Source organism: Terrabacter ginsenosidimutans (assembly GCF_039539425.1).
GTDB lineage: Bacteria > Actinomycetota > Actinomycetes > Actinomycetales > Dermatophilaceae > Terrabacter > Terrabacter ginsenosidimutans.
Map to the genome: position 1 here is coordinate 55,752 of NZ_BAABDC010000003.1, position 111,369 is coordinate 167,120.

At 72.0% G+C, this 111,369-nt stretch carries 111 protein-coding genes and 3 riboswitches (2 of these 114 running past the window's edge); of the genes, 54 read left to right on the forward strand and 57 right to left on the reverse strand.

Annotation, left to right across the window (positions count from 1 at the left end; all coding sequences use genetic code 11):
* Positions 1-26, reverse strand: partial view of a hypothetical protein gene (locus ABD831_RS10535; RefSeq protein ID WP_185744836.1) — the beginning only. It extends 136 nt beyond the left edge of the window; only the first 26 of its 162 coding nucleotides appear in the window; the start codon lies at positions 24-26; its stop codon lies beyond the left edge, outside the window.
* A gap of 91 nt (positions 27-117) precedes the next feature.
* Here ABD831_RS10535 and ABD831_RS10540 point away from each other — a divergent pair, with 91 nt between their 5' ends.
* Together ABD831_RS10540 and ABD831_RS10545 are read left to right on the forward strand one after the other, a co-directional pair.
* Complete coding sequence (locus ABD831_RS10540) at positions 118-1,080, forward strand: GlxA family transcriptional regulator (RefSeq protein WP_344945574.1); 963 nt, start codon at positions 118-120, stop codon at positions 1,078-1,080.
* Between the two features lie 182 nt (positions 1,081-1,262).
* Positions 1,263-2,492, forward strand: coding sequence for a lipase family protein (locus ABD831_RS10545; protein WP_344945577.1), 1,230 nt, complete (start codon positions 1,263-1,265; stop codon positions 2,490-2,492).
* 21 nt (positions 2,493-2,513) lie between these two features.
* Here the strand turns inward: ABD831_RS10545 and ABD831_RS10550 are convergent, their stop codons facing one another.
* From ABD831_RS10550 to ABD831_RS10575, 6 genes are read right to left on the reverse strand one after another with little or no spacing between them, the layout of a single operon-like run.
* Entirely contained in the window at positions 2,514-3,920 is a 1,407-nt protein-coding gene (locus tag ABD831_RS10550) for a tryptophan-rich sensory protein (RefSeq protein WP_344945580.1), read from the reverse strand.
* Between the two features lie 4 nt (positions 3,921-3,924).
* Positions 3,925-4,644 (reverse strand): CPBP family intramembrane glutamic endopeptidase, encoded by a 720-nt coding sequence (locus ABD831_RS10555; RefSeq protein WP_344945585.1) that lies wholly within the window; start codon positions 4,642-4,644, stop codon positions 3,925-3,927.
* A 32-nt stretch (positions 4,645-4,676) separates the two neighbouring features.
* Complete coding sequence (locus ABD831_RS10560) at positions 4,677-6,038, reverse strand: cryptochrome/photolyase family protein (protein WP_344945588.1); 1,362 nt, start codon at positions 6,036-6,038, stop codon at positions 4,677-4,679.
* Positions 6,038-7,348 carry a class I SAM-dependent methyltransferase gene (locus tag ABD831_RS10565; protein ID WP_344945591.1) on the reverse strand — a complete coding sequence of 437 codons (1,311 nt, stop codon included), beginning with the start codon at positions 7,346-7,348 and terminating at the stop codon, positions 6,038-6,040. The genes ABD831_RS10560 and ABD831_RS10565 overlap by 1 nt, the downstream gene beginning before the upstream one ends.
* Complete coding sequence (locus ABD831_RS10570; protein ID WP_344945594.1) at positions 7,345-8,100, reverse strand: DUF1365 domain-containing protein; 756 nt, start codon at positions 8,098-8,100, stop codon at positions 7,345-7,347. Before ABD831_RS10570 ends, ABD831_RS10565 begins: the two co-directional genes overlap by 4 nt.
* The gene (locus ABD831_RS10575) at positions 8,097-9,377 is read right to left on the reverse strand and encodes an NAD(P)/FAD-dependent oxidoreductase (protein ID WP_344945597.1); all 1,281 of its coding nucleotides are present in this window, start codon (positions 9,375-9,377) and stop codon (positions 8,097-8,099) included. The genes ABD831_RS10570 and ABD831_RS10575 overlap by 4 nt, the downstream gene beginning before the upstream one ends.
* Positions 9,378-9,525: 148 nt before the next feature.
* Between ABD831_RS10575 and ABD831_RS10580 the strand changes: the two genes are divergently transcribed.
* Genes ABD831_RS10580 through ABD831_RS10600 form a run of 5 tightly spaced genes read left to right on the forward strand, consistent with a single transcriptional unit; the run spans position 9,526 to position 13,976 of the window.
* The gene (locus tag ABD831_RS10580) at positions 9,526-9,981 is read left to right on the forward strand and encodes an SRPBCC family protein (RefSeq protein WP_142179492.1); all 456 of its coding nucleotides are present in this window, start codon (positions 9,526-9,528) and stop codon (positions 9,979-9,981) included.
* A 3-nt stretch (positions 9,982-9,984) separates the two neighbouring features.
* On the forward strand, positions 9,985-10,920 hold the full coding sequence (locus tag ABD831_RS10585) for a MerR family transcriptional regulator (RefSeq protein WP_344945602.1): 936 nt from the start codon (positions 9,985-9,987) through the stop codon (positions 10,918-10,920).
* Between the two features lie 2 nt (positions 10,921-10,922).
* Entirely contained in the window at positions 10,923-11,660 is a 738-nt protein-coding gene (locus ABD831_RS10590; protein WP_344945605.1) for a cobalt-precorrin-6A reductase, read from the forward strand.
* 29 nt (positions 11,661-11,689) lie between these two features.
* Complete coding sequence (locus ABD831_RS10595; protein WP_344945608.1) at positions 11,690-13,483, forward strand: SulP family inorganic anion transporter; 1,794 nt, start codon at positions 11,690-11,692, stop codon at positions 13,481-13,483.
* 10 nt (positions 13,484-13,493) lie between these two features.
* Entirely contained in the window at positions 13,494-13,976 is a 483-nt protein-coding gene (locus ABD831_RS10600; RefSeq protein ID WP_344945611.1) for an MOSC domain-containing protein, read from the forward strand.
* Here ABD831_RS10600 and cbiB read toward each other — a convergent pair.
* From cbiB to ABD831_RS10655, 11 genes are all read right to left on the reverse strand, one after another.
* Positions 13,936-14,904 (reverse strand): adenosylcobinamide-phosphate synthase CbiB, encoded by a 969-nt coding sequence (gene cbiB, locus ABD831_RS10605; protein ID WP_344945614.1) that lies wholly within the window; start codon positions 14,902-14,904, stop codon positions 13,936-13,938. The two genes, ABD831_RS10600 and cbiB, sit on opposite strands and share 41 nt — an antisense overlap.
* Positions 14,901-15,911 carry a uroporphyrinogen-III C-methyltransferase gene (cobA, locus tag ABD831_RS10610; protein ID WP_344945617.1) on the reverse strand — a complete coding sequence of 337 codons (1,011 nt, stop codon included), beginning with the start codon at positions 15,909-15,911 and terminating at the stop codon, positions 14,901-14,903. The genes cbiB and cobA overlap by 4 nt, the downstream gene beginning before the upstream one ends.
* Positions 15,901-16,956 (reverse strand): Rv2231c family histidinol phosphate aminotransferase CobC, encoded by a 1,056-nt coding sequence (gene cobC / locus ABD831_RS10615; RefSeq protein WP_344945620.1) that lies wholly within the window; start codon positions 16,954-16,956, stop codon positions 15,901-15,903. The genes cobA and cobC overlap by 11 nt, the downstream gene beginning before the upstream one ends.
* Positions 16,953-18,383 carry a cobyrinic acid a,c-diamide synthase CobB gene (locus ABD831_RS10620; RefSeq protein ID WP_344945624.1) on the reverse strand — a complete coding sequence of 477 codons (1,431 nt, stop codon included), beginning with the start codon at positions 18,381-18,383 and terminating at the stop codon, positions 16,953-16,955. The genes cobC and ABD831_RS10620 overlap by 4 nt, the downstream gene beginning before the upstream one ends.
* Positions 18,380-18,991, reverse strand: a complete 612-nt coding sequence (gene cobO / locus ABD831_RS10625; protein ID WP_425582812.1) for a cob(I)yrinic acid a,c-diamide adenosyltransferase — start codon at positions 18,989-18,991, stop codon at positions 18,380-18,382. The genes ABD831_RS10620 and cobO overlap by 4 nt, the downstream gene beginning before the upstream one ends.
* Entirely contained in the window at positions 18,991-21,090 is a 2,100-nt protein-coding gene (locus ABD831_RS10630; RefSeq protein WP_344945627.1) for a putative cobaltochelatase, read from the reverse strand. The genes cobO and ABD831_RS10630 overlap by 1 nt, the downstream gene beginning before the upstream one ends.
* 57 nt (positions 21,091-21,147) lie before the next feature.
* Positions 21,148-21,289: riboswitch (cobalamin riboswitch) on the reverse strand.
* 9 nt (positions 21,290-21,298) lie between these two features.
* A complete protein-coding gene (locus tag ABD831_RS10635; RefSeq protein WP_344945630.1) occupies positions 21,299-22,075 on the reverse strand; it encodes a hypothetical protein in 777 nt (258 codons plus the stop codon).
* Positions 22,072-22,566, reverse strand: a complete 495-nt coding sequence (locus ABD831_RS10640) for a hypothetical protein (RefSeq protein ID WP_344945633.1) — start codon at positions 22,564-22,566, stop codon at positions 22,072-22,074. Before ABD831_RS10640 ends, ABD831_RS10635 begins: the two co-directional genes overlap by 4 nt.
* Positions 22,563-22,943 carry a hypothetical protein gene (locus ABD831_RS10645; RefSeq protein ID WP_344945635.1) on the reverse strand — a complete coding sequence of 127 codons (381 nt, stop codon included), beginning with the start codon at positions 22,941-22,943 and terminating at the stop codon, positions 22,563-22,565. Before ABD831_RS10645 ends, ABD831_RS10640 begins: the two co-directional genes overlap by 4 nt.
* Positions 22,944-23,036: 93 nt before the next feature.
* Positions 23,037-24,077, reverse strand: a complete 1,041-nt coding sequence (locus ABD831_RS10650) for a hypothetical protein (protein WP_344945638.1) — start codon at positions 24,075-24,077, stop codon at positions 23,037-23,039.
* Positions 24,078-24,158: 81 nt separating this feature from the next.
* A complete protein-coding gene (locus tag ABD831_RS10655; RefSeq protein WP_344945641.1) occupies positions 24,159-24,941 on the reverse strand; it encodes a hypothetical protein in 783 nt (260 codons plus the stop codon).
* Positions 24,942-25,110: 169 nt separating this feature from the next.
* Between ABD831_RS10655 and cbiE the strand changes: the two genes are divergently transcribed.
* The 5 genes from cbiE to ABD831_RS10680 all read left to right on the forward strand — a co-directional run bounded on the left by cbiE (position 25,111) and on the right by ABD831_RS10680 (position 28,806).
* On the forward strand, positions 25,111-26,391 hold the full coding sequence (gene cbiE, locus ABD831_RS10660; RefSeq protein WP_344946908.1) for a precorrin-6y C5,15-methyltransferase (decarboxylating) subunit CbiE: 1,281 nt from the start codon (positions 25,111-25,113) through the stop codon (positions 26,389-26,391).
* Positions 26,388-27,161 carry a cobalt-precorrin-4/precorrin-4 C(11)-methyltransferase gene (locus tag ABD831_RS10665; protein ID WP_344945644.1) on the forward strand — a complete coding sequence of 258 codons (774 nt, stop codon included), beginning with the start codon at positions 26,388-26,390 and terminating at the stop codon, positions 27,159-27,161. Before cbiE ends, ABD831_RS10665 begins: the two co-directional genes overlap by 4 nt.
* A 40-nt stretch (positions 27,162-27,201) precedes the next feature.
* A riboswitch (cobalamin riboswitch) is annotated at positions 27,202-27,377 on the forward strand.
* Positions 27,378-27,408: 31 nt separating this feature from the next.
* Positions 27,409-27,618, forward strand: a complete 210-nt coding sequence (locus ABD831_RS10670) for a CbtB domain-containing protein (RefSeq protein WP_344945647.1) — start codon at positions 27,409-27,411, stop codon at positions 27,616-27,618.
* A gap of 22 nt (positions 27,619-27,640) precedes the next feature.
* Complete coding sequence (locus ABD831_RS10675; RefSeq protein ID WP_344945650.1) at positions 27,641-28,411, forward strand: CbtA family protein; 771 nt, start codon at positions 27,641-27,643, stop codon at positions 28,409-28,411.
* Entirely contained in the window at positions 28,408-28,806 is a 399-nt protein-coding gene (locus tag ABD831_RS10680; protein WP_344945653.1) for a hypothetical protein, read from the forward strand. Before ABD831_RS10675 ends, ABD831_RS10680 begins: the two co-directional genes overlap by 4 nt.
* A 23-nt stretch (positions 28,807-28,829) precedes the next feature.
* Here ABD831_RS10680 and ABD831_RS10685 read toward each other — a convergent pair whose 3' ends face one another.
* From ABD831_RS10685 to ABD831_RS10700, 4 genes are all read right to left on the reverse strand, one after another.
* Positions 28,830-29,282, reverse strand: coding sequence for a hypothetical protein (locus ABD831_RS10685; protein WP_344945656.1), 453 nt, complete (start codon positions 29,280-29,282; stop codon positions 28,830-28,832).
* 18 nt (positions 29,283-29,300) lie between these two features.
* Positions 29,301-29,591: a DUF1905 domain-containing protein gene (locus tag ABD831_RS10690; protein ID WP_344945659.1), complete on the reverse strand. Its 291-nt coding sequence runs from the start codon at positions 29,589-29,591 to the stop codon at positions 29,301-29,303.
* Positions 29,592-29,656: 65 nt separating this feature from the next.
* Positions 29,657-30,169, reverse strand: coding sequence for a hypothetical protein (locus tag ABD831_RS10695; protein WP_344945662.1), 513 nt, complete (start codon positions 30,167-30,169; stop codon positions 29,657-29,659).
* Positions 30,170-30,379: 210 nt separating this feature from the next.
* A complete protein-coding gene (locus tag ABD831_RS10700) occupies positions 30,380-30,535 on the reverse strand; it encodes a hypothetical protein (protein ID WP_344945665.1) in 156 nt (51 codons plus the stop codon).
* Here ABD831_RS10700 and ABD831_RS10705 point away from each other — a divergent pair.
* On the forward strand, positions 30,534-30,704 hold the full coding sequence (locus ABD831_RS10705; protein ID WP_344945668.1) for a hypothetical protein: 171 nt from the start codon (positions 30,534-30,536) through the stop codon (positions 30,702-30,704). The two genes, ABD831_RS10700 and ABD831_RS10705, sit on opposite strands and share 2 nt — an antisense overlap.
* A 62-nt stretch (positions 30,705-30,766) precedes the next feature.
* On the opposite strand, the gene ABD831_RS10710 is transcribed toward ABD831_RS10705, so the two are convergent.
* The 4 genes from ABD831_RS10710 to ABD831_RS10725 form a co-directional block, all read right to left on the reverse strand.
* On the reverse strand, positions 30,767-32,296 hold the full coding sequence (locus ABD831_RS10710; RefSeq protein WP_344945671.1) for a precorrin-2 C(20)-methyltransferase: 1,530 nt from the start codon (positions 32,294-32,296) through the stop codon (positions 30,767-30,769).
* Positions 32,293-32,961: a precorrin-8X methylmutase gene (locus tag ABD831_RS10715; RefSeq protein WP_344945674.1), complete on the reverse strand. Its 669-nt coding sequence runs from the start codon at positions 32,959-32,961 to the stop codon at positions 32,293-32,295. The genes ABD831_RS10710 and ABD831_RS10715 overlap by 4 nt, the downstream gene beginning before the upstream one ends.
* Positions 32,952-33,737, reverse strand: a complete 786-nt coding sequence (locus ABD831_RS10720) for a precorrin-3B synthase (protein ID WP_344945677.1) — start codon at positions 33,735-33,737, stop codon at positions 32,952-32,954. The genes ABD831_RS10715 and ABD831_RS10720 overlap by 10 nt, the downstream gene beginning before the upstream one ends.
* 393 nt (positions 33,738-34,130) lie before the next feature.
* A complete protein-coding gene (locus tag ABD831_RS10725; RefSeq protein WP_344945679.1) occupies positions 34,131-34,304 on the reverse strand; it encodes a hypothetical protein in 174 nt (57 codons plus the stop codon).
* A 20-nt stretch (positions 34,305-34,324) separates the two neighbouring features.
* Positions 34,325-34,469: riboswitch (cobalamin riboswitch) on the forward strand.
* A gap of 39 nt (positions 34,470-34,508) precedes the next feature.
* Between ABD831_RS10725 and cobN the strand changes: the two genes are divergently transcribed.
* Together cobN and ABD831_RS10735 are read left to right on the forward strand one after the other, a co-directional pair.
* The gene (gene cobN / locus ABD831_RS10730; RefSeq protein WP_344945682.1) at positions 34,509-38,189 is read left to right on the forward strand and encodes a cobaltochelatase subunit CobN; all 3,681 of its coding nucleotides are present in this window, start codon (positions 34,509-34,511) and stop codon (positions 38,187-38,189) included.
* Positions 38,190-38,285: 96 nt separating this feature from the next.
* Positions 38,286-38,726, forward strand: a complete 441-nt coding sequence (locus ABD831_RS10735; protein ID WP_344945685.1) for a hypothetical protein — start codon at positions 38,286-38,288, stop codon at positions 38,724-38,726.
* 18 nt (positions 38,727-38,744) lie between these two features.
* On the opposite strand, the gene ABD831_RS10740 is transcribed toward ABD831_RS10735, so the two are convergent.
* Together ABD831_RS10740 and ABD831_RS10745 are read right to left on the reverse strand one after the other, a co-directional pair.
* Positions 38,745-39,227: a DUF2510 domain-containing protein gene (locus ABD831_RS10740; RefSeq protein WP_344945688.1), complete on the reverse strand. Its 483-nt coding sequence runs from the start codon at positions 39,225-39,227 to the stop codon at positions 38,745-38,747.
* A 69-nt stretch (positions 39,228-39,296) separates the two neighbouring features.
* A complete protein-coding gene (locus ABD831_RS10745; RefSeq protein ID WP_344945691.1) occupies positions 39,297-39,890 on the reverse strand; it encodes a helix-turn-helix domain-containing protein in 594 nt (197 codons plus the stop codon).
* A gap of 61 nt (positions 39,891-39,951) precedes the next feature.
* Here ABD831_RS10745 and ABD831_RS10750 point away from each other — a divergent pair, with 61 nt between their 5' ends.
* Complete coding sequence (locus tag ABD831_RS10750; RefSeq protein WP_344945694.1) at positions 39,952-40,527, forward strand: dienelactone hydrolase family protein; 576 nt, start codon at positions 39,952-39,954, stop codon at positions 40,525-40,527.
* Between the two features lie 21 nt (positions 40,528-40,548).
* Here ABD831_RS10750 and ABD831_RS10755 read toward each other — a convergent pair whose 3' ends face one another.
* The 3 genes from ABD831_RS10755 to ABD831_RS10765 are packed head-to-tail and all read right to left on the reverse strand — an operon-like array spanning position 40,549 to position 44,092.
* A complete protein-coding gene (locus ABD831_RS10755) occupies positions 40,549-41,160 on the reverse strand; it encodes a hypothetical protein (protein ID WP_344945697.1) in 612 nt (203 codons plus the stop codon).
* A 26-nt stretch (positions 41,161-41,186) separates the two neighbouring features.
* A complete protein-coding gene (cobF, locus tag ABD831_RS10760) occupies positions 41,187-42,563 on the reverse strand; it encodes a precorrin-6A synthase (deacetylating) (protein ID WP_344945700.1) in 1,377 nt (458 codons plus the stop codon).
* Complete coding sequence (locus ABD831_RS10765) at positions 42,560-44,092, reverse strand: cobyric acid synthase (RefSeq protein WP_344945703.1); 1,533 nt, start codon at positions 44,090-44,092, stop codon at positions 42,560-42,562. Before ABD831_RS10765 ends, cobF begins: the two co-directional genes overlap by 4 nt.
* Before the next feature lie 56 nt (positions 44,093-44,148).
* Here ABD831_RS10765 and ABD831_RS10770 point away from each other — a divergent pair, with 56 nt between their 5' ends.
* Positions 44,149-44,655, forward strand: a complete 507-nt coding sequence (locus ABD831_RS10770) for a nitroreductase family deazaflavin-dependent oxidoreductase (protein WP_344945709.1) — start codon at positions 44,149-44,151, stop codon at positions 44,653-44,655.
* A gap of 66 nt (positions 44,656-44,721) precedes the next feature.
* Here ABD831_RS10770 and ABD831_RS10775 read toward each other — a convergent pair whose 3' ends face one another.
* On the reverse strand, positions 44,722-45,435 hold the full coding sequence (locus ABD831_RS10775) for a helix-turn-helix transcriptional regulator (RefSeq protein ID WP_142179461.1): 714 nt from the start codon (positions 45,433-45,435) through the stop codon (positions 44,722-44,724).
* 389 nt (positions 45,436-45,824) lie between these two features.
* On the opposite strand from ABD831_RS10775, the gene ABD831_RS10780 reads away from it, so the two are divergent.
* Genes ABD831_RS10780 through ABD831_RS10795 form a run of 4 tightly spaced genes read left to right on the forward strand, consistent with a single transcriptional unit; the run spans position 45,825 to position 49,443 of the window.
* Positions 45,825-46,259 (forward strand): ATP-binding protein, encoded by a 435-nt coding sequence (locus ABD831_RS10780; protein ID WP_142179460.1) that lies wholly within the window; start codon positions 45,825-45,827, stop codon positions 46,257-46,259.
* Between the two features lie 21 nt (positions 46,260-46,280).
* Complete coding sequence (locus tag ABD831_RS10785) at positions 46,281-47,780, forward strand: LLM class flavin-dependent oxidoreductase (protein ID WP_344945725.1); 1,500 nt, start codon at positions 46,281-46,283, stop codon at positions 47,778-47,780.
* A gap of 29 nt (positions 47,781-47,809) precedes the next feature.
* Positions 47,810-48,697 carry a DUF5926 family protein gene (locus tag ABD831_RS10790; protein WP_344945729.1) on the forward strand — a complete coding sequence of 296 codons (888 nt, stop codon included), beginning with the start codon at positions 47,810-47,812 and terminating at the stop codon, positions 48,695-48,697.
* 14 nt (positions 48,698-48,711) lie between these two features.
* Positions 48,712-49,443, forward strand: coding sequence for a glycosyltransferase family 2 protein (locus ABD831_RS10795; protein ID WP_344945733.1), 732 nt, complete (start codon positions 48,712-48,714; stop codon positions 49,441-49,443).
* 63 nt (positions 49,444-49,506) lie between these two features.
* Here the strand turns inward: ABD831_RS10795 and ABD831_RS10800 are convergent, their stop codons facing one another.
* On the reverse strand, positions 49,507-49,728 hold the full coding sequence (locus tag ABD831_RS10800) for a hypothetical protein (protein ID WP_344945737.1): 222 nt from the start codon (positions 49,726-49,728) through the stop codon (positions 49,507-49,509).
* A 189-nt stretch (positions 49,729-49,917) separates the two neighbouring features.
* Positions 49,918-52,110: a hypothetical protein gene (locus ABD831_RS10805; protein WP_344945740.1), complete on the reverse strand. Its 2,193-nt coding sequence runs from the start codon at positions 52,108-52,110 to the stop codon at positions 49,918-49,920.
* 97 nt (positions 52,111-52,207) lie between these two features.
* Between ABD831_RS10805 and ABD831_RS10810 the strand changes: the two genes are divergently transcribed.
* Together ABD831_RS10810 and pheA are read left to right on the forward strand one after the other, a co-directional pair.
* The gene (locus ABD831_RS10810) at positions 52,208-52,747 is read left to right on the forward strand and encodes a DUF4446 family protein (protein ID WP_344945743.1); all 540 of its coding nucleotides are present in this window, start codon (positions 52,208-52,210) and stop codon (positions 52,745-52,747) included.
* Positions 52,744-53,691, forward strand: coding sequence for a prephenate dehydratase (gene pheA / locus ABD831_RS10815; RefSeq protein WP_344945746.1), 948 nt, complete (start codon positions 52,744-52,746; stop codon positions 53,689-53,691). The genes ABD831_RS10810 and pheA overlap by 4 nt, the downstream gene beginning before the upstream one ends.
* Before the next feature lie 12 nt (positions 53,692-53,703).
* Here the strand turns inward: pheA and ABD831_RS10820 are convergent, their stop codons facing one another.
* Complete coding sequence (locus tag ABD831_RS10820) at positions 53,704-54,510, reverse strand: peptidoglycan-binding domain-containing protein (protein WP_344945749.1); 807 nt, start codon at positions 54,508-54,510, stop codon at positions 53,704-53,706.
* A gap of 451 nt (positions 54,511-54,961) precedes the next feature.
* Here ABD831_RS10820 and ABD831_RS10825 point away from each other — a divergent pair, with 451 nt between their 5' ends.
* The 4 genes from ABD831_RS10825 (at position 54,962) to ABD831_RS10840 (ending at position 60,265) form a co-directional block, all read left to right on the forward strand.
* Positions 54,962-56,539 (forward strand): S8/S53 family peptidase, encoded by a 1,578-nt coding sequence (locus ABD831_RS10825; protein WP_344945752.1) that lies wholly within the window; start codon positions 54,962-54,964, stop codon positions 56,537-56,539.
* Positions 56,536-57,117: a sigma-70 family RNA polymerase sigma factor gene (locus ABD831_RS10830; protein ID WP_142179452.1), complete on the forward strand. Its 582-nt coding sequence runs from the start codon at positions 56,536-56,538 to the stop codon at positions 57,115-57,117. The genes ABD831_RS10825 and ABD831_RS10830 overlap by 4 nt, the downstream gene beginning before the upstream one ends.
* Before the next feature lies 1 nt (position 57,118).
* Complete coding sequence (locus tag ABD831_RS10835) at positions 57,119-57,616, forward strand: hypothetical protein (protein WP_344945757.1); 498 nt, start codon at positions 57,119-57,121, stop codon at positions 57,614-57,616.
* Between the two features lie 246 nt (positions 57,617-57,862).
* A complete protein-coding gene (locus tag ABD831_RS10840) occupies positions 57,863-60,265 on the forward strand; it encodes a CHAT domain-containing protein (RefSeq protein ID WP_344945760.1) in 2,403 nt (800 codons plus the stop codon).
* A 288-nt stretch (positions 60,266-60,553) separates the two neighbouring features.
* Here ABD831_RS10840 and ABD831_RS10845 read toward each other — a convergent pair whose 3' ends face one another.
* Positions 60,554-61,735 (reverse strand): flavin-containing monooxygenase, encoded by a 1,182-nt coding sequence (locus ABD831_RS10845; RefSeq protein ID WP_344945763.1) that lies wholly within the window; start codon positions 61,733-61,735, stop codon positions 60,554-60,556.
* 80 nt (positions 61,736-61,815) lie between these two features.
* Between ABD831_RS10845 and ABD831_RS10850 the strand changes: the two genes are divergently transcribed.
* Positions 61,816-62,682: a methyltransferase domain-containing protein gene (locus tag ABD831_RS10850; protein WP_344945766.1), complete on the forward strand. Its 867-nt coding sequence runs from the start codon at positions 61,816-61,818 to the stop codon at positions 62,680-62,682.
* Between the two features lie 16 nt (positions 62,683-62,698).
* On the opposite strand, the gene ABD831_RS10855 is transcribed toward ABD831_RS10850, so the two are convergent.
* On the reverse strand, positions 62,699-63,364 hold the full coding sequence (locus ABD831_RS10855; RefSeq protein WP_344945769.1) for a DUF2461 domain-containing protein: 666 nt from the start codon (positions 63,362-63,364) through the stop codon (positions 62,699-62,701).
* Between the two features lie 112 nt (positions 63,365-63,476).
* Here ABD831_RS10855 and efeU point away from each other — a divergent pair, with 112 nt between their 5' ends.
* From efeU to efeB, 3 genes are all read left to right on the forward strand, one after another.
* Positions 63,477-64,349, forward strand: coding sequence for an iron uptake transporter permease EfeU (efeU, locus tag ABD831_RS10860; protein WP_344945772.1), 873 nt, complete (start codon positions 63,477-63,479; stop codon positions 64,347-64,349).
* A gap of 64 nt (positions 64,350-64,413) precedes the next feature.
* Positions 64,414-65,583 (forward strand): iron uptake system protein EfeO, encoded by a 1,170-nt coding sequence (gene efeO, locus ABD831_RS10865; protein WP_344945775.1) that lies wholly within the window; start codon positions 64,414-64,416, stop codon positions 65,581-65,583.
* Positions 65,580-66,896 (forward strand): iron uptake transporter deferrochelatase/peroxidase subunit, encoded by a 1,317-nt coding sequence (efeB, locus tag ABD831_RS10870; protein WP_344945779.1) that lies wholly within the window; start codon positions 65,580-65,582, stop codon positions 66,894-66,896. The genes efeO and efeB overlap by 4 nt, the downstream gene beginning before the upstream one ends.
* Before the next feature lie 19 nt (positions 66,897-66,915).
* Here efeB and ABD831_RS10875 read toward each other — a convergent pair whose 3' ends face one another.
* Positions 66,916-68,016, reverse strand: a complete 1,101-nt coding sequence (locus tag ABD831_RS10875; protein WP_344945782.1) for a diacylglycerol/lipid kinase family protein — start codon at positions 68,014-68,016, stop codon at positions 66,916-66,918.
* Positions 68,017-68,087: 71 nt separating this feature from the next.
* Here ABD831_RS10875 and ABD831_RS10880 point away from each other — a divergent pair, with 71 nt between their 5' ends.
* The 6 genes from ABD831_RS10880 (at position 68,088) to ABD831_RS10905 (ending at position 71,826) form a co-directional block, all read left to right on the forward strand.
* Positions 68,088-68,636 carry a DinB family protein gene (locus ABD831_RS10880; RefSeq protein WP_344945785.1) on the forward strand — a complete coding sequence of 183 codons (549 nt, stop codon included), beginning with the start codon at positions 68,088-68,090 and terminating at the stop codon, positions 68,634-68,636.
* Positions 68,633-69,688, forward strand: coding sequence for a Gfo/Idh/MocA family protein (locus ABD831_RS10885; RefSeq protein ID WP_344945788.1), 1,056 nt, complete (start codon positions 68,633-68,635; stop codon positions 69,686-69,688). Before ABD831_RS10880 ends, ABD831_RS10885 begins: the two co-directional genes overlap by 4 nt.
* A gap of 85 nt (positions 69,689-69,773) precedes the next feature.
* Positions 69,774-70,271 carry a hypothetical protein gene (locus tag ABD831_RS10890; protein WP_344945791.1) on the forward strand — a complete coding sequence of 166 codons (498 nt, stop codon included), beginning with the start codon at positions 69,774-69,776 and terminating at the stop codon, positions 70,269-70,271.
* An 85-nt stretch (positions 70,272-70,356) separates the two neighbouring features.
* Positions 70,357-70,773, forward strand: a complete 417-nt coding sequence (locus ABD831_RS10895) for a DUF2500 domain-containing protein (RefSeq protein ID WP_344945794.1) — start codon at positions 70,357-70,359, stop codon at positions 70,771-70,773.
* A 130-nt stretch (positions 70,774-70,903) separates the two neighbouring features.
* The gene (locus ABD831_RS10900; RefSeq protein WP_344945797.1) at positions 70,904-71,446 is read left to right on the forward strand and encodes a hypothetical protein; all 543 of its coding nucleotides are present in this window, start codon (positions 70,904-70,906) and stop codon (positions 71,444-71,446) included.
* Positions 71,443-71,826, forward strand: coding sequence for a hypothetical protein (locus ABD831_RS10905; protein ID WP_344945800.1), 384 nt, complete (start codon positions 71,443-71,445; stop codon positions 71,824-71,826). The genes ABD831_RS10900 and ABD831_RS10905 overlap by 4 nt, the downstream gene beginning before the upstream one ends.
* A gap of 86 nt (positions 71,827-71,912) precedes the next feature.
* Here ABD831_RS10905 and ABD831_RS10910 read toward each other — a convergent pair whose 3' ends face one another.
* Both ABD831_RS10910 and zwf read right to left on the reverse strand, forming a co-directional pair.
* Positions 71,913-75,119 (reverse strand): S8 family serine peptidase, encoded by a 3,207-nt coding sequence (locus ABD831_RS10910; RefSeq protein WP_344945803.1) that lies wholly within the window; start codon positions 75,117-75,119, stop codon positions 71,913-71,915.
* A 131-nt stretch (positions 75,120-75,250) separates the two neighbouring features.
* Positions 75,251-76,684 (reverse strand): glucose-6-phosphate dehydrogenase, encoded by a 1,434-nt coding sequence (gene zwf / locus ABD831_RS10915; protein WP_344945807.1) that lies wholly within the window; start codon positions 76,682-76,684, stop codon positions 75,251-75,253.
* A gap of 91 nt (positions 76,685-76,775) precedes the next feature.
* On the opposite strand from zwf, the gene ABD831_RS10920 reads away from it, so the two are divergent.
* Entirely contained in the window at positions 76,776-77,039 is a 264-nt protein-coding gene (locus ABD831_RS10920; RefSeq protein ID WP_142179436.1) for a GlsB/YeaQ/YmgE family stress response membrane protein, read from the forward strand.
* Here the strand turns inward: ABD831_RS10920 and ABD831_RS10925 are convergent.
* From ABD831_RS10925 to ABD831_RS10940, 4 genes are all read right to left on the reverse strand, one after another.
* Positions 77,029-77,631 carry a hypothetical protein gene (locus ABD831_RS10925; protein ID WP_344945811.1) on the reverse strand — a complete coding sequence of 201 codons (603 nt, stop codon included), beginning with the start codon at positions 77,629-77,631 and terminating at the stop codon, positions 77,029-77,031. The two genes, ABD831_RS10920 and ABD831_RS10925, sit on opposite strands and share 11 nt — an antisense overlap.
* 35 nt (positions 77,632-77,666) lie before the next feature.
* Positions 77,667-79,325 carry an ABC-F family ATP-binding cassette domain-containing protein gene (locus ABD831_RS10930; RefSeq protein ID WP_344945814.1) on the reverse strand — a complete coding sequence of 553 codons (1,659 nt, stop codon included), beginning with the start codon at positions 79,323-79,325 and terminating at the stop codon, positions 77,667-77,669.
* 166 nt (positions 79,326-79,491) lie between these two features.
* Positions 79,492-80,202, reverse strand: coding sequence for a response regulator (locus ABD831_RS10935; protein WP_344945817.1), 711 nt, complete (start codon positions 80,200-80,202; stop codon positions 79,492-79,494).
* Positions 80,199-81,434 carry a sensor histidine kinase gene (locus ABD831_RS10940; protein WP_344945820.1) on the reverse strand — a complete coding sequence of 412 codons (1,236 nt, stop codon included), beginning with the start codon at positions 81,432-81,434 and terminating at the stop codon, positions 80,199-80,201. Before ABD831_RS10940 ends, ABD831_RS10935 begins: the two co-directional genes overlap by 4 nt.
* Positions 81,435-81,621: 187 nt before the next feature.
* Here ABD831_RS10940 and ABD831_RS10945 point away from each other — a divergent pair, with 187 nt between their 5' ends.
* On the forward strand, positions 81,622-82,521 hold the full coding sequence (locus tag ABD831_RS10945) for an ABC transporter ATP-binding protein (protein ID WP_344945823.1): 900 nt from the start codon (positions 81,622-81,624) through the stop codon (positions 82,519-82,521).
* A complete protein-coding gene (locus ABD831_RS10950) occupies positions 82,518-83,366 on the forward strand; it encodes an ABC transporter permease (protein ID WP_344945826.1) in 849 nt (282 codons plus the stop codon). The genes ABD831_RS10945 and ABD831_RS10950 overlap by 4 nt, the downstream gene beginning before the upstream one ends.
* An 85-nt stretch (positions 83,367-83,451) precedes the next feature.
* Here ABD831_RS10950 and ABD831_RS10955 read toward each other — a convergent pair whose 3' ends face one another.
* On the reverse strand, positions 83,452-85,038 hold the full coding sequence (locus tag ABD831_RS10955) for a catalase (protein WP_344945829.1): 1,587 nt from the start codon (positions 85,036-85,038) through the stop codon (positions 83,452-83,454).
* Between the two features lie 66 nt (positions 85,039-85,104).
* Here ABD831_RS10955 and ABD831_RS10960 point away from each other — a divergent pair, with 66 nt between their 5' ends.
* Positions 85,105-85,644: a hypothetical protein gene (locus tag ABD831_RS10960; protein ID WP_344945832.1), complete on the forward strand. Its 540-nt coding sequence runs from the start codon at positions 85,105-85,107 to the stop codon at positions 85,642-85,644.
* A 56-nt stretch (positions 85,645-85,700) separates the two neighbouring features.
* Complete coding sequence (gene serS / locus ABD831_RS10965; RefSeq protein ID WP_344945835.1) at positions 85,701-87,026, forward strand: serine--tRNA ligase; 1,326 nt, start codon at positions 85,701-85,703, stop codon at positions 87,024-87,026.
* 45 nt (positions 87,027-87,071) lie between these two features.
* On the opposite strand, the gene ABD831_RS10970 is transcribed toward serS, so the two are convergent.
* From ABD831_RS10970 to ABD831_RS10995, 6 genes are all read right to left on the reverse strand, one after another.
* Positions 87,072-88,118, reverse strand: coding sequence for a Gfo/Idh/MocA family protein (locus tag ABD831_RS10970; RefSeq protein WP_344945838.1), 1,047 nt, complete (start codon positions 88,116-88,118; stop codon positions 87,072-87,074).
* Positions 88,119-88,168: 50 nt separating this feature from the next.
* Positions 88,169-88,909 (reverse strand): GntR family transcriptional regulator, encoded by a 741-nt coding sequence (locus tag ABD831_RS10975; protein ID WP_344945841.1) that lies wholly within the window; start codon positions 88,907-88,909, stop codon positions 88,169-88,171.
* A gap of 63 nt (positions 88,910-88,972) precedes the next feature.
* Positions 88,973-89,386, reverse strand: a complete 414-nt coding sequence (locus ABD831_RS10980) for a universal stress protein (protein WP_344945844.1) — start codon at positions 89,384-89,386, stop codon at positions 88,973-88,975.
* 13 nt (positions 89,387-89,399) lie between these two features.
* On the reverse strand, positions 89,400-90,215 hold the full coding sequence (locus ABD831_RS10985; RefSeq protein ID WP_344945847.1) for an ATP-binding cassette domain-containing protein: 816 nt from the start codon (positions 90,213-90,215) through the stop codon (positions 89,400-89,402).
* A gap of 1 nt (position 90,216) precedes the next feature.
* The gene (locus ABD831_RS10990; RefSeq protein ID WP_142179426.1) at positions 90,217-91,287 is read right to left on the reverse strand and encodes an ABC transporter permease subunit; all 1,071 of its coding nucleotides are present in this window, start codon (positions 91,285-91,287) and stop codon (positions 90,217-90,219) included.
* Between the two features lie 75 nt (positions 91,288-91,362).
* A complete protein-coding gene (locus ABD831_RS10995) occupies positions 91,363-92,364 on the reverse strand; it encodes a substrate-binding domain-containing protein (protein ID WP_344945851.1) in 1,002 nt (333 codons plus the stop codon).
* Positions 92,365-92,927: 563 nt separating this feature from the next.
* Between ABD831_RS10995 and ABD831_RS11000 the strand changes: the two genes are divergently transcribed.
* The 9 genes from ABD831_RS11000 (at position 92,928) to ABD831_RS11040 (ending at position 103,274) form a co-directional block, all read left to right on the forward strand.
* Positions 92,928-93,932 carry a Gfo/Idh/MocA family protein gene (locus ABD831_RS11000; protein ID WP_344945854.1) on the forward strand — a complete coding sequence of 335 codons (1,005 nt, stop codon included), beginning with the start codon at positions 92,928-92,930 and terminating at the stop codon, positions 93,930-93,932.
* A gap of 14 nt (positions 93,933-93,946) precedes the next feature.
* Positions 93,947-94,972: a 5-dehydro-2-deoxygluconokinase gene (iolC, locus tag ABD831_RS11005; RefSeq protein ID WP_344945857.1), complete on the forward strand. Its 1,026-nt coding sequence runs from the start codon at positions 93,947-93,949 to the stop codon at positions 94,970-94,972.
* The gene (locus tag ABD831_RS11010; RefSeq protein WP_344945860.1) at positions 94,969-95,931 is read left to right on the forward strand and encodes a Cgl0159 family (beta/alpha)8-fold protein; all 963 of its coding nucleotides are present in this window, start codon (positions 94,969-94,971) and stop codon (positions 95,929-95,931) included. The genes iolC and ABD831_RS11010 overlap by 4 nt, the downstream gene beginning before the upstream one ends.
* Positions 95,928-96,848, forward strand: coding sequence for a 5-deoxy-glucuronate isomerase (gene iolB, locus ABD831_RS11015; RefSeq protein WP_344945863.1), 921 nt, complete (start codon positions 95,928-95,930; stop codon positions 96,846-96,848). The genes ABD831_RS11010 and iolB overlap by 4 nt, the downstream gene beginning before the upstream one ends.
* Positions 96,845-98,824 (forward strand): 3D-(3,5/4)-trihydroxycyclohexane-1,2-dione acylhydrolase (decyclizing), encoded by a 1,980-nt coding sequence (gene iolD / locus ABD831_RS11020; protein WP_344945866.1) that lies wholly within the window; start codon positions 96,845-96,847, stop codon positions 98,822-98,824. Before iolB ends, iolD begins: the two co-directional genes overlap by 4 nt.
* Positions 98,821-99,702 carry a sugar phosphate isomerase/epimerase family protein gene (locus ABD831_RS11025; RefSeq protein WP_344945869.1) on the forward strand — a complete coding sequence of 294 codons (882 nt, stop codon included), beginning with the start codon at positions 98,821-98,823 and terminating at the stop codon, positions 99,700-99,702. Before iolD ends, ABD831_RS11025 begins: the two co-directional genes overlap by 4 nt.
* A 69-nt stretch (positions 99,703-99,771) precedes the next feature.
* The gene (locus ABD831_RS11030; RefSeq protein ID WP_344945872.1) at positions 99,772-101,271 is read left to right on the forward strand and encodes a CoA-acylating methylmalonate-semialdehyde dehydrogenase; all 1,500 of its coding nucleotides are present in this window, start codon (positions 99,772-99,774) and stop codon (positions 101,269-101,271) included.
* A gap of 37 nt (positions 101,272-101,308) precedes the next feature.
* A complete protein-coding gene (locus ABD831_RS11035; RefSeq protein ID WP_344945875.1) occupies positions 101,309-102,241 on the forward strand; it encodes a TIM barrel protein in 933 nt (310 codons plus the stop codon).
* A gap of 28 nt (positions 102,242-102,269) precedes the next feature.
* Complete coding sequence (locus ABD831_RS11040) at positions 102,270-103,274, forward strand: Gfo/Idh/MocA family protein (protein WP_344945878.1); 1,005 nt, start codon at positions 102,270-102,272, stop codon at positions 103,272-103,274.
* 79 nt (positions 103,275-103,353) lie between these two features.
* On the opposite strand, the gene ABD831_RS11045 is transcribed toward ABD831_RS11040, so the two are convergent.
* The 4 genes from ABD831_RS11045 to ABD831_RS11060 form a co-directional block, all read right to left on the reverse strand.
* A complete protein-coding gene (locus ABD831_RS11045; protein ID WP_344945881.1) occupies positions 103,354-104,163 on the reverse strand; it encodes an Ltp family lipoprotein in 810 nt (269 codons plus the stop codon).
* Positions 104,164-104,292: 129 nt separating this feature from the next.
* Positions 104,293-105,180 carry an ABC transporter permease gene (locus ABD831_RS11050; RefSeq protein WP_344945884.1) on the reverse strand — a complete coding sequence of 296 codons (888 nt, stop codon included), beginning with the start codon at positions 105,178-105,180 and terminating at the stop codon, positions 104,293-104,295.
* Positions 105,167-106,138, reverse strand: a complete 972-nt coding sequence (locus tag ABD831_RS11055; protein ID WP_344945887.1) for an ABC transporter ATP-binding protein — start codon at positions 106,136-106,138, stop codon at positions 105,167-105,169. The genes ABD831_RS11050 and ABD831_RS11055 overlap by 14 nt, the downstream gene beginning before the upstream one ends.
* A complete protein-coding gene (locus ABD831_RS11060; protein ID WP_344945890.1) occupies positions 106,135-107,337 on the reverse strand; it encodes a LolA family protein in 1,203 nt (400 codons plus the stop codon). Before ABD831_RS11060 ends, ABD831_RS11055 begins: the two co-directional genes overlap by 4 nt.
* A 95-nt stretch (positions 107,338-107,432) precedes the next feature.
* Between ABD831_RS11060 and ABD831_RS11065 the strand changes: the two genes are divergently transcribed.
* From ABD831_RS11065 to ABD831_RS11075, 3 genes are all read left to right on the forward strand, one after another.
* A complete protein-coding gene (locus tag ABD831_RS11065) occupies positions 107,433-108,083 on the forward strand; it encodes a response regulator transcription factor (protein ID WP_344945893.1) in 651 nt (216 codons plus the stop codon).
* The gene (locus ABD831_RS11070) at positions 108,080-109,495 is read left to right on the forward strand and encodes a sensor histidine kinase (RefSeq protein WP_344945896.1); all 1,416 of its coding nucleotides are present in this window, start codon (positions 108,080-108,082) and stop codon (positions 109,493-109,495) included. Before ABD831_RS11065 ends, ABD831_RS11070 begins: the two co-directional genes overlap by 4 nt.
* A 71-nt stretch (positions 109,496-109,566) precedes the next feature.
* Positions 109,567-110,079: a DinB family protein gene (locus ABD831_RS11075; protein WP_344945899.1), complete on the forward strand. Its 513-nt coding sequence runs from the start codon at positions 109,567-109,569 to the stop codon at positions 110,077-110,079.
* A 44-nt stretch (positions 110,080-110,123) separates the two neighbouring features.
* Here the strand turns inward: ABD831_RS11075 and ABD831_RS11080 are convergent, their stop codons facing one another.
* Both ABD831_RS11080 and ABD831_RS11085 read right to left on the reverse strand, forming a co-directional pair.
* On the reverse strand, positions 110,124-110,996 hold the full coding sequence (locus tag ABD831_RS11080) for an alpha/beta fold hydrolase (protein ID WP_344945902.1): 873 nt from the start codon (positions 110,994-110,996) through the stop codon (positions 110,124-110,126).
* Positions 110,997-111,097: 101 nt separating this feature from the next.
* On the reverse strand, positions 111,098-111,369 hold the 3' portion of the coding sequence (locus tag ABD831_RS11085) for a MarR family winged helix-turn-helix transcriptional regulator (protein WP_344945905.1). 163 nt of this gene lie beyond the right edge of the window; the window shows 272 of its 435 coding nt (coding positions 164-435); its start codon lies beyond the right edge, outside the window; its stop codon occupies positions 111,098-111,100.

Here is a 111,369-nt window from a genome sequence, read left to right on the forward strand (position 1 = left end):
ATGGCGATGAAGAAGATGATGTCCATGGCAGAAAGTCTGCGCTCATCACTATCCCGCCACGAGTGGCAGAACAGTCGATGGTCGACAAGATCCTGCCACGCGTGCCATGCTGGCCTGATGCTGCGCACGATCGCCGTCATCGCCCAGGAACCGGTCGCCATGTTCGAGCTGGGTGTCCTGTGTGAGGTCTTCGGCATCGACCGCACCGACGACGGCGTCCCCGCCTTCGACTTCCGGGTCTGCTCGGCCCGCCCGGGCGAGGTGCTGCGCACGACGAGCGGCATGAGCATCGTCGCCCCGTTCCCCCTCGAGGCCGCACGGGGCGCCGACCTCGTCGCCATTCCCGGCGGCGCCGTCGACGGTCCCTATGACCCCGTCGTCCTCGACATCCTGCGCGACAACGCTGCGAACGGCGGTCGCGTCCTCTCCGTGTGCTCCGGCGCCTTCCAGCTCGCCGCCGCCGGCCTGCTCGACGGCCGCGAGTGCACGACCCACTGGCGGTATGCCGCCCGCCTGGCCGAGGAGCACCCACGCGCCTGCGTGGACCTCGACGTCCTCTACGTCGAGGACGGTCCCGTCCTGACGAGCGCCGGCACCGCGGCCGGCATCGATGCCTGCCTGCACCTCGTGCGCACCGAGCTCGGCTCGGAGGTCGCGACCCGCATCGCGCGCCGCATGGTGGTCCCGCCCCACCGCTCCGGCGGTCAGCGCCAGTTCGTCGAGACCCCGGTGCCGTCCGAGCCGTGCGAGGGGCTCCAGGACGTCATGGAGTGGGTCGCCGAGCGGCTCGACGAGGACCACTCGATCCCGTCGCTGGCGAAGCGAGCTGCCATGTCCGAGCGCACCTTCGCCCGCCGCTTCACCGCTGAGGTCGGAACGACTCCGCACAAGTGGCTGACGAGCCAGCGGGTGCTCCGGGCCCGCCACCTGCTCGAGTCGACGGACTTCGACGTCGAGCGCATCGCGCGCGAGAGCGGCTTCGCCACGGCGGCCGTCCTGCGCCACCACTTCCAGCGCGAGATCGGCATCCCGCCCGTCGCCTACCGTCGCGCCTTCACGAGGCAGCCTGCCCTGGCCTAGCGCCGGCCCGCGGTCGCGAGGCGGATATCGGGCTGTATCGGCTCAACGCTAGACAGTCGAAGACGAGCCGAGCGATGGAGGCGGGCCTCGCATCTCGCCGCGACAGGTGTGGTTACCCGCAGTAGGTTACTGGCCAGTGGACGCCACCGACGCCGTCCGCCTGCCCCGAGGAGCGCGCTGCCATGCCTCGTTCGTCCCTTCGACTGCCGCGGACCCGTCGCCTCGTCAGGGTCGTCGTCGTGGTCCTGGCCGCCGCCGTCATGACTCCGGTCACGACGGCCAGGGCAGCCGGCTTCTACGACCCGCCCGCCACGGTGAGCGCCACGCCCGGGACGGTGCTCAAGGCCGAGTCGATGGCCTTCTACCTCGACCCGCTCCGCACCCTCCGTTCGACTGCACGCGCCACCCGCGTCATGTATGCGACGCAGGACCGTGCCGGGTCGCCGATCGCGGTCACCGGGACGGTGCTCGTTCCGCCCGTGCCGTGGATCGGCCCGGGGCAGCGACCCGTCATCGGTTACGCCGCCGGCACCCAGGGCATGGGTGACCAGTGCGCCCCGAGCCGCCAGCTCGCCGCCGGGTCGGAGTACGAAGGTGCTTTCATCTCCGGCCTGCTGACCCGCGGCTACGCCGTCGCGATGACCGACTACCAGGGCCTCGGCACTCCCGGCACCCACACCTACATGGTGCGCGAGGCGCAGGCCCATGCCGTCCTCGACATGGTCCGCGCGGCCCAGCGCCTCCCCGGCACGGGGCTGCCCGCCGCCGGCCCCGTGATGCTCGCCGGCTACAGCCAGGGCGGGGGCGCGAGCGCCGCCGCGGTCGAGCTCGCGCCCACCTACGCGCCGGAGCTGGAGCTCGAAGGTGCCGTCGCCGGCGCCGTGCCTGCCGAGCTCGGTGCCGTCGCAGCGCACCTCGACGGCAGCCTCTACTCCGCCTTCGCTCTCTACGCCGTCGCCGGTCAGTCGGCCGCGTACGGTCTCGACCTCGACGGCTTCCTCAACGCCCGCGGCACGTCGGTCATCGCCGCGGTCAAGGCGGAGTGCGTGGGCGAGTCCATCGCCCTGCACGCCTTCACGCGATCGAGCGACCTCACCAAGGACGGTCGCACCCTGACCGAGCTCGCGGCCTCCGAGCCGTTCCGCTCGATCATCGCCGACCAGCGCATCGGCCGGCTCGAGCCGAAGGTCCCCGTCCTCGTCACCCACTCGGTCCTCGACGACGTGATCCCGTATGCCGTGGGGCGCGGTCTCGCGCGCGACTGGTGCGCCCGCGGGGCCGACGTCGCCTTCTCGTCCACCATCACCCCGACCCATGTCGGGGGAGCGGTGCCGTCGTTCGCCAAGGAGTACGCGTTCCTCGAGGCGCGCGTCGCCGGCCTCCCGCAGGTGTCCGACTGCTGGTGGCTCTGAGCCGCCCCGAGGCGGTCGCGCTCAGCGGTTGCGGCGCGCGATCGCGGTCGAGAGCGCGGTCGCGAAACCGCACCACACGGCATACGGCGACAGGGCGATCCCAGCGCCCTTGCTCACCGTGCCGGCCCGGCGCGCGAGGTCGGCCGAGCTCGCCGTGAGCGCCGCGGCCCCCGCGGCCGCCACCCACGGCTTGCGCACGCGCCAGAAGAGCACGCTCCACGCCGTGTTGAGGGCCAGGTTGGTCCCGAAGGCCTTGAGGTAGGCGTTGCGTCCCGCGGTGTCACCGGCCTTGTCGTAGGCGTTGAGCGCCGTCGCGGACGTGGCTGCGATGTCGGCGTAGAGCGCGGTCCACACCACGGGGAAGGCGAGCGTCGGGGGCTGCCAGTCGGGCAGGTCGAGCGAGCGGTACCACCGTGAGTCGGGCTGGGTGGCCAGCGAACCCGCGATCGCACTGGCGAGCGTCGCGGCGCTCGTCAGCGCGAGGTTGCGCATCGCCGTGTCGGGCTTGGCGGTGCGCATCGCCGACTGCACCGCCGTGTCGAAGTCGATGAAGCCGCCGGGGACGTCGACGAGGTCCTGGATGTCGTTCTCCTTGGCGACGACCTCGTGGACGAGGCTGCCGACGAGCGGCTTCGCCAGACCGGCCGAGATGGGGGTGACGAGCCCGACCCAGTGGCTCGCGAGGCGCGGAGTCAGCACCGGCACGGTCACGACGACCGGACGGCGACGACCCGTCGCGTCGGAGAAGCGGGCGATCATCTCGCGGTAGGTCAGCACCTCGGGACCGCCGATGTCGAAGGTGCGGTTGACCTCGGGCGGCAGGCTGCCGGCGCCGACGAGCAGCGTCACGACGTCGTCGACGGCGATCGGCTGGATCTTGTTGTCGAGCCACTTCGGGGCGACCATCGCCGGCAGGCGCGTCGTGAGGTAGCGCAGCATGTCGAACGACGCCGACCCGTCGCCGAGCACGACGGCGGCCTGGAGCACCGCGGTCGGCACGCCGGAGTCGAGCAGGATGCGACCCACCTCGACGCGCGAGGCCAGGTGGGGCGAGAGCACCTCGTCGTCCGGGTGCAGGCCGCCGAGGTAGACGATGCGCGAGACGCCGGCCTCCTTGGCCGCCTCCGAGAAGTGCGTCGCCGCCTCACGGTCGCGCTCGGCGAAGTCGGGCTTGTCGTCCATCGAGTGCACGAGGTACCACGCGGCGTCGACGCCCTCGAGGACGCGGCGCATGTCGTCGGCCGAGCCCACGTCACCCTCGGCGACCTCGACGCGGTCGGCCCACGGCCTGCCCTCCATCGAGCGGCGGTGACGGGTCAGCACCCGCACCGTCCAGCCCTCGTCGAGCAGCCGCGGCACCACCTGACCCCCGATGTAGCCGGAGGCTCCGGTCACGAGGGCCGTGCGGGCAGGGGTGTTGGAGGTCATCGGATCACCTGGTCAGTTCGAGGGCGGGCGGGAGGAGCAGGAGCATCCCGGTCGACCACACGACGTGCGTGATGATCGGCCCGAGGAAGCCACCGGTGACGCGCCGCTGCAGCGCGGTCACGAGACCGATCAGGGTGGCCGCGAGGACGAGCAGCGGGATGCCGCTGCCGACAGTGGTCAGGGCGTAGAGCAGCGTCGTCAGGGTCACCTGGTGGCGGGGGAGGGCCGCATAGAGGGCGCCGCGGAAGTAGAGCTCCTCGACGACCCCGTTGACGAACGTGATGGCCAGCACCGCAGCGAAGGCGCCGAAGCGCGCGTGGTCGAGCAGCTGGTCCACCGGCTCGCGCAGCACGGGGATGCGGGCCACGACGAGCGCGCCGACGAGGAAGACGAGCAGGAGCAGCGCGCCGAGCACGAGGGACTGCACGATGGGTCGGGCCGGCTCACCGCGACGCGTGTGGCCCCAGCCCGCGTGGAGCGGCCCGGACAGCAGGGCCCCGACGAGCCACACCGCCGCGAGGGTGAGGGTCGCGACGTAGAAGAGCGGGTCGCCCGGCGTGATCCGCAGTGCCCAGGCCAGCACCGCGCTGCCGACGACGAAGGTGATCGCGACGACGACCTGGCGGCGGCGGAAGACGTCGTCGGGGTCGTGGTGGTCGCGGTCGACCTTCTCGATGAGCGCCGCGTTGACGAAGGCGCGCAGCTCGGACACGGGGCCCCGCATGTCTCGTCTCCTCGGCTCGGCTGGGCTGGTGGCTAGCGTCGGGCGCGCTCGTAGCGGGCCAGGGTCTCCTTGCGCTCGTCGTCGTGGTCGACGACGGGGTGCGGATACAACTCGTCGTACCCGTTGTCGTGCTTCCACGGCTCGTGCGCCGCGCTGCCCGGCAGGTGCCGCAGCTCGGGCACCCACCGGCGGACGTAGTCGCCGTCGGGGTCGAACTTCCTGCCCTGCGTCACCGGGTTGAAGACGCGGAAGTAGGGGGAGGCGTCCGTGCCGGTGCCGGCGACCCACTGCCAGCCGTGGTTGTTGGAGGCGATGTCGCCGTCGATGAGGTGGTCGAGGAAGTGCTGCGCGCCGACGGGCCACCACACGTGGAGGTCCTTGGTGAGGAAGCTCGCGGTGATCATCCGGACGCGGTTGTGCATCCAGCCCTCCTCGAGGAGCTGGCGCATGCCGGCGTCGACGATCGGGTAGCCGGTGCGCCCCTCGCGCCACGCGTCGACGAGCCGGTCGGTCTCGGAGCCGGAGTCGTAGGGAAGCTTCGCGAGCTCGCCCCGCAGGTCGTGCCAGGCCGAGTCGGGCTGGTGCCAGAGGACATCGGCGTAGAACTCGCGCCAGATCAGCTCGGTGACGTAGGTGTTCGCCGCCTGCGACCGCCCGGCCGAGTGGGCGGCGATGTCGGCGAGGATGGTGCGCGGGTGGATCTCGCCGTACTTCAGCGGCGCCGACAGTCGGCTCGTCGTGTCGAGGTCGGGTCGGTCGCGCTCCTCGTCGTATGCCGTCAGCCCGTCGTGCAGGAACGCCTCCCACCGCTTGAGCGCGGCCGCCTCCCCGGCCTCGAGGCCCGCGGGTGCCTCGGGGATCGGGTCGCTGTGAACGTCGTCGCGCAGCCACGGGATCCGTTTGGGACGCGCGGCGGGTGCGGGTCGGCCGTGCTGGTGCCACGCCTTGGAGAAGGGCGTGAAGACCTTGTAGGGCGAGCCGGACTGGTTGACGATGCGGCCCGGCCCCACGGCATACGGCGTCCCGGTGGCGACGAGCTCGCGGCCGTCGTCGGCCAGTGCCTTCTCGACCGCCTCGTCGCGGCGCCGGCCGTAGGGCGTCGTCTCGCGCGAGACGTGCACCTGCTGGGCGCCGACCTGCCCGGCGAGCCGCGGGATGACGTCGACGGGGTCACCGCGGCGGACCACCAGGGCGCCGCGAGTGGCCTTCGACAGCGCGGCGACCGAGGCGAGCAGCCGTCGGGTGCGCGGGGTGTCCTTGTCGAGCAGCCTCGGGTCCAGGACGAAGACCGGCAGTACGTGCGCGGCGGCGTCGACGGCCGCGAGCAGCGCGGGGTGGTCGTTCAGGCGCAGGTCGCGCCGGAACCACAGGATCGACGTCGAGGGCGCTGCCATCACGAGGCCGCGGCCGCGGCGCCCTCCCGCTCGAAGCGCACCTGCGCCACGTCGAGGTAGCCCGTGGCGAAGCCCGCCTCGCAGTAGGCGAGGTAGAACTCCCACTTGCGGCGGAACGTCTCGTCGAAGCCGAGTGCGTTGACCTCGGGCCAGCGGGCGAGGAACGTCTCGCGCCAGCGCCGCAGGGTCTCGGCGTAGTCGGCGCCGAAGGCCTCGACGGCCGTCATCCGCAGCGTCGTCGCGGTATCGGTCGTCTCGCTCATCGCCTGCAGGCTCGGGATGAGCCCGCCGGGGAAGATGTGCTTCTGGATCCAGCCGTAGGAGTGCTTCGTGGCCATCAGTCGCTCGTGCGACATGAGGATCGCCTGGACTGCGGCGACGCCGCCGGGGGCGAGGCGCTCGTCGATGGTGCGGAAGTAGGTCTCCCAGTACTCCTCGCCGACGGCCTCGATCATCTCGACGCTGACGACGGCGTCGTAGACGCCCTCGACCTCGCGGTAGTCCTGGATGCGGATGTCGACCGTGTCCGCGAAGCCGGCGTCGGCGACCCGCTCGCGCGCCAGTGCCGCCTGCTCCTTGGAGAGGGTGACGCTCGTGACCGTCGCGCCGCGGCGGGCGGCCTCGAGGGCGAGGGTGCCCCACCCGGTGCCGATCTCGAGGACGCGCGAGTCCTGGCCGACCTTGGCCATGTCGAGGATGGCGTGCACCTTGCGCAGCTGGGCCTGCTCGAACGACTGGGTACGCAGCGGCTGGTCCTCGTCGAAGATCGCCGAGCTGTAGCTCATCGTCTCGTCGAGGAAGGTCGCGAAGAGGTCGTTGGACAGGTCGTAGTGCGCCTCGATGTTGCGGCGCGAGCCGAGCAGCGAGTTGTTCTGGATGCTCGGGATGCGGCGGTCGACGAAGCCGCGCAGCCGCAGCCAGCCTGCCGGCACCGCCGTCGTCATGCGCTCCGCGAACGGCATGAGCAGCTCGGCGAGGTCCGTGCCTTCGGCAGCCTTCCAGTCCCCGGCCATGTAGGCCTCGCCGATCCCGATCTTCGGGTGGTGCGCGAGGCGCTCGAAGAGCGCGGTCGGGCGCACGATCTCCAGCCCCGGGCGGTCGGTGTGCCGCGAGCCACCACCGAGCAGCGAGCCGTCCGGCATGACGACGTCGACCGGCACGCGCTTGGCCACCTGGGCCAGGATGCTGCGGGCCAGGCGGCCGCGGACGCACAGCACCCGCAGGCTGGGACGGCGCAGGCAGATCGGCTGCGCCATCGAGAGGCTGGGTGACACGGGCGACTGGACGGACTGGGTGGACTGGGCGGTCATCGGACGGCCTCCTTGGGGTGGTGGGGGCGGGGCATGACGGGCAGGCGACGCAGCCACAGTCGAATGCCGTGTACCCGGATGAGGGCCGTCACCCTCTGGGTCATGAGGCCGTGACGGCGGACGAGTCGGAGCAGGGAGCGGGTCGTGGCAGGCATGGGCGTGCCGCGGGTGACGGCGGTCATGATGCGCTCGCCGCCGCGGTCGAGGCCCACGGTGACGGCGACGGCGTCGGGCTGCAGGACGAGGCGGACGGCATACTCCCCGCTCGTGTCGTTGAAGGGGGAGACGTAGAACGCCTTGGCGACGGTCGCCGTGCCGTCCTCCTCGACGTCGAGCAGGTAGGCGTGCCGCTCGCCGTAGGTGTTGTGCACCTCGAAGACGGCAGCGACCAGGGATCCGTCGGGCCGCAGGCACCAGAAGACGCTGAGCGGGTCGAAGGTGTGGCCGAGGACGCGTGCGTTGGCGAGCATGAGCACCCGGTCGTCGGGGGCCAGGGCCACGCCCCGCGCCGCGAGGAACCGCTCGACGTCACCGCGGATGCCGCCACCGAGCGCGCCGCCGTCGAGGTGGTCGCGTGCGTCGAAACGCGCGAGCAACCTTGCCGGCCAAGGGAGTCGGGGGAGGTCGCCGAGGTCGACGAGCCACTGGTAGTGGCCGTAGGTGAAGGAGTGGTGCAAGGGAGTGCGGCGCGAGTGGGCCACGGTGCCGTCGACGAGAGCCGGCACCTGCGGGGGTGTGAGCACTGCCGTCACCAGCGCACCCCGAACGACTCGGCGGCTTCCACGCCGGAGCGGCACCCGTCCTCGTGGAAGCCCCAGCCGAGGTGGGCCCCGGCGAAGGCCAGGCGGTCGCCGCCGGCGTCGCGCAGTCGTCCCGCCGCCTCGACCGCCTCGCGCGTGAAGATCGGGTGGTCGTAGGTCATGCGGGCCGTCACGAGCGACTCGTCCACGTGGCCGGCGGGGTTGAGCGTCACGACGTGGTCGTCGCCGTCGGTGATGCCGTGCAGGCGGTTCATCCAGTAGCTGACGGTGACGTCGGGGGCCGGGGCGTCGCACGCCTGCATGCGGTAGTTCCACGACGCCTTGGCCTGCTGCGGCTTCGGCAGGACCGAGGAGTCGCGGTGCAGCCAGGTCTCGTTGCGGGAGTAGCGGATCGCCGAGAGGTCACGCTTCTCGTCCGGCGTCGCGTCGGCGACCAGGGCCAGCGCCGAGTCGGCGTGCGTGGCGACGACGGCGCGGTCGAAGGTCGTCATCCGGTCGTCGCGCACGAGCACGTCGACGCCGTCGTCGTGCCTCGTCACCGCAGTCACCGCGCTCTCCTTGCGCACGTCGGGCAGGCGCTCGACGAGCCGGTCGACGTAGGTGGCCGACCCGCCGGTGACGGTGCGCCAGGTCGGCGAACCCGTCACGGTCAGCATGCCGTGGTGGTCGAGGAACCGGAAGAGGTGGCGAGCGGGGTACGACTCCGCGTCGAGGTCGCCGCACGACCACACGCAGGACACGAGCGGGATGGCGAAGTGGCGCACGAAGTAGTCCGAGAAGCCCTGCGACGCAAGGAACTCGCCCCACGTCGGGTCCTGGGACTCGTCGGCGAGCAGGGCGTGCGCGGCCTTGTGGAAGCGCGGCACGTCGCTCAGCATCCGGATGAAGCGGGGGTCGGCGAGGCGGCGCTTCTGGGCGAACATGCCCTTCGGACCGCGCCCCCCGGCATACGACAGGCCACAGCCCCTGCACGTGATGCTCATGCTCATCTCGGTGGGCTGGGTCGGCACGTCGAGCTCGCGGAAGAGGCGGAGCAGGTGCGGGTACGTCTTCTCGTTGTGGACGATGAACCCGCTGTCGATGCGCAGGTTGCCGTCGCGTCCGGCGACGTCGTGGGTGTGTGCGTGGCCGCCGAGCCGGGTGTCGCTCTCGAAGAGGGTGACGTCGTGGGTGGCGCTCAGCACGTGGGCTGCGGTCAGTCCCGACACGCCGGCGCCGATGACGGCGGCGGTGGGTCGGGTGCTGTCGGTTCGGTTCGGTCGAGTCACCGAGGCCTCCTGGCTGATGTGGTCCCGTGTGGTTCGGCGCGGTGCCCCGACCGGATTGCTGGAGGAGGGTGCGGCGTGGTGCGCGTTGTCCATCCTTCGTCCACACCGTAGAGTGGCTGTTCAAGGTCTGTCAAAGGTTGGAGAAGGCATGGACATCGAGCGCAGCGTCACCGTGGCACAGCCCGTCGACCGCGTCTTCGCCTACCTCAGCGACTTCACGAACACGACCGAGTGGGACCCCGGTACGGTGCGCACCGAACGGGTCGCCGGCGACGGTGGCCTGGGGACGCGGTACCACAACGTGTCGAAGTTCCTCGGTCGCGAGACCGAGCTCGACTACCTCGTCGTCGAGCATGCGCCCGGCGAGAGGTTCGCCCTCCGCGGCGAGAACTCCACCGTCGTCGCGCGGGACACGATGACCTTCGTGCGCACCATGACGGGCACCGGGGAGGGCGCGAGCGAGGGCACGACCGTCACCTACCGCGCCGACTTCGAGTTCAAGGGCGTGGCCAAGCTCGTCGCCCCGCTCCTCGCACCGGCCTTCAAGAAGCTCGGCGACGAGGCCGAGCAGGGCATGCGCGACGCCTTGAGCAGGTTGGGGTAGCAGATGTACACGATCAAGCGAGCCGCGGAGCTCACCGGCATCAGCGTGGCCACCCTCCGCGCCTGGGAGCGTCGCTACGGCGTCGTCAGCCCGCAGCGCTCCGACGGCGGCTACCGCCTCTACGGCCCCGAGGACGTGCGCGCCCTCGCGATCATGAACTCCCTCGTCAACGAGGGCTGGTCCGCCCGCGAGGCCGCCGCCGAGACGACGCGTCGGCTCTCGAGCCGCGACCCCGCCGGTCGCGAGACCTCCTTCGGTCGCGGTGACCGCGAGGGCCGCGGTGCGCGCGTCGCCCCGCTGCGTCCCGGGGGCCGCTACCAGTCCGAGGACGCGGAGGCGTTCATCCGCGCGGCCGAGCGGCTCGACTCCGCGTCGGCGACGGCGGTCCTCGACGCCCGTTTCGCCCTCGGCACGTTCGAGCACGTCGTCGACGACTGGCTCATGCCGACGCTCGCCCTGGTCGGCGAGGCATGGGCGCACGGCCGGCTCACCGTGGCCGGCGAGCACCTCGTGTCGTATGCCGTGCAGCGGCGTCTCGCGGCCGCCTACGAGACCGCCTCGAGCCGGGTCGACGGCCCGACCCTGCTCATCGGTCTGCCGCCCGGGTCCCGTCACGAGCTCGGGCTGCTCGCCTTCGCCGTGGCCGCCCGGCGAGCCGGCTTCGCGACCGTCTATGTCGGCGCGGACCTGCCCGCCGAGGACTGGGTGCGCGCCATCGAGGCGCGACACGCAGCCGGCATGGTCATGGCCGTGCCCCGCAACATCGACATCGGCGCCGCCCAGGAGATCGTCGACACCGTGACCCGCACCCACCCCGAGGTGGTCATCGGGCTCGGCGGCAGCCAGCAGAACGAGATCACCGGCACCTGCGTGCACCTCGGCCACTCGATCACCGTCGCCGTCGGCGAGATGACGCGCCGCCTGCGCATCCCCGCCTGAGCGTGCGGGTCCTCGTCCTCGGAGGCACCGGGGAGGCCCGTGACCTCGCGGCCCGGCTGGTCGAGCGTGGCGACGACGTCGTGTCCAGCCTGGCCGGCCGGGTCAGTGCACCCGCGCTGCCCGTCGGTGAGGTGCGCACGGGCGGCTTCGGTGGCGTCGACGGTCTGGCGACCTACGTCGACGGGTCCTTCGACCACGTCGTCGACGCGACGCACCCGTTCGCCGCGCGCATCACGGAGCACGCGGTACGGGCCTGCGCGCTGGCGGACGTCCCCCTCGTGCGGCTCCAGCGGCCGGGGTGGTCGCGACACCCGCTCGCACTGAGCTTCACGTGGGTCGACGACGTCGCGGCCGCGCGGGTCGCCGCCGAGGGCCTGGGGGTCCGACCCTTCCTGACGACCGGACGCCAGCAGCTCGAGACCTTCGCCGCCTGGGACGACCGTCGCGTCCTGGCCCGCGTCGTCGACCCGCCCGACTGGGCCGTGCCCGCCTCGTGGGAGGTGCTCCGCGCGCGCGGCCCCTACGCCTACGCCGACGAGCATGACCTCCTCGAGAGCCGCGCCGTCGACGTCCTGCTGACCAAGGACTCGGGCGGCTCGCTCACCGAGGCCAAGCTGAGGGCGGCGCACGACCTCGATGTGCCCGTCGTCGTCGTGCGGCGGCCACCGGTCCCCGAGGGCGTGCCGCTCGTCGAGTCGGTGGACGACGTCCTCGGGGCATTGACCGCGAAACGGGCCTGACGGCATACGTCCTCGCGTACGTTCGTCGCGTGACGGCGGTTCCGACGGAACAGCAGCAACGGGCGCGGTGGGAGCGGGTGCTCCCCGGCATCGCCGTGCTGCGCCGCTACGACCGGGTGTGGCTGCGCGGCGACGTGCTCGGCGGCATCACCGTCGCCGCCTACCTCGTGCCCCAGGTGCTGGCCTACGCCGAGGTCGCCGGCCTGCCCGCGGTGACCGGCCTGTGGGCGGTCGGGCCCGGCCTGCTCGTCTACGCCGTGCTGGGGTCGTCCCGTCAGCTGTCCGTGGGCCCCGAGTCGACGACGGCCCTGATGACCGCAGCCGGGGTGGGCGCGCTCGTCACCGCGGCCGGCGGCCTCGCGATGCGCCAGGAGATGGCGGCGCTCATGGCGATCGCGGTCGGGGTGCTCTGCGTCATCGGCTTCGTGACGCGGCTGGGCTTCCTGTCGGACCTGCTCTCCAAACCCGTGCTCGTGGGCTACATGGCGGGCATCGCGGCGCTCATGATCGTCAGCCAGATCGGCAAGGTGACCGGCCTGACGGTCGTGGGCGACTCCTTCCTGCAGGAGCTGAGGTATGCCGTCACGCACCTCGGCGACATCCACCTCCCGACCCTGTTGCTGGCGCTCGCCGTGCTCGCGGTGCTCTTCGCGTTCCAGCGCTTCGCGCCGCAGTGGCCGGGTCCGCTCATCGCGATGCTCGGCGCGACCGTCGTCGTGGCGGTGTTCGGGCTCGTCGACCGCGCGGGGATCAAGCTCGTCGGCCCGGTGCCGCAGGGGCTCCCGTCGGTGCAGCTGCCGAGCGTGACCGACGTCGACATGTGGGCCCTGCTGCCGGCGGCGCTCGGGGTCGCGGTCGTGGCCTACTCCGACAACGTGCTGACCGGGCGCGCCTTCGGGGCGCGGCATCGCGAGAGCATCGACAGCGACCAGGAGTTCCTCGCCCTCGGTGGGGCGAACATCGGAGCCGGCCTGCTCCAGGGCTTCCCGATCAGCTCGAGCGGCAGCCGCACCGTCATCGCCGACGCCATGGGGGCGCGCACCCAGCTGCACTCCCTCGTCTCGCTCGTCCTCGTCGTCGCGACACTGCTGTGGCTCGGGCCCGTCATCGCCGCGTTCCCGACCGCTGCCCTGGGCGCCGTGGTCGTCTTCGCGGCGATCCGGCTCGTCGACGTCGCCGAGATGCGGCGCATCGGGGCCTTTCGGCGCAGCGAGCTCGTGCTGGCGCTCGCGACGACGGCCGCAGTGCTGCTCTTCGGCGTGCTGCCCGGCATCGGCGCGGCCATCGCGCTCTCCGTGCTCGACCTGCTGCGGCGCATCGTCCACCCGCACGACGGCGTGCTCGGCTACGTGCCCGACGTCGCCGGCATGCACGACATCGACGACCACCCGAACGCCGTCCAGGTGCCCGGTCTCGTCGTCTACCGCTACGACTCCCCGCTCTTCTTCGCCAACTCCGACGACTTCGTCAAACGCGCCCTCATGTCCGTCGACGCGGCGTCCCGGCTGGGTGACGTCGAGTGGTTCCTGCTCAACGCCGAGGCCAACACCGAGGTCGACCTGACGGCCGTCGACGCGCTCGAGACGCTGCGCTCCAGGCTGGCGTCGCGGGGGATCCGCTTCGCGATGGCCCGGGTCAAGGAGGACATGCGAACCTCGCTCGAGGCCGGTGGCTTCGTCGACAAGGTCGGCGCGGACCTCATCTTCCCCACGCTGCCGACCGCCGTGGCTGCGTATGCCGCGTGGTACGAGCACGAGCACGGGTCGGGTCCGCCGGGGCTGCGCATCCCACCCGTGCCGCCCCAGCCGGAGACCGACCCCTAACCTTGCCGGCATGGACCCCGACCGTGACCCCGGGCCCGATCCTGGGCAGCCGACACCGACGGTGGTGGCGATCCACGTCGCCAAGGGGCGGCGGCTGCCGACTCGCTCGGTGCCGAGCGTCGAGGCCCAGGCGGGTGCCGGGCTCGTCGGAGACCGCTACCACGGGAGCAGGCACCGGCACGTGACGATCCAGTCCCTGCCCGAGCTCGAGGCTGCCGCGGCCGACCTGGGACGACCGGTCGACCCGGGGCTGACGCGGCGCAACCTCACCATCTCCGGAGGCCCGATCCCGACGAAGCCCGGAGAACGCCTGCGGATCGGCGACGTCGAGCTCGAGGTCGTGCGCATCGCCGCGCCCTGCCGGCTCCTTGACGACAACCTCGGGCCGGGGGCGGCGCGGGCGCTGCACGCGCGGGCCGGGACGGTGTTCCGGCTGCTGAGCTCCGGCACGATCAGCGTCGGCGACGAGGTCGACCTCTCGCCGGGCCACTGATGGCGACGGCGACGCCGACGGCGACGGCGACGGCGACGGCGAGCGAGCCTGCCGACAACAGCCGGGCGAGGCGGGTCGCGGCGTCGATGTCCGGTGCGCCCGCGGAGGGTCCGGTGCCGAGCACGCCACGGTCCTCCGTGCGGCCGTCGTAGGTGTTGGACCCGCCGAGACGCACGCCCAGCACTCCGGCGAAGGCGGCCTCGACGACTCCGCCGTTCGGGCTGGGGTGGGCGGGTGCGTCGCGCCGGACCGCGTCCCACGCCTGCGTTGCACGCTCCCGCGAGCCGCTGCTCGCGAGGGCAAGGGCGACCGTGACCCGCGCCGGGACCCAGTTGACGACGTCATCGAGCTTGGCTGCGGCCCAACCGAACTCGCGATAGCGGTCGTTGCGGTGGCCGACCATGGCGTCGAGCGTGTTGACGGCGCGGTAGGCGACGAGACCCGGCATGCCCAGGAGCCCGCCCCAGAGCAGTGGCGCGACGACGGCGTCCGACGTGTTCTCGGCGAGCGACTCGATGCAGGCGCGGGCGACCTCGTCCGCGTCGAGGGTCGAGGTCTCGCGCCCGACGAGGTTGCGCACCTGGACGCGGGCGGCCTCCAGCTCGCCGCGTCGCAGCTGGCCGTCGATCGTCAGCGCCTCGCGGGTCAGTGAGCGCCCGCCGAGGACGGCCCAGGTGGCTGCTGCGGTCGCGAGCGTGTGGGCCAGCCGGCTGTGTCGGGTCGCCCGCTCGGCCACGACGCCGAGGGCGGCCGTTGAGGTCACCAGGGCGGCGACGTGCGCGGCGCCATTCACGCGCCGGACGGCATACGTCCGCTGCTCGAGAGCCGCTGCGGCAGAGCCGAACCCGGCCACGGGGTGCCAACGCCGGGGGTCGCCGAACGCCTGGTCGAGCGCCCAGCCCAGGGCGAGCCCGAGTGCGCGGCTCATCGCAGGACGTCGAGCGCCGCGACCTCGCCGATGACGACGACCGCCGGTGCGCCGAGCCCCTCGCGGCGCGCCGTGGCGTCGATCTCGCCGAGAGCGGCGCGAGCCGTCCGCATGCTCGGCAGGCCCGCGTCGGCGACGACAGCGGCCGGGGTGGTCGCCGGCAGGCCTTCGGCGACGAGGGTCTCGGCGATCGCGCCGAGCGTGGCGACACCCATGAGGACGACGATCGTCGTGCGGCTGCGCGCGATGGCGCCCCAGTCGAGGGTGCTGCGGGGGTCACCCGGCGGCACGTGGCCGCTGACGACGGTGAAGCCCTGGACGAGGGTGCGGTGGGTGACGGGGATGCCGGCCAGGGCCGGTGCCGCGATGCTCGACGAGAGGCCCGGGATGACGACGACCGGGATGCCGTGGGCCGTGCAGGCCTCGGCCTCCTCGCCGCCGCGGCCGAAGACGAAGTTGTCGCCACCCTTGAGTCGCAGGACGTTCCGCCCGGCGAGGGCGTGCTCGACGAGGATCTCGTTGATGCGTTCCTGGGGAGTGAAGTCGCCACGGGGGATCTTGCCGACGTCGACGACCTGGACGTCGTCGCGGGCGTGCCGCAGTGCGCTGAGCGGGGCCAGGCGGTCGTGGACGATGACGTCGGCCACCCGGATGGCCTCGATGCCTGCGACGGTGAGCAGCCCGGGGTCGCCGAGCCCGCCGCCGAGCAACGTCACCGTGCCGACGTCGGGGGAGCCCGGTGCCACGCGGGGCTGGGGTTGCGGGGCGGGTGACGTCGACGGGTCGCCCCGGAGGACGACGTCGTGGGCCGTCGGGTCTGCCCTCGGGTCGAGGGTGACGAGACCGCGCTCGGCCAGGTCGCGCAGCGAGGTCGGCAGGTCGTCGAGGGACGAGGCGACGGTCACGCGTGCGCCGTCGCGCAGCAGCGCGTGCACGGTCGCGACCGTGTGCGGCGCCACCCGCGCGACGAGGACCGACAGTCCGGAGAAGCTCAGCTCAGGCGACACGGCGCAGTCTCCTCAGGGTGTCGAGAGCCGCAGCGACGGCACGCGAGGTGTCTGGGTCACGGACGGCGAGGCGGATCCACGTCGGCCCGAGCCCCGGGAAGGTCTCGCCCCGGCGCACGGCGAAGCCGAGACGGGCCAGGTCCCCGCGGACCGAGGCCGTGCCCAGGGGACTCGTGTCGACGAGGACGAAGGGGGCGCGCGACGGTGCGATCGACGTGACTCCCACGGCGGCGAGCTCGCGCACGAGGACCTCGCGGTGTGCGGCGACGGTCAGCGCGGCAGCCTCGGCCTCCGCGACGGCACGGTCGGACAGGCACGCGACCGTGGCCGCGACCGCGGGGCTCGACACCGACCACGGCGGCTGCACGGCACGCAGGCTCGCGACGAGCGCCGGGTCCCCGACGACGTAGCCGGCTCGCAGACCAGCGAGGCCCCACGTCTTCGTCAGTGAGCGGATGACGAGCAGGCCCTCGAGGTCGGGCCCGATGAGCGACTCGGGCTCTCCAGGGACGGCGTCCATGAAGGCCTCGTCGACGATGAGCACCCGTCCGGGGCGACGCATCGCCCGCAGGTCCGCGGCCCGGTGCAGCACGCCCGTCGGGTTCGTCGGGTTGCCGACGACGACGAGTTCGGCGTCGGCGTGCTGGCCGGTGCGCGAGAAGGCGCCGGGATCGAGGCGGAAGCCGTCGTCGCGCCGTAGGAGATGACGGCCGACTTCCCTTCCTGCCGCGAGCAGAGCGGCCTCCGGCTCGGTGAACTGCGGGTGCACGACGACCGGGCGCTGACCGGGGACGGCGCGGGCGACGAGCGTGAACGCCTCGGCGCCACCTGCGGTCGGGAGCACGCTCTCCGGGCCCACGCCGTGCCGGGCGGCGACGGCCAGGACCGCCGGAGTCGGGTCGGGATAGCGACCGAGGTCGCGCAGCGAGTCCGCGATGACGTCGGCGAGCCAGGGAGGCGGTGCGGGCAGCCGGACGTTGACAGCCAGGTCGACGAGACCCGGGGCGAGGTCGCGGTCACCGTGGTAGTGCAGGTCGACGCTCACGACGCCCGCCTCCGCGAACCGGACGACAGGGCATACGCGTGCACGGCGTCGGCGAAACGGGCGGCGAGCCGGGGATGACCTGCCCAGTGCGTGTGGAGGTAGGACGCGTGGAGCGTGGCGCGGCCGGTGCCGGCGGGGTCGAGGGCGAAGCCGTCGGGCGTCCCGTCGAGCAGCCACGCCGCAGTGCTCGAGGGCTCGTCGACGCCGACGGTCGTCCGGTGGAACTCGTGGCCCGTCACGCGGGTGCCGGCCACCCCGAGCACCGAGTCGCCGGGCGCGATCGCGACGCGGTAGCCGAGCGTGAGTCGAGGGCCCATCGCGCCGACGGCGGGGATGGCGCCGACCATGTCGTGGCCGTCGACGGACTCGGTGAGGTAGAGCATGCCGGCGCACTCGGCCACCGTGGGCAGGCCGGAGCGCACAGCGTCCCGGATGTGCTGTCGCAGGGTGGCGTTCGCGGACAGCTCCTCGGCGTGCACTTCTGGGAAGCCGCCTCCGAGGTAGAGGCCGGCGGTGCCGGTGGGCAGCGCTCGGGCGTGGAGCGGGTCGAAGACGATGGGCTCGAGACCGGTCGCACGCAGCAGCTCGTCGGTCTCGGCGTAGCGGAAGGTGAAGGCGCGTCCGCCCGCGACGGCCACGACCGGACGCGGTCCGTCGGGAGTCGGTCGGGCAGCCTCAGCGAGAGCGGCCGCCGGGTCCCATGCCGGGACGTCGAGCTCCGGGGCCGAGCGCGCGATCGACAGGACCGCGTCGAGGTCGAGGTGCTCGGCCACGTGCTCGGCGAGGAGCCGTACCGAGCGGGCCGCCTCCTCGCGCTCGGCGGCGGGCACGAGCCCGAGGTGGCGTGACGGCGCCTCGATGCTCGGGTCACGCGGCAGCACGCCGAGCACCGGGACGCCAGTGGCCTCGAGCGCCGACCAGACCTCGCGCGTGTGGCGGCCCGAGGCTGCCTTGTTGAGCACGACGCCGGCCACGTGGACGCCGGGCTCGAAGGTCGCCAGGCCGTGGACGACCGCCGCGGCGGTACGCGTCATGTGGCTGATGTCGAGGGCGAGCACGACCGGCGTCCGCGTCAGGGTCGCGACGTGCGCGGTCGACGCGTAGCCGCCGCCGCCGATGCGTCCGTCGAACAGGCCCATGACACCTTCGATGACGGCGACGTCGGTCGTGCCGTGAGCGGCCGCACCGTGCACGAGCAGCGGCGCCACCCGGTCCTGCCCGCAGAGGAAGGGGTCGAGGTTGCGGCCCGGGCGCCCCGTGGCGAGCGTGTGGTAGCCGGGATCGATGAAGTCGGGTCCCACCTTGAACCCCGAGACGCCCAGCCCGCGGGCGCGGAGGGCGGCCATGAGCCCGGTCGCGACGGTCGTCTTGCCGTGGCCCGACCCGGGGGCGGCGACGACGAGGCGCGGCAGGTGGGTGGTCGTCACCACTCGATCCCCCGTTGCCCCTTCTGGCCCGCGTCGAACGGGTGCTTCACCTTCGTCATCTCCGTCACGAGGTCGGCGAGGTCGAGCAGGCCCTGGGGGCAGCGCCGCCCGGTGATGACGACGTGCTGGTGGCCCGGACGGTCGCGCAGCGTCGCCACGACGTCCTCGACGTCGACCCAGCCCCACGCCATCGGGTAGGTGAACTCGTCGAGGACGTAGACGCCGTGGGTCTCGGCGGCGAGCCGCCGCTTGATCTCGGCCCACCCCTCACGAGCCGTCTCGGCGTGGTCGTCCTCGGTGCCCTCCTTGCGGGTCCACGACCAGCCGGCGCCCATCTTGTGCCACTCCATCGGGCCGCCCCTGCCGGTCTCGCGGTGCAGCTCGCCGAGCGTCTCGACGGCGGTCTGCTCGCCGATGCGCCACTTCGCGCTCTTGACGAACTGGAACACCCCGACCGACCAGCCCTGGTTCCACCCGCGGAGGGCGAGCCCGAAGGCGGCGGTCGACTTCCCCTTGCCGTCGCCGGTGTGGACGATGACGAGCGGCCGGTTGCGTCGTTGGCGCGTCGTGAGCCCGTCCGCCGGAACGGTCGTCGGCCGGCCCTGCATCAGGCGGCCCGTCCCGTCGTGGGGAGGGCGGTGCGGGCGGCTCCGACGATGGCCGCGGCGGCGAGCTCGCCGACGGGCAGGTGCTCGGCGCCGAGGTGCTCGGCGAGCCGGGCGGCCAGGCCCATCCGGAACCGCCCCGACTCGCAGTCGAGCACGACGGACTCGACCCCCTCGTGCCGCAGCCGAGCGGCGACGCGGCCGGCGCGCCGCAGTGCGTCAGTCCCGCTCGTCGCGCGCCCGTCCGTGACGACGACGAGCAGCGCTCGCCGGTTCGGGTCGCGCAGGCGCTCGACCCGCAACGTGTCGTATGCCGTCTCGAGCCCTTCGGCGAGCGGGGTCCGTCCGCCGTGGGGCAGGTCGCGCAGCCGGCGCGCGGCGATCTCGACCGATCCGGTCGGCGGAAGGGTCAGCTCGGCGCCGTTCCCGCGGAAGGTCACGAGGCCGACCTTGTCGCGGCGCTGGTAGGCGTCGAGCAGCAACGACAGCACGGCCGACTTCACGGCCTCCATGCGCTTGCGCGCCGCCATCGAGCCCGACGCGTCGACGCAGAGCAGGACGAGGTTGGACTCGCGGCCCTGCAGGACCGAGCGGCGCAGGTCGCCGGGCATCACCCGGAGCCGGCCGGCGCGGTTGCCGCCTCGTGCTGCGGCTGCGCGGATGGTGGCCGGCAGGTGGACCGGCCCGGTCCGGGCGCTCGTCGAGCCGACACGACGACCGGTGCTCGTCAGGGCTGCCGAACGTCGGCCCGGGTCACCCTGTCCGACTCCCTTGGCGCGCAGCAGTCTTGCCCGGTAGGGCTCGTCGGCGGCACTGACACCCGACGCGGCGACCCCGGCTCCCGGCGCCGCGGGCGCCTCGAGCTCTTCCGACTCGGGCCTCTCGTGCTCGGCGCGCTGCGGCGCAGGCTGTCGTTCCGACTCCTGAACGTCTGCGCGCGCCGTCTCCGACGACGTGCTCCGCTGCGCCTCGCCGTCGTGGTCCCCTGAGGTGTCGGGCTGGGGCTCGGTCTGGGGCTCGCGGTCGGGGTCCGGCTCGGGCTCCGGCTCGTCGTCGCCGAGGAGCTCGTCGAGGAGGTCCTCGTCGAGGCCGGGGGAGTCGAACGGGTTGCGCCGCCGGCGGTGCGGCAGCGCGAGACGCGCCGCAGCACGCACGTCGGCGACGGTCACGGTCGTGCGGCCGGACCAGGCCGCATGCGCCACGGCAGCGCGCGCGGTGACGATGTCGGCGCGCAGGCCGTCCACCTCGAACGCCGCACACACGGTCGCGATCCTCGTCAGCATCTCGTCGGTCAGGGTGACCCCGGCGAGGGCCGACCGCGCGTCTTCGATGCGTCGTCGCAGGGCCTCCTGGTCGGCCTCGAACCGCGCCACGAACTCCGCCGGCTCGGCGTCGAAGGCCAGCCGACGGCGTACGACCTCGGCGCGCAGCGCGGGCTCGCGGGGAGCAGCGACCTCGACGGTGAGGCCGAAGCGGTCGAGCAGCTGCGGGCGCAGCTCGCCCTCCTCGGGGTTCATCGTGCCGACGAGGACGATGCGGGCCGCGTGGGAGACCGAGACACCGTCGCGCTCGACGGTGTTGCGGCCCATCGCCGCCGCGTCGAGCAGCAGGTCGACGAGGTGGTCGTGGAGGAGGTTCACCTCGTCGACGTAGAGGATGCCGCGGTTCGCGGCCGCGAGCAGGCCGGGCTGGTATGCCGTCTCGCCGCGTCCCAGCGCCCGCTCGAGGTCGAGCGACCCGACGACCCGGTCCTCGGTGGCGCCGATCGGCAGCTCGACGAGACGAGCGGCGCGGGAGGCTGTCGGGGTCGCGGCGTCGTGCGGCCCGTCGGGGCAGGCGGCCCGGTCGCCCGGCGCGCAGCCGAACCGGCAGTCGGCGACGACCTGCTGGCGGGGGAGCACGGCGGCGAGGCCGCGCACCATCGTCGACTTCGCGGTGCCCTTCTCGCCGCGCACGAGGACGCCGCCCACGTCGGGTGACACGGCCGTGAGGATGAGTGCCAGCGCCAGGTCGTCGGAGCCCACGACCGCCGAGAACGGGAAGGTCTCGGGTGGCGGGCTGTCCCGGACAGGGGTTTTCGAGTCGTTCGAACCGTCGCGCATCTGACTGCGAGCCTCCTGCGGGTGCCTCGCCCGCGTCGGTGGACCGGACGCGCCCGGCGGGCACGACCAGCGACGGGAGATGCCCTGGCTGCTCCCGACCGGTGGGTCGGGAGTTCACAGTGGCGGGACCGCTCCGGATTCGCACCGGATTCCTCTCCAGTCGCCATCGCGCAGTCTGCCAGACGCCGGACAGCCCGGCACGCGGGTGTCAGCCCTCGGTGTCGATACCGAGGTCGGCGTCCGAGGGCAGGATGCTCGAGAGGAGGTACCACACGTCCGTGGGCGTGGTCGGCGTCAGTGACAGGCGGTCATGGCCGGGGGCACCGGTGGAGCCCTCCAGCGCGAGCATGCCCGCGGTGGTGTCGAGCACCGAGACGCGACGGCTGACGAGGTCGTCGTCGGAGCGCACGGCCCGACCCGGGGGAGCCCATGAGACGTCGGCGGACCAGAAGCACCACGCGCCGGCGCGGACGAGCTCGGCTGCCTCGTCCCAGTGCGGGGCGAGTGCCGAGGCGAGGTCGTGCGCCGCGCGGACGCGACGACCGTCGTCGGGGTCGACGAGACCGTCCAGCAGGTCCGAGGTCACGCTCGCGCTGCCCGGAGCCAGCCGTGGTCGCGGACGCAGCCGGACGAGGCGGGCGATCGTGGTCGGGACGAACTCCGTTGCCACGCCGGCGAAGTCGTAGGTGCCGTCACCGACGTCGGCGAGCACGGCCGAGAGGACCGACATCCACGCCTGGTGCACGAGCAGGCCCTGCCGAGAGGCCACGACCGTCTCGAGCTGCGCCAGGGGTCGGGTCACCGCGGCCAGCCCGGGGGCCAGCACCTCGTGCGGCCGCCCGTCGACGAGCACTCCGGCTGCGGTCAGGTCGGCCAGCATGCCGTCCGAGACGCCGTTGGCGGCCGACCCGAGGTCGACGAGGGACTCGAAGGTGGTCGGGTCGAGGCGGACCCGGCCCACCGTGACGTCGAACTGCACGGTCACGCGGACCGCCTCCCCGCCGCGGTGGGGTCGACGACGAGGCTCGAGAAGACGTGGGCGAGCAGCTCGCCCTGCGCCGCCCACGCCAGCGTGCTCGTCGTCGCGGTGAGGGTCACGCCCGTGCCGCCGACGACGGTGGCCCGCTGCTCCACGGTGACCGAGCGGTTGTCGTCCGTGGCGTACGTGGCGAGACGTCGCAGGCCGGGCTGGCCCCCGACCGTGACGCGCTCGGCGTCCAGGGGGACGTAGTCGGCGAGGTGCGCGGCGAGGTAGGACTCGGTGCCGACCTGCCAGTCGCGCAGCGACAGCGAGACGTCGGTGACGGTCAGCACGAGGTTGGCCCGGAACAGGCCCTCCTGCTCCGGCTCGACGACGACGAGCTCGACACCGTCGTGGGGGTGGTGGACGGTCTCCCACGCGTCCGGCACGAGGAGTGAGACGGCGCCGCCGGCGACGAGCTCGCGCCGCGGGTCACCGGGGACCGGCAGGCTCATCGAGCGCCCTTCCGGTCGGGCCTGCGGCGCCGGTCGCCGATGATGCGGACCTGCAGACGGGGTGCCCGGGCCTCCTGCGACCAGCGCGGTACGTACCACCGCGGCACGGGGAGGAAGAGGCCTCCCCAGAGGCTGACCACGAGGCCGACGAGCAGGAGCGGGACGTAGGCGAGAGCGCCCTTGTTGGCGCCGTCGTCGTAGCCGCGCAGGCCGGCGGTGGCGGCAAGGACGAGGGCCAGGCCGGGGAGCCAGAAGAGGATCGCGGACTCCTGGAAGCGGTCGCCCACCCACCAGCGCGCACCGTGCGTGCGGCCCAGGCGCGACCAGACGACGAACGCGAGCATGACGACGGCGACGACGAGGAGGAGGACGGACACGGCCACGACTCTACCCACGGGGCCCGGCGCCGGCCTGCTGGCAGGAACCGGGCAGGGAACGGGTGCAGGGCCGGCGGCAGGGAGGGGTGCGCATCAGTCGAACAACCCGCCGACGAAGCTGCCGGCGGCCTTGAACCCGTCGCCGATCTTGTCTCCCGCCCACTCGGCGGCATCCCCGACCGGGCCGACCACCTGGTCGCTCACCCAGCCGCCGACGACACCTCCGAGTCCGCCGCCGACGAAGCCGCCGATGGCTCCGCCGATCACGGCGCCGACGGGACCACCGACGGCTGCACCGATGAGGGCCCCGCCCTGGGCGCCGGCCCACGCCCCGGCCCAGGACCCGGCTGCGGTGACGGCACCGGACGTGGCCGAACGGGTGACTCGCTCCGTGGTGCCCATCGTCGGGTCGGCGGAGTCCTTGTTCCACTGGCCGAACGCCGACGCCGCGAACGAGGTCACCGTGCCGGCACGACCGGCCCACTTCGACGCGGTGCCCCACTTGGCGACGGTGGCCGCGCGGTAGGGGTTGGCCTGCCAGTTGCGGGCCTGGTTCATCGACCACGCGGACGCCCAGCGCCCCGTGGGACGTGGCAGGTAGCCGTAGCGGCCGTTGGCCATGTAGCCGCGCGGCTGCCACCGCCCGAAGTGGTTGCGCTGCAGGTAGGAGGCGAGCGCGCTCGTGCCGAACATCGCGTTGGCGGTGAGGAGGCCGGGCCACGCCAGGAACGACGCGGAGTCGTCGGGGGCGAGGTTGGACTGCTGCAGGAGCTTCTCCCAGAAGGAGTCCTCGCCCTTGCCTCCCGGTCCGCCGGTGGGCATCGCCACGGTCAGGAAGGCTGCGGAGGAGACCGACCCCCCGTCACCGCTGACGCCGCGCTGGGCCTGGGCGTTGCGGGAGAGCCGTTCGCCGAGGCGCCCCAGGTCGGTGCCGAACCTGTCGATCTGAGCCTCGATGGCCGGCCACTGGGAGATCAGCGACTGCAGGTTCTCGCCGCCCCAGTTGCCCTTGAGAGAGCCGAGGACGCCACTGACGGCCTGCCGAGAGGTGGCTGCCTCACGGGCGTAACTGGCGAGCAGCTCGGCGGACCGGTCGAGCGCCTCCGGGTCGGCGCCCTTGCGATAGATGGCCATCGCTCCCCCTGTCGTGTGGTCGGCGCTGCAGAGCCTACGTGCGGCTCCGGGCCTCCGCGATGGGGAGCGCTCCCCATCGCCTCACGCGAAGGACGTCACCCCTGGTGCGGTCGGGTCGGCTCCCAGGGCGCGCACGACGGCCTGCCAGATGGTGCCTGTCGTCGTCCCGCTCAGGGCCGGTCCGGTCGGCCCGTCGTCGACACGGAGCACCCCCGCGGGCGTGTCGATCCAGATGACCTGCTCGGTCGCCGTGCTTCCGGTCCGGCTGTCCGCGACGTCGACCGAGCACAGGCGCCACGAGCCGGTCGAGAGGCTCTCGGCGACGGCGGGCCAGGGCTCGGCGGCCACCGTCAGGGCTTCCGCGCACGTCGGGCTGCTCGGGCAGGTCGGGCTCAGGAGCGCGTCCAGGGTGGCGAGGTCGACGTGCCCGCCGCGCCCCTCGAGCCGGGGCCGCGGCTGCAGCATCGTGAGGTGCGCGATCGTGGTCGGCAGGAACGCGACGTCCACCTCGATGAGGTCTGCACCGTCGTCTCCCTGGTCGACGACGAGCGCACTGATGCTGTCGACCCAGCCGTGGTGCAGCCGGGTCGAGGTGGGCGTGCCCACCGCGACCTCGAGCCGCACACCGGGGTTCGCCACCGCGTCGAGGCCGGCGCGCAGACCCCGGTGGGGTCGTCCATCGACGAAAACGCCTGCGCTCGCGAGGGATTCATGTTGGTGGGCGTCGAGTCCGGTGTCATCACCGAGATGGTGGTCGACGAGGGCGAGCACGGCTGGCACGTCGGCGCGCAGCCGACCCGTGGACGCGTCGAAGTGCGGTGCGCGTCGCGGTTGCGCAGTCGTGGTCGAACAGTTCGTGTGCATGCTGCTGGCCCCGTCCCCCCGGGAGATCCGTTGTCGAGGCCACCCCTGTGCCTGGCCCGGTGCCCATCATGAGGCACGGCCGGCGGAAATGGCCCGAAACAGGCACACCGGTTCCGGTCGGCCGGTCGGGCCGAACCGTCGCCCCATTAGGGTCACCGTCGTGGCTTCGATGGGGCATGCGAACGGCAGCGACCGTGGGGAGAGGACGGCCGGGGTCCAGGTCGTCGAGGTGGTCGGGGTGGGCGCCTCCGGTCTGGAGTCCCTCGATTCGACCGGTCTGCGGCTGGTCGAGGAGGCCGAGGTCGTCATCGGGGGTGAGCGCCACCTCGCGATGCTCGAGAGCCGTCCTGACCGCCGGCTCGTACCATGGCCGTCTCCTTTGCTGCCGCAGCTGCACGCGCTGTTCGACGAGGTCGGCAGCGTCCGTGTCGTGGTGCTGGCGAGCGGCGACCCCCTGGTCTCGGGCATCGGCTCGACCCTCGTCCGCGAGCTCGGCGCCGAGGCGGTGCGCATCCACCCCGCCGTCTCCTCCGTTGCGTTGGCGCAGGCCCGAATGGGTTGGGCCACTGAGGAGTCCGAGGTGGTGACCCTGGTGGGTCGTGATGTCGACCGACTGCGCCGTGACCTCGCTCCTCGGGCCCGGCTCGTGGTCCTGACGTCGGGCGAGGACGCCCCGGCCCGTGTCGCGGCCCTGCTCGTCGAGGAGGGGTATGCCGTCAGCCGCCTCACGGTGCTGGGTGACCTCGGCTCTCAGACTGAGTCCCGGGTCGACGGCGTCGCCGCATCGTGGGCCGGAGGTCCGGCGCCCCGGTTGCACCTCGTGTGCGTCGAGTGTCAGGCCCACCCGAGCCGGAGCGCGAGGTCGCTCGTGCCGGGACTGGAGGACACGGCATACGCCAACGACGGGCAGCTCACCAAGCGGGTCGTGCGAGCGGCCGCCCTGGCGCACCTGGCGCCGCAGCCGGGGGACGTCATGTGGGACCTGGGCGCGGGCGCCGGCTCGGTCGGCGTCGAGTTCGCCAGGCACCACCCGCGCAACGAGGTCCATGCCGTCGAGCGCAACCCGGACCGCGCCGAACGGGTGAGGCGAAATGCTCGCGCACTCGGCGTGCCCTCACTCCACGTCGTCGAGTCGTCGTCGCTCGAGGCCCTCGCGTCGCTGCCTCGGCCCGATGCCGTCTTCGTCGGAGGAGGGGCGACGCGGGACCTGCTCGACGCGTGCTGGAGCGCGCTGGCGCCGGGTGGGAGGCTCGTCGTCCACGGCGTCACCGTCGAGACCGAGGCCCTGCTGCACGAGGTGCGCGGCCGTCTCGGCGGGTCGATGAGCCGCATCGCCGTCGAGGACCTCGACCCCATCGGCTCGCTCCACGGCTGGAAGCCGGCGCGGTCGATCGTTCAATGGTCGGTGGAAAAGGCTGTGCAGCAGACAGATTCGGAGATGTCATCGTGACCGTCCACTTCATCGGCGCGGGTCCGGGAGCTGCCGACCTGCTCACGCTCCGCGCGGTGCGGCTCGTCGGCGCATCCCGGGTGTGCCTCTACGCCGGCACCTACATCGGCCCCGAGGTGCTCGCGCACTGCCCCGACGAGGCCGAGCTCGTCGACACCCAAAGCCTCGACCTCGACGCGATCACGGAGCACTGCGTGCGCGCGCACGAGGCCGGGCACGACGTGGCCAGGCTGTGCTCGGGCGACCCCTCGCTCTACTCCGCCATCGCCGAGCAGACCCGCAGGCTCGACCGTGCGGGAGTGCCGTGGGACGTGACGCCCGGCGTGCCCGCGTATGCCGCTGCAGCCGCCCTCATCGGCCGTGAGCTGACGGTGCCCGAGGTCGCCCAGTCCGTCGTGCTGACCCGGGCGCACCGTGACTCGACGCAGATGCCGGAGACGGAGTCCCTCGCCCACTTCGCACGGTCCCGGGCCACGCTCGTGCTGCACCTCGCGATCCGCCGCACCCGCGAGCTCATGGCATCGCTCGTGGACGACTACGGCGACGACTGCCCGGTGGTCGTCGTCGCGAACGCGGAGCAGCCCGACCAGCTCGTCCTGCGCGGCACGCTCGCCGGCATCGCCGACCAGGTCGAGGAGGCGGGCCTGCGTCAGGCTGCGGTCATCCTCGTCGGGCACGCGCTGGCAGCGCGCGACACCGACGACTTCGTCGAGTCCCACCTCTACGGGACGCGCGTCGCACGGCTCACGCGAAACACCCCGGGCGCCTAGGGATCTCGTGGCCCCCCGTGGCGCCGGGCCGTGGCCTGTGTCAGGATGCGAGTGCCGCAGTGCACGGGAAGTCGGTGTGATTCCGACGTGGTCCTCGCCACTGTGACCAGGGAGCAAGTCCCCACCATTCGCCACTGGTGACCGCAGGTCGCTGGGAAGGCTGGGGAGGCGTGACGATCTGGAAGCCAGGAGACCGGCTGCGGCGATGATCTGTCCACGAGGCATGGAAAGAAAGGGTCAATTCGCCATGACCACTGCAGCATCGGCTTCCGCCGTCCCATCCGTCACCACCGACGTCCGCGTCCCCGCCTGGGCCTGGGCGCTGCTCGCGTTCGCGGTCTTCGCGCTCTACTTCGTCTCGCAGGAGAACGGTGCGCTGCTCAGCACGCCTGCTGCGCAGATGCTCCACGAGCTGACGCACGACGCGCGTCACGCTCTCGGCGTGCCCTGCCACTGAGGTGGGGCTGAGCTTCGGCTCCGTGCTGCGGCGCGGGGTCCTTGCCGGCGTGCTCGCCGGCGCCACAGCCGCCGTCGTGATCTGGCTCGTCGTCGAGCCCGTCTTCCGTCGAGCCCTCGTCATCGAGGACATGCGCACGATGCACGGCGGTCAGGCGGCTTCGGGCCGCCTGCTGGCCCACGGCGGTGACGAGCCGCTCGTGTCGCGCACGGCGCAGGTCGTCGGGGGCGCCGTCACCTCGGTCATCGTCGGGGCAGCCGTCGGTGTCATCTTCGCCGTCGTCTTCGCCCGGATGCGAGAGCGGCTGCCCGGGCGCGGTGACTTCGGACGCTCAGTCGTGCTGGCGACGATCGGCTTCGCGGCCGTGAGTCTCCTTCCAGCGCTGAAGATCCCGTCCAACCCGCCCGCCGTGGGCGACCCGGCGACGGTCGGACGCCGCACGATGCTGTATGCCGTCGTCCTCCTCCTCGGGGTGGCCGTGGCCCTCGTCGTGCCGGCGCTCGACCGCAGGCTCGCTCGTCGTGGCACCGTTGCGTCGAGCCGCTGGGCTCTCGACATCGCGGCGGTCGTGGTGCTCGTCGGGCTCGTGCTCGTCCTCGTGCCGGGAACGCCCGACCAGGTGCCGCCCGACGTGCCGGCCGACCTGGTCTGGGACTTCCGGCTCGCGTCCCTGGCCCAGCTCGCGGCGATGTGGCTGACGCTCGGAGTCACGTTCGGGCTGCTCATGGAACGAGCCGGAGCGTCGGGTCCTGCGGGCGAGCGGGCCTCGGCCAGCGCGCCCGTCCCGGCGTGACGGCATACGACGGCGCCTCCCCGGGAGAGACCACCTGCATCGTCCGCGTCTGCCGTGACTGCTGCTGCGGCACCGAGGGCAAGCACCCCGGGGTCGACCACGACGGGCTCCTTGCCCGCCTCGAGGTCGGCACCCGGGGGCACGCGCGCGTGCTGCGGAGCGCGTGCCTGCTCGCCTGTGACGAGTCCAACGTCGTCGTCGTGACACCGTCGGTGGCCGGTCGCCGGGCCGGTGGGCGGCCCGTGTGGCTGCGTGCCGTGCTCGACGACGAGACGGTCGACGCGATCACCGGGTGGGTGGCGCTCGGCGGTCCCGGGGCGGAGCCGGTCCCCGCGGGGCTGGAGGACCGGGTCTTCGCGCCGAGCGGGTTGTCGCTGACGTGGACGGCGGTCTGACGGTCGGTCCGAGGGGTCGACCGTCAGACGAAGGACTCGAGGTCGTCGCGCATCCGGCTCAGCTCGGGCTGCTCGCCGTAGAAGGACTCGAGCGCGGCCAGGGCCCGCAGCACGGCCGCACGACCCTCGTCGTCGATCTGCCCGGTGAGGCGCAGCAGGGTGAAGCCGGCGCCGACGACGGTCGTCGCGGTGTCGACCCCGTCCTCGTCGTCGAGCTCGGCGAGCATGCCGTCGACGTCGGACGGATCGTCGAAGCCGTCGGCGAGCAGGTCGCGAACGGTCGACGTGGGACCGAGCTCGTCCGAGCGTGCGGCCCAGTCGGCGAGGAGGTCCGCGCCCTCGTCGGTGCCGAACGGCGCGAACTCGCCGGCGGGGTCGTCGTAGATCGGGCTCGTGAAGTGGTCGGTGAACGCGTCGTCCGCCGGCGCCTCGATGCCCGTGCGGGTCTCGTCGTCGTGGGTGGTGTCGTCATCCATGGCATCCAGCATGCCGCGTCACGAGTCGGCGCGGACGTCCAGCCCCACCTCGACGGTGTCACCCTCCTGCACGTCCTCGGCGCGGCGGACGGCATCCTTGAGCGGCACGACGTAGCCGCCGTTCTTGGGCCACAGGGAGGTGGTCCACTCGGTCGCGCCGATGCGGGCGGTCACCGGGATCATCCCCCAGCCGTAGCTGACGTGGGCCACGTCGTGCAGCGCCTGTGACTCGTCCTCGGGCACCGTGACGAAGTAGTAGGGCGCAGGACCGCGCCACTCCCAGACCTCACCGCTGAACTCGAGCTCCATGGCATCAGGATGGCAGGGGGCGCTGGCGTGAGGAGCCGGAGAGACCCCTACTTCGGCGTCCGAAGTCAACGACTCGAGCTGGACCGAGTGGTCGTGGCACGGCGTCGACCTGTCGTGACGACAAGCCCCACGCCACACAGCCCAAGACCCAGCGAACCCGTTGCGATGAGGACGTTCACCGGTACTGCGACGTCCTGCGCGACCGCGAAGCGCCCAGCCTCGGCTGCACTGCTGCACGTCACCACGTACGTCGTCCCTGAGATCACCGGGAACCCGAAGGCCGACTCGAGACCGCCCCCTTGGTGGTAGCGCTCGGCCTCGCCCACGGTGACAGCTCCGCCGTTCCCGGTCGTCACCTCGCACGACGGAGAGCTGGACAGCCCGGTGGAGACGAAGACCGTCACGGAGGTGGTCTCAGTGGCGACGATCGGCACGTGCTGCCCGAAGTCCACTGGCTGCAGTTCCGGCATCCGCTGCAACCACACATAGCCCAGGACGGCGGAGGCCAGCGCAATGGCGACGCCGACCACGATCAGAACGCGCTCCCATGCGAGATGAGGCCTCTCGGTGACGCCCACACCTTCGCCCATGCCTCCAGACTCGCGTCCGTCTCGACCCTGCTGCAGAGCCGAAGGTCCCAGTGATCGGAAGGCGCCCCCTGAGCGCCGTTGTCGCGGCATGAGAAGCCTCACGGCCGCGGCGCCCTGAGCGCCGTTCGCCGGAGAATGGAGGTGCAGGGTAGGGAGGTCACAGACCATGGCACACGCAGTGAAGCCCACACCCGGCTCTCAATCGACCCGCCCGAGGTCCCAGACGTGGCCCTCGGCACGCAGCGGTTGGGTCGCCTTGGTCGCGGCGGCCGTCGGTCTGGGGTCATGGATCGTGCTGCCCCTGGTCAGCACGCTGTTCCACGACGTCGTCCCCGTGACCGACACGGTGGTCATGCCCGTCATCGGACTCGTCCTGGTGACGGTCGCGGCCATCGTCAACGTGGTGGCGCTCTGGGCCGGCAGGCAACGCTCCACGATGAACATGGTCGCCACGACCCTCACCGTGACCGCCACGCTGTTCTTCGCGTTCTTCGTGATCGGCGAGGGGCTGGGCGGTGCCTGACCGATGCTGGCCGCCAACGGCTCGACTGCCGGATCGGGGTCGTTCGGGGTGGAGGTCGGACGTCACGGGACGAAGCGCGGTGTCCAGACCAGCCCTGAGTCGGTCAGGCGAGTGCCCGAGGCGCAGACCATGACGAGGCACTTCATGTCGATCGTCGCCGGGTCGAGGTCGGCCAGCGTGGTCACCGTGAGCGACTCCTCGGCTCGGCCCACGTCACGTCCGACGACGACGATGGTCGCGGCGTCCCGGTCCTCGAGGAAGACCTTACGGGCGCGGGCGATCGGCTCGGTGCGCGAGCGTGAGGCCGGGTTGTAGAGCGCGACGACGAGGTCGGCCGCGGCTGCGGCCCGCAGACGCTTCTCGATGACGGCCCAGGGCTTGAGCCGGTCGGAGAGGGACATGACCGCGAAGTCGCCCCCCAGCGGCGCACCCGCGCGTGCCGCCACGGCCTGCGCGGCGGTGATGCCCGGCAGCACGCGGATCGGGACGTCGGCGTAGCCGTGCGTGTCGGCGGCCTCGAAGACGGCGGACGCCATGCCGAAGACACCGGCGTCCCCACCGGAGACGACGGCGACTCGCTCGCCCTTCCGGGCCAGCTCGAGCGCGTCCCGGGCCCGGTCGACCTCGACGGTGTTGCCGGAGGCGTGGCGGGTCAGGCCCTCCCGCTGCGGCACCCGGTTGACGTAGGGGGCGTAGCCGACCACGTGTGACACCTCGGCCAGCGCTGCTGTCGCCTCAGGGGTCAGCCAACGGTCAGGGCCTGGACCGAGGCCGATGACGACGACCTCACCGGACGTCATGTGCGACGGGTCCCGCGGTGCGACAGACGGTTCCGCGGGAGTCGAGGGTCGGGCGCGGCCGGCGGCGTCGGCGCGCAGGTCCTTGCCCGGGACGACGACCATCGACATGTAGGGCACCGTCGAGGCGTCGACGTCGGCGACCGGAAGCACCCGTTCGGCAGCGGAGCTGGCCCGCTCGACGTAGCGTGCCTCGTCGAGACGTCCAGCCTGGCGCAGCGCCTCCCGGACGTTCTCGAAGGTGCGGCCGAGCTTCATGACGATCGCGGCCTCGGTGTCCGCGAGACGCCGGGCCAGCTCGGGCACCGCGAGGGTGCCGGGCAGGATCGTCAGCACGTCCTCGTGGCGGCAGAGACCGGTGGCGACGGCGGCCGCGGACCCGCTGACCGAGGTGACGCCCGGGACCACGGCGGTGTCGTAGCGGGCGGCGAGACGATCGTGGAGGTACATGTACGTGCCGTAGAAGAGCGGGTCGCCCTCGGCCAGCACCACGACGTTGCGGCCCGAGTCCAGATGTGCCGCAATCCGATCCGCGGAATCGTCGTAGAAGTCAGCCATGAGCCCGTGATAGCCGAGCGGGTGGTCGGTGGCGCCGGTCGTGACGGGGTAGACGAGCAGCTCCTCGACGACGCTGGCGCGGAAGTAGGACTCGGCGATGCGCCGCGCGATCGAGTCACCGCGCGGCCCGCTGTGGAAGGCGACGACGTCGGCCTCGCCGATGAGCCGCGCGGCCTTGACGGTGACGAGCTCCGGGTCGCCCGGGCCGACGCCCACGCCGCGCAGCCAGCCGGTCACAGCTCCTCCTCGCGGGCCAGCGCGTTGACGGCCGAGGCTGCCAGGGCCGAGCCCCCGCGCCGCCCGTGGACGACGAGCCACGGGATGTCGAAGGGGTTCTCGGCGAGCGCCACCTTCGACTCGGCCGATCCGATGAAGCCGACGGGGATGCCGACAATGGCGGCTGGTCGGGGTCCGCCGTCGGCGATGGTCTCGAGCAGGTGGAAGAGGGCGGTGGGAGCGTTGCCGATCGCGACGACCGCACCGTCGACCCGGTCACCCCAGAGAGAGACGGCGGCAGCGGATCGCGTGGTGCGCCAGGCCTTTGCGAGCGCGGGCACCCGGTCGTCACGAAGCGTGCACACGACCTCGTTGTCACGCGGCAGCCGGGCCCGGGTGATGCCCGAGGCGATCATGTGGGCGTCCGTGAGGATCGGCGCGCCGGCCTGAAGGGCTGTCCGCGCAGCCGTGACGAGCCGGGCGTGGACGGCGATGTGTGCGGTGAGGTCGACGTCGCCACTCGCATGGACCATGCGGACAGCCACGACCCGGGCGTCCTCCGGCAGGTGGTCGAGGCGGGCCTCGGCGCGGATCGTCGCGAACGACCGGCGGTAGATCTCGGCGCCGTCCGTGACGTAGTCGTAGCGTCGCGTCGGGGCCTGCAGCCCGAGCGTGGTCACGTCCATGACGCCTCCTGCTCCCTGATGGTGGACAAGGCTTCCCCGGTGGACGTCGGGGCCAGCACGTCGACGTATGCCGTCGCCGGGGTCCCGCAACGACGCGCGCACCCGCTGACGTGGACGGGCAGGCGTCCCGCCGGAAGGAGCGGCGCCAGCTGTCGAGCGAGGGCGCGGGTGTCGAGGGCCGACCGGTCACAGCCGGGAAGGCCGGTGCAGGCATGCAGTCGGTTCCACGGTGATCCGGAGTGCGTCACGAGCCCGACAGCCTCGAGCCCGGGCAGTGCAGCGGCGGCGTCCTCGATGACGAGCGACCGCCACGGCGTCACGCGCACGCGGTCCGCGACCTGGGCGAGGGCGTCGACGTGCTCCCGACGCAGGAGTCCGAGCGGGACGGCGACCACGGCGTGCCGGCCGACCGCGCCGAGCGGGGTCCGTGGCGGCGCCGGCACCTCGGGGCGGGCCGTGGGTGCCGGTCCGAGGGGATTTTCGAGCTCGTCGACGTGCCATGCGCTCTCGCCTCGACCTGTCCGGCTGGCGAACTCGCGAGCCAGCGTGAGGAGCATCGGCACGGCCGTGCCGAGTGACACCTCCCAGCCGTGGCCGGAGGAGCCAGCGAGGACGACACCGAGGTCCGGGCCGGTCGCGAGGAAGCCGAGGTCGAAGGCGCCGTTGATGACGTCGCCGCGGCCGTCGTCGATCGCGAAGAGGAAGCGTCCGCCGAGGTGCGACAGCTCGGGGTCGGCGCACACGGCGTCGTCGAAACGGGCTACGAGGGGACGCACATCACACCTCCCGCCGGCGTCGAGGCCGGAGAGAGGGGAGGCTACGACGTTGCGCACCAGCTCGTGGGAGGACGACGGAACGAGGCCGGTCGCGGTGAGCGCGGCGTGGACGTCGGCGGTCAGCGGATCAGGAAGGCCACGCACCTGAAGGGCGGCCCTGGAGGTGAGCTGGACAATCGGATCATCTTGTCCCGCAACGATATCGATCAAGAGTGACAGCGCTTGCACGGGCACCGGGCGGCCCGCCGGACGGAGCCTCACGATGGCGCCGTCGGCCGCCGAGAAGGGTCGCGCGACACCCGGGCAGGCATCGGCGGCCTGATGCGGGCGGCTCGTCGGGGCGGTCACGCGGCACATGCTAGGCCCGAGCGCGACGAGGTCAAGACGGCCGTCTCAGGCCAGGGCGATGTCGCCTTCGACGACGAGAGCGGTCATCCCGGCCACACTCCTGGTCTCGTGGCTCTCGCCCGGCTCCCACACGGCTGCGCGTCCGACCGTGAGCTCGACGGGCACCCCGTCCTCGCCGCTGACGGCTGCGTCACCGGCAACGCAGGCGCACCCGCTCACGCTACCGAGCGGGCGCCGCCGCGACCGCGGTGCGAGCACGGGCTAGGGTGGGCCCAGCGTCGTCGACCAGGAACCCGGTGAGAATCCGGGACGGTCCCGCCACTGTGAGTCGTCACCCGAGAGGGCGGCGGTGAGTCAGGAACTGCCGGCAGCGCTTCATTTCCTTTCGACCGCGGGGCGTGGACACCCCGCCGAGGAGTTCCAGTGACGCGCATCGCGCTGCTCTCGACGTCTGACACCGACCTGCTGTGTGCCCGCGGGAGCGGCGCCGACTACGTGCTCGCCAACCCGTCGCGACCCGGCCACACCTCGATGGCCGAGGCGGTCGAGGCCGCCGACATCGTCGTGGCGCGCATCCTCGGCGGACCCCAGGACCTGTGCGACGGCTTCCGCCGCATCCGGGGCGCGGGGAAGCCGATGGTCGTGCTCGGCGGCGAGCAGACCCCGAACGCCTCGCTCATGGACCTCTCGACCGTCGCGCCCGGCGTCGTCGCCGAGGCCCACCGCTACCTCGCCGAGGGCGGCGCCGCCAACCTCCGCGAGCTGCACGCGTTCCTCGGCGACACCCTCCTCATGACCGGCGAGGGCTTCGAGCCGCCGGCCCCGCTGCCGGCCTGGGGCGTGCTCGACCGCCCCGAGCCCGCGGCCACCCAGATTTCCGACGCCGCGGGCGACACTCCCCGCCCGCGCGTCGGGATCCTCTTCTACCGCGCCCAGTTCGCCGCCGAGAACACCGCCTACGTCCATGCGCTCGCAGACGCCGTCGATGCAGCCGGTGGCATCGGCGTGCCGGTGCACGTGTCGTCGCTGCGGGACGCCCCGGCTGACCTCCTCGAGCACCTCACGGCATACGACGTCCTCGTCACCACCGTCCTCGCGGCGGGCGGCACGAAGCCCGCCACCTCGAGCGCCGGCGAGGACGACGAGTCCTGGGACGTGCAGGCCCTCGCTGCCCTCGACGTGCCGATCATCCAGGGGCTCTGCCTGACCTGGAGCCGCGACCAGTGGGCCGCCAGCGGCGACGGCATGAGTCCGCTCGACGTCGCGACGCAGGTCGCGGTGCCCGAGTTCGACGGCCGGATCATCGGGGGAGTGTTCTCCTTCAAGGAGACCGACGCCGACGGCCTGCCGCACTACGTGCCCGACACCGAGCGCTGCGCCCGCCTCGCCACGCTCGCGGTCAACCACGCCCGCCTGCGCCACACCCCGCCGGCCGAGCGCCGCATCGCCGTCGTCCTGTCGGCGTACCCGTCGAAGCACTCGCGCATCGGCAACGCCGTGGGCCTCGACACCCCGGTCTCGATCGTCCGGCTCCTCCGCGCGTTGCGCGACGCCGGCTACGACCTCGGCGCCCCCGGCGACATCCCGGGCACCGGGCCGCTCGACCCCGTCGACGGCGAGAGCGCCGACACCACCGCCGGCAACGCCCTCATCCACGCCCTCATCGAAGCCGGCGGCCAGGACGAGGACTGGCTCACGCAGGAGCAGCTGACCGGCCAGCCGGTGCGCATCCCCGCCGCCCGCTACCGCGAGCACTTCGACGCGCTGCCCGACGAGCTGCGCACGGCCGTCACGAAGCACTGGGGTGAGGCGCCCGGCGAGGTCTTCGTCGACCGGCACACCGACCCCGACGGCGAGCTCGTCGCAGCGAGCCTGCGCGCCGGCAACGTGGTCGTCCTCGTCCAGCCGCCACGCGGCTTCGGCGAGAACCCCATCGCGATCTACCACGACCCCGACCTTCCCCCGACGCACCACTACCTCGCCGTCTACGACTGGCTCGCAACGGAGTTCGGCGCCCACGCCGTCGTCCACATGGGCAAGCACGGCAACCTCGAGTGGCTGCCCGGCAAGAATCTCGCGCTCTCTGCGGCGTGCGGCCCCGACGCGACGATCGGCTCGATCCCGCTCGTCTACCCGTTCCTCGTCAACGACCCCGGCGAGGGCAGCCAGGCCAAGCGCCGCGCCCACGCGACGATCGTCGACCACCTCGTGCCGCCGATGGCGCGCGCCGAGTCCTACGGCGACATCGCCCGCCTCGAGCAGCTGCTCGACGAGTACGGCAACGTCTCCGTCATGGACCCGGCCAAGGCGCCGGCCCTGCGCGCCGAGATCTGGACGCTCATCCAGTCCGCGCAGCTGCACCACGACCTCGGGCTCGACGAGCGCCCCGACGACGACGTCTTCGACGAGTTCGTCATGCACGTCGACGGCTGGCTCTGCGAGGTCAAGGACGTCCAGATCCGCGACGGCCTCCACGTCCTTGGCGAGGCCCCCACGGGGGAGGGCCTCGTGGGCCTCGTGCTCGCGATCCTGCGGGCCAACCAGGTCTTCGCCGGTGCCGTCGGCGCCGTGCCGGGCCTGCGGACGGCGCTCGGCCTCCGTGAGGGACTCTCCGAGCGCGCATCCGTCGATGCTGTCGAGGAGCAGGCGAGCGCGCTCGTCGCTGCCCTGGCCGAGGCCGGCTGGGACGAGGCCGCCGTGCCCGGCATCGTGCGCGACCGGCTGGGTCCGGGCGCCGCTGTCGACACGCTCGTCGACACCGAGGGCGTATGCCGCTCGCTGGCCTTCGCGTGCCGAGAGGTCGTCCCGCGCCTGCGCGCCACGACGGGCGAGATCGACGCGGTGCTCCATGCCCTCGACGGTGGTTACGTGCCGGCAGGCCCGTCGGGGTCACCCCTGCGAGGTCTGGTCAACGTGCTGCCGACGGGCCGCAACTTCTACTCCGTCGACCCCAAGGCGATCCCGTCACGGCTCGCGTGGGAGACCGGGCAACGGCTCGCCGACGACCTGCTCGCGCGGCACCGTGCCGACACCGGCGAGTGGCCGCGGTCGGTCGGGCTGTCGGTGTGGGGGACGTCGGCGATGCGCACGTCGGGCGACGACATCGCCGAGGTGCTCGCGCTCCTCGGGGTGCGCCCGCGCTGGGACGAGATGTCGCGTCGCGTCGTCGGCCTCGACGTCATCCCGCTCACCGAGCTCGGCCACCCCCGCGTCGACGTCACGGTGCGCATCTCCGGGTTCTTCCGCGACGCCTTCCCCCACGTCATCGCGATGCTCGACGACGCCGTCCGCCTGGTCGCGGACCTCGACGAGGGCCCGGACGACAACTACCTGCGCGCCCACGTCTCCGGCGACCTCGCGGAGCACGGCGACACGAGGCGTGCGACGACCCGGATCTTCGGCAGCAAGCCCGGCTCCTACGGCGCCGGCATCCTCCCGCTCATCGAGTCCGGCACCTGGCGCTCGGACGCCGACCTCGCGGAGGTCTACGCGACGTGGGGCGGCTTCGCGTACGGGCGCGAGCTGGACGGCATACCTGCTCGGGCCGAGATGGAACGCGCGTACGCGCGGATGGACGTCGCCGCGAAGAACATCGACACGCGCGAGCACGACATCGCCGACAGCGACGACTACTTCCAGTACCACGGCGGCATGGTCGCGACGGTCCGCGCGCTCACCGGGCGCGAGCCCAAGGCGTACGTCGGTGACTCGACGACGCCCGACTCGGTGCGTACCCGCAGCCTCACGGAGGAGACCGCGCGCGTCTTCCGCGCGCGTGTCGTCAACCCGCGCTGGATCGCCGCGATGCGCAAGCACGGCTACAAGGGTGCCTTCGAGCTCGCCGCCACCGTCGACTACCTCTTCGGCTTCGACGCGACGGCCGGCGTCGTGACCGACTGGATGTACGAGCAGCTCGCGCAGACGTACGTGCTCGACAAGGAGAACCGCGACTTCCTCCAGCACGCGAACCCGTGGGCGCTGCACGGCATGGTCGAGCGTCTCCACGAGGCCGCCGACCGGGGCCTGTGGGAGCAGCCGGACCCGCAGCTCATGGCGGACCTCCAGCAGGTCTACCTCGACGTCGAGGGAGACCTCGAGGACTGACCCGACTGCACCCGTCATTGCCGGGACGCAGGAGTGTCGGGCGCCCTACCGTGGGGCATGGTCGGTGGGTCGGGAGGTCGGACGCGGCAGGGTCTCGTGGTTGCTGCGGCCGTCGTCATGATGGCCGGTCTGGCCGGCTGTGGTGACGACGCCAGTGGTGGGGACGACTCCTCCGGTGCCGGCGACAAGGGGCGGGAGAAGGGCTGCGAGCTGGCCATGTCGACCCTGGCCAGCGGGCTCCAGGAGTACGCACGGACCCGCGCGGCAGGCGACTTCCTCGAGGCCATCGCCATGCCGGCCTCGGTCCCGTGCCGCAACGCGATTGCCAACATCCAGCAGGGGCGATCGGTGACCTTCGACCTGCTGCGGCCGAACGGCGAGGTCGTCGAGCTTCCCGTCTCACCGCGCGTGGTGCAGTTCCCGTTGCCGGTGCCGACAGCGCCGGTGTCTGGCGACCGGACGAGCCGCTGCTACACCGCCTTCGGTGGGACGTTCCTCTACACCCCCTGCCTCAACGGCGGCATCGACCCGTTCTGACAAGCGCTGTCTCGGGTGCTAGCTGATGATCCCGTGACGGGCGTTCCAGCGTCTCGCACCTTCGGCGGCGTCGACCATGCCCCATACCCAGAAGCCGAAGACGCCGACGATCCCGACGAGGACGATCACGAGGATCCAGCTGACGAAGTAGCCGATGAGGATCCCGATGCCCTTGGCCACGTCGCCGTTGATCATGCTGCCGAGTCCCGGCAGGAAGAAGGACGCCAGCACGGAGAGGGCCGGGCTCTTCGGGGCGACCTGGGCGTAGTAGACCGGTGCGACGACCATGCCGGGAGGGCCCGGAGACCGCGTCGGCGGCGGCCAGGCGACGCGTCCCCCTGGCGCGTTCGCGGTGCTGTGGGGCAGCCCGTGGGCGTCCGTCGCAGCCACCGGCGGGGCCATGGGCGGGCGGGTGTGGGGTGTCCAGGCGCGGCCGTCCCAGTAGCGCTCGCCCTCACCGGCCGGGTACCAGCCGGGGGGAGCCGAAGGTCCCTCGTTCATGCTCGAGCTCCTCGTAACCTCGTGATAGTCCGAGCGTATGTCGGGACGACGACGCGTCTGCGCGTTTTGTCAGGGCTTCTCGTCGTCGGTCTGCGGAGCCTCCGGGAGGACGGGCTGGTCGGTGGGATAGAGGCCGACCGCGAGGCCGTAGACCGTGTCGCCGGAGCGCGGCAGGGCGGTGAACTCGCGCACGAGCCCCTCGACGCGGCGCCAGAACTCCGACGCGCTCTCCCTGGGGATGCGGACGTGACGCAGCGTCGAGTAGAGCGTGTCGTCCTCATGGGCCGGGACCGACTCGGCAGCGGCGACCGAGAGCCCGTTGACGCAGACGGGGACCGTCGGGTCGCCGGGGTGGCGGGCGACGCCGATCGTGATGGTGCGGCCGGTGCGGCCGTAGTAGCGCTCGTCGATGGCACGCACCCGACGGGTCCGCACGACCCGCAGCATGCCGGCGTCCACGAGCACGCCGACGTGGTGCGCGACCGTGCTCTTGGGCCGACCGACGGCCTCGGCGAGCTCGGAGACGGTGGCGGCCCGCTCGAGCACGAGGTCGAGCAGAGAGGAGCGGAGCGGGTCGGCGATGGCCCGCAGCTGGGCAGGCGTCGTCAGCTCCACCGCGTCGGGGAGCTCGTAGTCGGGCGGCTGCTGGCTATTGATCGACATTGTTGGATCAGTCTAGATTGTTGGATCAACAGCAGGGAACCCATCGATCACAGGAGCAAGCATGGCTGACGTCCTCCTCCTTCACCACGCCCAGGGCCAGACCCCGGGCTTCCTCGCGTTCGCCGACGCCCTCCGTGCCGCCGGGCACACCGTGCACACGCCCGACCTCTACGGCGGCGAGAGCTTCGCCACCCTCGACGAGGGGATGGCCAAGGCGCGCTCCATCGGCTTCGGCACCCTGCAGGAGCAGGGCGTCGCCGCGGCCGAGGGGCTGCCCGACGGCACGGTGTATGCCGGATTCTCCCTCGGTGTGATGGCGGCCCAGCGCCTCGCCCAGACCCGTCCGGGGGCAGGCGGCGCCGTGCTGCTCGACTCGGCGATCCCGCTCGGCGAGTTCGCCCCGGACTGGCCGGCCGGCGTCCCCGTGCAGATCCACGGCGGGGAGGCCGACGAGTTCTTCATGGACGAGGGTGACGTCGATGCCGCCCGCGCCATCGTGGCGGCCGCCGAGGACGGCGAGCTCTTCACCTATGCCGGGTGCGGCCACCTCTTCGCCGACGCCAGCACCACGGCCTACGACGCAGACGCCGCAGCCCTCGTCCAGCAGCGGGTGCTCGACTTCCTCGCCCGCTCGTAGGGGCGGGTGCCGGGAGACGACCTACGCGTCGACGCCGGTCTCGTGGGACACGACCTCCGCACCTCGGGTGAGTCTCAGCACCGTCACGGACCACAGGGCGAACGTGACGACAGCGATGGCCGCGAGCAGCCACGCCGCGCGTCCCGTCGGGATGTCGACGTCAGAGTCGAGCGCCCAGAGCCGCGGCATGGTCAGGGTGAAGAAGAGCGCGGCCCAGGCGAGGACGACCCACGACCGACTGCCGAAGGCCGCCTTCTCCAGCCGCGAGATCCGCACGGCCGGTAGGACCCACGAGACGAAGGGGAGGGCCCACATGACCCACATGCCTGAATCCGGCACGAGCTTTGTGAGCCTGCCGCTGCGCGCCAGCAGCCACTGAAGGCGCACGAGCCAGACGCACGCGAGGATCCCACCAGCGACTGCCAGGGCCGACGCCACGCGGTAGGCCCAGTCCGCGGTCGGGCCCCCTAGGGCGCCGATCAGAAGAGCCGGCAGCGACAGGGCGCTGATCGCGAGTGACCAGAGTGCCGGGCGGCGTAGGCGCGGCTGCTCCAGCCGACGCGGGCGGTCGTCGTGCACGACGACCACGGCCGTATCGGCGCCGGGCGTGCCGGCGAGCTCCCTGTCGTCCACGGCGGCACCCTAGTCGCCGCAAGGGCTCAGCCGTCGGCTTCCGGCGAGAACGTCTCGCGCGTCAAGGAGTAGTAGATCTCGTCGGATCGGGTGCCGTCGGGGTTGGGCAGGCGCTGGCGCAGCCGCCCTTCGGCCTCGAAGCCCGCCCGGGCGGCCGCCTTGCCCGAGGCGACGTTCTGCACCTTGTGCCCGAGCTCGAGCCGCTCGAGGCCGGCCTCCTCGAAGGCCCACCGCGAGACGAGCCGCAGGGCGCGCGTGGTGAAGCCGCGTCCGCGGAAGGCGGGCAGCACGCCGTAGCCGACGAGCCCGATGCCGGGCGGCCCCATCCGCATCACGTTGATGACGCCGGCGCCCTCGCCCGTGACCGCATCGACCATGACGAAGCGTGCGGCCCGGCCGCGCCGCCACTCGCGCCGTGCCTGGGAGGCTTGCCTCCGGGCCTCGTCGTCGGTGCAGGCCTGACCGACGAAGTCCCAGCGCAGCGACTCCTCGTTGTTGTGCTCGTCGCGCACGACCTCCCAGTCGCCCGCGGCGAGGGGCCGCACCGTGACGATGCCGTCGGTCAGCGCCTCGGTGTCCGGGAAGCCGCTCGGCGGCGGGGTCTCCGGCGGCACGGCCGGGGGCCGCAGCAGGTAGGTGTCCATGACCCACCCGTGCCGCTCGCGAGCCTGGGCGCGCACGTGACGCACCTCGTCGATGACGTGGGCGAGCGGCCCGTGCACGAGCACCTCGTCGGGGGTGCCCAGGTAGGCGCCCCAGTAGAGCTCGACGTCGGGGAAGGCGTCGGCGAGCTGTCCGCACACCAGGTGTCCGTCGAGCATGACGACGACATCGCCGAGCGACGGGTCGTACTCGTCGACGAGCCGGCGTCCCGTCGTGACGTGGATCGGTGCCCCGATGCGGTTGAGCGGGATGCGGTGGCGCGCGGCGAGCAGCTGCGGCGCGCTGATGCCGGCGATGACGTCGTGGTCGACGGTGAGCCCGCTTGCGGCGTAACGCTCGACGAGCGCGTCGACGATCCGGATCGTCGAGTCGTAGAACGCCGGGTCACCCCACACGAGGAAGCCGACCGTCGTCTCTGCGTCGGCCAGCCCGTCGATGACGGCGGCATACGCGTCGACGCGCGCGGCGTGCCAGTCCCGCACCCCGCGGTCGTATGCCGTGTCGTCGCGTTCGGCGTCCGGCCCGCGTCGCGGGTCGGTGACCTCGACGACGCGGTAGGCGTGCTCGTCGGGGATGAGGGCGTCGCAGACGGCCTGCCGTGCGGCGACGAGGTCGGCTGTGACGTCGCCCTTGTCGGCGACGAGGAACACGTCGACCGTCGAGAGGGCATGGACGGCCTCCCCGGTCACGTGCAGCGGGTCGCCCATGCCGATCCCGATGACGCGGATCCGCTCGATCATCGGGTGCCTCCGAGCCTGGTGAAGGACAGGAGGGCGTCGATGTCCACGTGCGCCTCCAGGGCATCGGCGAGGGTGTCGAGCATCCGCTCGCGCCGCTCGGCGAACCCCGGTGCCCCCTGGTGCGGCCGCCACTCGGACCCTGCCGCGTCCGCGACCTGCGCGAGCCACGCCCGTCGGAAGTCGTTGCTCTCGAAGGCGCCGTGCCACATCGTCCCCCAGGTGGAGCCGACGTTCCAGCCGTCGAGGAAGCCTTGCACCGCAGTCGGATCCGCAACCTCACCGGGCTCGACGGAGTGCGGGCGGGCGATACCGTGGTGGATCTCGTAGGCCGTGTCCACGTGATGGCCCGACCACTCACCGACCGGACGGTCCAGCACCTTCGTCGCACCGAACTCGGTCCGCACCGGCAGGTGGCCGAGGCCCGGCACGACACCGACGAGCCCTTCGACGTCGTCCTCGATCTCGTGGCCGAGCATCTGGTAGCCACCGCACACGCCGAGGACCGGACGGCCGGAGGCCACTCGGCGGGCCACGACCTCAGCGAGGCCACGCTCGCGCATCCATGCGAGATCGCTTGCAGTCGAACGTGATCCGGGAAGGACCAGCAGGTCGGCGGCCTCGGCGACCGCCGGGTCGATCGTCACGAGGACGTCGACGCCCGGCTCGGCTGCGAGGGCGTCGACGTCGGTCGCGTTCGAGATGCGAGGCAGCCGGACCACAGCCACCTTGAGCCGGTCGCGCGCGGTAGCGGACAGTGCCGTCGAGGCACGCCAGTGGCCGACCTCGAGCGTGTCCTCGCTGTCGAGCCACACGTCGAGCAGCCACGGGATGACGCCGTGGAAGGGCACGCCCGTGCGGTTCGTGATCTCCTCGAGCCCCGGCTCGAGCACCGACACGTCGCCGCGGAACTTGTTGATGACGAAGGACTTCAGCAAGGAGCGGTCGTCCTCGCCGAGCAGCGCCCACGTGCCGTAGAGCGAGGCGAGGATGCCACCGCGGTCGATGTCGCCGACCACCACGACCGGCAGCCCGAACTCACGCGCCAGGCCCATGTTGACGTAGTCCCCGGACCGCAGGTTGATCTCGGCGGGGGAGCCGGCGCCCTCGCACACGACGAGCTCGTACGCGTCCTCGAGCTCCCGGTAGGCGGCGAACGCCGCGTCCGAGAGGTGGGCCCGCCCGGCGGCATACTGCCCCGCCTCGAGGGTGCCCGCAGGCTCCCCGCGCACGACGACGAACGACCGGCGGTCGGTGCCGGGCTTGAGCAGCACCGGGTTCATCGCCGTCGCGGGCTCGACGCGGGCGGCGACGGCCTGGAGCCACTGCGCCCGGCCGATCTCACCCCCGTCGAGGCAGACCATCGAGTTGTTCGACATGTTCTGGGCCTTGAAGGGGGCCACCTTCACCCCGCGCCGCGCGAGCGCCCGGCACAGGCCGGCGACGATGACGGACTTGCCCGCGTCGGACGACGTGCCGGCGACGAGGATGCCGGACGGGCCCGGTGGGCGACGGGGCGCAGGCGTGAGCACCCGGCCATCCTGCCCGACGTCGAGTCCACGTGACCGACGGGTTCTACGCTGCAGCCATGCGACTGCGCAGCGTCGACGAGGCGAACCCCGTCCAACGTGCCCTGCGGGGGTTCGTGGCCTCGCGCCCGGGGGCGTGGGTCTCCAAGCGCGTCCTGCACCGGCTCGACCGGCTCGGGCACCGCCTCGCGCCGGGCCGCGCCCTCCCGAGCCAGCGGCTCGCGGCCGTGCCCGTCGGGATGCTCACGACCACCGGGGCCCGCTCCGGGCAGCCGCGCACGGTGCCGCTCATGCTGGCGCCGCTCGAGGAGGGGTGGGGCGTCATCGCCTCGCACTACGGCTCGGAACGCCCGCCCGCCTGGTACTTCAACCTCAGGGCACACCCCGGGGCCACGCTCGAGGTCGACGGGATCGTGCACCGGGTGCGAGCCGTGCAGGTCCAGGGTCCCGACCGGGAGCGCGTGCGCGAGGCGGCGCTGGGCTTCTACCGCGGCTACACGGCATACGAACAGCGTGCCGGAGGGCGCGACCTCGGCTTCTTCGTGCTGCACCCCGAGCGCGACTGAACGCGCTCGGGGTGCAGTGACCGACGGGTCGGTCAGGTCGGCTCTGGCCTGGTCAGGTCACTCCGGTCACTCGGGGTCGCCGTCGGCGAGCAGGCGGTAGAGCTTGCGTCGGGTCTCCGTGAGGATCTCCGCCGCCTCCGCGCGCTGCTGCGAGGTGCCGGTCGTGACGACCTGCCACATGCCGCCCATGACCTGGCCGACGAGGGGCATGAGGTCGTTCGCGCCGCCGGAGGGCCGGGGCGCCTCCTCCTCGGTCGACTCCTCGAAGGGCCGCCACGTGGCAGCCATCTCCTCGGCGTTCTCCTCGACGTAGGCGCGACCCGCGTCGGTGAGGCGCAGCAGGCGCCGGCCCTCGACGTCGCGACCCTCGACGAGGCCCTCGTCCTCGAGCTGCTGGACGGTGGGGTAGACCGAGCCGGGGCTCGGCTTCCAGGCGCCGCCCGTGCGCTCCGAGATCTGCTGGATGAGCTGGTAGCCGTTCATCTCGTCGCCCGCGAGGACGTCGAGGATGGCGGCGCGGACGTCGCCGCGTCGGGCGCGGGGCCCGCGGCGACCGCCGGGCTCGGGGCCGAAGCCGGGTCCGCCGAAGTGGCGGACGAGGTCGGCGACCCACGGCGGCGGGCCGGGACGGCCGCGGCCGCCGGGTCCGGGTCCTCCGGGGCCGCCCCAGGGGCCTCGGCCGGGTCCGAAGCCGGGGCCGCCGCCCTGGCCTCCCCAGCCGCCGCCCCAGCTGCCGTCCCAGCCGGACTCACGTCGGGTGTGGTGGTGGTGTCCGTGCATGGTGTTCTCCTTCTCTGAACGCGACTCACGAACAGTCGCGATAGGTCAACGATATATCGCGACTGTTCGTGATGCAAGGAGTGAGTGAGCGGGTCGGGAAGTGGGTAGGGCGGGGGGAGCGCGGGTTCCGCGTGTCTGCCCGTCCATCGGGTCGTATCCGACGCTCTAGGCGAGCCGCTAGAGAGACGGATAGTGAAGAATCAGCAGGTCAGCGGCTCGGTAAAAAGTCACAGCTCATTGAGGTCCGGCGCAGGTTTGGTTAGCGTTCGTCGATGGGGGAAAGCGATTCGCCCGTGAGAGGACAAGACGTGGCGGGCACACAGGGGAGCGGCTCGACGTCCCACGCCGGTGTGGGAGCCCGACGAGCCGACGCAATCGCAAGGAGATCCATGAGCAACCTCCCGGCTGCACCGCTGGGCGAGAAGCGCACGGTGCGCATCCAGTGGGCGCCCTCGGCCGCACCGCGGATCCGCAAGGAGCTCGTCGAGGACCTCGTCGCCCGCTCGGTGTCGCCCCAGGTGATCGACGAGGCCGAGATCGTCGTCAGCGAGCTCGTCGCCAACGCCATCCGTCATGCCAAGCCCCTCTCCGACGGTGCCATCCGCATCCACTGGAAGGTCAAGAACGACGTCGTCGAGGTCGAGGTGTCGGACGGTGGTGGACCCACCGTCCCGCGGCCGGCCCCGCCGACGACGTGGGCTCCCGGTGGCCGCGGCCTGCGCATCGTCCGGTCGCTCGCGCACGAGTGGGGCGTCATCGAGGAGCCCAACGGTCGCACCGTGTGGGCCTCGCTCGGTGGCCCGTCCCGCCGCCGCTCGCACTGAGCCGGTCGGTCCGAGGCGACGGTGCCCGTCCCCGACCCGGCGCTCGTCGTGCTCGTCGGCGCCTCGGGGTCGGGCAAGTCGACGTGGGCGTCATCGCGCTACCGCGCTGCGGAGGTCGTCTCGTCCGACGCCCTCCGCGAGGTCGTCGGCAGCGGGGAGCACGACCTCGACGCCTCGGCTGACGCCTTCGCGCTGCTCGAGAGCGTCGTGTCCGCCCGCGTCGGCCGCCGCCTGACGACCGTCGTCGACACCCTCGGCACCGACCCGGCTCGGCGTCGCCGCTGGCTCACGGCCGCACGGGACGCAGGGCTCCCGGCCGTCGCCGTCGTCCTCGACACCCCCGCCCGTGTATGCCGTTCGCGCAACGCCGCCCGTGACCGCCCGGTCCCGGCCCGCGTCCTCACCAGCCAGCTCGCGGCCGTCGCCACCACGACGGACCTGCTCGACGCCGAGGGCTGGGACGCCGTCCTCGTCCTCACCCCGGATGACGTCCCGGCCGCCGGCCCCCGCAACACACCGAGCAGTCGTCATCCGGCCCCGGCTGCAGCCGACGCGACCGCGCAGCTTCCCGGTGTGTTGCGGGAGGAGGGCGCCGGGCTGCGCGGCGTCGTGCTGCAGCTGTCGCGCTTCCCCGCCGAGGGGGACCTGCTCACGTGGCTGCGCGACATGGCGGGAGCCGCCGAGGAGGCCGGGCTCGCCGGCATCGCCCTCATGGACCACCTCATCCAGATCCCCCAGGTCGGTCGGGCCTGGGACCCGATCCCCGAGCCGTGGGTGACGCTGGGCGCGCTCGCCGCCTCCACCACTCGTCTCCAGCTCGGGACCCTCGTGACGCCGGTGACCTTCCGCGCCCCCGGCATCACCGCCAAGGCTGCGGCAACGCTCTCCGCCCTGACGGGTGGGAGGGCGTTCGTCGGGGTCGGCGCGGGCTGGTGGGAACGCGAGCACACGGCATACGGCCTCGGGTTTCCCTCTGCCAGAGCGCGACTCGACGCTTTGGAGCACGGCATCGAGACGATGAAGGCGCTCTGGTCGCCGGGGACGAAGCCGTATGCCGGACGGCGGGTCTCACTGCCCGAGACGACGTCGTATCCCCGGCCCGTCGGCGACCTCCCGGTCATCGTCGGCGGCGGAGGCGACCGGACGCTGCGCATCGCGGCGAGGCTCGGCGACGGCTGCAACGTGCCGTCCGACGACGCCGGGCTGGCCAAGGTGGCCCGCTACCTCGCCCTCGTGGCGCAGGCAGGGCGCGACCCGTCGACCGTGCATGCGACGGTGCTCGACCTGCCTCTGGTCGGCCGGGACCGCGACGACGTCTGGTCGCGTGTCGAGCGCCACCGCGGTCGCGCCCCCGCGGCCACCTTCGCGGCCCGGCACCACGCCGGCACCGCGAGCGAGCACGCCGACCGGCTCGCGGCGCTCGCCGGTCTCGGGGTCACGACCGTGTTCGTCGCCCCGGTCGGGCTCGACGGGCCCGACGACGTGCTGGCCCTCGCGCCGCTCGCGGGGGCGTTCGGCTGACCCTCGGCCCGGCCACTAGGGTGGCGCGCATGGGTAAGGCATCACGTCGTCCGCGCAACGAGCGCGCTGACCGTTCCGCACGTCCGCTCCCGGCCCCCTTCGTGGCGCGCCCCTTCGAGGGGCTGCCCAACGAGACCGACTGGGTCGCGATGCGTGAGATCGTCCCGGCCGCGACCGCGACGGTGCGCTTCGCCAAGGGCAAGGCCCCCGAGGGCGCCCCCGACGAGGTGACGATCGCCACCGTGCTCCCGCTCGCCTGGCCGGGCCTGCACCGTGAGAGCGGCGAGGTCGTCGTCGGCATCCAGTCCGGCAACGGCAGCGGCGACACGAGCCGCGACATCGCGCAGGCGATCACGCTCGCGTCCGCCGCCGAGGCCGGTTCGCCCGTCGCGACGCTGCCCGTCTCGATGGCCGACACCCCGCGCCTGCAGGACCTCCTCGACACCGACGCGCCCTTCGAGATGCAGCTGCACGAGGGCTTCGACTTCTGGGTCGCCGACGCCGACCTCGACGCCGACGGCAAGGAGTCGCTCGAGCGCGCCAACGAGTCGGCCATCCCGACCGTCAAGCTCGACGCCGCACCCTCCGCCTTCTGGTGCCGCATCGGCGAGCGCACCTACGTCCGTTGGGTTCTTCCCTTCGCCGAGGACGCCGCCACCAACGCCCTGGCCCGCCTGCACGCCGCCGGCGAGAGCCACCTCGGCGAGGACGGCCGCCTGCTCGGCTGCTTCCGCTCGAGCGGCCTGCTCATCCCCGTGTGGGAGGTCGACCCCAACTCCGAGGCCGCCGACTTCGAGGACGCCGTCGCAGCCATGAAGACGAAGATCGACGCCGCGGCCGCCTCGACCGAGCCGCTCACGGCGGCGGAGCGTGGCGCCAAGGCCGGCCTGACCAACCGCCAGGTCACCCTGCGCTGAGAGGACGGGCGAGGATGACGACCACGTCGATGCCCGTCGCCGTCGTCATCCCGGCCAAGGACGAGGCGGCCCGGATCGCCGAGACGATTCATGGGGTGCGCACCATCCCGGGCGTCCGTGCGGTCGTCGTCGTCGACGACGGCTCGACCGACGGCACCGCCACCATCGCCGCCCGCGAGGGCGCCGAGGTCGTGCGTCACCCGCGCAACCACGGCAAGGCCGACGCCATGATGAGCGGCCTCGGCCGGGTCAGCGGGCTGCGCCGCGTCGGACGCCTCGACGAGGGCACCTCCGTGCTCTTCGTCGACGCCGACCTCGAGGCCTCGGCCCAGGCGGTCGGCGCGCTCGTGGGCCCGGTCGCCCGCGGCGAGGCCGACCTCACCATCGCGACCCTGCCCCAGCAGCAGGGCAGCGCAGGCGGGCACGGCCTCGTCGTCGGACTCGCCCGCCGCGGCATCGAGGAGCTGACCGGGTGGTCGCCGCAGCAACCGCTGTCGGGCATGCGCTGCCTGTCACCCGCGGCGATCCAGGCGGCAACGCCCTTCGCCCGAGGCTGGGGTGTCGAGGTGGGCATGACGGTCGACGTGCTCGACGCCGGGCTGACCATCCTCGAGGTGCCCTGCGACCTGCAGCACCGGGTCACCGGCACCGACTGGCGCTCGCAGGTGCACCGGGCCGCGCAGTACCGCGACGTCGCGCTCGCCCTCGGGGTGCGCCGGCTGCGTCGCCGCCTGGGCCACGACTGAATGGTCGGCGTGGGGAAGTGGGCACTCGATGCTCGAGTGCCCACTTCCTGACGCGGTCTCGGGTCAGGGCCGGGATCGTGCGGCGTCGAGGTCGGCGCGCGTCAGGACCGATCGGGTCTCGAGGGCGAGCTCGTGCAGGCGGTTGGCACCGGGCTCGCTGCGGTCGATGGTGCACACGACCACCTCGACGACGGCGTCCTGCTCACGCAGCACCACGGTCGCGTCCCGGGCCGCGCCACCCGTCGTGACGATGTCCTCGACGAGGGTGATCCGGCGCCCGGCCACATCGGCACCGTCGCCTCGGCGACCCGGCGCAGCAGGGCGGGGTCGGACTCGAAGAGGTACTTGTCGAAGTACTCGGGCACGACGGCGCCGGACCTGACGACGAACTCCCCCTCGAGGCGGCAGACCCGGTCGATGTCCCGGGCCAGCTCGGCGATGACGTCGGGCTGCTGGTCCATGACGGGTCGCTCCTCAGAGGTGGTGGCGGTCCCGGCGGCGGCGGACCGGCGCCTTGCGGGCCTCGATGGACAGGAAGTGCATGACCGCCGACACGACGAGCGGCACCGTGAAGATCGCCGCGACCGGCGGGATGGCCGCACCCGAGTCGTTGGTGAGGAAGCCGATGACGGCCATCACGATGACCGAGAGCAGGCCCCGGCGCATGAGCGGCGCCTCCTCGAGCAGGCGCCGCAGCGGCTCGGTGCCGAAGATGCCGGGACGCAGCACGACCAGGACGAAGACGACCATCAGCGCGACGACGATGGCCAGCAGGACCGGGAGGTGGACCGAGAGCGAGACGTTGGCCCACAGCTTGCGCGACATGACGTCCCACGCGCCCCCGTCGATGACGGTCTGGAGGAACCGGCCCGGGTGGGAGCGCTCGGACTCGGGGCGCCGCCAGTCGAGGTAGCACACGAGTCCGACGACGAGCCCGGCGACGAGCAGGACGATCGAGACGTTGCGCACCGACGTGCGCCACCCCATGACGCCCATGAGCAGGAAGCCGAGGGCCGGCACGAGCGCGATCGGGCCGCCGAAGTCGGCGCCCCACGCCGGCAGCACGTCGACGGCGAGGGCCACGCCACCCACGACGACGACCGCGAAGACGGCGAGCCGGGGGGAGTCCCGCCTGACCAGGGCATGCGCGAGCGCGGCGCACAGCAGCAGGACGGCCGCGGCATACAACGCGAAGGCGACGTTGCCCATGCCGTAGAAGCGACCGCCGACGAGGGGCTGCAGGCCGAAGATCGACGAGATCTGCAGGTGCGACCCGGTGAGCAGGTCGATGCCGATGACGCCCGCCGTGATCGCCGACATCGCCGCCAGCGGGCCCAGCGCGGAGCTGCTCCACGGGCCCTTCAGGCAGGCGAGGGTGAGGACCGAGCTGATGACGAGCACGAGGGCGAGGAGCACCGCGACGAGCACGACCGTGTTGGTCGACCAGCGCCACCACGGCACGAGGTTGGCGAGGAAGGTCGCGGCCGGCATGGCCGCCGAGACCAGCCCGATGAGCCGGACCATGCGCAGCACGCGCGCCCGGGTGAACCGCCGGTTCCAGGGCCGTGAACGGCGCAGGATGACCCACAGCACGAGCATCGTCAGGGCAGTGCCGACGAGCCAGATGATGAGGAACGGCGCGACGACGTCGTGCATCGCGTCGGCCTTGGTGTCGATGTCGGTGAGCACCGTCAGCTTGGCCGCGGCCGTCGACTCGCTGTTGTTGGCCGACGGCACGACGCTGAGCGCGCGGCCGCCGATGGCGGCCTGCGGCTCCACGCCACCGCGCTGGAGGACCGTGGCCGTGATGTCGGAGAGCTGCGCGATCCCGACCATGCGAGTCGAGGCCGACGCGAGCAGGCCCGGCGCGTAGTGGGGTCCGCTCGCCGTGAGGAGCCGCAGGCGCTCCTGCTGGTCGCGGTCGGCCAGCCCGGCGACGACGAGGTCGGCGCCGTTGGGCATGGCGTCCATGACGAGCTCGATACGGCGCTCGATGCCGTTGATCTGCTCGAGGTGCCGCGTCGGGTCGGGGTCCGTCGAGCTGATGCCCCCGACGTCGACGATGCTGACCGGGCACTGCGCCAGGTCGGCGAGGAGGGTCGTGGCCTGGAACGGGGAGTACTTCGCGACCTTGCCGTCGGACGTCGCTGCGGCGAGCCCGGCGCCCGGACCGATCGCCTGGATGCAGGTCTTGGCAGCCGCGAAGCTGTCGCCGAGCAGTCCCAGCTGCGCCCGGAACTCGGCCTCGCGGGACGCGGTCGCGAGGGCGTCGAAGCCGATGACGCGGAAACCGGCCTGGGCGCTTCCCGCGATGGTCGGGAGGGGCGCGCACTGGGGGCGGGCCTCGGACGTGTCCGGGCCGGCTGCCTCGCCGGCCGAGACCGTGGCCCAGCCGTCGGTGGGGCAGGTCGTCAGGCGCAGGCTCTTGACCGACACGGAGGCGGCCGAGCCGTCGCGGAGCAGGCCCCAGAGGATGGGGGTGTCCTCGGCGGAGACGTCGTCCCAGGAGAGGCCGCCGAGCCCGACGACGACGAGCGACTCACCCGGCTTCGGCTGTGTCGTGGGAGGGACGGGGACGGTGGTGCGCTTGACGTAGGCGAGCGTGAGCGCGGCCACCAACACGAGGAGCAGGACGACGAGCGTCTTGACGGGGTGGCGGCGGATCACGGGGGACAGACTACAAACCGAGTCTGTCCCCGGCAGTCGAGGTCACGGGCTGGAATCGAAGCGCCGCCGGGCACCCGCACGGCTACCCTTGCCGATCGTGGACGCCTCGACGCTGACGACCCTGGCCATCGCGGCCGCCGTCGTCGCGCTGCTCGCCCTCGCGCTCGCCGTCACTGCCCAGCTGCGGCTCGCCGGTGTCCGGCGTGACTTCGCCGCCCTCGGCGGCGACGGCCAGACCGACATCGCCCGCGTGGCCGCCACCCAGAACCACCGCATCGACCGGCTCACGGCCGAGCTGACCCGTCTCCGGGAGCACGTCGCGAGCGCGGAGGAGGACGTGCGCCAGAGCCTGCGCAACGTCGCGGTCGTGCGCTACGACGCGTTCGGCGACATGGGCGGGCGCCTGTCCTTCTCCGCCGCGATCGTCGACGACCTCGGTGACGGCATCGTGCTCAGCTCCATCCACGCGCGCGGCGAGTCCCGCACCTACGCCAAGGGCATCGTCGGCGGCCGGTCGAGCATCACCCTGACCCCCGAGGAGCAGCAGGCGCTGGCCTCGGCCACCCGGGACGAGCCGGGTTCGAGCAGCTCGAGCCGTCTCGCCCGCCTCCCCGACCGGACGAAGGACGTGTCGTGACGCCACCCCGCACGCCCGACGAGCTGCACCGCTTCGGCTACCTCGGCCCCCGCGGCACCTTCACCCAGATGGCCCTCGACGCCTGGGACGCCGCCGAGGGTCGTGAGCACGTGCCGTTCGGCTCGGTCGACGCCGCCCTGTCGGCCCTGCGCACCGGTGACATCGACGCCGCCATGGTGCCGATCGAGAACTCCGTCGAGGGGGGCGTCTCCGCGACGCTCGACTCGCTCGCGTCGGGAGACCCGCTCGTCGTCATCGGCGAGGTCCTCGTCCCGATCACCTTCGTGCTGTGCGCCCGACCGGGTACGCCGCTCGACCGCGTCCGCACGGTCGGCACCCACTCGCACGCGTGGGCCCAGGTGCGCGGCTGGATGGGCCGCCACCTGCCGGACGCCGAGTACGTCCCGACGCTGTCGACGGCCGCGAGCGCCGCCGCCCTGGCCCAGCCCGGCGAGGTGATGTTCGACGCGGGCGTGTGCGCGCCCGTGGCCGCGAGCAACGAGGGGCTCGAGGTCCTGGCGGAGGACATCGGCGACAACGCGTCGGCCGTCACCCGGTTCGTCCTCGTCGCGCGCCCGGGGACGCTGCCCGAGCCGACCGGCGCCGACAAGACGTCCGTCGTGCTCTTCCAGCGCGACGACCACGCAGGTGGCCTGCTCGAGCTGCTCGAGCAGTTCGCGGTCCGCGGCGTCAACATGACGAGGCTCGAGTCACGACCGACCGGGGCGGCCATGGGGGCCTACTGCTTCTCCATCGACTTCGAGGGCCACGTCCTCGACGCCCGGGTCGGCGAGACGCTCATGGGCCTGCGGCGGGTCTGTGCCGAGGTGCGCTTCCTCGGGTCCTACCCCCGCGCCGACGGCGGTCGCCCGGACGCGCGGCCGGGCACGTCCGACGCCGACTTCGACCGGGCGAGGACCTGGCTCGAGCAGTTGCGCGCCTGAGAGCGGCGGTCGTCAGCCGATCGTCGCGCCCATCTTGAGCAGGAAGAGCGTGTCCTCGCCGACGACGCCGTCGTCACCGATGCGGTTGGCCTGCTGGAAGCGCTGGACGACCTTCTTGGTCTGTGCGCCGAAGGTGCCGTCGACGGTGATGGTGCCGCCGGCGGCCCGCAGGGCACGCTGGAGCGTCACGACGTCGGCGCCCTTCGACCCGACCTTGAGCGTCGCGCCCCCGAGCGTGCGCGAGATGAGGAGCACCCACATGCCGTCGTCGATGCGTCCCGGCTTGGGCGCCGGCCCCTCGAACCCGGCCTCGACCTTCGTGACGGCCGCACGGGTCTGCGCGCCGTAGACGCCGTCGACGGCCACGGGGCCGTAGTCGGCGTCGTTGAGGAAGCACTGCAGGGTCCGCACGGCTGGACCCTTGGCGCCGGGCTGGAGCACGGGGTATGCCGGCAGCGTCCTCTCGCACGCGCCCGCCACGCTCCCCGGGTCGGTCGCCGTCGCCGTAGCTGCCGCCGTGGGCGGCGTGGGCGCGGGAGCGGCACTGGTCGAGGCGCTCGCGGTCGGTTTGGTCGGCGTGAGCGGATCGGCCGTCACGGTCGGGATGGGCCCTGTGGGTGCGGCGGGTGCGGTGGGATCGGTGGAGCCGGGGTCGACCGTGCCGACCGCAGTCACCGTGGGCGACTCGACGGCCGACGTCGTCCGGGGTGCGGTGACCCCGCACGCCGAGAGTGCCAGCCCGAGGACGACGGCTGTTGCCGCAGAGGCGAACCGGGCCCTTCCGCTGCTGCCGTCGTGAACGCCTGTGCTGACCCGCATCTGTCTCCCCTGAGATCACGTCGCGGCCCCTGACGTCCGCCCACGTTCGAGAAGTATGCGCCGACCGGAGCCGGCGTGCGAGCGCGACGCGCGGCACGGCATACGCCCTGCTGTTGTCACGTCGGCCCACCCGGCAGGAGAGGGGGCGCCGGTGCTGCCAAGCCCGGCGCCCCACGGACGGGACCGCCCCCTGGAAGTCCCGAACCCCTGCAAGGTCACCGGGCCTGCTGCCCCTCCGCAGCGCCCCGAAGCAACCCGGTGACCGTTCCCCCTGACCACCCAGAGTCGGCTTCTCGCCGGGTGATACATCCCCGGACGGACATTCTCGGAAAATGTTCGGGTGCCCGACGACGAGGGCGGATGTATCAGGAAACCGAGTACGCACACTCAGTCGGGTGTAAGGGTCTTTCCAGCACCATCCGCGCCGTGAACCACCAGCAGGAGGCTGTCGATGTCAGAGTCGGGTCCCGACGCCCCACAGGGCGCGAACGGCGACAGCGCGACCGGCGGCTCCCGCCGCCCCGAGCGCCCTCCCGTCCGCGCCCTCGACCCGGCCACGGCGATGCGCCTGACCGACGGTCGCCCGCCGCTTCCCGCTCTCTACCTCTCGGACCGCCTGCTCGTGCGCAACCCGCCGGGGGCGGGACGGCCCCGAGGCCTCGACGAGCTGCGCACGGCCCTCGGCAAGCTCGAGCCGGATCTCGACTTCCGGGTGACGCCGCGGCCCGACGGCAGCCCGCGCGACCTCGACCAGCCGTCGTGGGGCACGAGCATCACGCTGACGCCGACCCGCTCGATCGACCCCGTCGACGCGTGGAGCGTGCTGCAGCGGCTGCGCCAGGCCGACGAGCGGATCGCGGACCAGCTCAGCCTCGAGCACGTGCTCCGGCCGGCTGACGGCTACTGGGGCGGTGTCGGTGGCTACTGGGGTGGCGTGGGCGGTTACTGGGGTGGCGTGGGCGGTTATTGGGGCGGTGTCGGGGGCTACTGGGGTGGTGTCGGCGGGTCCGCCCTGCAGGAGTACTCCGTGCCCGGACGGGGCGGTCGTATGCCGGTCGCCTTGGCCCTGCCCGACCCGCGGCTGCGGGCGCGCCCCGTCGACCGCAACCCCGTCGTCGTCGTGCCGGACACGGTCATCGCCGCTCACCCGTGGTTCAAGGACGACTCGGGAGTCGTGCGCATGGTGCTCAGGGAGGGCCGGCTCGTGCCGCTCCTGACCAAGCCGGTGGACCCCCCGATCACCGTGCCGGCGCCCGCCGAGCCGGTCGGCCTGCTCCAGGGACACGCGACCTTCATCGCCGGGCTCGTGCGGCAGGGCTGCCCGGAGGCGACGATCCTCTCGATCCCCGTCATGGGCGATGACGGCGTCGTCGACGAGAGCGTCATGCTCGACGTCCTCCAGGCCCTGCTCGACCGGCACGTCCATGGGCAGGAGCACGACGACCCCTCCGAGGTCGTCGACGTGCTCTCGCTGTCGCTCGGGTACTACGCCGAGGACAGCACCTACACCTCCGGCCCCGTCGCCGACCTGCTCGACCGGTTCGCCGAGCACGGGATCCTTGTCGTCGCGGGCGTCGGCAACGACGGCATCGACGCGCCGTTCGTGCCCGCGGCGCTCGCCGCCGCGCCGCCACAGCGGGTCACCAGGAAGTCGGTGCCGCCGCTCGCGAGCGTCGGCGCGACCAACCCCGACGGCACGACCGTGGCGCTCTTCTCCAACAACCTCACCGTCGTCAGCGCGGTGCGGTCCGGCGTCTCCGTCGTCAGCACCCTGCCGCTCACCAACGGGATGGGCCAGCCGTCGTCGCAGGTCTCGACCGACGGCACCGTGCGCTGCACCGTGGACCCCGACGACTACACCGGCGGTTTCGGGGTGTGGAGCGGCACGTCGTTCGCGACCCCGGTCTTCGCGGCCGAGCTGGCGGCGACCCTCATCGTCGAGGGCGGCCTGACCGACGTGTCGACGCCCACCATGCGCAAGCGCGCCATCCGCGCGCTGCGCACCTGCATCGGAAGGACGCTGCCATGACGCCGACCCCAACCGCACCCGACGGGCTCGGGACCCTCGCGGGCAAGGCGTTCGCCGCCTACCTCGCGGGCGAGCGCGAGCGGCTCTCGGAGCTCGTCGACCTCGTGACCCCTGTGCTGTGGAACGCCGCCCGCTCCCAGGGCGGTGCCCCGGCGACGTGCGAGGACGCCATCCAGACGGCATTCCTGCAGCTCGTCGACCGGGCCGAGTCGATCCACGAGCCGGCAGCAGTGCTCGGCTGGCTCGTCGTCGTCGTCAAGCGCGAGGTCTGGCGCCTGGCCCGAGGTGCCAGACGCGAGTTCGGCGTCGAGGAGGTGCCGGAGGCCCCGGCGCAGCAGCTCGACCCCGAGGCGCAGTCGATCCTCTCCGAGCGTCAGCGAGTGCTGTGGAAGCACGTCTCGACCCTCTCCCCGCGGTGCCAGGAGCTGCTCCGGGTCATCGCCTTCGCCGACCGCCCTGACTACGCAGCCATCGCGGAGTCCCTGGGCATGCCCGTCGGCAGCATCGGTCCGACCCGCGGCCGCTGCCTCCAGAAGCTGAGGACCACCCTCGGCACCGACCCCGGATGGGCGGTCTGACATGACATCTCACACTGACGCCATCGATGCCCGCGACATCGCCAACCTGGGGCACGTGCGGGACCTCTTCGGTCACGCCGACCCCGTGCCGAGCGACCTCGCCGAGCGGATCAAGTTCGCCATCACCGTGCACGCGCTGCATGCCGAGGTCGCCGAGCTCATGGACTCGGCGCTGCTGACGACGCGAGGTGCCGAGGCCAAGGTCGAGCCGACCCCGACGGAGTCCGTGACCTTCACGGCCGCCTCGATGAGCCTCATGGTCTCGGCGGGCCCGATGGACTCCGACGAGTCGGAGGACCGCGTCCGGGTCGACGGATGGGTCACGACGCCGGGGGCCCGGGTCGAGGCGGTGACGAGCGAGGGGAGCATCTCGGTGATTTCGGATGCGAACGGACGCTTCGTTCTGGATGATCTACCCCATGGGCCGGTGCACTTCGTCGTGACCGACCCGGGCAACGAGGACACGCGACCGGTCATCACCCCCACGATCCAGATCTGACGATCCCGACACCTGTGGTGACCGGCCTGAACGAGAGGCCGGGCGGCAGCCATCGATCTGCTCGAGAGTGCACGGACCCTGCGCGAGCAGGGCGCCGCTGACAACGTCGCCGGGCGACCGGTCGACGCCGCCCGCTCCCTGACGGCGGCGCTGGACGAGATCGACCGTGCGGCGGGTTCGGCCCCCTCGCGCGAGCGGCTCGAGCTGCGCTGCAAGACGCTCATCACGCTCGCGCTGACGGAGTTCATGCTGTCGGGGCTCGAGATGGCCTCGGCGCGGCTCGCCGAGGCCGAACAGATCGTCGACGCTCTCGGCGACGACCGGCTGCGGGCCCGCCTGGACTACCAGCGGGCCAACATCCACGGCCGCGTCGGCGACCTCGCCTCGGCGTGGGACGGCCTCGAGGGCGCGGTGCGCCGGCTCGATGCCTTCACCGAGTCCGAGCAGTGCATGGTGCACCTGAGCCGGGGCATGCTCGCCTTCGAGCTGCTGCGTCCGCAGGAGGCGCTCGAGTCCTTCGCGCAGGCAGCCCGGCTCGCCCACGACCTGGGCGGGGCGGCCCAGGAGTTCATGGCCCGTCACAACGAGGGGTATGCCGCCTACCTCCTCGGTGACATCCCGCGGTCCCTGGCCGACATGGCCCGGGCGGAGGAGCTCGAGTCCGACGTCTTCACCGGCCCGGCGCGCCTCGACCGGGCCCAGGTGCTGCTCGAGGCCGGCCTCGTCAAGGAGGCGGTCGAGGCGCTGCACGCCGGGCTGGAGTCCCTGGAGGGTGACGGGCACGACCAGATGCGGGCCGAGTTCGAGCTGGCCCTGGCGCGCGCCCACCGGCTGCTGGGGCACCTCGACCTCGCGGCGGAGGCGGCGGCGTCGGCGCGGGAGACGTACGGCCGCATCGGTGCGACCGCGTGGGCCGCCAAGGCGATGCTCGTCGGGCTGCTCGTGGACCTCGACCGCCAGCGGCGGACGCGGCGGGTCCGGGACGAGTCGGACTCCGACCTGGTGCGACGCGTCGTCGGCGTGGGCGACACCACGGTGGCGCTCGCCGCCGCGGCGACGGCCGACGAGCTCACCGAGACGGCGACGGAGCTCGGCGACCCGGAGCTGGCCGACAGCGCCCGGGTCGTGGCGGCGCAGGCCCTGCTGCTCGCCGGTGACGCGGCGGGCGCCAACACACGCCTGCTCAGCCTCGAGCGGGTCTCGACCGGGTCCCTGTCAGACGAGCTGGACGCGGCTGTCGTCACGGCGATGACCCTCGTCGCCACCGGCGACCTGGCCCCGGCCCGCCGCATCCTCGTCCGGGCCTCGCGCCGGCTCGCGGCCGGCCAGCAGGGCAGCGCGAGCCTCGACCTGCGCACGGCTCGAGCGGTCCACGGGGCACGCCTCTCCGAGCTCGACCTCGAGCTCGCGGTGCCACGCGGGAGCGCGTTCGTGCTCGAGGCGCTCGAGCGATGGCGCAGTGCGACCGACCGGCTGCCGTCGCTCGGTCGACCCGACGACGAGCAGCTGGCGTCGCTCACCGAGCAGCTGCGAGCTGTGCGCGGCCACCTGCGCGGTGAGAGCGACCCTGCCCAGGAGCGCGAGCTGCACGACCACGCCTCGCGCCTGGAGCGGCAGATCCGTGACCGTGACTGGGCCCTGAGCCGGAGCGGCGGGGCGGCCCGAGCGGTCCCCGTGCGCGTACGGGAGGCCCGCGAGCACCTCGGTCGGGTCGACCGGGACCTCGTCTGGTTCTTCCGGCACCGCGGCCGCATCGGTGCCGTCGGCGTCGTGGGTGGCCGGGCGACGATGCGCGAGCTCATGCCGGCCGACCGCGCCGCCGAGCTCGCGCAACGCGTCCGCGTCGACCTGCGGGCTGCCGCCACGCACCACCTCGGTCCGCTCGCCGGGGCGGTCTGGTCGTCGCTGCGGTCGAGCGCGGCCGAGCTCGACGAGGCCCTGCTGCGGCCGTGGCGCTCGGACCGTGGGCTCGTCGTCGTCACCTGTCCCGAGCTCTCCGCCCTCCCGTGGGCGCTGCTGCCCTCGATGGCCGGGCGCCCTTTCACCGTGGCGCTGTCGCTGACGTCGTTCGCCCGGCGAGGTGCGTCGCGCTACGACGAGGGCTACGCCCCGGGGGTGCACGTCAGCGTCGGACCCTCGGTGCCGCGAGCGTCGAGCGAGGGCCGGACGATCGTCGAGACGTGGGGAGCAGGCGCCCGGCTCTCCGAGCCGTCCCGGAGGGAGGAGCTCGTCGCAGCCCTGGCCCGGCCCGGCGTCGTCCACGTCGCCGCCCACGGCACGCACCAGCTCGAGTCGCCGTTGTTCTCCTCCCTGGTCCTGCACGACGGGCCGGTCTTCGCCCACGAGCTGCAGCCGACTGGGGTGCGCGCCGACCACGTGGTGCTCTCGGCGTGCGAGGTCGGTCTGGCGTCGGCCAGACCCGGCCACGAGTCCCTCGGGCTCGCCCTCTCGCTGCTGTCCCTCGGCGCGCGTTCGGTCGTCGCTGCGGTCTCTCCGGTGCCCGACGACGTCGCGGCGACGACGATGACGCGCCACCACGAGCTGCTCGCGTCGGGTCTCCCGAGCGACGAGGCGCTGGCCCGCGCGGTCGCCGAGACCGAGGACGTCGCCGCAGCCTTCCTCAACCTCGGCGGTCAGCACCGCCCCTGACGCGTCGCTGCTTCGGCTCTGCCCCAGCCCCGTGCTCACGGACGCCGTTGCCGCCGGTTCACCGGGCCCACCCCATCGGCACCTGCTCCCCAAAGCGGAGCAGGTGCCGATAGGTGGGCTCCGGCACCAATCCCGCGGCGACTCGGAAGCTGCTCCCGAAAACGGAGCAGGTCCCGATAGGTGGGCTCCGGCACCAATCCCGCGGCGACTCGGAAGCTGCTCCCGAAAACGGAGCAGTGTGCGAGGGGTGCTCGGGTGGCTGGTGGTGGCGGGGTAGAGCCGGCGACCTCAGGCGGCCGCGCGGCGGGCTCTGATCTCGTGGCGCTTGCGCAGTGCCATGGCGAGGGCGATCTTGCGGGCGTCGATCGACAGCTCGCGGAGCATGCCCGAGATCGGGTTCGTGTAGCCGGTGAACCACAGCCCCCTCGCGCCCCGGGCCGTGCGGCCGCCGCGCTCGACGGGCCGGCCCTTCTCGTCGAGCACGCCGAGGTGGCCGATGAGCGGCTCGAGTCCTTGGGCGTAGCCGGTCGCGAGGACGACGAGGTCGGGCTGGAGTCGCGTGCCGTCGGCGAGCACGACCGTGTCACCGTCGAACTCGCGGAGCGCCACCACCGGCTCGACCGCGCCGGACCGGATCGCGTCGATGATCCCGACGTCCTGCACCGGGATGGCGTTGTCGCGCTCGACCCGGGTCAGCAGGCCGGTGGCGGGGCGTGGCAGCCCCTGCGCCGACAGGTCGGGCGTCTGGAGGCGTTCCACGATCGGCGCCACCCGGTCGACGAGGGCGGTGGGCAGGCGCCGCACGGCGATGCCGGTGTACTGCGCGGCATACGGTCCCGTGTTGCGACGCAGGATGTGCGGCACGGTCCGGACGGACAGGCGCACCCGCGCCGCGCCGTGCTCGACGAGGTCGACGGCGAGCTCCGTGCCGGTGTTGCCCGTGCCGACGACGAGCACGTCCTTGCCGGCGTGTGCGGACCCGTTGCGGTAGTCCCGGGCCAGCACGACGTCACCCGAGTAGCCCTGCAGGCCAGGCACGTCCGGCTCGCGCGGCGTGTGGTTGAAGCCCGTCGCGACCACGGCGTACGGCGCCGTGAGCGTCGTCCCGTCGCCCAGCGTCAGGGTCCAGGAGCTCCCGTCGGCGGAGCGGTCGACGCGGCTCACCTCGGTGCCGAGCCGAACGTCGAGCCGGTGGTGGGTGGCGTACAGCTCGAGGTAGCGCACGACGTCGTCACGCGAGACCCAGCGGCCCATCGACTTCGGTATCGGGAAGCCCGGCAGGCCGGAGAGCTCGCGCGGGGTGTGCAGGTGGAGCCGGTCGTAGTGTCCACGCCACGACGTCCCGACGCCGCTGCTCCGTTCGAGGACCACGCCGTGCAGGCCGCGGGCCTTGAGGGCGGCGGCCGTGGCCAGCCCACCCGGGCCGGCACCGATGATGTATGCGTCGACCGGGACGCTGCGCTGGGTCACCGGGCCAACGTAGTCGCCCCACCCTCGACAGTTCTCGGCAAACCCTGTGCCGATCGTCGCCGGAGCACCATGCTGGAGGCGTGACCCCCCAGTCGGTCGCGACCCCCTCCGGGGAGTCGGGTGCCGCCCCGAACATGTTCACGCGGGAGCGGATCGGTGAGGGCGGCGCGGCCCGCGTCGCCACCCTCGTCGCACTGCTCGACGCGCAGGAGCAGCAGCCGGCCGTCCGGCGCCTGCGGGCATGGGCGTTCGAGGCCCTCGCCCCGCAGCCGGGGGAGTCGGTCGTCGACGTCGGCGCAGGCACCGGCACGGAGCTGCGCCGCCTCGCAGAGGCCGTCGCACCCAACGGTCGCGCGGTAGGCATCGAGCCCAACCCGGGACTGCGCGAGGAGGCCGCGCGTCGGGCGGCGCTGCTCGGCTCGGCAGCGACCTTCATCGACGGGGACGCCGCCGACCTGCCCTTCACCGACGGTGCCGTCCACGTGCTCCGCTGCGAACGCGTCTTCCAGCACCTCCACGACCCGGAGGCCGCGGCGCACGAGTTCGCGCGGGTCCTCTCCCCGGGCGGCCGGGTCGCCGTCCTCGACAGCGACTGGGGCACCGTCATCAGCCATCCCGGTGACCCCGACGTCGTGCGCCGCTACACCGAGGCGAACTGGCGGCGCATGCCCAACCCCTTCGCAGCCCGCCACCTGCCGAACCAGCTGCGGGCCGCGGGCCTGCTCGTCGACCACGACATCGGGTCGGCCGCGCTCGTCATGCCGCCACGCGCCCTGCTCGGCAGCGGCGTGCTGCACCGCAACGCCGACGCCGCCGTGGAGGAGGGTGCGCTGACCCGCGACGAGGCGGACCAGCTCCTCGCGGACGCGATGGCTGCGGCTCGTGCCGGGACGGCCTTCTTCTCCGTGACGATGTTTGCCGTCATCGGGCGCAAGCCCGACGGGTAGGTCCCCGGCCGGTCCCTCAACGTCGGGCGGCTGGCTCTTCCGCCCCGACGTGCTGCTCCAGCCACGTGGTGAGCGGACGGACGGCTCTCCACGTGTCGCGCACCACCGTGAGGGCGCGTCGCGTCGACAGCCACGCCGGCGTCCCGAAGTCGCGGGAGACCATCAGCTCCTTGTGACGGAGCGTCGCGATGCGTGGGTGGCTGACGGCATACCCCCTCGGTGCGGTCTTGACCTGCTCGCCGAGCAGCTCGAAGTCCTTGCTGCGCAAGGTGGCCAGGACGCCCTCGAGCTCGAGTCCGCTCGACGGCGCGTCGACGGCCGCGCGGAAGCGGGCCGTCTGCGCGGGGCTCGCCGCCCGGAAGCCGCCACCCGCGCGCAGCCCGTCCGCACTGACCTGGACGTAGTAGCCGAGGATCGTGCCGGCGCCGACGAGGGCGCCCTGGTGGGTCTTGTAGGGCGACTTGTCGGCGCCGAAGCGCACGTCGCGGTTGGGCCGGAAGAGCTTCGCCTCACCGAACTCCTCCTCGAGGCCGTCGAGCAGGGCGAGCATCGGCTCACGCACGTCGCGCTCGTATACGTCCTTGTGGGCGAGCCACCAGTCGCGGGAGTTGTGGTCCTCGAGCTCGGCGTAGAAGGACAGGGCTGCAGGAGGGAAGCCGGAGAAGGCGGCGGGCGCGGTCATGTGTCGACTCTGACACCGGGACCGACTTGTTAGGCAAGCCTTGCCTGTGCTTTCCTGAATTCCGTCACGAGGGCGTGGCGTAATTGATGGAAACAACCTGAGAGAAGGCACCGTGCTCGCGAGCAACGCGCTCATCGGACTCCGGGAAGGGCTCGAGGCCGCCCTCGTGGTGGTCATCCTCGTGGCCTTCCTCGTCAAGACCGACCGTCGCTGGGCGCTCCGCCACGTGTGGACCGGCGTCGGCATCGCCGTCGCCCTCTCGGTCGCGCTCGGCGCCCTGCTCACCTACGGCACGAAGCAGCTGACCTTCGAGGCGCAGGAGCTCATCGGCGGCACGGCCTCGATCATCGCGGTCGTCTTCGTCACCTTCATGGTCTTCTGGATGAAGTCCGCGTCGCGCACCATCTCGGGCGAGCTCAAGGGCAAGCTCGACAAGGCCATCGACATGGGCCCCTTCGCCATCGCCCTCGTCGCCTTCCTCGGCGTCGGCCGCGAGGGCCTCGAGACGGCGATCTTCTTCTACGCCACGGCCGAGGCCGCCGGCCAGGGCAACAACCAGCCGCTCATCGGCTGGGTCATCGGCCTCGGCGGCGCGGTCGTCCTCGGCTGGCTCATCTACCGCGGCGCCGTGAAGATCAACCTCACGAAGTTCTTCCGCTACACCGGCGTCCTGCTCGTGCTCGTGGCCGGCGGCATCCTCGCCTACGGCCTCCACGACCTCCAGGAGGCCGGCTTCCTCCCCGGCCTGACGACCCTCGCCTTCGACGTCAGCGCCACGGTCGACCCGGGCAGCTGGTACGCCACCCTGCTCAAGGGCATCTTCAACTTCACGCCGGCCACGACCGTCCTGCAGGCCGTCGCGTGGGTGCTCTACGTCGGCATCGTCCTCACCCTCTTCCTGCGCCCGGCACGCCCGACGCCGCAGGCCCCCGCCGTGACCCCGAACGGCACGGCCAGCACGTCGCGGCCCTCCGTCGCCGCCTGAGCGACCGTCCGACCGAGCCGTCGCCACCACTCCTCACTCGCCGAACCCCTCCAGGAGAACCGCCATGCCCCGCCCTGCCCTGCGTCGTTCGACCCGGGTCGTCGTGCCCGTCGCGCTCTCGCTCGCCGCAGCCCTCGCACTGACCGGCTGCGCCGACAAGCCGGGCGCCACCGGGGGCTCCACGGCGGCCGGCGCCGGAGGCCCGATCACCGTCAACGCCACCGACACCGCGTGCGAGCTGAGCGCCACGACCGCCAAGGCCGGGACCGTGACCTTCCAGGTCACGAACTCGGGCAGCAAGGTCAACGAGTTCTACCTCTACGCCGACGGCGACCGCATCGTCTCCGAGGTCGAGAACATCACGCCGGGCCTGAGCCGCGAGCTCAAGGTCGAGATCACCGAGCCCGGCACCTTCACGACCTCGTGCAAGCCCGGCATGGTCGGCGACGGCATCCGGGGCACGTTCACCGTGACGGGCACGGCCGCCAAGGGCAGCGCCGACTCCAAGGTCGCCAAGTCCATCGCCGACTACAAGGCCTTCGTCGCATCGGAGGCCGACGAGTTCGTCACGGGCACCAAGGAGTTCGTCGCGGCGGTCAAGGCCGGCGACGTCGCCAGGGCCAAGTCGCTCTACGCCCAGGCTCGCCACCCGTGGGAGGCCATCGAGCCCGTCGCCGAGAGCTTCGGAGACCTCGACCCCAGGATCGACGGCCGCGAGGACGTCATCGCCGACGGCATGGCCTTCACCGGCTACCACCGCCTCGAGAAGGACCTCTGGAAGGACGGCCTCCAGAAGGACTCGGGCGCCATCGCCGACCAGCTCCTCGCCGACGTCACCGAGATCGCGGCCAGGAGCAAGACGGTCGAGCCCACGGCCCTGTCCATCGCCAACGGGGCCAAGGCACTCCTCGACGAGGTCGCGACCGGCAAGATCACCGGCGAGGAGGAGCGCTACTCGCACACCGACCTCTGGGACTTCGACGGCAACCTCGAGGGCTCGCTCCAGGCGCTCGCCGTGCTGCGCCCCGTCATCACCGAGCGCGACCCCGCGCTGCAGAAGGCCCTCGACGCCCGCTTCACCGAGCTGTCGAGCCTGCTCGCGAAGCACAAGGCCGGCGCCGACTACAAGGCCTACACCGCGCTGACCGACGCCGACCTCAAGGAGCTGACCGTCTCGCTCGACGCGCTCTCGGAGCAGGTCTCGAAGGCCCCCGGAGTCGTGGAGACCAAGTGACCGACGACGGTCTGAGCCGCCGCCGACTCATCGGCGCCTCGGGGACGGCGGCCGTCGCCGGCGTCGTGGCCGGGGCGAGCGGTGCCGGAGCCCTCGCCCTGCGAGGGGATGCCGTGTCGCGCGGTGACGGTGCCGCCGCCGCAGGTGCCACGCCGTCCACCACGGCATCGGCCCTCGCGCTCGACGCCGCCATCCCGTTCCGCGGCGCGCACCAGGCCGGCATCGTCACGCCGGCGCAGGACCGGCTGCACTTCGTCGCGCTCGACGTCGTGACCACGGACCGTGACCAGCTGCGTCAGCTGCTCGAGGACTGGACCCGCGCCGCCGAGCGCATGACGGCCGGCGCCGAGGCCGCTCCCGGCGGCCTGGTCGGGGGTGGCCCCAACCGCGCACCCGAGGACACGGGCGAGGCCTACGGGCTCCCGGCCTCCGGCCTGACGATCACCATCGGCTACGGCCCGTCCCTCTTCGACGACCGGTTCGGTCTCGCGGCGAAGCGTCCGGCCGCGTTGCAGGAGCTGCCGCCCTTCACCGGCGACCAGCTCGACCCGCGCCGCTCGGGCGGCGACCTCTGCATCCAGGCCTGCGCCAACGACCCGCAGGTCGCGGTCCACGCCGTGCGCAACCTCGTCCGGCTCGGTTTCGGCGTCGTGGCCGTGCGCTGGTCGCAGCTCGGCTTCGGCCGCACCTCCTCGACGTCGACCGCGCAGGCCACGCCGCGCAACATGTTCGGCTTCAAGGACGGCACCAACAACCTCAAGGCGGAGGAGCCCGAAGGCCTCGCGCAGCACGTGTGGGTCGGCGACAGCGACGAGACCGGCGCCGCCGCGTGGATGGCCGGCGGCTCCTACCTCGTCGCGCGCCGCATCCGCATGCACATCGAGGTCTGGGACCGGACGAGCCTGCAGGAGCAGGAGGACGTCATCGGTCGCGACAAGAAGGAGGGCGCGCCGCTCGGCGCGACCAAGGAGTTCGACACCCCCGACTTCGCGAAGAAGGGCCCCGACGGCGCGCCCGCGATCCCCGTCACCGCCCACGTGCGCCTGGCCCACGAGAGCCGGCTCGGCGGCATACGCCTCCTGCGACGCGGCTACAACTTCACCGACGGCTCCGACGGCGTCGGCCACCTCGACGCGGGGCTCTTCTTCCTCGCCTACATGCGCAACCCCGGCAAGCAGTTCGTGCCGATGCAGCGGGCGCTCGCCAAGGCCGACGGGCTCAACGAGTACATCGAGCACAACGGGTCGGCGGTCTTCGCGTGTCCGCCCGGCCTGAAGGACGGGGAGCACTGGGGCCAGGCGCTCTTCGCCTGAGCGGGCGCGGCGACCGCGGCTACTGGCTGACGCGGACCGTGAGGCAGCCGGGGCGCACCGTCGCGCTGACCTCGCTCGCCTCACCGATGACGTCGCCGTCGATCTGGACGGGGACCGGACGGTCGGTGCGCACGCGGATCTCCTTGCACACCTTGTGGTCGAGGGTCGGGTGGCCCTTGCGCTGCCGGGTGGCGACGCGGGTCGCGACGGGCACCCAGCCGACGACGCCGCGCGGCGAGGCGATGACGGTGTCGAGCTGCCCGTCGTCGACGCGGGCGTTCGGCATGAGCACGAGGCCGCCCAGCAGGCGCCCGCAGTTGCCGATGACGACCATCCGCGCACGGCGCCGGAACTCGAGCTCGTCGTCGACCTTGACGGCGATGCGGAACTCCGGGGAGACGAGGTGCTTGAGTCCCGAGACCATGTAGGCCGGCCAGCCGACCTTGGCCTTGAGGTTCTCGTTGGTGCCGGCCATGATCTGCGCGTCCATGCCGATGCCGCTCATGACGAGGAAGTAGTGCGTCTCGGGGTCGCCACTCTCGTCGGGCGCGTCGTCCATCGGCGCCGACCCGATGACGATCTCGCCGACGTCGATGCGGCGGTTGCGACCGGTCAGGGCGACCGCGACGGCTGCCTCGAGCGCGACGGGCAGGTCGAGGTTGCGAGCCAGCAGGTTGCCGGTGCCGGCGGGAAGGATGCCGAGGGCGGTCTCCGTGCCGACGAGCGCGCTCGCGACATTGCGCACCGTGCCGTCGCCGCCGAGGGTGCAGACGATGTCGGCGCCGTCCCGGACCGCCTGCGCGGCCTGGCCCTGGCCCGGGTCCTCGATGGTCGTCTCGTAGAAGAGCGGCTCGCCCCAGCCGTTCGCCAGGCACGCCGCCGAGATGCGGTCCCGCGCCGCCGGCAGGTCGCTGAGCTTCGTCGGGTTGATGACGACGCCGGCGCGCTTGAGCGGTGCGGGCGGCTCGTCGCCGTTGCGGAAATGGTCGCGGGGCGGGCGCGGGCGCCGACGTCGCGTCGCGGTCACCTCGGGGACGACGCGGGTCAGGACCAGACCTCCGATGACCAGCGCCAGCACGACGAGGCCGGCGATGATCCACGGCAGGTAGTCCTTGAGCACGAAGACATACGCTATCCCGCGGGTCGGGCGCTCCCCGAATCGCCGGCGGCCCCCGGCCCTAGGCTGGCCGCATGAGCGAGCCCCCCACCGATCCCGGGCCGTCGACGCGGGACGACGCGGACTGGACCTGGGTGCTGACCCGCCCGTGCCCCGACTGCGGCTTCGACGCGGCAACCACCGACCCGGCCGACGTCCCAGGGATCCTGCGTGACGCCGCGCGGTCGTATGCCGCCCGGCTGGGTCGCGACGACGTGCGCACCCGACCGGCCGAGGGGGTCTGGTCGCCGCTCGAGTACGCCTGCCACGTCCGCGACGTCTGCGACGTCATGCGCGGACGGCTCGAGCAGATCCTCGCGGGCGAGGGCGCGCTCGTGCAGTTCGCGAACTGGGACCAGGACGAGACCGCTCTCGGGGCCCGGTACTGGCGCTCGGACCCCGAGGTCGTGGAGCGCGATCTCACGGAGGCGTTCGAGACGGCGGCGACGGCATACGCCCTCCCGACGGGTACGCAGTGGGAGTGGCCGGCGCTGCGCAGCAACGGCTCGCAGTTCACGGCCCGCACCCTCGCGCTCTACTTCGTCCACGACGTCCACCACCACCTCTGGGATGTGACTGCATGACCCTGCCCATCGACGTGCCCCTCCAGCTGCCCGAGCCACGCACGCCCGACCCGCACGATGCGCCCGCCATCCGCTGGGGGATCCTCGCGCCGGGCGGCATCGCGCACACCTTCGCCGACGCCGTCGCGGTCGGCACCGCGTCCTCGGTCGTCGCCGTCGGGTCGCGCAGTCGCGAGCGCGCGCAGGACTTCGCCGACGAGTTCGAGGTCCCGCGGGCCTACGGGTCCTACGAGGAGCTCGTCGCCGACCCGGAGGTGGATGCCGTCTACGTCGCGTCGCCGCACTCCGAGCACCGCGACCACGCGCTGCTCGCCATCCGGGCCGGCAAGCCGGTGCTCGTCGAGAAGGCCTTCACGCGCAGTGCGGCCGAGGCCCGTGAGGTGCTCGACGCCGCTGCCGAGCAGGACCTGCTCGTCGTCGAGGCGATGTGGAGCCGCTTCCTGCCGCACTACGACGTCGTGCGCCACGTCGTCGAGACCGGCCTCATCGGCGAGCTCGTCGCCGTCTTCGCCGACCACGGCCAGCGCCTCTACCCCGGCGGCCCCGCCCGGCTGTCCCAGCCCGAGCTCGCCGGCGGTGCGCTGCTCGACCTCGGCGTCTACCCCGTGTCGTTCGCCGACATGGTGCTCGGCGCGCCCTCGTCGGTGTCGGCCCACGGCACGCTGACCGACCTCGGCGTCGACGCCACGACGACCATCACCGTGGCCGGCGCCGGCGGAGCGCACGGCGTGCTGTCGTGCACGATGGCGGGCGTCACGCCGTGCAGCGCCGTCGTCGCCGGCACGGAGGCGCGGCTCGAGCTGTCCAGCACCTTCTATGCCGGCGGGTCGACGATCCGGCTCGTCGACCGCAACAACGAGGTCATCGACGAGCGAGCCGGGGGCCTCACCGACGACGTGCGTGGCTTCTCCTACGAGGCGGCCGAGTTCGCCCGCTGCCTCGTCGCCGGCGAAACCGAGTCGCCGCTCCTGCCGCACGCGACGACGCTGCGCGTGATGGAGACGATGGACGCCGTGCGGCGCCAGATCGGGGTCGTCTACCCGGGCGAGTGACGCGGGCCCGGGCAGCCCACCAGATCAGGGCATCACCCTGCCGAGGTGATGCTCAGGCCGGCGGTGACGGCGAGGATCGAGTGTCATGACGACGACGACATCGCTGACCGCGCCCATGGCCGACCTCGTCCGCGAGACCGAGCCGGACCGCCTCGCCGAGCTGGGTGAGGACGAGCTCATCGAGCTGCACCAGAGGGTGCGTCGGGCCCGCAACAAGCACGTGGGCCTCTACCGGCGACAGGCCAGCGCGCGCGTCCCGGCCAAGGGGGCCAGGGGCGCGGCGCGGCCGGCCAACCGGCTCAACGCCGACCGCGCCGAGGTCTTCGAGCTGGCCCTCGCCCGGGTCAGCGCCCGCCTCGGCGTCGTCGCTCGTGCGGCGGCCGCCGGGCTCAAGGCCGAGCGTCTCGCGGCGGCCCGGGAGGTCAAGGCCGGCACGGGACCCGGGTCGGTGGCGTCGTCCGTCGGGACGGGGTCGGTGCCCTCGACCAAGCGGCGCGCGACGAAGACGACGGGTGGCCTCAAGCGCGACGCCTCGTCGCAGTCCCAGGGCGCGCGCAGGCAGGCCCGCAAGGACTCCCGCTAGACCGCACGGACGCCGCCGGTGCATGGCAGACTGCCGCCACCGGCACGGCGCCGGTGCGTGGACGGGGGGTTGCACGGTGTTCGACATGTCCGGCATGGAGGGTCTCGTCCTCCTCTTCATCGCGACGGTGGGCGTGCTCGTGGTCGGCGTGTTCGGCTTCGTCGTCGTCAAGGGCGTCTCGCAGTGGCGGGCCAACGAGGCCAGCCCCTTGCGCAGTGTCGACGCCCTCGTCGTGTCACGCCGCACCGACGTGCGTCGACGCTCCGGTTCGACCGCGCTGCCCGGCGCGGACCCGGGCGCACCGACGGTCGCCGGCACGCCCGCGACCTCGAGCACGACCTACTTCGTGACGTTCGAGGAGCCATCGGGCGAACGGCGCGAGCTGCAGGTCAGCGGTCAGGACTTCGGCCAGCTCGCCGAGGGCGACCGCGGGCACCTCATGCACCAGGGCACGCGCTTCAAGGGCTTCACTCGCCAGAACGTCGTCGACGGACCCCACTGACCCCGCTCGCGGTAGCGCCTGCCGACCGGTCGCGAGCGGCGGAGCGGTGTGGCACGTCACGAAGCGGGTACGGCCAGTCCCACCACACGACGCGCCCCGGACGGGGCGCCACACTCACCAGGGACTCGGCATGACGGCATACAGCACCATCGTTCGGGCGACGCACCTGCTCACCAGCGCGGCCTGGTTCGGGGGGTCCCTGGCGGGCGCCGCGGCGCTCAACCCGGCCGCTCGCGTGGGGGAAGACGCCCGCGAACGGGCCGACATCGCCGACGAGGGTTGGCGCCGGTGGGGTCCGATCCAGGGAGCCGCGATCGGACTGCACCTGCTCAGCGGCGTTGCCATCCTCGCCGACAACCGTCGGCGCGTCCTCGGACACCGCCAGACCGCGGCTGCCGTCGTCCTCAAGACGGCGCTCACGGGCACAGCCATCGCTCTGAGTGCCGAGGCCTACCGCTCCGGGGCGGAGCTGGGCGATGCACTGGAGCGTGCCGACACGGATGCGGCGGCCCAGAAGCAGGCGCGGGACCTCACCCGGCGAATGAGCTGGCTCCAGTGGGCGACCCCCGCGACCACGGCAGGACTGCTCGTCCTCGACACCTACCTCGGTGAGCAGCAGCGCGGCGTCGCGGGTCTGCTCGACCCGCCCTCCAGCCTGAGGCGCCGCTCGTGAGGCGTGAGTTCGAGTTCGCCTTCGAGGGGCGCTACCGCCTGCCCGCCCTCGCCTTCGGGGTCACACCGGCCACAGCGAGGGTCGTCGTCACCGACACGGAGCTGCACGTGCGGTTCGGCCTCTGGCGACTGCGCACCCCGCTCGCCAACGTCGCCGGCACGCAGGTGAGCACGGGGTATGCGTGGTACCGCACGGCGGGTCCGGCGCACCTGTCCCTGGCCGACCACGGCGTCACCTTCGCGACCAACTCGCGGCAGGGCCTCTGCGTGTCGTTCGTCGAACCGGTCCCGGCCATCGAACCCACCGGCAGGCTGCGTCATCCGGGCGCGACGGTGACCGTCGCCGACCCGGACGCCCTCGCTGCCGCCCTGCGGCGCTGACGGATCGAGCACCGCTTGCCGGGGCGCGGACAGGCCCCGCCGGATCGCCCGGCGGGGCCTGTCGCTGTTCGTCGCGGCGGGGGCCGCTAAGGGGTCACGGACTGCACCACGACGTCCCCGGTGCCGACGAGGACGTTGGCGTCGGTGCGCACCTGCACGGAGCCGAGCAGGACCCGGCCTGCGGCCGGCGCCGCATTGGCGGTCACGGTGCCCGGAACGGTCCAGGACGACCCGGCCGGCCGGAGGGCGTTCGCGTCGGTGACGGCGACCGAACCGAAGGCCGGGTTGGTGAACACGTCGACGTAGCTGAACGTCGTCGAGCCCGAGGGCACGGCGTAGCCGTCGACGAGCGTGACCCAGGCGCCCGCCGTCGGGTTGGCGATGGTCACCGACTCCTCGCTGTCTCCGTCGGCGGACTGCCCAGCCAGCACGCAGCTGCCGGTCGTGCAGTTGTAGACGTAGAGGTCGAGGTCGGCGCCGGTGTCGCTGGCGGACCCGATGGTGGCCCGCAACGACGTCGAGCCTGCCGTCACGGACACCACGCGTTGCTGCTGCACTCCGCCCGTGATGGTCGGAGTCAGCGTCTTCGCGCTACCCAGGGTTGTCCCGACGGCCCGCCCGGTGAAGGCGCCGAAGCCGTTGGTCAGGGTGTAGCTGCGCGCCACCGGCGTCCCGAGCGTCGCCGAGGCGATGACGTCGGGGTTGGGTGAGACGGTTGCCCCGAGGATCGACATCGTCAGCGTGTAGGGGGCGTTCTCGGTGTCCGACGTGCGCCGGGCCTCGACGGTGACCTCCCAGACGCCGGCCTGCGGGTTGCTCGTCGTCCGACTGGTCGGCGAGCCCACGCAGCTGCCCGAGCTGGGCGTGTAGCAGCTGAGCGACGAGTTGTCCTCCAGCGAGACGCCGTACGGGTGGAACCGCAGGAACCGGATCTGACCCGCGCCGGGTGTGGCCCCGCCTCCTTGGAGGTCGACCTTGAAGGCCGGCGTGCGGGCGGGGACGGAGACGAAGTAGCTCGTCACCTGGTTGCGGCCGATGCTGCCGGTTCGGGTCACCGTGTAGTTGTCGGCGGCGGTGAAAGCCTCCGCAGCCACGACCGTGTTGAGCGTCTGCTTCTCGATGCCGGCCGTCGACGGGTCGTCGAGGTTGAGGATGGCCGAGTGCGTGCCCGCAGCGGTCGGGTGGACGGTCACGCTCAGCGTGGTCGGGGTGTTGAGCGGCAGCGCCAGCGTCGTGGCTGACGCGAAGGTGCCGTCGTTGCCTGACCAGCTCAGGTTGTAGGTGCGGCTCCCGCCTCCGCCCGAGGTCCTGGTGAAGGTGTAGACGCGGGTGAGGGTGTCCCCTGCTGCGACTCCCTCACGGTCGTAGATGCCCTCGCCCCGCCCCGGCGTGGCCAGGAAGCCGGACAGGATCGTGTGCACGTCGACGGACGAGCTGATGTCGACCGGCTTGAGGTTCGACCTGAGCAGGTTCCAGGCTGCGCCCACGTCGATGAGCCCGTTGCCCTGCTCGTAGGCACCGTAGCGGCCGAGCAGGCGAGCGGAGGAGGTGAGCGCCTCACGGAGCTGAGCGGGCTGGCTCTGCACCCCTGCCTGCTTGGCAGCACTGACGAGCAGCGACCCGACTCCGGCGGCCTGCGGGGATGCCATGGACGTGCCCTGGAGCATGGAGTAGCCGGCCGGGAGCGCGTAGGTTCCGGCCACGGGGGACGAGGTCTCCCACATCGGGGTGGTGGAGATCGCGGCACCCGGGGCGACGATCTCGGGCTTGAAACCGCCGTCCTCGCGCGGGCCGCGTGAGGAGAAGCCGTGCAGGTTGTCGACATAGGTCGAGTCCGAGCCGTAGTTCTTCTGCCAGGTCTCCTTGCTGATGTAGGAACCGACGGCAAGGACACGGGAGGCAACAGCCGGGTCACCGATCGTGTTCACTCCTGACCCGTTGTTGCCGGCCGAGATGAAGATCTGGACGTTGTACTGCTCGACGAGCCGGTTGTAGAGCACGGCCCGGGTGTTGTTGCCGTCGTTGAGCGCCGGGAGTCCGCCGATCGACATGTTGATGACGTCGACGTTGCCCTGCTTGGCGATGAACGTCATGCCCTCGATGAGGGCGTGCGAGGTGCAGCCGGTGATGAACATGCACACCCGGACGGACTTGATCTTGGCTCCGGGGGCCGCGCCGGACATGGCACCACCGAACATCTGGTTCGCGGCGGTGATGCCGGCGACGTGGGACCCGTGCTCACCGGACGCGATGCCGATGTTGACGACCTTGTTCTTGCCGTCCGTCTGCACGACGAAGGGCATCGACTCGTGGATGTCCGTGGCCGGGTTGTCGGTCCCGAAGTGACCGACGTCGAACTTCTTGGCGTAGTCGGTCAGGACCTGGTCGTTCGCCAGGTTCCGGTCCTGGTTGGTGTCGACGCGGACCGTGCCTGCGGTTGGGTCCCACAGGACCGCGAAGCGGTCGGTCGTGTCGCCGTCGCGGTTGACGTCGCTGCCGACCTCACCGCCGAGGCGCGGGTCACCCTCGGTGAACATCGCCACCCGGTAGCTCCCGGCGGGTGCCACGTAGCTGTTCCCGTCGAAGCTGAAGCTCGGTCCTGTGACCTGCGTCGACATCTTGAGCCACGTCGGGTCGTCGTCGGTGAACGGGTCGGTGGCGGTGACCCAGTCGGTGATCTTGCGCTCTCCGGTGGTCGTCGTCGCCAGGGCCGGGTGGTCGAGGTCGACTCCGGAGTCCACGATGCCGATGGTGGTGCCACGGCCGTCCCACGTCGGGTGTGCTGCCGTGAAGGCTGCGGCGCCCGTGTCCCGGACGGGCATGTAGGCGTTGTCACGGGGAGTGCCGGCGCCCGGTGGTGTCTGGGGAGTCGCCGGCTGGGCGCCCTGCGGCGTCGGGTCGTCCAGCGGGATGACCTCGTCGAGGTCGGCTGCGACGATGCCGCTGAGGTTGGCGGCCGTGTCGACCTTGTCGATCGGCACGATGGCCCGGATGTAGCTGACGTCGCCGTCGGCCTTGCTGATGACCGCACCCAGCGACCTGAGCGCGGTGGTGACCGAGTTGTTCTGCCCGGGTGTGGCCGCGATGAGCAGGGTCACCGTGCGCGAGCCGTTCGCCCGAGCCGTGGCCAGCAGCTCGCGGTCATGCTTGCCGAGCTGTGACTGCTTCGCAGGGCTCGCGGCGGCGCTCGCAGCCGCCAGGGCTTGCGGCGCGGTGACGGCACAGGCTGCGACGACCCCGAAGGCCGAGAGCACCACCGCCGTGCGCGTTCTGAAACTGAGGGTCTTGCGCATCGATCCACCTCTTCGGTTGGCGATTTCCGGCCCCCGTTCCGAACGCTTGAGGTTATCGACGTCCTCAGCCCGTCGGCAGGGGATTCGCAGGAATCCCCAAGGTTGGGGCCGGCACGCACCGCGGGTGAGGCTCAGGCGCCCATCGCGTTGGGGTCACGCCAGCGGCGCTCGAACGGCAGGCGCCACGTGAACGGGGCGACGAGCTGGTGGATCTGGTTGGGGCCCCACGTGCCGGCGTCGTAGGGGCGCACGATCGGCGGGTTGTCGAGGAGCGGCTGACTGATCTCCCAGAGGCGCTCGATGCCCTCGGCCGACGTGAAGAGGGTGCGGTCGCCGCGGGCTGCGTCGTAGATGAGGCGCTCGTAGGCCTCGAGCACCGCGCCCGCCCAGTTCGTCTCCTGCATCGAGAACTGCATCGAGAGCTTGTCGAGCTTCATCCCCGGTCCGGGGCGTTTTCCATAGAAGGACAGCGACATTCGCGCCTTGTCGGCGAGGTCGAAGGTCAGGTGGTCGGGCCCGTTGTCGCCGACGCCCGACCCGGCGGGGAACATCGAGCGCGGCGGCTCCTTGAAGGCGATCGAGATGATGCGGGCGCCCTCGGCCAGCCTCTTGCCGGTGCGCAGGTAGAAGGGGACACCGGCCCAGCGCCAGTTGTCGACGAAGCACTTGAGGGCCACGAAGGTCTCGGTCTGGCTCTCCGGCTTGACGCCCGGCACGTCGCGGTAGCCGACGTACTGCCCGCGCACGACGTCGTGCGGCTCGATGGGCGACATCGACCGGAAGACCTTGTTCTTCTCCTCGCTGATGGCTGCCGGCTCGAGCGCGGTCGGCGGCTCCATCGCGGTGAAGGCGAGCACCTGGAAGAGGTGGGTGACGACCATGTCGCGGTAGGCGCCGGTGCTCTCGTAGAAGTCGGCCCGCTGCGCGAGGCCGAGCGTCTCGGGCACGTCGATCTGGATGTGGTCGATGTGGTTGCGGTGCCAGATCGGCTCGAAGAGGCCGTTGGCGAATCGGAACGCGAGGATGTTCTGCGCCGCCTCCTTGCCGAGGAAGTGGTCGATGCGGAAGATCTGCTCCTCGTCGAAGACCTCGTGCAGCTCCGCGTTGAGCGCCCGGGCGCTCGCGAGGTCGGTGCCGAACGGCTTCTCCATGATGATCCGGCTGCGCTCGACGAGCCCCGCCTCGGCGAGCTGGTGCACGACCGCCAGCGCAGCCTTGGGCGGCACCGACAGGTAGTGCAGGCGTCGCGCCCCCTCGCCGAGGATGGCCTCGGACTCGTCGACAGCAGCTCGAATCCCTTGCGGGCCAGCGCTGCCCGGCACCCAGTACAGGCGTTCGGCGAACTCGCGCAGGTCGTCGTCGGTGACGTCGTGGCTCGAGTGCTCGCGGATCGCGGCGAACGCGAGGTCCAGGAACTCGTCCCGGCTCAGCTCGTCGAGCGACGTCGCGACGATCCGCAGGCCCTCGAGCAGCTGGGACTCGTGCAGGTGCAGCATGCCCGGGAGCAGCTTGCGCCTGGCGAGGTCTCCGGTGGCGCCGAAGAGGACGACCGTGGTGGCTGGCATGGGTCCAGCGTGGCGCAGATCGGCCGCCAGCGGGAGGTGTGCCCTCGGCGAAACCCTCGGCACGGCGGGGCTGCTGTCCTATGCTCGGGCCATGCTCATCATCGGCATGATCCTCTTCGGCATGCTCGTCGGCGCCGCCGCCCAGCTCATCCTGGGCCGCGAGGGCAAGAGCATCGACTGGACGATGGCGATCGTCGCGGGCCTCGTCGGCTCGTTCGTCGGTGGCCTGCTCGCGAGCCTCATCGCGGGCGACGGCATCCAGCTGCGACCCAGCGGCATCATCGGCTCCATCGTCGGAGCCGTGGTCGTCACCGCGGCGTGGCGCTGGAGCCGCACCCGCAGCGTCACCCGCTGACGCGGGCCACCTCGAGGCGGATGGCCTCGAGCGCCTCGCTGAGCTGGTTCGCGTCCACGGCGAGGTTGAAGGGCAGTGCGATCCCGTCCGTCCCGACCGAGCCGAGGGCGTAGAGCCGAGACCGGCGGCCTTCGGTGCCCCTGTGGGCGTCCCTCCAGGTGTCGGCGGTGTCCTGGTCGACGAGGACGGTCGCAAGCAGGTGGCTGTTGGGACCCGGGCCCGAGTGACGGTGGGTCCCGAAGCCGGTGATGAGGGGCCACGGGACGCACTTGCCCTGCACGTGCACGCCCTCGGCGTCGGCGACGACCGGCGGCTCGGAGGGACGGCCCTGCCCGACGCCCAGGGCGAGGAGGAAGAGGCCGACGAGGGCCATGACGAGCCCGATGACGATGTCGCTCCGCTCGGCCGTCCCGGTGCCGGGGGAGACGACGCCGATGCCGATGCCGAAGAGCGCGACCCCGCAGGCGAGCAGTCCGAGCCCGAGCAGGGCGTACACGCCGACCATCAAGCGGCTGAACCTGATCCCCACACGCCCCTCGCGCCGGAAGGTCGCCACGAGACGACGGGCCTGTGCTCCCCTGAGTTCACTCACCGGCGCGATTGTGCCTCACGGGACCTCGTCCCTCGTCAGAGGGTGTCGATGCGCACCCGTCCGCGGGAGACGACCCACCGGTGGGTGAGGCGTATGCCGTCCAGCAGGCTCTCGTCGTGGCTGACGACGAGCACCGTGCCCCCGAAAGCGGCGACGGCCGCCTCGAGCTGCTCGATGGCGTCGACGTCGAGGTGGTTGGTCGGCTCGTCGAGCACGAGGACGTTGACCTCCCGGCCCTGGAACAGCGCCATGAGCGCCCGGGTGCGCTCGCCCATCGACAGGCTCCGCGCCGGTCGTGACACGTGCTCGGACCCGAGCCCGAACTTCGCGAGGAGGGTCCGCACCTCGGCGATCGGCCACTCGCTCCCCGACCTCGGGTGGGTCCCGAGCTCTCGTCGCACCACGTCGAGCACCGACGCGTCGTCGTCGAGCAGGTGCCGGCGCTGGTCGATGACGCCGATGGCCACGCGCGTCCCGAGGCTCTGGCGACCGGACGCGAGCGGCAGGTCACCGAGCAGGGCGCCCAGGAGCGTCGTCTTGCCCGAGCCGTTGTCGCCGACGAGGGCGATGCGGTCACCGCGGCCGACGACGAGGCTGACCGGGCCGAGCCGGAAGCCGTGCCGCTCGACGACCGCGTTGGACAGGGTCGCCACGACGTCGGCCGAGGGTCGTCCCTCGGTGATGGCGTAGCGCAGCTGCCACTCCTTGCGGGGCTGCTCCACCGCGTCGAGGCGCTCGGCGGCGCGTTCGAGCCGGCTGCCCTTCGCCGCCTGGCGGTCGGCCCGGGCCTTGTGCTTCTCGCGGATGTGCTTGTCGGGTTCCTTGCCGAGCGCGACGTTGCGCCGTCCCCGGTCGGCCCAGTCGTGCCGCTGCCGGGACTGCGCGAGCAGCGAGTCCCGCTCGGCTGCATACCCCTCGTACGCCTCCCACGCGTGGGCGCGGGCCAGCTCGCGCTGCGCGACGAAGCTGCTCCAGCCACCGGCGTAGTGGCCGATGCGCTGCTGCTTGACGTCGAGCTCGACCACGCCCGTGGCGACCGCGTCGAGGAAGGTGCGGTCGTGGCTCGCGATGAGGATCGGGCCCTCGTGCGCGGCGACGAAGTCGGCCATGAGGGTGAGCCCCCGCGCGTCGAGGTCGTTCGTCGGCTCGTCGAGCAGCAGCACGTCGTACTGGCTGAGCAGCACGGCGACGAGGCAGGCGCGCGCGGCCTGCCCGCCGGACAGCGTGCCGAGGGGACGGTCGGACGCGACGTCGAGCCCCACGCGGGCGGCCACCTCGGGCAGCCGCTCGTCGAGGTCGGCGGCCCCGAGCGCCAGCCACCGCTCGAGCGCCGCGGCATAGCGGTCCTCGCTGCCGTCGTCACCCGCGGCGATCGCGGCGGACGCGGTCTCGAGCTCGAGGTCGGCGGCCGAGACGCCGGTGCGGCGACGCGCATACGTCAGGAGGGTCTCCGACGGGTCGGGCACGACCTGCGGGAGCCAGCCGACCGTCGCGTCGCGCGGGGCGAGGCGGATCGTCCCGGCCTCGACGGGCAGCTCGCCGACGATGGTGCGCATCAGCGTCGACTTGCCCGAACCGTTGGGGCCGACGACGGCGAGCACGTCGCCGTCGGCGAGGGTCAGGTCGAGACCGGAGAAGAGGGTGCGCGCCCCGAAGGCGACGTCGAGTCCGGAGATGGTGAGGGTGGAAGACATGTGGGGTCCTTGATGGTCGGCAGGGCCCCGCGGGTGACGTCAGCCGGTCGTCGACTGGTCAGCGGCGGGCGGGCTCGAGGCATCAGGAGATCCACACGCGAGAGAAGGTATGCGGTGACCGCCGGCCACGTCCAGCGTTTTTCGCACTTGGCGGCCGCGGCGCCGGTCAGGTGAGGGCGGCATCGTGGACGACGATGGCGATCTGCACGCGGTTGTCGGCGCCGAGCTTGTCGAGGACCCGGGACACGTGCGCCTTGACGGTCGGCACCGACAGGTACAGCTCCCGGGAGATGTCCGCGTTGGACAGCCCGCGCCCGATGGCGAGGGCGACCTCGCGCTCGCGGTCGGTCAGCGTGGCGAGGCGCGTCTCGGCATCGGACCGGCGACGGTCGCTCGCGTCGACGGCGCCGCCGCCGGTCGCGACGTGCGCCATGAGCGTCGCGGTGACGCTGGGGGAGAGGATCGGCTCACCGGCTGCGACGAGTCGCACGGCCTCGACGAGGCGACGAGGCTCGGTGTCCTTGAGCAGGAAGCCGTGGGCGCCGGCCCGGAGCGCCTGCACGACCATGTCGTCGGCGTCGAAGGTCGTCAGCACGATGACCTTGAGGTCGTCGCCGCGAGCAGCGCGGAGAGCCCGAGCGCCTTCGGAGAGCAGCGATCTCGTCGTCTCCAGCCCGTCGCGGCGGGGCATCCGGATGTCCATGAGCACGACGTCGGGGCGGTGCTCGTCGACGACCCGCTCGGCGTCGAGACCGTCACCGGCCTCGGCGACGACGTCGAGGTCGGCGGCGCCCCCGAGGATCATCCTCAGTCCCGCGCGGACCAGCGCGTCGTCGTCGACGACCACCACACGCGTGCGTCCCTGCTCCCCGGTCATCGCGACCACGGTAGCCGAGCGGTGAGCACGAAGTCGCCGGTCCGGTCGGGACCGTACGTCAGCTCGCCGCCGGCGAGGACGGCGCGTTCGGTGAGCCCGAGCAGTCCCAGCCCGGCTCCGACCGTGACGCCCTGGCGTATGCCGTCCGCTGCGTCGGTGCGCGCGCGGGGAACGCTGTTGCGCACCGTGATCCGGACCGCCTCGTCGTCGAGACCGCCGTCGACGGACGTCGAGACCCCGACGCGCACCGCCGCGCCGGGGGCGTGCTTGCGGGCGTTGGTCAGTCCCTCCTGGACGATGCGGAAGGCGCTGCGCGACACCTGCGCGGGCACGGCGTCGAGGTCGCCGGAGCGGTCGAGCAGCACGGTCGCTCCGCCGGACCGGGACTCGGCGACGAGGGTGTCCAGGTCGCCCAGTGTCGGTTGGGGCGGCTCGGGTGAGCCATCCGGGGGAGCGGTCACACCGGGCACGTCGCGGAGCACCCCGAGCACCGCTCGGAGCTCGGTCAGGGCCTGGTTGGCGCTCTCGCGGACGATCTCGGCCGTCTCGGCGACCTGCTCGGGAGCGAGGTCGATGCGATAGGCGAGCGCCCCGGAGTGCATGGCCACCAAGGAGATCCGGTGCGCGAGGACGTCGTGCATCTCGCGCGCGATGCGGGCCCGCTCGGCGACCTGGGCCTGGACGACGCGCATCGACTGCTCGCGCTCGGCCGTCAGGGCCCGCTCGTGGAGGGACGCGACGAAGGCCCGGCGCTCGCCGACCGCCCACCCGATGGCGACGCTCACGGCAAAGCTGAGCAGCCCGATGATGACGTTGGGCAGCGTGATCGCCTCGGGCTCGGTCGGGTAGACGAGGGCGTGCGACACGCCGGCGAGCATCCACGGCACCAGGACGACCGCGATCTCACGCCAGCGCTGCCGGGTCGCGAGCGAGACGAGGGCGAGGACCGAGGCCCCGACGCTGACCGACGAGACGCCGGACAGCACCGTCGTCGCGAGCGCCACGGCGAGCGGCCACCGGCGACGCCACAGCAGCAGGACGGTCGAGCCGAGGCCGAGGGCGAGGTCGACGAGGAGCCAGTCCTTGCCGAACGTCGGCGCGACGCCGCGGTGGTCGAGCTGCGCCTGCACGACGCCCCAGATCGCCAGCCCGAAGAGGAAGGCGAGCCCGAGCCGCCACGTCTCGCCCCACACGTGACCCCGTCGGGTGCGGGCGATCCGGGGCAGTGGCACCCGGCCAGCCTAGGCGCGGACCCGGCGCGACGGCATACGACCAAGGTCTGCTCCTGCACCCCCCCGGCAGGCGCGACCCTGAGCACGGACCCTGACTCGGGTCAGGGTCGTATGCGACCTTGGTAGGGGTCGGAATCAGGCTTGTGACGGATGTGCGACCACCCGCTCGCCCGGGAGGGTGGAGCCCATGATCACAGTGGAACGACTCACCAAGCGCTACGGCCCGTTCACGGCCGTCGACGACGTCTCCTTCGACGTCAAGCCGGGCCTCGTCACCGGCTTCCTCGGCCCGAACGGTGCCGGCAAGACCACCGCGATGCGCGTCATGGCCGGCCTCACCCCCGCCACGTCGGGCCGGGCCACGGTGCTCGGCAAGCCGTATGCCGCCCTGCCGAACCCGGGCCGCCACGTCGGCCTCCTGCTCGACGCCTCGGCCCAGCACGCCGGCCGCACCGGTCGCGAGGTGCTGACCCTCGGCGCGATCCTGATGGGCGTCGGCAAGCACCGCGTCGACGAGATGGTCGAGCTCGTCGGCCTCACCGAGAAGGAGGCGAACCGCCGGGTCCGCAACTACTCCCTCGGCATGCGCCAGCGCCTCGGCATCGCCCACGCCCTGCTCGGTGACCCGGAGGTCCTCATCCTCGACGAGCCGGCCAACGGCCTCGACCCCGCGGGCATCCGGTGGATGCGCGACCTGCTCCGCGGCTACGCCAACGAGGGCGGCACCGTGCTGCTCAGCTCGCACCTGCTCAACGAGATCGAGCGCGTCGCCGACGAGATCATCGTCATCGGCCACGGCAGGATCGTCGCCCAGGGCACCAAGGACGAGCTCCTCGCCGGCGCCGGCACCTACACCCGCTCCACCGACGACGACGCCCTGATGGCGGCGCTCGCCGCGCAGTCGATCGTCGCGCAGCGCACCCCGACCGGCGGCCTGCAGGTCGAGGCCGAGCCGATCGTCGTCGGCCGCCTCGCCGTCGCCCACCAGATCGTCCTGACCGAGCTGCGCGGCGCCGACAGCCGGGGTCTCGAGGAGATGTTCCTCGACCTCACGGCCGACGCCGCCCGAGAGGAGGTGGCGGCATGACCGCCACGACGACGACCGCGCCCACCGGGGTTGCAGTCTCCAAGAACGCCGAGTCGGCCCTGCCGACCCATGCCAAGGTCCCGAGCCGCATCGACGGTCCGCGCCCCACCACAGGCGTGCCCTTCAGCCGGCTCGTCCACGTCGAGCTGCGCAAGATGCTCGACACCCGTGCCGGTCGGTGGCTCATCATCGGCATCGGCGCGATCATCGCGATCGCCCTGACGATCATGTTCTTCAACGAGGGCGGCCAGCACGCCTTCGGTGAGTACCTCCAGGCCACGACGATGCCGATGGCGCTCATCCTGCCGGTCGTCGGCATCCTCGCCGTCACGTCCGAGTGGAGCCAGCGCACCGGGCTCGTCACCTTCGGGCTCGAGCCGCGCCGCATCCGAGTCGCCTGGGCCAAGCTGCTGTCGGCGCTCGTCGTCGGTGTCTGCGCCTTCGCGCTCGCGCTCGTCCTCGCGGGGATCGCGCACCAGGCCGCGATCACCTTCCGGGGCATCGAGGGCGACTGGTCGACGGACGCGCTCGTGCTCCTCGGGGCCGGCGGCTACGTGCTGCTCGGGATCGCCCAGGGCGTCGGCTTCGGCATGCTCTTCAAGAACACGCCCGCCGCGGTCGTCGTCTTCTTCGTCCTGCCGACCGCGTGGTCGATCCTCGGCTCGATGGTGTCGTGGCTGCACGACGCCGCCGCGTGGCTCGACATGAACCAGACGATGAACCCGCTCTTCCAGGGATCGCTGACCGGCGAGCAGTGGGCCCACCTCGGCACCTCGGTCGCCGTCTGGGTCGTCGCGCCCCTCGCCGTCGGCATCTGGCGCCTGACCCGTGCCGAGGTGAAGTAGGACCTCACCACGAACGAGAGGTATGCCGTGTGCCTGACGGGGGCACACGGCATACCTCTTCGTGGTGCTGGGGCGACGGCCCGCGTCAGTGCGCGGCGTTCGTGTCCGTCTCGACGACGGGCTCCGTGACGACCTTGGCGTCGTCGGCATCGCCGCCCGGGTTGGCCCCGCCGAGGCCGGCCCGCACGAGCTCCTCGATCTGCTTGCCCGTCTCGGCGTCGACCTGCTTCCAGTAGTCGAAGGCACGCTCGAGCACGGGCGACTTCACGCCTCCGAGCAGGTGGCCGGCGACGGTCTCGGTGAACATCTCGCGCTGCGCGTCGTCCCAGACGTCGCGCACGAGCGCACCCGCCTGGCCGAAGTCGTCGTCGTCCTCGCGCAGCGTGTAGGCCTGGCGCACCATGGCGCCGTCGGTCTCCCAGCTCTCCTCGACCTCGCCGACGTTGTCGGCGTAGCCGCGGCCCTCGCTGTTGGGGGCGTAGACCGGGGCGTCACCGCGGTGGTCGTAGGCCATCGGCCCGTCCTGCGTGTAGGTGTTGACGTCCGCGACGCGGGGCCGGTTGACCGGCAGCTGCAGGTAGTTCGGGCCGATGCGGTAGCGGTGCGTGTCGCCGTAGGCGAAGACGCGGCCGAGCAGCATCTTGTCGGGGGAGAAGCCGATGCCCGGCACGATCGCCGACGGCTCGAACGCGGCCTGCTCGATCTGGGCGAAGAAGTTGTCGGGGTTGCGGTTCAGGGTCATCGTGCCGACCGTGATGAGCGGGTAGTCGCTGTGCGGCCACACCTTCGTCAGGTCGAATGGGTTGAGGTGGTAGGTCTTCGCGTCCTCGTAGGGCATCGCCTGGATCGACAGCGTCCAGCTCGGGAAGTCGCCCGCCTCGATGGCGTCGTGGAGGTCGCGACGGTGGTGGTCGGCGTCCTGGCCGGCGATCCGCTCGGCCTCGGCGCCCGTGAGTCCCTCGACGCCCTGGTTGCTGTGGAAGTGGTACTTGACCCAGTGCTTCTCGCCGGCCTCGTTGACCCATAGGAAGGTGTGGCTGCCGTAGCCGTTCATGTGCCGGAACGTCTTCGGGATGCCGCGGTCGCCCATGAGGTAGGTGACCTGGTGCGCCGACTCGGGGTTGAGGCTCCAGAAGTCCCACTGCATGTGGTTGTCGCGCAGGCCCGAGCCGCCGCGGCGCTTCTGGCTGCGGATGAAGTGCGGGAACTTCATCGTGTCGCGGATGAAGAAGACCGGGGTGTTGTTGCCGACGAGGTCGTAGTTGCCCTCGGTCGTGTAGAACTTCAGCGCGAAGCCGCGGGGGTCGCGCCACGTGTCGGGGCTGCCCTGCTCGCCGGCGACGGTCGAGAAGCGCGCGAGCATCTCCGTCCTGACGCCCGGCTGGAAGAGCGCCGCCTTCGTGTAGGCCGACACGTCCTCGGTCGTCTCGAACGTGCCGAACGCTCCGGAGCCCTTCGCGTGCACGTTGCGCTCGGGGATGCGCTCGCGGTTGAAGTGCGCCATCTGGTTGATGAAGTGGTGGTCGTGCAGCAGGATCGGGCCGTCCGGGCCGACGGTGAGCGAGTTGCGGTCGCTCGGTGCGGGGGCACCCGTCTCGGTGTGGGAGCCGAGCTCGGCCTCCTTGCTCGGTGCCGTCTCGATCGACTCGCGTGACTGCGTGCTCTCGCTCATGTCTGCTCCTTCGACGTCTGTCTATGGCCCATACCCACTTGGCCGGTGGCGACCTAGAGTCGGGGAATGAGGCAGCGCCGCGTCGTGCAGGGCGTCATCGCGGCGAGTGCCGGGATGGTCGCGACCGCCCTCCTCGCGGGGTGCACGAGCGGCGGCCCGACCGTGGTGTCGCCGACGGGCCGCGTGTCCGGTGGCTCCGTCGCGACCCCCGAGGTCTCCCTGACGCCCATCGACCCCGGTCCGCCGCCCGTCGTGACGGTGCCGGGGCGCGTTGCGGGAGAGGTGGCCCGGGTCGTCGTGACGAGACAGGGCGCCGGCAAGGCCTTCCGCAACGTGCCCGGGGTGCCGGTCGCCGAGGGTCGCACCTACACCGTCGAGGTGGCGTGCGCGGCCGGTCGCCCGTCGACGGGCACCAGCTATGCGGTCTACGACGCGGCGCCCGGCACGTGGGGCCACGGCGAGCCGCTCTACTCCCGGCCCTTCCCGTGCGACGGGTCGGTCCAGCGGACCGCCCACCTCGGCCTGCCCGCCGGCAAGGTGCAGATCGACGTCCGCGGCCTGCCCGGGGACGCCGTGACGGCGTACGCCCTCATCCGCCCCGAGTAGCCGAGCCCGGGGAAGTCGGTCGTGGGGGGCGGCGGGGCGCCGATAGGCTGACCCGCGTGATCGACATCAAGCTCGTGCGCGACGAACCCGACCGGGTCCGCGCCTCGCAACAGGCCCGTGGAGAGGACCCGGGGATCGTGGACGCGATCCTCGCTGCCGACGAGCGTCGTCGATCGTCCCTCGGTGAGTTCGAGAGGCTGCGTGCCGAGCAGAAGACCGTCAGCAAGTCGGTCGGTGCCGCGATGGGTGCCTTCCAGAAGGCGAAGAAGGCGGGCGCTGCCGACGCCGACCACCTCGAGAAGGTGGCGCACGAGGCGCGCACGCACGCCGGCAAGCTGAGCGAGCAGGTCAAGTCGCTCGAGAGCGACGCCGACGACGCCGGGGCCGAGCTCGAGCGCCTGCTGCGCCAGGTCGGCAACGTCATCATCGACGGCGTTCCCGTCGGCGGTGAGGACGACTATGTCGTGCTCGAGACCGTCGGCACCCCAAGGGATTTCGCGGCCGAGGGCTTCGAGCCGCTCGACCACCTCGCGCTCGGCGAGAAGCTCGGCGCCATCGACATGGAGCGCGGCGCCAAGGTCGGCGGCGCCCGGTTCTACTACCTCACCGGTGTCGGCGCGCTGCTCGAGCTCGCCCTGCTCAACATGGCCATCGCCCAGGCGACCGCGGCCGGCTTCACCCCGATGATCACGCCGACGCTCGCGCGACCCGAGATCATGGTCGGCGCCGGCTTCATGGACGCGCACGCCGAGGAGGTCTACCGCCTCGAGGCCGACGACCTCTACCTCACCGGCACCTCGGAGGTCGCCCTCGCCGGCTACCACTCCGACGAGATCATCGACCTGAGCAACGGCCCGAAGCGGTATGCCGGGTGGTCGGCCTGCTACCGCCGCGAGGCCGGGTCGCACGGCAAGGACACCCGCGGCATCATCCGCGTGCACCAGTTCCACAAGGTCGAGATGTTCAGCTACTGCCGTCCCGAGGACGCCGAGGCCGAGCACCAGCGCCTGCTGGGGTGGGAGCGCGAGATGCTCGCCAAGATCGAGGTGCCCTACCGCATCATCGACACCGCGGCCGGTGACCTCGGCGGCCCGGCGGCCCGCAAGTTCGACTGCGAGGCGTGGGTGCCGACCCAGGGCAAGTACCGCGAGCTGACCTCCACCTCGAACTGCACGACGTACCAGGCGCGCCGACTCAACACGCGCGAGCGCGACCCGAACGGCTCGGGCACCCGCGCCGTCGCGACGCTCAACGGCACGCTGGGCACGACGCGCTGGCTCGTGGCGATCCTCGAGAACCACCAGCAGCCCGACGGCTCGGTCCGCGTGCCTGAGGCCCTGCGTCCCTTCCTCGGCAAGGACGTGCTCACCCCGCTCACCTGACCACCCGTTCGAGGTGTGCGCCGCGCAACTGCGCGGCCGCGTACCTCAAGCCGTGGGGGAGCAGGTGATGCCGAGCTGTCTCGTGACCTCGTCGAGGACGCGCAGGTTGGCCTGGACCGACGTCGCCGGGTGCAGCGGAGACTCGAGCCGGCCCTCGCCGATGCAGCGGGCGACCTCGAGCGCGGAGTGGAAGAGCGCGCCGTGGCCGATCGGCTCGGGGTCGGTCCACGTCACGCAGCGTGACCCGTCGGCGGACGTGACGACGACGTCGCCGGGCATGAAGAACGGACCGGGCAGCGTGAGCGTCGCCTCCGTGCCGGCGATGGTCCCGGACGTGGGCGTACGCGTGAGCAGCGTCGAGTGCAGCACGCTCGTCGCGTCGCCGGCGTGGGTCAACAGCATCGCCGCCTGGCCGTTGACGCCGGTGGCCGTCATCTCCCCGGACGCCTGCACGCGGGTCGCCGGCCCGAGCGCCCACGTCGCGAGCGTCGTCACGTAGGTGCCGAGGTCGAGCAGCGACCCGCCCGCCACGGCCGGGTCGAGGATGCGATGCGGCGGGTCGAAGTGCTCGCCGTGGTCGGCGAGGACGGTGCGCACGTCACCGAGAAGGCCGGCGCCCAGCACCTGGCGCACGACGTCGAGACGCGGCAGGAAGAGGGTCCACATCGCCTCCATGCAGAAGACGCCGGCGGCCAGAGCCGCGGCCGAGATCTCCTGCGCCTCAACGGCATTGACACCGATGGGCTTCTCGACGAGCACGTGCTTGCCGGCATCGACGGCGAGCAGTGCTCCGGACCGGTGCAGGTGGTGCGGCGTGGCGATGTAGACGACGTCGACGTCCGGGTCGCCGACGAGTGCGTCCGCCGATCCGTGCGCCCGCTCGATCCCGGCCGCCGCCGCGAACGCCTCGGCCGAGGCCTGCGTCCGCGACCCGACGGCCGCGACCTGCTGGGACGTCGACGCCTGAAGCGACGCGACGAAGCGTGAGGCGATCCACCCGGTGCCGAGCACGCCCCAGCGCAGGCTCGGCACGGACGAGGGGGACGGACGGCGCGGGCCCGGGAGGGTGTCGGGCAGCGAGAGGGACGACACGGCATACCTCCTCGGCGTGTGTCGGGAAGTGGGTACTCGAGGGGGTGCGGTCAGCGCTCGTCGAGCATGACCTCGATGGAGTAGTCCTGCGCGCGGTAGCAGTGGTCGCCGTACTCGACCGGACCGCCGACGGCGTCGAACGCGGTGCGCGACATCGTCAGGACAGGCTGGGACGGCGTGAGGTCGAGGTGCCTGCGCTCCGCAGCCGACGGCTGGCGGGCGCCGATGCGCTGGTGAGCGACCACCGGCTTGCCTCCGCGGGCGCGCAGCAGCGCGTAGAGGCCGTCGCGCTCGAGGTCCTCGCGGCTGATGTCGGAGTAGGCGGGCGGCAGCCAGTTGCGCAGGATCGCGAGCGGGCGGTCGCCGTCGCGGCGCAGCCGGACGAGCTTGAGCAGTGGGGTGTCCACCGGAAGGCCGAGCGCCGTCGCGGCGACCTCGTCGGTCGTCACCTCGTGCGTCAACACCTCGGTGCGAGGGTCCCCCGCCCCCTCGCGCCGCAGGTCGTCGTAGAGGCTCGTCAGCTCGGCCCGCCGGTGGATCTGGCGCCCCGCGACCGTGGTGCCGAGACCACGCCTCCTCAGCAGCAGGCCCTGCCCGACGAGCTCCTGGATCGCCCGACGGACCGTCGGCCGCGAGAGCCCGAGCCGGCCGGCCATGGCGACCTCGTTCTCGAAGGCGTCGCCCGGCTGGAGCTGCCCGCTCGCAATCGCCGCGCTGAGCTGCTCTGCGAGCTGGTGGTAGAGCGGAACCGGCGTCTCGCGGTCGATGCGGACGTCAACGGGCTTGGGCATGGCCGCAGACTAGCGACACCGCCACCGCATGCAATGACATGTTCATGTCAGCACACCGTGGCGTCACCGAGGGCTCTTGACGACGAGGATCGGCACGTCGGCGTCGAGGATGAGGTTCTGCGCGACGCTGCCGAGGAACGCCTTGCCCATGGGGGAGCGGCGCCTGGCCCCGATGACGAGCACGTCCGGACCCAGCTCGCGCACGGTCGCCAGGATCGCCTCGGAGACGTCCGCGATGTCCCGGCCGCCGGGCACCAGCCGGACGTCCCACCGGACGTCCGGCAGCGCCACGGCGGCCAGGGCCGCCTCGACGGCATCGGAGATCCCGGCCCTGTTGGCCTCCGCGATGTCGTTGTCGAGCGACTCGACGACGTGGATGACCACGAGGTCGGTCCCGCGGTAGGCCGCCTGGCGGGCTCCCTCCTGCAGCGCGAGGGCGCTCGAGCTGCGGCCGTGGTGGGCGACAGCGACGCTCATGACGTCACCCCGCTCACTTCTGCAGCTCGTGCGAGAGCTCGGTGAGCTCGTCCCCGCCGGCCATCTGGCGGGTCAGCTCGTCGAGGGCGACCTCGGACCGCCTCTTGTCGAGCACGGCCTGCCCGAGCTTGAGGATGACGAAGTGGTTGCCGACGAGGTAGGCGTGGTGCGGGTTGTGCGTGATGAAGACGACGCCGAGGCCGGCGTCCCGAGCGGCAGCGGTGTACTTCAGCACGACGCCGGACTGCTTGACGCCGAGGGCTGCGGTCGGCTCGTCGAGGATGAGCACGCGGGCGCCGAAGTAGACGGCGCGGGCGATCGCGACGCACTGGCGCTGGCCCCCGGACAGCGTGCCGATGGGCTGGTTGATGTCCTTGACGACGATCCCCATCTTGCGCAGCTCCTCGTCGGCGATGCGTTTCATGTCGTTGATCCGCAGCGGCGCGAAGGGTCCCCGTCCCGAGACCATCTCGGATCCGAGGAAGAAGTTGCGCCAGACCTCCATGAGGTCGACGACGGCGAGGTCCTGGTAGACGGTCGCGATCCCGTGTCCGAGCGAGTCGCGCGGTGACGAGAACGAGACCTCCTTGCCGTCGACCTTCATCGTGCCCTCGTTGTGCGGGTGGAGCCCGGAGATGATCTTGATGAGGGTGGACTTGCCGGCGCCGTTGTCGCCGAGGACGCAGGTGACCTCGCCCGCGTTGACGGTCAGGTTGATTCCCTTGAGCGCGCGGACCGCGCCGTACGTCTTGCCGATGTTGGTCATCTCGATGAGCGGCTCGCCCTTGTACAGCTCCGGGTCGGCGTGGTCGTGAAGGGTGTCGGTCATGTCAACCCACCTTCCGGGTGGTCGAGAGTCGTTTGACGTAGAGGTTGACCAGGACGGCGAGCAGGAGCATGACGCCGAGGAAGGCCTTGAACCAGTTCGGGTCCCACCCGGCGTAGACGATGCACAGGCTGGTCATGCCGAAGATGAAGGCGCCGATGGCCACGCCGATGGCGTTGCCGTACCCGCCGGTCAGGAGCGTGCCACCCACGACGGCGGCGATGATGTAGAGGAACTCGTTGCCCACGCCGTTGCCGGCCTGGAGCGTGTTGTAGTTGTACAGGTAGTGCATGCCGGCGAACCAGGCGAGGAAGGCGACGGTCATGAAGAGGCCGACCTTGACCCGGGTGACGGGCACACCGACCGCGCGGGCCGAGGCGGCGTTGCCTCCGACGGCGTAGATCCAGTTGCCGATCTTGGTGCGCTGCAGCACGTAGGCCGCGAGCCCGACGAAGAGGAACCACCAGATGACCGTGATCGACAGGGTGACCGAGCCGATCGCCCACTCGTGGGCGAAGATCCAGTTGAGCGAGTCGTAGCCGGCCATCTGGTTGATGTTCGGGCTGGAGACCGATCCGGTGACGAGCTTGGTCACGCCGAGGTTCGCGCCCTGCAGCACGAAGAACGTGCCCAACGTGATGAGGAAGCTCGGGATCCCGGTCCTCATGACGAGGTAGCCGTTGAGGAAGCCGATCGCCAGGCAGACCACCAGCGACAGGACCGCGCCGACCCACAGGTTGATGCCGAGCTGGTAGCAGAACATCGCGTTGAAGAGCCCGGCCGTGGTGACCAGGACGCCGGCGGAGAGATCGAACTCGCCGCCGATCATCAGCATGCCGACCGCGACGGCCACGATGCCGATCGTCGAGGACTGGTAGAGGACGGTGAAGAAGGACGCCGGGCTGCGGAAGGCCGGTGCGACGACGAGGAAGAAGATGAAGATGGCGACGGCTGCGACGAGGGCGCCGATCTCGGGTCGGGCCAGCAGCCTGTTCGACCAGCCCAGCGTGACCCGGTTGGACGCCTCGGCAGGAGCCGAGGGCGACGGGTCGGTCTTGACGGGGGTGCTACTCATGACAGCTCCAGTGCTGTTCGGCGGGGGGCCGGGTCCGCCCGAACGCTCTGAACGGACCCGGCTCCCTCGAGGCGGTTAGCGGGTGTTCTGCTTGATGAAGGGAAGGACCTGGGCGATGTTCGTCTTGTCGACGAAGGAGGGGCCGGTCAGCACGGCCTGGCCGCCGCCGAGGACGTTGCCGTTCTTCTTGTAGAGGTAGAGCTGCGTGATGGCCATGTAGCCCTGCAGATAGGGCTGCTGGTCGATGAACCACTGGATCTTGCCGTCCTGGACCGCCTGAGCCGCGTCCGGGTTGGTGTCGAACGTGCCGATCTTGACCTCTGGCCGCCCGGCGCCCTGCGCGGCCTTGATGGTGTCGAGGGCCTGCGGCGCGCCGAGGGTGATGACCCAGTTGATCGACTTGTCCTCGGTGAGCTTGGCCTGGATGGCCGTCGTGACGGCGGCGTCGTCGGCGCCGTTGACCTGCAGGTTTTCGGTGTTCGGGAAGGACGCCTTGACCCCGGCGCAGCGGTCCTCGAGGGCCACCGACCCGGTCTGCTGGATGGTGCAGAGGATCTTGGTGGCACCAGAGGCGGCCGCGCGCTTGCCGGCCTCCTGACCACCCAGCTTCTCGTTGGAGGCGAAGTGCGTCAGTGCGCCGGCCTGCTGGAAGAAGTCGATCCCCGAGTTGAAGGTGTCGACCGGGATGCCGGCTGCCTGGGCCTTCTTGATCGTGGGGATGAGCGCGTCCGGGGTCACCAGGGTCGTGGCGATGCCGTCGACCTTGGAGTCGATCGCGTTCTGGATCAGCACCGCCTGCTTGCTGGCGTCAGGGTCCGAGGAGTACTTCAGGGTGGCGCCGGTGTCCTTGGCAGCCTGCTGCGCGCCCGCCTTGATGCGGTCCCAGAACGTGTCGCCCGGCGTCTCGTGGGTGATCATGGCGAAGGTGTAGCCGCTGTTGCCGCCGCCACCGCCGCCCCCACCCGTCGACGTCGTGCTGGGCGCGCCGCCGCCGCTGCAGGCACCGAGGGCGAGCGCTGCGGCCGTGGCCATCCCGGCTGCGGCCGTCAGTCTCTTGCGAGTCCGAGTCGGAGTCATCGTTGATTCCTTTCGTTGCGTCGCGGTTCCCGGTCGCCGGACTGGCGCGACGTTCTGTGACGGTGGTTCCGTCGATCAGGGTGGTGCCCGTATGCCGTGTGCCGCCTGGCACGTCAGGTGTGCGGGCTGGAGGGGTGTCGGGTCGAGGTCGACCCGGCCGGTGCACCGGTGGTGCGCATGGGCTCAAGGGTCTGGCTGCGTCGCGTCCGGTGAGGACGGTGTGGGGCGACGTCGTCGCCCGGAGGGTGTGCGGGGATCTCGGCGGGCTCCGGCGATCTGGTGGTCACCGGGCTCGCGCTGGCTCCTCCGTCGCGGTGGACATCGGGGTCGATGTCGTCCGGTCCCGGCGTCGATGCCAGCGATTGGAGGATGCCCCCGATTCTGTCCTCATGTCAAGAGATTGATCAAACATCAGAATGTCCTAACATTTGCTTGACACGATGGCCTCAACAGCACGACCATCGTTGTCGAAGGACGACGACGTCGAGACGCTCGCCGACCGGACCACGCGGCGACCACCCACCGGACCGCCGCCCACCGCGATCACCCAAGGGAGTGTGCACATGCGCATCGGACTGGCCGGAGTCGGCCGCATCGGGGCGTCCCACGCCGAGACCCTCCGCGACCTCTCCGACGTCGACGAGGTGGTCGTGGCCGACCTGGACGCCGACGCCGCTCGCGCCGTCGCCGACAAGCTCGAGGTCGGTTTTACGGGTTCGCCGGCGGAGCTGATCGCCTCGGGCGTCGACGGCTTCGTCATCGCGACCGCCACGCCGGGCCACGCGCCCCTCATCCGCCTCGGCCTCGAGGCCGGGGTGCCGACCTTCTGCGAGAAGCCGGTCGCCGCCACGCTCGAGGAGACGCTCGACCTGGCCGAGCTCGTGGCGCGGACCTCCACACCCGTCCACGTCGGCTTCCAGCGGCGCTTCGACCGCGGCTACCAGCGCGCCCAGCAGGCCGTGGCCGCCGGCGAGCTCGGCTTCCTGCACAGCATCCGCGCCCAGACGCACGACCAGGCCCCGCCCCACGCCGCCTACATCCCGACGAGCGGCGGCCTCTTCCGCGACTGCTCGATCCACGACTTCGACATCATCCGGTTCGTCACCGGCCGCGAGGTCGCCTCGGTCTACGCCACCGGCTCCAACAAGGGTGCGGCCTTCTTCGCCGAGGCCGGGGACGTCGACACCGCCGCGGCCGTCCTCACGCTCGACGACGGCACGCTCGTCAACCTCTCGGCCACCCGCTACAACGGCGCCGGCCACGACGTGCGCATGGAGGTGCTGGGCAGCGAGGGCACGATCGGCGTCGGCTACGACGACTCGCTCGCCGTCACCTCCGCCGAGCCCGGCGCGACCTACCCATCCGGCCCACGCCACTGGTCGTTCATGGAGCGCTTCCTGCCGGCCTACCGCGCCGAGCTGACGGCCTTCGCCGCCGTCGCCCGCGGCACGCTCGCCTCGCCGTGCACGGTCCACGACGCGCTCCAGGCCTTCCGCGTCGCCGACGCCTGCGAGCTGTCCCGCCGGGAGAACCGCCCGGTCGCCCTCACCGAGATCCCCGGTCTGTGAAGGGCACGACGACGATGAGCACCCCCACCACGACGCCCGGCGACACGGCATACGACACCTCCTACGACGTCGTCGCCATCGGGCGCACCGGCGTCGACATCTACCCGCTGCAGCACGGCGTCGGCCTCGAGAAGGTGCGTACCTTCGAGAAGTTCCTCGGCGGCAGCGCGACCAACGTCGCCGTCGCCGCGGCCCGTCACGGGCACCGGGTCGCCCTCATCACGCGGACCGGGCAGGACGCGTTCGGCCGCTACATCCACGAGGCGCTGCGCGACTTCGGCGTCGACGACGCGTTCGTCTCGCCCGTGGCAGGGCCGCCGACGCCCGTCACCTTCTGCGAGGTCTTCCCGCCGGACGACTTCCCGCTCTACTTCTACCGCTACCCGATCGCCCCCGACCTCCTCATCGAGGCCGACGAGCTGCCGCTCGACGCGATCCGCGGCGCCGGCGTCTACTGGTCGACCGTCACGGGCCTCTCGCAGGAGCCGAGCCGCGCGGCGCACTTCCGCGCCTGGGAGACCCGGGGCCGGCGCACCCACACAGTGCTCGACCTCGACTACCGCCCGATGTTCTGGGCCGACCGGGCCGAGGCGAGCGAGCAGGTCGGACGCGCGCTGGAGCAGGTGACCGTCGCCGTCGGCAACCGCGAGGAGTGTGAGGTCGCCGTCGGCGAGACCGACCCACAGCGGGCGGCCGACGCGCTGCTCGAGCGCGGCGTCGAGCTCGCCGTCGTCAAGCAAGGCCCCAAGGGGGTGCTCGCCGCGACCCGCGACGAGCGCGTCGAGGTGCCGCCCTTCCCCGTCGACGTCGTCAACGGTCTCGGGGCCGGCGACGCCTTCGGCGGCGCGCTCTGCCACGGCCTGCTCGCGGGCTGGGACCTGCGGCGCGTCCTCGAGTTCGCCAACGTCGCGGGTGCGATCGTCGCCAGCAAGCTCGAGTGCTCCACCGCGATGCCGACCTCCGCCGAGGTCGAGGAGCGCCTGTCCGCCCCCGACCGGCACGCCGCCCCGTTCGCCGCCGTCGCCGAGGAGGCACGATGACCGCCACGCCCGTCAGCACCCCGACGAGCCCGACCAGCCCGCCCCTCGGCTCGCCCGCGAGCCCGAAGGTCGCGGACCTGACCGAGATCCGCGTCCGAGAGCCCGGGCGCATCGCCGCCGGCTGGGCTGCGCGCCGGCGCCGCCCGCTCGTGCGTGAGGACGGCCGGATGCTCCTCGTCGCCGCCGACCACCCGGCCCGTGGCGCGCTGGGCGTCCGCGGCGCGGGCGCGGCCATGGCGAGCCGCAGCGACCTGCTCGACCGCCTCGTCACCGCGCTCCAGCGACCCGGCGTCGACGGCGTGCTCGGCACCCCCGACATCCTCGACGACCTGCTCCTGCTCGGCGCGCTCGACGACAAGGTGGCCATCGGCTCGATGAACCGTGGCGGCCTCCAGGGCGCGACCTTCGAGCTCGACGACCGCTTCACCGCCTACACCGCCGCCGAGATCGCGGCACGCGGCATCGACGGCGGCAAGATGCTGACCCGCATCTGCCTCGACGACCCCGGCACGGTGGCGACCCTGGAGGCGAGCGCCAACGCCGTCACCGCGCTCGCCGAGCACCAGGTCATGGCCATGGTCGAGCCGTTCCTCTCGACCCGCGAGGGCGGTCGGGTCGTCAACCAGCTCGACCCTGACTCGACGATCAAGTCGGTCCACATCGCCGCCGGCCTCGGCGCCTCGAGCGCCTACACGTGGCTCAAGCTGCCCGTCGTCGACGAGCTCGACCGCGTCATGGATGCGACGACGCTGCCGACGCTGCTCCTCGGTGGTGACCCGCAGGGTGACCCGCAGGACACGTATGCGTCGTGGGCCCACGCGCTCGACCTGCCCGCCGTGCGCGGTCTCGTCGTCGGACGCGCCCTGCTCTTCCCGCCCGACGGCGACGTCGCCGCGGCCGTCGACATCGCCGCGGGCCTCGTCCACGGGTCCGCCAACGGGAGCGGGGTCGGCGCATGAGCGACAACGAGCGCTGGGTGCGCCCGCTCGGGAGCGCCGGCACGGCCGAGTGGTCCGTCGCGATCGACGACACCGTCGACGGGTGGTCGCACACGCGGCTGTATGCCGTGGACCTCGCCCCCGGCCAGAGCCGCAGCGTCCCGGCCGGCGAGTGGGAGCACGTCGTCGTGCCGCTCTCGGGCTCGGTCACCGTCACGGCGGTCGACGGGGACGGCGAGAAGCACGAGGCACGACTGGCGGGCCGCGAGTCCGTCTTCGCCGGTCCGACCGACGTCGCCTACGCCTCCCGGGACGCCGAGCTCACCGTGACCGCCGAGGGCGGACCGGCCAGGGTCGCGGTGTGCGGCGCCCGCGCGGCGGAGCGGCACACGCCGCCGTTCCGCCACGTGGACGCCGCCGACGTGCCCGTCGAGCTGCGCGGCGCGGGCGTCGCGTCGCGGGAGGTCCGCAACTTCGGCATCCCCGGCGTGCTCGACGCCGACTCGATCATCGCCTGCGAGGTCATCACACCCGGTGGCAACTGGAGCTCCTACCCGCCGCACAAGCACGACGAGGACCGTCCGGGTGTCGAGACCGAGCTCGAGGAGATCTACTACTTCGAGGTGGCTCCCGCTGCGGGCTCGCCGGATGCCGCGGGCACGAGCCCGGTGGGCTACCAGCGCGTCTACGGCACCGACGAGCGCCCGATCGACGTGCTCGCCGAGGTGCACTCGGGCGACGTCGTCCTCGTGCCGCACGGCTGGCACGGTCCCGCGATGGCCGCCCCCGGCTACGACCTCTACTACCTCAACGTCATGGCCGGTCCCGGAGCGGAACGTGCCTGGCTCATCTGCGACGACCCCGCCCACGGCTGGGTCCGCGACACCTGGTCCGACCAGCCGGTCGACCCCCGACTCCCGCTTGGAGGCACCCGATGACGCGTGACGACCAGCAGACCGTGCGTCTGACCGTGGCTCAGGCCGTGGTCCGCTTCCTCGCCAACCAGTGGAGCGAGCGCGACGGCGAGCGGCAGAAGCTCTTCGCCGGCTGCTTCGGCATCTTCGGCCACGGCAACGTCGCCGGTCTCGGGCAGGCGCTGCTGCAGAACGAGCTCGCCGACGGCGACCAGCACCTCCCGTACGTCCTGGCCCGCAACGAGCAGGCGATGGTCCACACCTCCGTGGCCTACGCGCGTCAGAAGGACCGCCTCCAGACGTGGGCGTGCACCGCGTCCGTGGGTCCCGGCTCGACGAACATGCTCACGGGTGCGGCGCTCGCCACGATCAACCGGATCCCCGTGCTGCTGCTGCCGTCCGGCACCTTCGCGACGCGCGTGTCCGCCCCGGTGCTCCAGGAGCTCGAGCTGCCGTATGCCGCCGACGTGACCGTCAACGACGCCTTCCGCCCGCTGTCGAAGTTCTTCGACCGGGTCAGCCGTCCGGAGCAGCTGCCGTCGGCGCTGCTCGGCGCGATGCGGGTGCTCACCGACCCCGTCGAGACGGGCGCCGTGACCATCTCGCTGCCGCAGGACGTGCAGGCCGAGGCCCACGACTGGCCGGTCGAGCTCTTCGCGCCGCGGACGTGGCGAGTGGCGCGTCCGCTGCCCGAGGCCGTCGACGTCGCCGACGCCGCAGCCGTCATCCGCTCGGCGAAGCGGCCTCTCGTGGTCGCCGGTGGTGGGGTGCACTACTCGGGAGCCGAGGAGGCGCTGCGGGCGTTCTGCGACGCCACCGGCATCCCCGTCGGCGAGTCGCAGGCCGGCAAGGGCTCGCTGCCCCACGGACACCCGCAGGAGATGGGCGCCGTCGGCTCGACCGGCACCACGGCCGCCAACGCGCTCGCCGCCGAGGCCGACGTCGTCATCGGCATCGGCACGCGGTGGAGCGACTTCACCACGGCGTCGCGGACGGCTTTCCAGGACGACGCGGTCCGCTTCGTCAACGTCAACGTCGCACGCTTCGACGCGGGCAAGCACGCGGGCCTGTCGGTCGTCGCGGACGCCCGCGAGGCGCTGACCTCCCTGACCACTGCCCTGGAGGGGTATGCCGTCGACGACGCCTACCGGTCGCGCCAGGCCGCGCTGTGGGCCGAGTGGGACGCGTCGGTCGAGGCCGCCTTCAACCCCGCCCCAGAGGTCACGGACAAGCTGGCCGCCGGGCTGCTCACCCAGGGCCAGGTGCTCGGCGCCGTCAACGAGCTGAGCGACCCGCGTGACGTCGTGCTCTGCGCGGCGGGGTCGATGCCCGGTGACATCCACAAGCTGTGGCGGGTGCGGGACCGCAAGGGCTACCACGTCGAGTACGGCTACTCGTGCATGGGCTACGAGGTGCCGGCCTCGATCGGCATCCGGCTCGCCGACGAGTCGCGTGACGTCTTCGCGATGGTCGGCGACGGCGGCTACCTCATGATGCCGACGGAGCTCGTCACCGCCGTCCAGGAGCGCGTCAAGGTCATCGTCGTGCTCGTGCAGAACCACGGCTTCCACTCGATCGGCTCGCTGTCGGAGTCGCTCGGGTCGCAGCGCTTCGGCACGAGCTACCGCTTCCGCGGCGAGTCGTCGGGGCGTCTCGACGGCGACGTCCTGCCCGTCGACCTCGCGGCCAACGCCAGGTCGCTCGGCGCCCACGTCATCGAGGTGCACTCGCAGGGCGAGCTGCACCAGGCGATCAAGGAGGCCAAGGCGTGGCCGGCCGACGGCGGACCCGTCGTCATCCACGTCGAGACCGACCCTCTCGTCCACGCGCCGGACAGTGCGTCGTGGTGGGACGTGCCGGTCTCGGAGGTGAGCGACCTCGACACGACGCGGACGGCATACGCCGAGTACGTCGACCACAAGGCCACCCAGCGTCCGCTCCTCACCCCTGGCCGCCCGACGAACGCGAACACCCCGAACACCCCGGAGTCCTCGTCATGAAGCTCGCTCTCGACCCCTACATGTTCCGCGGGACGCCGCTGCTCGAGCTGCCCTCTCTCGTGGCCGAGCTCGGCTACGAGTGGATCGAGCTGTCGCCCCGCGACGACTTCATCCCGTTCTTCAACCACCCGCGCGTGGACGACACCACGGTCGCCTCGTTCCGCAAGGCGCTCGCCGTGGCGGGCGTCGGCGTCTCGTCGGTGCTCCCGCTCTTCAAGTGGTCCGGTCCCGACGAGGAGGACAGGCAGGCGGCGGTGCGCTACTGGACGCGTGCCATCCAGATCGCCAGCGACCTCGGCGTCGACACGATGAACTCCGAGTTCAACGGCAACCCCCGAGAGGCGGCCGTGTGCGAGCGGATGTTCTGGCGGTCGATGGACGAGCTGCTGCCCGTCTTCGAGAAGGAGGGGATCCGGCTCGTGCTCGAGCCGCACCCCGACGACTGGGAAGAGGACGGCAAGCGCGCGGTCGACATCATCCGCGGCATCAACAGCCCGAACGTCAGCTTCCTCTACTGCGCGCCGCACACCTTCCACCAGGGCAACGACTGCGACGGGATCCTCGACAAGGCAGGCGATCTCGTGACCATGGTCCACGTCGCCGACGCCTACGACCACACCGCGTCGTCGGGGCTGCGCTACATCGTCAACCCGCCCGGCTCGCAGGTCACGGTGCACCAGCACCTCGACATCGGGCAGGGCGAGGTCGACTTCGGTCAGTTCTTCGCCGGCCTCGAGCGCATCGGCTTCGACGGCATCGTCACCTCGTGCGTCTTCGCCTGGGAGGACCGTGCCCGCGAGTCGAGCACCTACATGCGCGACACGATCCGCTCCTACCTCGACAAGTGGGCCACCCCGCCCACGCTCGTCTCCGCCTGACCCCACGTCCGCCGCCACCCGGCAGACGCCCCTCCTGCAGCTGTAGATCTGAACCCGAAGGACACCGCCATGAGCACGCCCACCCGCATCACCCACCTCATCGACGGCCAGTCGTGGGCCGGCACCGCCGAGCGCACGTCGCCCGTCTTCAACCCCGCGACCGGTGAGCAGACCGGCGTGCTCGACCTCGCCTCGGCCTCGCTCGTGGACGACGTCGTCAAGAGCGCCGCGAGTGCCTGGGAGGGCTGGGCCGACGCCTCGCTCGCCAGGCGGACCGGCGTGCTCTTCGCCTTCCGGGAGCTGCTCAACGAGCGCAAGGAGGACATTGCGGCGCTCATCACGGCCGAGCACGGCAAAGTGCTCTCCGACGCGCTCGGCGAGGTGAGCCGCGGCCTCGAGGTCGCCGAGTTCGCCTGCGGCATACCGACGCTCATGCGTGGCGGCTTCTCCGAGAACGCCTCGACGAACGTCGACGTCTACTCGATCCGCCAGCCGCTCGGTGTCGTCGCGGTCATCTCACCGTTCAACTTCCCGGCCATGGTGCCGATGTGGTTCATCCCCGTCGCCATCGCGTGCGGCAACGCCGTCGTGCTCAAGCCCTCGGAGAAGGACCCGTCGGCGGCCCTCGCGATCGCGGCGCTGTGGAAGGAGGCCGGGCTGCCCGACGGCGTCATGCAGGTCGTCAACGGCGACAAGGAGGCGGTCGACGCCCTGCTGACCCACCCGGACGTCAAGTCGGTGTCGTTCGTCGGCTCGACCCCGATCGCGAAGTACGTCTACGAGACGGGGACGGCGAACGGCAAGCGCGTCCAGGCCCTCGGCGGCGCGAAGAACCACATGCTCGTCCTGCCCGACGCCGACCTCGACCTCGCGGCCGACGCGGCCGTCAACGCCGGCTTCGGCTCGGCGGGGGAGCGGTGCATGGCGATCTCAGCGCTCGTCGCGGTCGAGCCCATAGCCGACGAGCTGATCACCAAGATCAAGGACCGGATGGGCAAGCTCGTCACCGGTGACGGCACGCGCGGCTGCGACATGGGCCCGCTCGTCACGTCGCAGCACCGCGACAAGGTGACCTCCTACCTCGATGCCGGGGTGTCCGAGGGGGCGACGCTCGTCGTCGACGGGCGCCGGGACGACTACGACTCCGACGGTGAGGGCTACTTCCTCGCGCCGACGCTCTTCGACAACGTCAAGCCGGGGATGTCGCTCTACGACGACGAGATCTTCGGTCCGGTGCTGTCGGTGGTGCGAGTCCACTCCTACGACGAGGGGCTCGAGCTCATCAACAGCAACCCCTACGGCAACGGCACGGCCATCTTCACCAACGACGGTGGGGCGGCCCGCAAGTTCCAGCGCAACGTCGAGGTCGGCATGGTCGGCGTCAACGTGCCGATCCCCGTGCCCGTCTCCTACTACTCCTTCGGCGGGTGGAAGAACTCGCTCTTCGGCGACACCCACGCCCACGGCATGGAGGGCGTGCACTTCTTCACCCGCGGCAAGGTCGTCACCTCGCGCTGGCTCGACCCGAGCCACGGTGGCCTCAACCTCGGCTTCCCCCAGAACGACTGAACCCCAACCCCGACACTCTCGAGAGGAACGACCAACGATGGCCGAGTCCAAGGCCCGCAACACCGACGAGCGCTACAGCAAGCTGACGATCGGTGTCTGTCCTGACCAGTGGGGTGTCTGGTTCCCCGAGGACGACAAGCAGATCCATTGGGAGACGGCGCTCGACGAGATGGCCGAGGCCGGCTTCTCCGTCATGGAGACGGGGCCGTTCGGCTACTTCCCCAAGGACCCGAAGCGGCTGCAGGAGGAGATGGACAAGCGCGGCTTCCAGGTCGTCGCCGGCACCGGCTGGGGCATCCTGCACAAGCCCGAGGCGTGGGACGAGACGGAGAAGACCTTCCGCTCCATCGCGGAGACCCACGCCGCAGTGGGGGCCGAGTACATCGTCCACCTGCCGCCGCTCTTCCGTGACGACAAGACGTGGGAGTTCACCGACGACCGCGTCCTGTCGACGGAGGCGTGGAATGCCTACATCTCGAACGCCGACCGCCTCGGTCGCATCATGAAGGAGGACTACGGCCTCAAGATGGTGCTGCACCCGCACGGCGACAGCCACATCGAGACGCCCGAGGACATCGACCGCGTCTTCCAGGCGACGGACCCCGACTACGTCGGCTTCTGCCTGGACACGGGCCACATCGTCTACGGCGGCGGCGACCCGATGGAGCTGTGCCGCAAGTACCCCGAGCGCATCTCCTACGTCCACATCAAGGCGATGGACGAGGGGCTCGTCAAGCAGGCCCACGAGGAGGACTGGCCCTTCGGTCTGGCTGTCGCCAAGGGCTGCTCGGTCGCGCCGCCCGCCGGTGCGCCCGACATGCCGTCGCTCGTCGAGGCCCTCGCCGACCTCGACAAGGAGCTCTACGTCGTCTGCGAGCAGGACATGTTTCCGTGCGACCCCTCCTACCCGCTGCCCAACGCCATCCAGACCCGCGAGTACCTCGCCTCCATCGGCCTCGGCCTCCGCTGAGCCCACCAGTGACGAAGGAGTCACCGCAATGACCGTTCGCATCGGCATGATCGGCCCCGGCGGCATGGGCCAGGCCCACATCGACCGCATCCACACCGTCATCTCAGGCGGACGCGTCGTCGCCGTGAGCGACGTCGACCCGGCCCGCGCTGCCGAGGTGGCCTTGCGGATCGACGGGACGGCCTACGCGTCGTCGGCCGAGCTGATCGCAGCCGACGAGGTCGACGCCGTCATGATCTGCAGCTACGGGCCGGCCCACGAGGTCGACGTCCTGGCGGCGATCGCCGCCGGGAAGCCGGTCTTCTGCGAGAAGCCGCTGACGCCGACGGCCGAGGCCGCACTGCGGATCATGGAGGCCGAGCAGGCGGCTGGGCGGCGTCTCGTGACAGTCGGTTTCATGCGTCGCTTCGACCGCAGCTACCGCCAGATGAAGTCGCTGCTCGACTCCGGCGAGCTCGGTGAGACGCTCATGGTCCACTGCGCACACCGCAACCCCACCGTGCCCGAGCACTACACGTGGGACATGGCGATCAACGACACCGCGATCCACGAGGTCGACACGATGCGCTGGCTGCTCGGCGAGGAGTTCGTCTCGGCGCGCGTCGACAAGCCGAAGAAGACGTCGCTGCGCTTCGAGCACCTCCAGGACCCGCTGGTCCTGATCCTCGAGACCGAGTCCGGGGTGCGCGTCGACGACGAGATCTTCGTCAACTGCCAGTTCGGCTACGACATCCGCTGCGAGGCCGTCGCCGAGAAGGGCACCGTGTCGCTGGCCGACCAGAACGCCATCGAGGTGCGCGATGGCTCGGGCCACCGCAACTCCATCGCCCGCGACCACAACGACCGCTTCTGGGGGGCCTTCGTCACCGAGGTGCAGGAGTGGATCTCGGCGGTCGCGCGCGGCGAGCACACGGGCTCGACGTCATGGGACGGGTATGCCGCCGCGTGCGTCTGTGACGCCGGCGTGCGGGCGCTCACCGACGAAGGCGTCGTCAAGGTCGAGATGATCGCGAAGCCCGACTTCTACGCCTGAGTCCGTCAACGACGTCGAGCCGGTCAGCCTTGATGGAGGCTGACCAGCTCGACGTCGTGCCGCGTTGAGGTCGGCCCGTTCAGAGACCGACAGCCTTCACGCCGTACCTGGCCTGCGCGGAGGTGAAGCCCTCGAACGTCAGCTGGTTGATGAGGCTGCCACGGGAGAAAGCCATCATGTCGAGGTAGGACTGGGCCTTCTTGGCAGCCTGCTCGTTCCAGTTGGCCGAGATGTGGTCCACGGCGAACGTCGCGTCGGCCTTCGAGAACTGTTCGAACTGCAGCTGCTTGATCAGGCCCTTGCGAGAGAAAGCCATCATGTCGAGGTAGGACTCTGCTTTGGAGACTGCCTGCTCCTGCGACACGGTCATCGCGTTCGCAGCCTCCTCAGCGGCTGCCTTTGCTGCGGCGGCTTTGGCTGCGGCTGCCTTTGCCGCGGCAACCTTCGCTGCGGCGGCTTTGGCTGCGGCTGCCTTTGCGGCTGCGGCTTTGTCGGCTGCTGCCTTGTCGGCCGCTGCCTTGTCCGCCGCGGCTTTGTCGGCGGCTGCCTTGTCCGCCGCGGCTTTGTCTGCGGCTGCCTTGTCCGCGGCTGCCGTGTCCACTGATGAGGTGGCGGCCGTCGCGGGCGCCAAGGCCGTATCCGTCGTACTCGAGTTCACGACCGGCGCGGCGGTCGGCGCCGTCTTCGGGTCGCCACCCATGGCGCCGATGGCGATGAAAGCGACCACGATCCCTCCAGCCCAGAGACCAGCTTTCTTGCCCCTGCCCATCTTCGGCTTCGGCATGCCTGACCCAGCCGCAGTGAACGGGGCTCCCTGCGGCGGTGCCCAGGTCGACGACGAGCTCGGTTCACCGTCGGGCGTGGGGTATTGATAGCTGTTGTCGCTCATGGGTGGTACTTCCTTGTGAGTTCCCTGGACTAACAAGGCAGTCTCTGACGCTTTTGTCGGGGTGTCCCCGTTTCGGCAATTCCCATGACAGCAATCCCGCATCCCCCTGCCAGCTGGCAGGCTGCTGCGTCAGCTCGTGATGTCCTTGCCCGCGAACCGGGCCCAGGCGAGCAACCCGAAGAGCACGGCATACGCAAGGTCGACCCGCAGGCCCTGGGCGATGTTGTCCCAGAAGGGCGGGTCGCGGAGCAGGTCGCCGAACGCCATCCACTGGTCGACGAGAAGCCACGGGTGCAGCCACGAGATCTGCGGCACCGAGTCCGCGATCCACGAGAGGATGGTGAAGATCATGAGCGCGACCGTGGCAGCCAGCGGCTGCTCGGTGAGCGTCGAGATGAACAGCCCCACGGCGGCGAGGGCGGCCAGGCCGGCAGCGATGTAGAGGCTGACCAGCACGACCCGCCAGACCGCCGAGCCGAACGAGATCTCGGTGCCCGACAGGGTCAGCATCGGCCCGGTGCCGAAGAGCGCGATCCCGGCGATCGTGCCGGCGAGGACCACGACGGCGACACCCCACACCGCGCCGATCATGAGGGAGAGGTACTTCGTCACCAGCAGCCGGGTCCGCCCCACCGGCACCGTGAGCAGGTAGCGAAGCGTCCCGAGGTTCGCCTCGCCGGCCACCGCGTCGCCCGCCAGCATGGCGATGGCGAGGGGGAGGAACAGCCCCAGCTCGACGCTGAGGGCGGCGAGTGGCACGAACAGCCCGTTGGAGGTGATCGAGGACAGGAAGTCCGGACCACGCCCCTCGCGAGGCGACGAGATCCGCACCGCGACGGCGATGAGGACCGGCACTGCTGCGAGGACGAGCAAGCCCATCTGGTTGCGTCGGCGGCCGGCGATGAGCCGCAGCTCCGACCGCAGCAGCCGGGATGACAGCCGTCGGGACAACGGCACCCGGTCACCTCCCGGGAGGCTCTCGGGAGCGCCGGTCAGAGTCGGTTCAGCCGCTGACATCGAAGCCCTCCCCGGTGAGCGCGACGAACAGGTCTTCGAGGCTGGGACTCGTCACGGTGAACTCCTTGACGCCGACGCCGCCCTCGACGAGCGCGGCCACGATCTTCTCCGGGGCGATGCCGTCCGGCGTCCCGCGGACGCCGCCCGGCACCGCCTCGACACCGACGAGCCCGAGCTCGGACATGATCCTCGCCGCCTCGGTCGGCTGTTCCGTGAGGACCCGGGCCGCTGGCGCCGCCCCTCCGCGGACCTCGGTGGTGGAGCCCTGCGCGACGAGCCGGCCGTCACTCATGACGCCGAGGTGGGTGCACATCTGCTCAACCTCGGACAGCAGGTGGCTCGACACGAAGACCGTCGTCCCGTCCGACGCGAGCGACGCAACGAGGTGGCGCACCTCGCGAGTTCCTTGCGGGTCAAGGCCGTTCGTCGGCTCATCGAGCACGAGGAGCTCCCGTGGGACGAGGAGCGCGGCGGCGATCGCCAGCCGTTGGCGCATCCCCAGGGAGTAGGCGCGGTAGCGCTTCCCCGCGGTCGCCAGGAGGCCGACCCGGTCGAGAGCGGCGTCGATGCGCTGCTTCGCGTCGTGCGGGTTCGCGGTGAGGTCGGCCGCGTCGAGACGTTGGAGGTTGGCGCGGCCCGACAGGTAGGGGTGAAAGGCCGGACCCTCGACGAGGGACCCGACACGGGGAAGCACCATCTGAGAACCTTGCGGGATCGGTTGCCCCAGAAGGGTGCTCGTGCCAGCGGACGGTCGGACAAGACCGAGCAGCATCCGGATCGTCGTCGTCTTGCCCGAGCCGTTCGGACCGAGGAAGCCGTACACCGACCCCCGCGGCACGACGAGGTCGATGCCGTCGACCGCGGCGCGCGCGCCGAAACGCTTCGTCAGCCCCCGGGTCGCGATCGCGAGATCGCTTCCGGGGACTGACGTCCGCAGTGGTTCAAGTGGTCGAGTCACTTCGCTGCCAGGGCGGTGTAGAGCCGGTCGGGCGAGACGGCTCCCACGGCCATCCGGCCGTCGTCCGTCAGGACGAGCGAGAAGAGGGTGCCCTGCAGGACGTGCCCGCTGCCCCAGGTGCCGGACGCGGTCGGGAGGGCCTTGAGTATGCCGTTCAGCTGGGCCGCGCTGTCGGCCGCGGACCCGCCGTCCTTCTGCTGCGAGCTCGGAAGGGTGAACGGTGCCACGACGACCGTGCTCCACCCGGATCCGACGACCTTCGGGGGGCCCTGCATCATGTTCGAGGCGCGGTCGGCGGGCTTGACCGGGGTCGCGTTGGTGCTGGCACCGCCCTTGGGCGCGGTCAGCTGGTCCGACTCGGTGACCGTGGTTCCCGTGGGCGGGGTGAACGCGAACTGCCGAGCGTCGGGCTTGGCGAAGTCGACGGCCGTGAAGCCGACCTCGAAGGCAGGGTTCGTGAGCTTCGTCGAGTAGACCTGCACGCGCAGCGGGATGTGCTCCTGGCTGTCGATCGCGATCCGCACGGACCCGACGAGGGTGGTCTTGTCCTTGGGGGTGAGAACCAGCTCGTACGCGGAGCGGCCCGCGACCGAGGCCGTGCCCGACGTCGTCACCGTGGTGTCCTTGCCCATGAGGGCCAGCGCCGCCCCGGCCGCCTCGTCCGGGGTGCGCGGCGCGCCGGAGGGCAGCGCGCTCGGGACTCCACCCGGGAGCCCGCCGGGCAGGTGGTTGCCGGTCGCCCCAGCACGCGCCTGACCGCTGCTCAGCTTGTGGTGCACCGCCGTCTTGTCCGCGCTGGACCACAGCCAGACGTCCGCGCCGTTGTGGATGACGTCGGACTCGCCGTTGGCGCCGATGAGCGCGAGCCGCTGTCGGGTGGGGCCGTCGAGCCAGATTCGCCAGGTGTGCGTGCCCGAGACGAGGGAGGTCAGCGAGCTGCTGGCCGAGCCGGGGCGCCCAGAGCCCCCGAGCCCAGGCAGGTCGGGCAGCCCGAGGTCCGAGGTCTGCACGACGGTCCCGGAGAGGCTGGAGACATCCGCCGAGCGCACGTCGGCGAGCAGCTGGGCTGCCGTGCGCGACGGCAGACCGCTGTCGGCACTGGCCGTCTGGTTGACGGTGAGGGCCGTGGCGCCGATGACCCCGGCTGCCGCGACGGGCAGGACCCAGCGGGCCCTGGGGTGGTCGATGAAGAGGCGCATGTCCCCATCGTGCGTCCTGCCTGCTGAGAGTCCACTGAGACCACGCGGCCGCATGGCGCCGCCCGACGCGTCCACCCCGTGGCATCGTGGGCGGTGTGCGGGTGCTGCTGGTGGAGGACGAGGCCCGGATGGCCGCCGCCATCGTGCGCGGGTTGACCGCCGAGGGCTTCGTCGTCGACCACGTCGGGGATGGCGAGGCGGGCCTCGAGGCGGCGCGGTTCGGTGCCTACGACGTCGTTGTCCTGGACATCATGCTGCCGCGGATCTCCGGTTACACGGTCGTGAAGACGCTTCGGGCCGAACAGAACTGGGTACCGGTGCTGCTCCTCACGGCGAAGGACGGGGAGTACGACGAGGCCGACGGGCTCGACTACGGGGCGGACGACTACCTGACCAAGCCGTTCTCATTCGTCGTTCTCGTGGCCCGGCTGCGGGCGCTGCTGCGTCGCGACCCGGTGCCGCGTCCCACGGTGCTCGAGGTGGCCGGGCTGACGCTCGATCCGGCCGCCCACCGCGTCGCGGTCGAGGGCTCGGAGGTGTCGCTCGCCCCGCGAGAGTTCCTCCTGCTCGAGCACCTCCTGCGCGCGTACCCCGCCGCCGTCCGGAAGGAGGAGCTCCTCGAGAAGGTGTGGGGGGACCTCGACGACGCGAACGTCGTCGAGGTCTACGTGGGCTACCTTCGTCGCAAGCTGGGCAGGATGCGGATCGAGACCGTTCGCGGCGTGGGCTATCGGATGGCGCCGTGACCGACGAGCCGGTCCGGAGGTCCGTGCGGCACCGGTTCGCCCGGCTGAGCATCAGGGCCCGGCTGCTGCTCGTCGGCCTCGCCGGCCTCGCCGGTGCGCTCCTCATCGGTGGTGTCCTGCTCTACGCCGTCCTCACCGCCTCGCTCGGACGCTCCATCGAGGGCACGGCCCGTGCCAGCGCCCAACAGGTGGCGCTGCTCGTCGACTCGGGCCGGCTGCCCGACCCGGTCCCGGTCTCGGGGTCGCAGGTGGTCCAGGTCCTCGACGCCCAGGGGCGGGTCGTGTCCGGTTCGGTGACGGCCGATCGACTGACCGCCCTCGTGACCCCCGACGAGCTACGTCGTGCCCTCGCAGGCGAGCAGGTGGTCGTCCCGGGCAGCCGTTCCGGACTGTCGGGCCGGCTGCAGGTCGCGGCGGTCCCGGCGGGGCCAGCGGCTCCGACGACACCCGCTGCGCCGACGGGCCGCGAGTACTCCGTCGTCGCAGCGGCGCCCACTGCCGACGTAGAGCAGAGCGCCCGAACGCTGCGCACCCTGCTGCTGTGGATCTTCCCGCTGCTGCTTGCCGTGCTGGCGGTCATCGCCTGGCGCGTCATCGGAGCGGCCCTCTCGCCGGTCGAGGCGCTCCGGCGGGGCGCCGAGCGCATCGACGAGTCGTCCTCGGAGAGCGAGCGCCTGCCCGTGCCGCCGACGCGTGACGAGGTCAGCGCCCTCGCGACGACCCTCAACGCCATGCTCGACAGGATCACGGTCGCCCGGCGCAAGCAGCGCGCCTTCGTGGCCGACGCGGCCCACGAGCTGCGCAGCCCGCTCGCCAGCATGCGCACCCAGCTCGAGGTGGCGCAGCGCCTCGGTGAGGGGGGCGACCTGCCGGCCGAGCTGCTCGCCGACGTGGACCGCCTGACGATGCTGGTGGACGACCTCCTCCTGCTGGCGCGTGCCGATGACGCCGCCACGACCCGCGAGTCCGCTGCGATCGACGTCGTCGCGCTGCTGTGCGACGTGGCCGGCCGTTACGGCGGCGCCCGCGTCCCGGTGCGCACCTCGCCGACCCTCGCCGGGCGCCAGCTGCAGACGTGGGGGCCGAGGGGTGACGTGACGCGGGCGCTGACGAACCTCGTCGACAACGCTGTCCGGCACGCCCGTTCCCGTGTCGTGCTCGACGCCACCTCGGTCGGACACCAGGTCGAGGTGACCGTCACCGACGACGGCCATGGCGTCTCCGTCGAGGACCGCGAGCGGGTCTTCGACCGGTTCACGAGGCTCGACGAGGCTCGTGACCGGGACAGCGGAGGCAGCGGGCTCGGCCTGCCGATCACCCGGGCGCTCCTGCGGCGCAGTGGCGGCGACGTGCGGCTCGAGGACGCGGGACCGGGTCTGCGTGCCGTCGTCACCCTGCCGGGGGACGGCTGATGCTCGCTGGCGCGCCAGCGGAGACGGCGTTGGCGCTGAGCGTGTCGCCGGTCGGGCCTAGAGTTCAGGGCGTGGCTGACGTGACGAGCGAGCGTGACCGGCTCCAGTACTTCCTCGACCAGCAGCGAGACGCCGTGTTGGCCATCCTCGACGGCCTTGACGAGGCCCAGCTGCACTCGCCGGTGCTTCCGTCCGGCTGGACGCCCATCGGACTCGTTCGGCACCTGGCCGGTGCCGAGGCCATGTGGTTCCAGTGGGTGGTGCTCGGGACCCACCCGGAGGTCACGTGGGACGACGGCATCGAGGACCCGCACGAGCCGAGGGCGCCCTTCACCACCGGGCATTCCAGCGCTGCGGTGATCCAGCAGTACCGCCGTCAGTGCGAGATCTCGAACGACATCCTCCGGTCCGGGGACCTGGATGCGCCTCTGCGCGGCGAGCACGGGCTCGACTGGCCGGGGGAGCCGATCACCGACCTTCGCTGGGTGGCCCTGCACCTGATCGAGGAGACCGCTCGTCACGCCGGCCACCTCGACGCCGCCCGAGAGCTTCTCGACGGCGCCACCGGTCTGGGACCTCGCTGAGCGAAGTGGGAGTCGCGCAGGTCCCGTCTGCCTGACAGCAGGTTTCAGGGCGCGTCGAGCACCTCGTGCAGCTTGGCGGCGAAGGCCTCGGGTTCACCCGTCTGGCCGTACTCGCCGCCCAGGAAGCCGCCGTGGTTGCTGGGGAAGATCGTCAGTGGCCGGCCCAGAGCTTCCGCGAGGGCCGCCGACGTGCGTCCGGTGATCAGGTCTGTCGACTCGATCCCGGCCGCGATGACGATCCGCGCCGGCGCAGAGCGGAGGGCGTCGAGGTCCGGCTCATACCGCGTCACCGCGTTGGAGGCACCGGACAGCATCGGGTCGTCCCGTGAGCCGTCGTCGTCGACCGGTAGACCGAACGACGCGGGGTCGGGCGCGGGTCGGGCGGCATACTCGTCCGTGAACTCGCCCTGCCACATGGTCATGGCCAGGAAGTGCGCCCAGCCGGGGCCGGATCCTCCGGCGTGATAGGTCCGCTGGACAGCCCGCTCGGCGGCGAGGGCGCGCTGGGTATCGGGCAGGACCGCCAGCAGTGGGGGCTCGTGCGCGACGAGGGTGCGCACGTCCTCGGGGTGGGCGGCGACCAGGGCCAGCGCCGTGACGGCACCGCCGCTGCTGGCGAACAGCTCGACCGGTCCCGCGCCGAGGGCCGCGATGAGGGCGTGGAGGTCCTCGGCCTGCAGCTCGGGGTCGTTGTCGGTGCGCCCGTCGTCGCGGACACTACGGCCGAGCCCTCGCGGGTCGTAGGTCACCACCGTCCGCTCCGGGAAGTGCGCTGCAAGGGTGGCGAACCCGGCCGCGACCATGGGCTGACCGATCATGAGCAGGAGTGGTCGGCCGGCCGTCGGCACCGGGCCGTGGACGTCGTAGGTGATCGTCGCCCCCGGTACTCGCAGGGTCCGCGTGGTGGTGGTTGTCATGTCGACAGGGTTGCAGCCCGCCGTCTCACCGGGGTCGCGATACGAGGAACAGCCCTCGGGGCTCCACAGCCGATCTCTCGCAACCCGCAACGAGCAGGGCCCTACTGGTACGGGTCGGTGATGTCGCGAAGGGCAGTCAGGGCCTGCCGCAGCTGGCCCATGAGCTCGGGTCCGAGCTGGGCGTGCCACTCGGCCTCGATGCGCTCCTCCTCGGCGCGCGCGATCGGGAGGACTGCCTCGGCGCGGGGAGTCAGGCGCACCAGTCGTGCTCGGCCGTCAGACGGATCGGGCACGCGCCGGACGTAGCCGGCCCGCTCCAGCTTGTCGACCAGGGCAGTGGCGGTCTGCTTGGCGATCTGGGCGCGCTCGGCGA

What these genes read in the sequence shown, in the direction of transcription:
- ABD831_RS11010 (WP_344945860.1), top strand. Translation starts at nt 94,969, where the DNA reads ATGACCGCCACGCCCGTCAGCACCCCGACGAGCCCGACCAGCCCGCCC.
- efeO (WP_344945775.1), top strand. Translation starts at nt 64,414, where the DNA reads ATGCCCCGCCCTGCCCTGCGTCGTTCGACCCGGGTCGTCGTGCCCGTC.
- iolD (WP_344945866.1), top strand. Translation starts at nt 96,845, where the DNA reads ATGACGCGTGACGACCAGCAGACCGTGCGTCTGACCGTGGCTCAGGCC.
- ABD831_RS10580 (WP_142179492.1), top strand. Translation starts at nt 9,526, where the DNA reads ATGGACATCGAGCGCAGCGTCACCGTGGCACAGCCCGTCGACCGCGTC.
- ABD831_RS10960 (WP_344945832.1), top strand. Translation starts at nt 85,105, where the DNA reads ATGAGGCAGCGCCGCGTCGTGCAGGGCGTCATCGCGGCGAGTGCCGGG.
- ABD831_RS10790 (WP_344945729.1), top strand. Translation starts at nt 47,810, where the DNA reads ATGGGTAAGGCATCACGTCGTCCGCGCAACGAGCGCGCTGACCGTTCC.
- ABD831_RS10650 (WP_344945638.1), bottom strand. Translation starts at nt 24,077, where the DNA reads ATGGCCATCTATCGCAAGGGCGCCGACCCGGAGGCGCTCGACCGGTCC.
- ABD831_RS10670 (WP_344945647.1), top strand. Translation starts at nt 27,409, where the DNA reads ATGACCACTGCAGCATCGGCTTCCGCCGTCCCATCCGTCACCACCGAC.
- ABD831_RS10795 (WP_344945733.1), top strand. Translation starts at nt 48,712, where the DNA reads ATGACGACCACGTCGATGCCCGTCGCCGTCGTCATCCCGGCCAAGGAC.
- ABD831_RS10840 (WP_344945760.1), top strand. Translation starts at nt 57,863, where the DNA reads ATGCTGTCGGGGCTCGAGATGGCCTCGGCGCGGCTCGCCGAGGCCGAA.
- ABD831_RS10555 (WP_344945585.1), bottom strand. Translation starts at nt 4,644, where the DNA reads ATGCGGGGCCCCGTGTCCGAGCTGCGCGCCTTCGTCAACGCGGCGCTC.
- ABD831_RS10560 (WP_344945588.1), bottom strand. Translation starts at nt 6,038, where the DNA reads ATGGCAGCGCCCTCGACGTCGATCCTGTGGTTCCGGCGCGACCTGCGC.
- ABD831_RS10685 (WP_344945656.1), bottom strand. Translation starts at nt 29,282, where the DNA reads ATGGATGACGACACCACCCACGACGACGAGACCCGCACGGGCATCGAG.
- ABD831_RS11050 (WP_344945884.1), bottom strand. Translation starts at nt 105,180, where the DNA reads ATGTCAGCGGCTGAACCGACTCTGACCGGCGCTCCCGAGAGCCTCCCG.
- ABD831_RS10745 (WP_344945691.1), bottom strand. Translation starts at nt 39,890, where the DNA reads ATGTCGATCAATAGCCAGCAGCCGCCCGACTACGAGCTCCCCGACGCG.
- ABD831_RS10910 (WP_344945803.1), bottom strand. Translation starts at nt 75,119, where the DNA reads ATGCGCAAGACCCTCAGTTTCAGAACGCGCACGGCGGTGGTGCTCTCG.
- ABD831_RS11025 (WP_344945869.1), top strand. Translation starts at nt 98,821, where the DNA reads ATGAAGCTCGCTCTCGACCCCTACATGTTCCGCGGGACGCCGCTGCTC.
- ABD831_RS11030 (WP_344945872.1), top strand. Translation starts at nt 99,772, where the DNA reads ATGAGCACGCCCACCCGCATCACCCACCTCATCGACGGCCAGTCGTGG.
- ABD831_RS10995 (WP_344945851.1), bottom strand. Translation starts at nt 92,364, where the DNA reads ATGACTCCGACTCGGACTCGCAAGAGACTGACGGCCGCAGCCGGGATG.
- ABD831_RS10540 (WP_344945574.1), top strand. Translation starts at nt 118, where the DNA reads ATGCTGCGCACGATCGCCGTCATCGCCCAGGAACCGGTCGCCATGTTC.
- ABD831_RS10740 (WP_344945688.1), bottom strand. Translation starts at nt 39,227, where the DNA reads ATGAACGAGGGACCTTCGGCTCCCCCCGGCTGGTACCCGGCCGGTGAG.
- cobF (WP_344945700.1), bottom strand. Translation starts at nt 42,563, where the DNA reads ATGATCGAGCGGATCCGCGTCATCGGGATCGGCATGGGCGACCCGCTG.
- ABD831_RS10985 (WP_344945847.1), bottom strand. Translation starts at nt 90,215, where the DNA reads ATGACCGACACCCTTCACGACCACGCCGACCCGGAGCTGTACAAGGGC.
- ABD831_RS11045 (WP_344945881.1), bottom strand. Translation starts at nt 104,163, where the DNA reads ATGAGCGACAACAGCTATCAATACCCCACGCCCGACGGTGAACCGAGC.
- cobO (WP_425582812.1), bottom strand. Translation starts at nt 18,991, where the DNA reads ATGCAGGGCCGGCCGACGACCGTTCCGGCGGACGGGCTCACGACGCGC.
- ABD831_RS10830 (WP_142179452.1), top strand. Translation starts at nt 56,536, where the DNA reads ATGACGCCGACCCCAACCGCACCCGACGGGCTCGGGACCCTCGCGGGC.
- ABD831_RS10955 (WP_344945829.1), bottom strand. Translation starts at nt 85,038, where the DNA reads ATGAGCGAGAGCACGCAGTCACGCGAGTCGATCGAGACGGCACCGAGC.
- ABD831_RS10770 (WP_344945709.1), top strand. Translation starts at nt 44,149, where the DNA reads ATGCGACTGCGCAGCGTCGACGAGGCGAACCCCGTCCAACGTGCCCTG.
- ABD831_RS10700 (WP_344945665.1), bottom strand. Translation starts at nt 30,535, where the DNA reads ATGACCACCGTGTCGGTCACGGGGACGACGTCGTGGAACAGCGTGCTG.
- ABD831_RS10585 (WP_344945602.1), top strand. Translation starts at nt 9,985, where the DNA reads ATGTACACGATCAAGCGAGCCGCGGAGCTCACCGGCATCAGCGTGGCC.
- ABD831_RS10900 (WP_344945797.1), top strand. Translation starts at nt 70,904, where the DNA reads ATGACGGCATACAGCACCATCGTTCGGGCGACGCACCTGCTCACCAGC.
- ABD831_RS10820 (WP_344945749.1), bottom strand. Translation starts at nt 54,510, where the DNA reads ATGCGGGTCAGCACAGGCGTTCACGACGGCAGCAGCGGAAGGGCCCGG.
- zwf (WP_344945807.1), bottom strand. Translation starts at nt 76,684, where the DNA reads ATGCCAGCCACCACGGTCGTCCTCTTCGGCGCCACCGGAGACCTCGCC.
- ABD831_RS10655 (WP_344945641.1), bottom strand. Translation starts at nt 24,941, where the DNA reads ATGCACACGAACTGTTCGACCACGACTGCGCAACCGCGACGCGCACCG.
- iolC (WP_344945857.1), top strand. Translation starts at nt 93,947, where the DNA reads ATGAGCACCCCCACCACGACGCCCGGCGACACGGCATACGACACCTCC.
- ABD831_RS10545 (WP_344945577.1), top strand. Translation starts at nt 1,263, where the DNA reads ATGCCTCGTTCGTCCCTTCGACTGCCGCGGACCCGTCGCCTCGTCAGG.
- ABD831_RS11035 (WP_344945875.1), top strand. Translation starts at nt 101,309, where the DNA reads ATGGCCGAGTCCAAGGCCCGCAACACCGACGAGCGCTACAGCAAGCTG.
- ABD831_RS10690 (WP_344945659.1), bottom strand. Translation starts at nt 29,591, where the DNA reads ATGGAGCTCGAGTTCAGCGGTGAGGTCTGGGAGTGGCGCGGTCCTGCG.
- ABD831_RS10880 (WP_344945785.1), top strand. Translation starts at nt 68,088, where the DNA reads ATGAGCGAGCCCCCCACCGATCCCGGGCCGTCGACGCGGGACGACGCG.
- ABD831_RS10950 (WP_344945826.1), top strand. Translation starts at nt 82,518, where the DNA reads ATGACCGCCACGACGACGACCGCGCCCACCGGGGTTGCAGTCTCCAAG.
- ABD831_RS10775 (WP_142179461.1), bottom strand. Translation starts at nt 45,435, where the DNA reads ATGCACGGACACCACCACCACACCCGACGTGAGTCCGGCTGGGACGGC.
- ABD831_RS10980 (WP_344945844.1), bottom strand. Translation starts at nt 89,386, where the DNA reads ATGAGCGTCGCTGTCGCCCACCACGGCCGCAGCTCGAGCGCCCTCGCG.
- ABD831_RS10705 (WP_344945668.1), top strand. Translation starts at nt 30,534, where the DNA reads ATGCCCGTCATCGGACTCGTCCTGGTGACGGTCGCGGCCATCGTCAAC.
- ABD831_RS10935 (WP_344945817.1), bottom strand. Translation starts at nt 80,202, where the DNA reads ATGACCGGGGAGCAGGGACGCACGCGTGTGGTGGTCGTCGACGACGAC.
- cbiB (WP_344945614.1), bottom strand. Translation starts at nt 14,904, where the DNA reads ATGAGCCGCGCACTCGGGCTCGCCCTGGGCTGGGCGCTCGACCAGGCG.
- ABD831_RS10565 (WP_344945591.1), bottom strand. Translation starts at nt 7,348, where the DNA reads ATGACCGCCCAGTCCACCCAGTCCGTCCAGTCGCCCGTGTCACCCAGC.
- iolB (WP_344945863.1), top strand. Translation starts at nt 95,928, where the DNA reads ATGAGCGACAACGAGCGCTGGGTGCGCCCGCTCGGGAGCGCCGGCACG.
- ABD831_RS10885 (WP_344945788.1), top strand. Translation starts at nt 68,633, where the DNA reads ATGACCCTGCCCATCGACGTGCCCCTCCAGCTGCCCGAGCCACGCACG.
- ABD831_RS11060 (WP_344945890.1), bottom strand. Translation starts at nt 107,337, where the DNA reads ATGCGCCTCTTCATCGACCACCCCAGGGCCCGCTGGGTCCTGCCCGTC.
- ABD831_RS10780 (WP_142179460.1), top strand. Translation starts at nt 45,825, where the DNA reads ATGAGCAACCTCCCGGCTGCACCGCTGGGCGAGAAGCGCACGGTGCGC.
- ABD831_RS10930 (WP_344945814.1), bottom strand. Translation starts at nt 79,325, where the DNA reads ATGTCTTCCACCCTCACCATCTCCGGACTCGACGTCGCCTTCGGGGCG.
- ABD831_RS10920 (WP_142179436.1), top strand. Translation starts at nt 76,776, where the DNA reads ATGCTCATCATCGGCATGATCCTCTTCGGCATGCTCGTCGGCGCCGCC.
- ABD831_RS10835 (WP_344945757.1), top strand. Translation starts at nt 57,119, where the DNA reads ATGACATCTCACACTGACGCCATCGATGCCCGCGACATCGCCAACCTG.
- ABD831_RS10975 (WP_344945841.1), bottom strand. Translation starts at nt 88,909, where the DNA reads ATGCCCAAGCCCGTTGACGTCCGCATCGACCGCGAGACGCCGGTTCCG.
- ABD831_RS10550 (WP_344945580.1), bottom strand. Translation starts at nt 3,920, where the DNA reads ATGACCTCCAACACCCCTGCCCGCACGGCCCTCGTGACCGGAGCCTCC.
- ABD831_RS10855 (WP_344945769.1), bottom strand. Translation starts at nt 63,364, where the DNA reads ATGACCGCGCCCGCCGCCTTCTCCGGCTTCCCTCCTGCAGCCCTGTCC.
- ABD831_RS10890 (WP_344945791.1), top strand. Translation starts at nt 69,774, where the DNA reads ATGACGACGACGACATCGCTGACCGCGCCCATGGCCGACCTCGTCCGC.
- ABD831_RS10825 (WP_344945752.1), top strand. Translation starts at nt 54,962, where the DNA reads ATGTCAGAGTCGGGTCCCGACGCCCCACAGGGCGCGAACGGCGACAGC.
- ABD831_RS10990 (WP_142179426.1), bottom strand. Translation starts at nt 91,287, where the DNA reads ATGAGTAGCACCCCCGTCAAGACCGACCCGTCGCCCTCGGCTCCTGCC.
- ABD831_RS10640 (WP_344945633.1), bottom strand. Translation starts at nt 22,566, where the DNA reads ATGAGCCTGCCGGTCCCCGGTGACCCGCGGCGCGAGCTCGTCGCCGGC.
- ABD831_RS10600 (WP_344945611.1), top strand. Translation starts at nt 13,494, where the DNA reads ATGGACCCCGACCGTGACCCCGGGCCCGATCCTGGGCAGCCGACACCG.
- ABD831_RS11040 (WP_344945878.1), top strand. Translation starts at nt 102,270, where the DNA reads ATGACCGTTCGCATCGGCATGATCGGCCCCGGCGGCATGGGCCAGGCC.
- ABD831_RS10945 (WP_344945823.1), top strand. Translation starts at nt 81,622, where the DNA reads ATGATCACAGTGGAACGACTCACCAAGCGCTACGGCCCGTTCACGGCC.
- ABD831_RS11080 (WP_344945902.1), bottom strand. Translation starts at nt 110,996, where the DNA reads ATGACAACCACCACCACGCGGACCCTGCGAGTACCGGGGGCGACGATC.
- cbiE (WP_344946908.1), top strand. Translation starts at nt 25,111, where the DNA reads ATGGGGCATGCGAACGGCAGCGACCGTGGGGAGAGGACGGCCGGGGTC.
- ABD831_RS10715 (WP_344945674.1), bottom strand. Translation starts at nt 32,961, where the DNA reads ATGGACGTGACCACGCTCGGGCTGCAGGCCCCGACGCGACGCTACGAC.
- ABD831_RS10895 (WP_344945794.1), top strand. Translation starts at nt 70,357, where the DNA reads ATGTCCGGCATGGAGGGTCTCGTCCTCCTCTTCATCGCGACGGTGGGC.
- ABD831_RS11000 (WP_344945854.1), top strand. Translation starts at nt 92,928, where the DNA reads ATGCGCATCGGACTGGCCGGAGTCGGCCGCATCGGGGCGTCCCACGCC.
- ABD831_RS10750 (WP_344945694.1), top strand. Translation starts at nt 39,952, where the DNA reads ATGGCTGACGTCCTCCTCCTTCACCACGCCCAGGGCCAGACCCCGGGC.
- ABD831_RS10630 (WP_344945627.1), bottom strand. Translation starts at nt 21,090, where the DNA reads ATGCGCGACGGTTCGAACGACTCGAAAACCCCTGTCCGGGACAGCCCG.